At 74.0% G+C, this 115,343-nt stretch carries 94 protein-coding genes, 2 tRNA genes and 2 pseudogenes; 40 read left to right on the forward strand and 58 right to left on the reverse strand.

The window, feature by feature from the left end; all coding sequences use genetic code 11:
• Window positions 1-195: 195 nt before the first annotated feature.
• The 5 genes from rsrA to AB0K25_RS06265 form a co-directional block, all read right to left on the reverse strand.
• Complete coding sequence (gene rsrA / locus AB0K25_RS06245) at window positions 196-483, reverse strand: mycothiol system anti-sigma-R factor (RefSeq protein WP_067312082.1); 288 nt, start codon at window positions 481-483, stop codon at window positions 196-198.
• A 1-nt stretch (window position 484) separates the two neighbouring features.
• A complete protein-coding gene (locus tag AB0K25_RS06250) occupies window positions 485-1,309 on the reverse strand; it encodes a sigma-70 family RNA polymerase sigma factor (RefSeq protein WP_219464530.1) in 825 nt (274 codons plus the stop codon).
• 280 nt (window positions 1,310-1,589) lie between these two features.
• Window positions 1,590-2,201: an alpha/beta family hydrolase gene (locus AB0K25_RS06255; RefSeq protein ID WP_219464532.1), complete on the reverse strand. Its 612-nt coding sequence runs from the start codon at window positions 2,199-2,201 to the stop codon at window positions 1,590-1,592.
• A 27-nt stretch (window positions 2,202-2,228) separates the two neighbouring features.
• Window positions 2,229-2,621, reverse strand: coding sequence for a WhiB family transcriptional regulator (locus AB0K25_RS06260; RefSeq protein ID WP_208568120.1), 393 nt, complete (start codon window positions 2,619-2,621; stop codon window positions 2,229-2,231).
• Between the two features lie 200 nt (window positions 2,622-2,821).
• Window positions 2,822-3,520, reverse strand: a complete 699-nt coding sequence (locus tag AB0K25_RS06265; protein WP_219464533.1) for an SOS response-associated peptidase — start codon at window positions 3,518-3,520, stop codon at window positions 2,822-2,824.
• Between the two features lie 102 nt (window positions 3,521-3,622).
• Here AB0K25_RS06265 and aroA point away from each other — a divergent pair, with 102 nt between their 5' ends.
• Entirely contained in the window at window positions 3,623-4,924 is a 1,302-nt protein-coding gene (gene aroA, locus AB0K25_RS06270) for a 3-phosphoshikimate 1-carboxyvinyltransferase (RefSeq protein WP_363818868.1), read from the forward strand.
• 204 nt (window positions 4,925-5,128) lie between these two features.
• Window positions 5,129-6,022 carry a ribosome small subunit-dependent GTPase A gene (gene rsgA / locus AB0K25_RS06275; protein WP_255597727.1) on the forward strand — a complete coding sequence of 298 codons (894 nt, stop codon included), beginning with the start codon at window positions 5,129-5,131 and terminating at the stop codon, window positions 6,020-6,022.
• Window position 6,023: 1 nt separating this feature from the next.
• On the opposite strand, the gene AB0K25_RS06280 is transcribed toward rsgA, so the two are convergent.
• Window positions 6,024-6,680, reverse strand: a complete 657-nt coding sequence (locus AB0K25_RS06280; RefSeq protein ID WP_363818871.1) for a TetR/AcrR family transcriptional regulator — start codon at window positions 6,678-6,680, stop codon at window positions 6,024-6,026.
• A gap of 59 nt (window positions 6,681-6,739) precedes the next feature.
• Here AB0K25_RS06280 and AB0K25_RS06285 point away from each other — a divergent pair, with 59 nt between their 5' ends.
• The 4 genes from AB0K25_RS06285 to AB0K25_RS06300 all read left to right on the forward strand — a co-directional run bounded on the left by AB0K25_RS06285 (window position 6,740) and on the right by AB0K25_RS06300 (window position 10,335).
• Entirely contained in the window at window positions 6,740-7,570 is an 831-nt protein-coding gene (locus AB0K25_RS06285; RefSeq protein ID WP_219464536.1) for an SDR family NAD(P)-dependent oxidoreductase, read from the forward strand.
• A gap of 340 nt (window positions 7,571-7,910) precedes the next feature.
• Window positions 7,911-8,234 carry a nuclear transport factor 2 family protein gene (locus AB0K25_RS06290; RefSeq protein ID WP_219464537.1) on the forward strand — a complete coding sequence of 108 codons (324 nt, stop codon included), beginning with the start codon at window positions 7,911-7,913 and terminating at the stop codon, window positions 8,232-8,234.
• 368 nt (window positions 8,235-8,602) lie between these two features.
• Complete coding sequence (gene hisN / locus AB0K25_RS06295) at window positions 8,603-9,421, forward strand: histidinol-phosphatase (RefSeq protein WP_363818875.1); 819 nt, start codon at window positions 8,603-8,605, stop codon at window positions 9,419-9,421.
• Window positions 9,422-9,480: 59 nt separating this feature from the next.
• Window positions 9,481-10,335 carry a hypothetical protein gene (locus AB0K25_RS06300; protein ID WP_255598612.1) on the forward strand — a complete coding sequence of 285 codons (855 nt, stop codon included), beginning with the start codon at window positions 9,481-9,483 and terminating at the stop codon, window positions 10,333-10,335.
• Between the two features lie 112 nt (window positions 10,336-10,447).
• On the opposite strand, the gene AB0K25_RS06305 is transcribed toward AB0K25_RS06300, so the two are convergent.
• Window positions 10,448-11,767, reverse strand: a complete 1,320-nt coding sequence (locus AB0K25_RS06305; protein WP_363818878.1) for a glycosyltransferase — start codon at window positions 11,765-11,767, stop codon at window positions 10,448-10,450.
• A gap of 218 nt (window positions 11,768-11,985) precedes the next feature.
• Between AB0K25_RS06305 and AB0K25_RS06310 the strand changes: the two genes are divergently transcribed.
• The 3 genes from AB0K25_RS06310 to AB0K25_RS06320 all read left to right on the forward strand — a co-directional run bounded on the left by AB0K25_RS06310 (window position 11,986) and on the right by AB0K25_RS06320 (window position 13,575).
• Window positions 11,986-12,141 (forward strand): hypothetical protein, encoded by a 156-nt coding sequence (locus AB0K25_RS06310; RefSeq protein WP_219464542.1) that lies wholly within the window; start codon window positions 11,986-11,988, stop codon window positions 12,139-12,141.
• Between the two features lie 80 nt (window positions 12,142-12,221).
• Entirely contained in the window at window positions 12,222-12,929 is a 708-nt protein-coding gene (locus tag AB0K25_RS06315) for an ATP-binding protein (protein WP_308290906.1), read from the forward strand.
• Window positions 12,930-13,002: 73 nt separating this feature from the next.
• Window positions 13,003-13,575 (forward strand): DUF5709 domain-containing protein, encoded by a 573-nt coding sequence (locus AB0K25_RS06320; protein WP_208568109.1) that lies wholly within the window; start codon window positions 13,003-13,005, stop codon window positions 13,573-13,575.
• A 97-nt stretch (window positions 13,576-13,672) separates the two neighbouring features.
• Here AB0K25_RS06320 and AB0K25_RS06325 read toward each other — a convergent pair whose 3' ends face one another.
• Both AB0K25_RS06325 and AB0K25_RS06330 read right to left on the reverse strand, forming a co-directional pair.
• Window positions 13,673-14,344, reverse strand: coding sequence for a response regulator transcription factor (locus tag AB0K25_RS06325; protein ID WP_208568108.1), 672 nt, complete (start codon window positions 14,342-14,344; stop codon window positions 13,673-13,675).
• A complete protein-coding gene (locus AB0K25_RS06330; protein ID WP_219464544.1) occupies window positions 14,341-15,471 on the reverse strand; it encodes a DUF5931 domain-containing protein in 1,131 nt (376 codons plus the stop codon). The genes AB0K25_RS06325 and AB0K25_RS06330 overlap by 4 nt, the downstream gene beginning before the upstream one ends.
• Window positions 15,472-15,592: 121 nt before the next feature.
• Here AB0K25_RS06330 and AB0K25_RS06335 point away from each other — a divergent pair, with 121 nt between their 5' ends.
• Window positions 15,593-16,027, forward strand: coding sequence for an ATP-binding protein (locus tag AB0K25_RS06335; RefSeq protein ID WP_219464545.1), 435 nt, complete (start codon window positions 15,593-15,595; stop codon window positions 16,025-16,027).
• 78 nt (window positions 16,028-16,105) lie between these two features.
• Here AB0K25_RS06335 and AB0K25_RS06340 read toward each other — a convergent pair whose 3' ends face one another.
• On the reverse strand, window positions 16,106-17,044 hold the full coding sequence (locus AB0K25_RS06340; protein WP_208568105.1) for a ribose-phosphate pyrophosphokinase: 939 nt from the start codon (window positions 17,042-17,044) through the stop codon (window positions 16,106-16,108).
• A gap of 63 nt (window positions 17,045-17,107) precedes the next feature.
• Here AB0K25_RS06340 and glpK point away from each other — a divergent pair, with 63 nt between their 5' ends.
• The 8 genes from glpK to AB0K25_RS06380 all read left to right on the forward strand — a co-directional run bounded on the left by glpK (window position 17,108) and on the right by AB0K25_RS06380 (window position 29,126).
• Window positions 17,108-18,592, forward strand: coding sequence for a glycerol kinase GlpK (gene glpK, locus AB0K25_RS06345; protein WP_219464546.1), 1,485 nt, complete (start codon window positions 17,108-17,110; stop codon window positions 18,590-18,592).
• 70 nt (window positions 18,593-18,662) lie between these two features.
• Window positions 18,663-20,075, forward strand: a complete 1,413-nt coding sequence (locus AB0K25_RS06350; protein WP_357535097.1) for a hypothetical protein — start codon at window positions 18,663-18,665, stop codon at window positions 20,073-20,075.
• A 90-nt stretch (window positions 20,076-20,165) separates the two neighbouring features.
• A complete protein-coding gene (locus tag AB0K25_RS06355) occupies window positions 20,166-21,842 on the forward strand; it encodes a right-handed parallel beta-helix repeat-containing protein (RefSeq protein ID WP_219464548.1) in 1,677 nt (558 codons plus the stop codon).
• A gap of 5 nt (window positions 21,843-21,847) precedes the next feature.
• Window positions 21,848-23,413: a glycosyltransferase family 39 protein gene (locus tag AB0K25_RS06360; protein WP_363818887.1), complete on the forward strand. Its 1,566-nt coding sequence runs from the start codon at window positions 21,848-21,850 to the stop codon at window positions 23,411-23,413.
• Window positions 23,410-25,395, forward strand: a complete 1,986-nt coding sequence (locus AB0K25_RS06365; RefSeq protein WP_363818890.1) for a glycosyltransferase family 2 protein — start codon at window positions 23,410-23,412, stop codon at window positions 25,393-25,395. The genes AB0K25_RS06360 and AB0K25_RS06365 overlap by 4 nt, the downstream gene beginning before the upstream one ends.
• Complete coding sequence (locus AB0K25_RS06370; protein ID WP_363818893.1) at window positions 25,392-26,390, forward strand: glycosyl hydrolase; 999 nt, start codon at window positions 25,392-25,394, stop codon at window positions 26,388-26,390. Before AB0K25_RS06365 ends, AB0K25_RS06370 begins: the two co-directional genes overlap by 4 nt.
• A 256-nt stretch (window positions 26,391-26,646) precedes the next feature.
• Window positions 26,647-27,882: a type VII secretion protein EccE gene (locus AB0K25_RS06375; protein WP_357535105.1), complete on the forward strand. Its 1,236-nt coding sequence runs from the start codon at window positions 26,647-26,649 to the stop codon at window positions 27,880-27,882.
• Window positions 27,879-29,126, forward strand: a complete 1,248-nt coding sequence (locus tag AB0K25_RS06380; RefSeq protein WP_357535107.1) for a hypothetical protein — start codon at window positions 27,879-27,881, stop codon at window positions 29,124-29,126. The genes AB0K25_RS06375 and AB0K25_RS06380 overlap by 4 nt, the downstream gene beginning before the upstream one ends.
• Here AB0K25_RS06380 and AB0K25_RS06385 read toward each other — a convergent pair.
• Window positions 29,077-29,829 (reverse strand): hypothetical protein, encoded by a 753-nt coding sequence (locus tag AB0K25_RS06385; RefSeq protein WP_357535109.1) that lies wholly within the window; start codon window positions 29,827-29,829, stop codon window positions 29,077-29,079. The two genes, AB0K25_RS06380 and AB0K25_RS06385, sit on opposite strands and share 50 nt — an antisense overlap.
• 501 nt (window positions 29,830-30,330) lie before the next feature.
• Entirely contained in the window at window positions 30,331-34,278 is a 3,948-nt protein-coding gene (gene eccCa, locus AB0K25_RS06390) for a type VII secretion protein EccCa (RefSeq protein ID WP_357535279.1), read from the reverse strand.
• Window positions 34,279-34,498: 220 nt separating this feature from the next.
• Between eccCa and eccD the strand changes: the two genes are divergently transcribed.
• Together eccD and eccB are read left to right on the forward strand one after the other, a co-directional pair.
• A complete protein-coding gene (gene eccD, locus AB0K25_RS06395) occupies window positions 34,499-35,875 on the forward strand; it encodes a type VII secretion integral membrane protein EccD (protein ID WP_363818897.1) in 1,377 nt (458 codons plus the stop codon).
• A 7-nt stretch (window positions 35,876-35,882) separates the two neighbouring features.
• Entirely contained in the window at window positions 35,883-37,277 is a 1,395-nt protein-coding gene (eccB, locus tag AB0K25_RS06400) for a type VII secretion protein EccB (RefSeq protein ID WP_357535113.1), read from the forward strand.
• Window positions 37,278-37,365: 88 nt separating this feature from the next.
• Here the strand turns inward: eccB and AB0K25_RS06405 are convergent, their stop codons facing one another.
• The 3 genes from AB0K25_RS06405 to AB0K25_RS06415 are packed head-to-tail and all read right to left on the reverse strand — an operon-like array spanning window position 37,366 to window position 40,833.
• Window positions 37,366-38,802, reverse strand: coding sequence for a S8 family serine peptidase (locus AB0K25_RS06405; protein WP_357535115.1), 1,437 nt, complete (start codon window positions 38,800-38,802; stop codon window positions 37,366-37,368).
• Between the two features lie 19 nt (window positions 38,803-38,821).
• On the reverse strand, window positions 38,822-39,802 hold the full coding sequence (locus AB0K25_RS06410) for an SMI1/KNR4 family protein (RefSeq protein WP_357535117.1): 981 nt from the start codon (window positions 39,800-39,802) through the stop codon (window positions 38,822-38,824).
• The gene (locus AB0K25_RS06415) at window positions 39,799-40,833 is read right to left on the reverse strand and encodes an SseB family protein (RefSeq protein ID WP_363818902.1); all 1,035 of its coding nucleotides are present in this window, start codon (window positions 40,831-40,833) and stop codon (window positions 39,799-39,801) included. The genes AB0K25_RS06410 and AB0K25_RS06415 overlap by 4 nt, the downstream gene beginning before the upstream one ends.
• A 127-nt stretch (window positions 40,834-40,960) precedes the next feature.
• Between AB0K25_RS06415 and AB0K25_RS06420 the strand changes: the two genes are divergently transcribed.
• Complete coding sequence (locus AB0K25_RS06420) at window positions 40,961-41,431, forward strand: hypothetical protein (RefSeq protein WP_357535121.1); 471 nt, start codon at window positions 40,961-40,963, stop codon at window positions 41,429-41,431.
• 19 nt (window positions 41,432-41,450) lie between these two features.
• Here AB0K25_RS06420 and AB0K25_RS06425 read toward each other — a convergent pair whose 3' ends face one another.
• From AB0K25_RS06425 to AB0K25_RS06485, 13 genes are all read right to left on the reverse strand, one after another.
• A complete protein-coding gene (locus tag AB0K25_RS06425; protein WP_357535123.1) occupies window positions 41,451-41,999 on the reverse strand; it encodes a hypothetical protein in 549 nt (182 codons plus the stop codon).
• On the reverse strand, window positions 41,996-42,382 hold the full coding sequence (locus AB0K25_RS06430) for a hypothetical protein (protein WP_357535125.1): 387 nt from the start codon (window positions 42,380-42,382) through the stop codon (window positions 41,996-41,998). The genes AB0K25_RS06425 and AB0K25_RS06430 overlap by 4 nt, the downstream gene beginning before the upstream one ends.
• The gene (locus AB0K25_RS06435; RefSeq protein ID WP_357535127.1) at window positions 42,379-42,609 is read right to left on the reverse strand and encodes a hypothetical protein; all 231 of its coding nucleotides are present in this window, start codon (window positions 42,607-42,609) and stop codon (window positions 42,379-42,381) included. Before AB0K25_RS06435 ends, AB0K25_RS06430 begins: the two co-directional genes overlap by 4 nt.
• A gap of 100 nt (window positions 42,610-42,709) precedes the next feature.
• Window positions 42,710-43,372, reverse strand: a complete 663-nt coding sequence (locus AB0K25_RS06440; protein WP_219464566.1) for a hypothetical protein — start codon at window positions 43,370-43,372, stop codon at window positions 42,710-42,712.
• Window positions 43,373-43,495: 123 nt separating this feature from the next.
• A complete protein-coding gene (locus AB0K25_RS06445) occupies window positions 43,496-44,155 on the reverse strand; it encodes a hypothetical protein (protein ID WP_219464567.1) in 660 nt (219 codons plus the stop codon).
• A 64-nt stretch (window positions 44,156-44,219) separates the two neighbouring features.
• On the reverse strand, window positions 44,220-44,873 hold the full coding sequence (locus tag AB0K25_RS06450; RefSeq protein WP_363818907.1) for a hypothetical protein: 654 nt from the start codon (window positions 44,871-44,873) through the stop codon (window positions 44,220-44,222).
• Complete coding sequence (locus AB0K25_RS06455; RefSeq protein ID WP_357535132.1) at window positions 44,870-45,238, reverse strand: hypothetical protein; 369 nt, start codon at window positions 45,236-45,238, stop codon at window positions 44,870-44,872. Before AB0K25_RS06455 ends, AB0K25_RS06450 begins: the two co-directional genes overlap by 4 nt.
• Before the next feature lie 12 nt (window positions 45,239-45,250).
• Complete coding sequence (locus tag AB0K25_RS06460; protein WP_219464570.1) at window positions 45,251-45,610, reverse strand: hypothetical protein; 360 nt, start codon at window positions 45,608-45,610, stop codon at window positions 45,251-45,253.
• A gap of 60 nt (window positions 45,611-45,670) precedes the next feature.
• Entirely contained in the window at window positions 45,671-55,255 is a 9,585-nt protein-coding gene (locus AB0K25_RS06465) for a glycosyltransferase (protein WP_357535134.1), read from the reverse strand.
• Between the two features lie 48 nt (window positions 55,256-55,303).
• Complete coding sequence (locus AB0K25_RS06470) at window positions 55,304-55,675, reverse strand: hypothetical protein (protein ID WP_208568082.1); 372 nt, start codon at window positions 55,673-55,675, stop codon at window positions 55,304-55,306.
• The gene (locus tag AB0K25_RS06475) at window positions 55,668-56,069 is read right to left on the reverse strand and encodes a YbaB/EbfC family nucleoid-associated protein (protein ID WP_219464573.1); all 402 of its coding nucleotides are present in this window, start codon (window positions 56,067-56,069) and stop codon (window positions 55,668-55,670) included. The genes AB0K25_RS06470 and AB0K25_RS06475 overlap by 8 nt, the downstream gene beginning before the upstream one ends.
• Window positions 56,070-56,178: 109 nt before the next feature.
• A complete protein-coding gene (locus tag AB0K25_RS06480; RefSeq protein WP_088644222.1) occupies window positions 56,179-56,469 on the reverse strand; it encodes a WXG100 family type VII secretion target in 291 nt (96 codons plus the stop codon).
• 79 nt (window positions 56,470-56,548) lie between these two features.
• Window positions 56,549-56,908, reverse strand: coding sequence for a WXG100 family type VII secretion target (locus AB0K25_RS06485; protein WP_244252578.1), 360 nt, complete (start codon window positions 56,906-56,908; stop codon window positions 56,549-56,551).
• A 248-nt stretch (window positions 56,909-57,156) separates the two neighbouring features.
• Between AB0K25_RS06485 and AB0K25_RS06490 the strand changes: the two genes are divergently transcribed.
• A complete protein-coding gene (locus AB0K25_RS06490; protein ID WP_219464575.1) occupies window positions 57,157-58,215 on the forward strand; it encodes a hypothetical protein in 1,059 nt (352 codons plus the stop codon).
• Window positions 58,216-58,231: 16 nt separating this feature from the next.
• Window positions 58,232-60,265, forward strand: coding sequence for a hypothetical protein (locus AB0K25_RS06495; protein WP_357535137.1), 2,034 nt, complete (start codon window positions 58,232-58,234; stop codon window positions 60,263-60,265).
• 45 nt (window positions 60,266-60,310) lie between these two features.
• Here the strand turns inward: AB0K25_RS06495 and AB0K25_RS06500 are convergent, their stop codons facing one another.
• Window positions 60,311-61,144: a phosphoribosylaminoimidazolesuccinocarboxamide synthase gene (locus AB0K25_RS06500; protein WP_363818914.1), complete on the reverse strand. Its 834-nt coding sequence runs from the start codon at window positions 61,142-61,144 to the stop codon at window positions 60,311-60,313.
• A 156-nt stretch (window positions 61,145-61,300) separates the two neighbouring features.
• Between AB0K25_RS06500 and AB0K25_RS06505 the strand changes: the two genes are divergently transcribed.
• Window positions 61,301-62,623 carry an extracellular solute-binding protein gene (locus AB0K25_RS06505; protein WP_219470356.1) on the forward strand — a complete coding sequence of 441 codons (1,323 nt, stop codon included), beginning with the start codon at window positions 61,301-61,303 and terminating at the stop codon, window positions 62,621-62,623.
• Window positions 62,624-62,654: 31 nt separating this feature from the next.
• Here AB0K25_RS06505 and AB0K25_RS06510 read toward each other — a convergent pair whose 3' ends face one another.
• The 5 genes from AB0K25_RS06510 to AB0K25_RS06530 all read right to left on the reverse strand — a co-directional run bounded on the left by AB0K25_RS06510 (window position 62,655) and on the right by AB0K25_RS06530 (window position 68,061).
• Window positions 62,655-62,924, reverse strand: a complete 270-nt coding sequence (locus tag AB0K25_RS06510) for a hypothetical protein (RefSeq protein ID WP_208568077.1) — start codon at window positions 62,922-62,924, stop codon at window positions 62,655-62,657.
• Window positions 62,925-63,149: 225 nt separating this feature from the next.
• Window positions 63,150-63,223 (reverse strand) — tRNA-Met (locus tag AB0K25_RS06515).
• Between the two features lie 390 nt (window positions 63,224-63,613).
• A tRNA-Met gene (locus AB0K25_RS06520) sits at window positions 63,614-63,687 on the reverse strand.
• 246 nt (window positions 63,688-63,933) lie between these two features.
• Entirely contained in the window at window positions 63,934-66,930 is a 2,997-nt protein-coding gene (locus tag AB0K25_RS06525) for a UPF0182 family protein (RefSeq protein ID WP_219464581.1), read from the reverse strand.
• 117 nt (window positions 66,931-67,047) lie between these two features.
• On the reverse strand, window positions 67,048-68,061 hold the full coding sequence (locus tag AB0K25_RS06530; RefSeq protein WP_219464583.1) for a PDZ domain-containing protein: 1,014 nt from the start codon (window positions 68,059-68,061) through the stop codon (window positions 67,048-67,050).
• Between the two features lie 182 nt (window positions 68,062-68,243).
• Here AB0K25_RS06530 and AB0K25_RS06535 point away from each other — a divergent pair, with 182 nt between their 5' ends.
• On the forward strand, window positions 68,244-69,473 hold the full coding sequence (locus AB0K25_RS06535) for a zinc-dependent metalloprotease (protein WP_219470358.1): 1,230 nt from the start codon (window positions 68,244-68,246) through the stop codon (window positions 69,471-69,473).
• Window positions 69,474-69,564: 91 nt separating this feature from the next.
• On the opposite strand, the gene AB0K25_RS06540 is transcribed toward AB0K25_RS06535, so the two are convergent.
• Together AB0K25_RS06540 and AB0K25_RS06545 are read right to left on the reverse strand one after the other, a co-directional pair.
• On the reverse strand, window positions 69,565-70,167 hold the full coding sequence (locus tag AB0K25_RS06540) for a hypothetical protein (RefSeq protein WP_219464585.1): 603 nt from the start codon (window positions 70,165-70,167) through the stop codon (window positions 69,565-69,567).
• Window positions 70,168-70,324: 157 nt separating this feature from the next.
• Complete coding sequence (locus tag AB0K25_RS06545) at window positions 70,325-70,855, reverse strand: M48 family metallopeptidase (protein WP_208568143.1); 531 nt, start codon at window positions 70,853-70,855, stop codon at window positions 70,325-70,327.
• Between the two features lie 509 nt (window positions 70,856-71,364).
• Between AB0K25_RS06545 and AB0K25_RS06550 the strand changes: the two genes are divergently transcribed.
• From AB0K25_RS06550 to AB0K25_RS06560, 3 genes are all read left to right on the forward strand, one after another.
• Window positions 71,365-71,532 carry a DUF5679 domain-containing protein gene (locus tag AB0K25_RS06550; protein ID WP_007464795.1) on the forward strand — a complete coding sequence of 56 codons (168 nt, stop codon included), beginning with the start codon at window positions 71,365-71,367 and terminating at the stop codon, window positions 71,530-71,532.
• A gap of 347 nt (window positions 71,533-71,879) precedes the next feature.
• Window positions 71,880-72,959 carry a ThiF family adenylyltransferase gene (locus tag AB0K25_RS06555; protein WP_363818919.1) on the forward strand — a complete coding sequence of 360 codons (1,080 nt, stop codon included), beginning with the start codon at window positions 71,880-71,882 and terminating at the stop codon, window positions 72,957-72,959.
• Window positions 72,960-73,067: 108 nt separating this feature from the next.
• Window positions 73,068-74,399: an AarF/ABC1/UbiB kinase family protein gene (locus tag AB0K25_RS06560; protein WP_208568071.1), complete on the forward strand. Its 1,332-nt coding sequence runs from the start codon at window positions 73,068-73,070 to the stop codon at window positions 74,397-74,399.
• 340 nt (window positions 74,400-74,739) lie between these two features.
• Here AB0K25_RS06560 and AB0K25_RS06565 read toward each other — a convergent pair whose 3' ends face one another.
• The 3 genes from AB0K25_RS06565 to AB0K25_RS06575 form a co-directional block, all read right to left on the reverse strand.
• Window positions 74,740-75,105: a WhiB family transcriptional regulator gene (locus AB0K25_RS06565; RefSeq protein WP_208568070.1), complete on the reverse strand. Its 366-nt coding sequence runs from the start codon at window positions 75,103-75,105 to the stop codon at window positions 74,740-74,742.
• A gap of 131 nt (window positions 75,106-75,236) precedes the next feature.
• Entirely contained in the window at window positions 75,237-75,494 is a 258-nt protein-coding gene (locus AB0K25_RS06570; protein ID WP_219464588.1) for a hypothetical protein, read from the reverse strand.
• A 124-nt stretch (window positions 75,495-75,618) separates the two neighbouring features.
• Window positions 75,619-77,796, reverse strand: a complete 2,178-nt coding sequence (locus tag AB0K25_RS06575) for an ATP-dependent DNA helicase UvrD2 (protein WP_208568068.1) — start codon at window positions 77,794-77,796, stop codon at window positions 75,619-75,621.
• 90 nt (window positions 77,797-77,886) lie between these two features.
• Here AB0K25_RS06575 and AB0K25_RS06580 point away from each other — a divergent pair, with 90 nt between their 5' ends.
• Window positions 77,887-78,129, forward strand: a complete 243-nt coding sequence (locus AB0K25_RS06580; protein ID WP_219464589.1) for a mycoredoxin — start codon at window positions 77,887-77,889, stop codon at window positions 78,127-78,129.
• Window positions 78,130-78,194: 65 nt separating this feature from the next.
• Here the strand turns inward: AB0K25_RS06580 and AB0K25_RS06585 are convergent, their stop codons facing one another.
• Entirely contained in the window at window positions 78,195-79,535 is a 1,341-nt protein-coding gene (locus tag AB0K25_RS06585; protein WP_208568066.1) for an MFS transporter, read from the reverse strand.
• Window positions 79,536-79,769: 234 nt separating this feature from the next.
• On the opposite strand from AB0K25_RS06585, the gene AB0K25_RS06590 reads away from it, so the two are divergent.
• From AB0K25_RS06590 to AB0K25_RS06600, 3 genes are all read left to right on the forward strand, one after another.
• The gene (locus AB0K25_RS06590; protein ID WP_219464591.1) at window positions 79,770-80,744 is read left to right on the forward strand and encodes a helix-turn-helix transcriptional regulator; all 975 of its coding nucleotides are present in this window, start codon (window positions 79,770-79,772) and stop codon (window positions 80,742-80,744) included.
• Window positions 80,745-80,819: 75 nt separating this feature from the next.
• Window positions 80,820-81,038, forward strand: a complete 219-nt coding sequence (locus tag AB0K25_RS06595; protein WP_208568064.1) for a DUF397 domain-containing protein — start codon at window positions 80,820-80,822, stop codon at window positions 81,036-81,038.
• Window positions 81,039-81,278: 240 nt separating this feature from the next.
• A complete protein-coding gene (locus tag AB0K25_RS06600; protein ID WP_208568062.1) occupies window positions 81,279-81,548 on the forward strand; it encodes a hypothetical protein in 270 nt (89 codons plus the stop codon).
• 49 nt (window positions 81,549-81,597) lie between these two features.
• Here the strand turns inward: AB0K25_RS06600 and nudC are convergent, their stop codons facing one another.
• Genes nudC through AB0K25_RS06620 form a run of 4 tightly spaced genes read right to left on the reverse strand, consistent with a single transcriptional unit; the run spans window position 81,598 to window position 86,314 of the window.
• Complete coding sequence (gene nudC / locus AB0K25_RS06605; protein ID WP_219464592.1) at window positions 81,598-82,545, reverse strand: NAD(+) diphosphatase; 948 nt, start codon at window positions 82,543-82,545, stop codon at window positions 81,598-81,600.
• Window positions 82,542-83,867 carry a pitrilysin family protein gene (locus AB0K25_RS06610; protein ID WP_219464593.1) on the reverse strand — a complete coding sequence of 442 codons (1,326 nt, stop codon included), beginning with the start codon at window positions 83,865-83,867 and terminating at the stop codon, window positions 82,542-82,544. The genes nudC and AB0K25_RS06610 overlap by 4 nt, the downstream gene beginning before the upstream one ends.
• Window positions 83,864-85,174, reverse strand: coding sequence for a pitrilysin family protein (locus tag AB0K25_RS06615; RefSeq protein WP_219464594.1), 1,311 nt, complete (start codon window positions 85,172-85,174; stop codon window positions 83,864-83,866). Before AB0K25_RS06615 ends, AB0K25_RS06610 begins: the two co-directional genes overlap by 4 nt.
• 54 nt (window positions 85,175-85,228) lie before the next feature.
• Window positions 85,229-86,314, reverse strand: a complete 1,086-nt coding sequence (locus tag AB0K25_RS06620; RefSeq protein ID WP_219464596.1) for an LLM class flavin-dependent oxidoreductase — start codon at window positions 86,312-86,314, stop codon at window positions 85,229-85,231.
• A 187-nt stretch (window positions 86,315-86,501) separates the two neighbouring features.
• Here AB0K25_RS06620 and AB0K25_RS06625 point away from each other — a divergent pair, with 187 nt between their 5' ends.
• The 4 genes and pseudogenes from AB0K25_RS06625 to AB0K25_RS06640 all read left to right on the forward strand — a co-directional run.
• On the forward strand, window positions 86,502-87,563 hold the full coding sequence (locus AB0K25_RS06625) for an ABC transporter substrate-binding protein (protein ID WP_357535281.1): 1,062 nt from the start codon (window positions 86,502-86,504) through the stop codon (window positions 87,561-87,563).
• Window positions 87,560-88,339: an ABC transporter ATP-binding protein gene (locus AB0K25_RS06630; RefSeq protein ID WP_208568056.1), complete on the forward strand. Its 780-nt coding sequence runs from the start codon at window positions 87,560-87,562 to the stop codon at window positions 88,337-88,339. Before AB0K25_RS06625 ends, AB0K25_RS06630 begins: the two co-directional genes overlap by 4 nt.
• Window positions 88,329-89,213 (forward strand): ABC transporter permease, encoded by an 885-nt coding sequence (locus tag AB0K25_RS06635; protein WP_219464598.1) that lies wholly within the window; start codon window positions 88,329-88,331, stop codon window positions 89,211-89,213. The genes AB0K25_RS06630 and AB0K25_RS06635 overlap by 11 nt, the downstream gene beginning before the upstream one ends.
• A gap of 238 nt (window positions 89,214-89,451) precedes the next feature.
• A pseudogene (locus tag AB0K25_RS06640) lies at window positions 89,452-89,829 on the forward strand (Rrf2 family transcriptional regulator); the annotation flags it as partial.
• A 308-nt stretch (window positions 89,830-90,137) separates the two neighbouring features.
• On the opposite strand, the gene AB0K25_RS06645 reads toward AB0K25_RS06640, so the two are convergent.
• From AB0K25_RS06645 to AB0K25_RS06675, 7 genes and pseudogenes are all read right to left on the reverse strand, one after another.
• The gene (locus AB0K25_RS06645; protein ID WP_208568054.1) at window positions 90,138-90,338 is read right to left on the reverse strand and encodes a hypothetical protein; all 201 of its coding nucleotides are present in this window, start codon (window positions 90,336-90,338) and stop codon (window positions 90,138-90,140) included.
• 364 nt (window positions 90,339-90,702) lie between these two features.
• A complete protein-coding gene (locus AB0K25_RS06650) occupies window positions 90,703-92,025 on the reverse strand; it encodes a DEAD/DEAH box helicase (protein WP_219464599.1) in 1,323 nt (440 codons plus the stop codon).
• A gap of 220 nt (window positions 92,026-92,245) precedes the next feature.
• Window positions 92,246-92,449, reverse strand: a complete 204-nt coding sequence (locus AB0K25_RS06655; protein ID WP_007464836.1) for a cold-shock protein — start codon at window positions 92,447-92,449, stop codon at window positions 92,246-92,248.
• Window positions 92,450-92,649: 200 nt separating this feature from the next.
• Window positions 92,650-96,144, reverse strand: a complete 3,495-nt coding sequence (locus tag AB0K25_RS06660; RefSeq protein WP_357535149.1) for a UvrD-helicase domain-containing protein — start codon at window positions 96,142-96,144, stop codon at window positions 92,650-92,652.
• Window positions 96,141-99,644 (reverse strand): ATP-dependent DNA helicase, encoded by a 3,504-nt coding sequence (locus AB0K25_RS06665; RefSeq protein WP_357535283.1) that lies wholly within the window; start codon window positions 99,642-99,644, stop codon window positions 96,141-96,143. The genes AB0K25_RS06660 and AB0K25_RS06665 overlap by 4 nt, the downstream gene beginning before the upstream one ends.
• 422 nt (window positions 99,645-100,066) lie before the next feature.
• Complete coding sequence (locus AB0K25_RS06670; protein ID WP_219464602.1) at window positions 100,067-100,612, reverse strand: TIGR00730 family Rossman fold protein; 546 nt, start codon at window positions 100,610-100,612, stop codon at window positions 100,067-100,069.
• 310 nt (window positions 100,613-100,922) lie between these two features.
• Window positions 100,923-101,744 (reverse strand): annotated as a pseudogene (locus AB0K25_RS06675) (TIGR00730 family Rossman fold protein); the annotation flags it as partial.
• Between the two features lie 155 nt (window positions 101,745-101,899).
• Between AB0K25_RS06675 and AB0K25_RS06680 the strand changes: the two are divergent.
• Window positions 101,900-102,067, forward strand: a complete 168-nt coding sequence (locus tag AB0K25_RS06680; protein WP_208568156.1) for a hypothetical protein — start codon at window positions 101,900-101,902, stop codon at window positions 102,065-102,067.
• A 360-nt stretch (window positions 102,068-102,427) separates the two neighbouring features.
• On the opposite strand, the gene dapE is transcribed toward AB0K25_RS06680, so the two are convergent.
• Entirely contained in the window at window positions 102,428-103,501 is a 1,074-nt protein-coding gene (gene dapE, locus AB0K25_RS06685) for a succinyl-diaminopimelate desuccinylase (protein ID WP_208568050.1), read from the reverse strand.
• Window positions 103,502-103,582: 81 nt separating this feature from the next.
• On the opposite strand from dapE, the gene dapD reads away from it, so the two are divergent.
• The gene (dapD, locus tag AB0K25_RS06690; protein ID WP_219464603.1) at window positions 103,583-104,539 is read left to right on the forward strand and encodes a 2,3,4,5-tetrahydropyridine-2,6-dicarboxylate N-succinyltransferase; all 957 of its coding nucleotides are present in this window, start codon (window positions 103,583-103,585) and stop codon (window positions 104,537-104,539) included.
• 132 nt (window positions 104,540-104,671) lie between these two features.
• Here dapD and AB0K25_RS06695 read toward each other — a convergent pair whose 3' ends face one another.
• On the reverse strand, window positions 104,672-107,971 hold the full coding sequence (locus AB0K25_RS06695; protein WP_219470363.1) for a S8 family serine peptidase: 3,300 nt from the start codon (window positions 107,969-107,971) through the stop codon (window positions 104,672-104,674).
• Window positions 107,972-108,172: 201 nt separating this feature from the next.
• Here AB0K25_RS06695 and AB0K25_RS06700 point away from each other — a divergent pair, with 201 nt between their 5' ends.
• Both AB0K25_RS06700 and AB0K25_RS06705 read left to right on the forward strand, forming a co-directional pair.
• Window positions 108,173-108,730 (forward strand): sugar O-acetyltransferase, encoded by a 558-nt coding sequence (locus tag AB0K25_RS06700; protein WP_308290910.1) that lies wholly within the window; start codon window positions 108,173-108,175, stop codon window positions 108,728-108,730.
• A 91-nt stretch (window positions 108,731-108,821) separates the two neighbouring features.
• A complete protein-coding gene (locus AB0K25_RS06705) occupies window positions 108,822-111,395 on the forward strand; it encodes a hypothetical protein (protein WP_219464605.1) in 2,574 nt (857 codons plus the stop codon).
• Here AB0K25_RS06705 and AB0K25_RS06710 read toward each other — a convergent pair.
• From AB0K25_RS06710 to fdxA, 5 genes are all read right to left on the reverse strand, one after another.
• The gene (locus AB0K25_RS06710; protein ID WP_219464607.1) at window positions 111,378-112,019 is read right to left on the reverse strand and encodes a nucleoside/nucleotide kinase family protein; all 642 of its coding nucleotides are present in this window, start codon (window positions 112,017-112,019) and stop codon (window positions 111,378-111,380) included. The two genes, AB0K25_RS06705 and AB0K25_RS06710, sit on opposite strands and share 18 nt — an antisense overlap.
• Window positions 112,019-112,657 carry an SIMPL domain-containing protein gene (locus tag AB0K25_RS06715; RefSeq protein ID WP_208568046.1) on the reverse strand — a complete coding sequence of 213 codons (639 nt, stop codon included), beginning with the start codon at window positions 112,655-112,657 and terminating at the stop codon, window positions 112,019-112,021. Before AB0K25_RS06715 ends, AB0K25_RS06710 begins: the two co-directional genes overlap by 1 nt.
• Before the next feature lie 47 nt (window positions 112,658-112,704).
• A complete protein-coding gene (locus tag AB0K25_RS06720) occupies window positions 112,705-113,718 on the reverse strand; it encodes a prephenate dehydrogenase/arogenate dehydrogenase family protein (protein WP_219464610.1) in 1,014 nt (337 codons plus the stop codon).
• 11 nt (window positions 113,719-113,729) lie between these two features.
• The gene (gene dapC / locus AB0K25_RS06725) at window positions 113,730-114,896 is read right to left on the reverse strand and encodes a succinyldiaminopimelate transaminase (protein ID WP_357535287.1); all 1,167 of its coding nucleotides are present in this window, start codon (window positions 114,894-114,896) and stop codon (window positions 113,730-113,732) included.
• A gap of 89 nt (window positions 114,897-114,985) precedes the next feature.
• Complete coding sequence (gene fdxA, locus AB0K25_RS06730; RefSeq protein WP_007072862.1) at window positions 114,986-115,312, reverse strand: ferredoxin; 327 nt, start codon at window positions 115,310-115,312, stop codon at window positions 114,986-114,988.
• Window positions 115,313-115,343 lie beyond the last annotated feature (31 nt).

A 115,343-nucleotide genomic window follows, 5' to 3' on the forward strand; every position in this document is an offset into this window, starting at 1 on the left:
GCCGCCCCGCCGGACCCCCCCCGCCCCCCCCGGGCCGGCGGGCCCCGTACCCCCGGTGGCCCGGGTCGACGTCGACCCGGGCCACCGGTGTGCGTGCCGTCAGCCGGCCGGTGCGGGCCGGATTTCATTCGACGCCGGGTGGGGTGCGGGCACCGGCGCGTCGGGCGGCTGCGGGGTCACCCGGCCGCCGCAGGGTCACTCGGCGAGTTCGCGGGACTCGCTGGCCTCGAAGACCACCAGCTCGGTGAGGCGTACCCGCAGCCGCTCGCGCAGCTGGTCGGGGGCGGTCTCGTTGCCGCAGCAGCGGGCCACCAGCGCCCGTACCTCCTGCTCGATGCCGTACTCACGCAGGCAGGGCCCGCACTCGTCCAGGTGGTAGCGGATCAGCGAACGGCGTTCCTCGGCACACTCCAGGTCCAGGTAGAGGTAGACCTCGGCGAGCACTTCCCGGCAGTCCGTCTCGTGCGGCTTTCCGCAGCTCATGTCACACCTCCCGACTGGCAGTGGCGGTGGTGGTCGAGCCCTTCGCGGGCTGCGCGGCGCTGAAGCCACGCTCCGCGGCGTACCGCTCGAGCAGCTTGCGCAGATTGCGACGCCCGCGGTGCAACCGGGACATCACGGTGCCGATCGGCGTGCCCATGATGTCGGCGACCTCCTTGTACGAGAAGCCCTCGACATCGGTCAGATAGACCGCCAACCGGAACTCCTCCGGCAACTGCTGCAGGGCCTCCTTGACGTCGCTGTCGGGCAGCCGGTCCAACGCCTCGGTCTCGGCCGACCGCAACCCGCTGGAGGTGTGCGACTCGGCCTCGGCGAGCTGCCAGTCGGTGATCTCCTCGGTGGGCGCCTGGATGGGCTGGCGCTGCCGCTTGCGGTAGGAGTTGATGTAGGTGTTGGTCAGGATCCGGTAGAGCCAGGCCTTCAGGTTGGTGCCCTGCTCGAACTGGTGGAAGGCGGCGTACGCCTTCAGGTACGTCTCCTGGACCAGATCCTCGGCATCGGCCGGGTTGCGTGTCATCCGCAGCCCGGCGGCGTAGAGCTGATCGACGAAGGGCATCGCGTCCCGCTCGAAGCGGGCCTTACGCTCGTCCGTCTTCTCGGTGGTCAACCGCACATCCCCTCGCGTCGGATGCTGTCCCGCCGAGGATACGCGGCCGAACCGGCCCACAGCTTCGGTTCCGCCGGGTGTGCTGGTGCTCACCACCTCGTGACCGGTCCCCACCGCCGGCCAGTCCGGGCCGTCCAGCAGCTGTCTGAGCTGCCGTGCGCCCTGCTCGTCCCGCTCCCGGTTCCGTGTCTCGGTCGGCACCGGTCACCCCCCTCGCCAGATTCTTCGTCCGGGAGGCGTAACACCCGACCGCAGGCCGGGCATTCCGCCGGCCCCCGCTCCTGGTCCCGACCCACCGGTCGGCTACCGGCGGGCTGGGACCAGGAAGGGCCTGGGAGGGACGGTCCCGACCACCCGAACCGGAAGGTCGACACCATCGGATGCAACGACGGCTCCGGCGGGGCGGAAACGGGTGGTCACCGCGTCGGTCCGCGCCGGGGCGACCGGTCGACGCGGCGCGGGACGACCCGGTCCGGGCGGATCAGCGGGCCCAGCCGTGTGCGCGCAGCCAGGTGAGCACCACCCCGGCCGTGCCGGTCGGATCCCGGCGCAGGTCGTGACGTTCGCCACCGCGTACCACCACCTCGACCGGGCCGGCGGCGGTGGGCGTCCCGAACGGGTCCCGGTCGCCGTTGACCACCAGCGTCGGCAGCCCGGTGACCAGTTCGTCGGCCCGGGAGCGCTCCGGCCGCCCCGGCGGGTGCAGCGGAAAGGCCAACGCGACCACCCCGGCCGCACCCACCGCGCGGGCCGTCCGACAGGCCACCCGGGCACCGCTGGACCGCCCACCGACCAGCAGGGGCAGCTCGGGATGCCGGTGGCGCAGCGCGGCCAGCACCGCCGTCCACGCCTCGTCCAGGTGCCCGGCCGGGGCCGGGGCCCGGCGACCGGCCACCCGGTAGGGCTGGGTCACCCGGGCCACCACCACCCCGGCGTCGCGGGCGGCGTCGCGCAGGGCGAGCAGGTCCGGCGCGTCCACCGCACCACCGGCGCCGTGGCCGAGCACGAGCAGCGACGTCGGCGCGGCGGCCGGCAGGTCGGTGTCGACCCGGGCCGGGCCCCGGGGGGTGTCGAGTTGCGTGGGGTGCGGCACCCGGCCATTCTGCGCCGCCCCGACGGGTCAGCTCAGCGGAACCAGGGTGAGCAGCCGGTCCCGCACCGGTGGGCCGGCGTCGTCGGCCGCGGCGGGATCGGATCCGACCTCGCCACGCCAGGCGACCAGCATGGCCCGGCGCTCACGTGGGGTGGTGCCACCCCACACCCCGTGGGTGTCGCCCACCTCCAACGCCCAGGCCAGGCAGGATCCCTGGACGTCACAGCTGCGGCAGAGCGCCACCGCCGAGTCGGCTGGTTCGTTGGGTGCCGGAAAGAACGTCTCCGGATCCACACTCTGACAGGTTCCTCTGGTCCGCCAGGCATCGTCGGAACGGCGGTCCCGCAACGCGCGCAGCAGTCGCGGATCCCGTCGTGCGGCGGCCACCTCGTGCGGTCGGGGCATACGCGCCCGGGTCATCACACCCACCTCCCCCGTGGGACCGGCAAGATCGACGGGCGTCGTTCACACTGCGCGAAGACGCTCCCAGTGCCAGCGCTGTGTTCTATCGCACTGTTGGCTACGGGGACAAGGGGTCTGCCGGAAAGATGGCTAAAGGTCCGAGCGACGTTTCGCCCGGAACTCTGGCAATTCGTACGCGACAATGTCGCCAATCGCGTTCAGAACAGCGCAGTCTCCCCGTGGGAGCGTTCCCGGTCCACCGGCACCCGGGCGGTCAACTCCGGGCCGTTGTTGCGCACGTTGCCCACCGCCGTCCCGACCGGACGGATCTCCAACCCGGCGAGCCACCCCGCCGGCGGCGGGACCAGCAGCGCCGCCGGATCGTCGGCCGGGGCGAGCCAGTCCGTCCACCGGTCCGACGGCAACAACAGCGGCATCCGGTCGTGCACCTCGGCCAACTCGCCCACCGCCGCCGTGGTCAGCACGCTGAACGTGAGCGACTCCTCCCAGCGGGACCAGATGCCGGCCAACGCCAGCACCGAGCCGTCCCGCGGGGTCATGAAGTAGGGCTGCTTCGCGCCACCGGACCCGCGTACCCACTCGTACCAGCCGTCGGCCGGGACCAGGCAGCGCCGACGGGCGAACGGCACGGCGTACGCCCGGCTGGTGGCGACCGTCTCGGCCCGGGCGTTGATCATGCGGGCCGCGCCGGAGGCCGACTTCGCCCAGTGCGGCACCAGGCCCCAGCGGCCGACCGACAACACCCGCCCCTGCTCGGTGTCGACCCGGACCACCGGCACCGAATCGGTCGGCGCGACGTTGTGGTCCGGCCCGAGCCGACCCTCGGTGTCGTCGTACGACTCGAAGACGGCGCTCAGGTCCCCGGCACTGCGGGTCGTCGCATACCTGCCGCACATGCCGCATACGCTAACGCCCCGCCCCGTCGTGGGTTGTCCCGCCAACCGGGAGTCAGCCGGACGGTCGGCTCGAAATCGTCGCCGGGTTGGCAGAATGTGACCGTGGGAAACCTGACCGCCACCCGTCCGCAACAACCCTGGGCCGCGCCGACCGCCAGTGACCCGGTCACCGCGACGCTGCGCCTACCCGGCTCCAAGTCGATGACCGCCCGCGCCCTGGTGCTCAGCGCGCTGGCCGGCGGCCCGTCAACGCTGCACGGGCCGCTACGGGCCCGCGACACCGAACTCATGGCGGGCGGGCTGCGCGCGATGGGCGCGCACGTCTCCGTCTCCGACGACGACCGCTGGCTGGTCCGGCCGCACCGGCTCGTCGGCCCGGCCCACGTCGACGTCGGCCTCGCCGGCACGGTGATGCGGTTCGTCCCACCGGTCGCCGGCCTCACCGAAGGGCAAGTCACCTTCGACGGCGACCCGCAGGCCCGGGTCCGGCCGCTCGGCCCGCTGATCGGCGCGCTGCGCTCCCTCGGCGTCCGGATCGACGCGCCCGAGACCGGCAGCCTCCCCCTGGTGGTGCAGGGCACCGGTGGGGTCGCCGGTGGCGAGGTGGTGATCGACGCCTCCGCCTCCAGCCAGCTCGTCTCCGGCCTGCTGCTCGCCGGGGCCCGCTTCGACCGGGGCGTGGTGGTCCGGCACCAGGGCCCACCGGTGCCGTCCGCGCCGCACCTGCGGATGACGGTGCAGATGCTGCGGGCCGCCGGAGCAGCCGTCGACGACAGCGTCCCCGACGTCTGGGTGGTCGAGCCGGGGCCGCTCGCCGGCCGGAGCTGGGAGATCGAGCCCGACCTCTCCGGCGCGGTCCCCTTCTTCGCCGCCGCCCTGGTCACCGGCGGTGAGGTCACGTTGCAGGGGTGGCCGCACAACAGCGTCCAGCCGGTCGAGCAGCTCCGCTCGCTGCTGCACCGGATGGGCGGCGAGGTCACCCTGACCACCGCCGGGCTGACCGTCCGCGGCACCGGCACCGTGCACGGGCTGACCGCCGACCTGTCCGACGTCAGCGAGCTGACCCCGGCCCTGACCGCACTGGCCATGCTGGCCGACTCGCCGTCGACCTTCACCGGCATCGGGCACATCCGGGGGCACGAGACCGACCGGCTCGCCGCCCTGGCCCGGGAGTTCACCGGGCTCGGCGCCGACCTGACCGAAACCGCCGACGGGCTGGAGATCCGACCCCGGCCGCTGCACGGGGGAGCCTTCCGCACCTACGCCGACCACCGGATGGCGCACGCCGCCGCGGTGGCCGGGCTCGCCGTCGCAGGCATCGAGGTCGACGACGTGGCATGCACCTCCAAGACCATGCCGGAATTCCCGGCACTATGGTCGGCGATGGTGACCGGCAAGGGCTGACGACGGAGGGGGCAGGTCCTGACGACCAAACGACGGGAGTACGACGAGGACGACGTACGGGTCCGGCCCGGCCGGTCCTCACGTCCCCGTACCCGCACCCGCCCCCGACACGACGACGCGGTCGACGGGTTCGTCATCGCCGTCGACCGGGGCCGGTACACCTGCGTACTCCCCGACGCCCCCGACGGTGCCGCGATAACCGCCATGCGGGCCCGCGAACTGGGCCGCAAGTCGGTGGTGGTCGGTGACCGGGTGAGCCTGGTCGGCGACGTCTCCGGCACCGACGGGGCGCTGGCCCGGATCGTCCGGATCACCGAACGGCGCTCGGTGCTGCGGCGCACCGCCGACGACGACGAGAACACCGCCGAGGGGCGGCTGGAACGGGTGGTGGTCGCCAACGCCGACCAGCTGGTGATCGTCAGCGCGCTGGCCGACCCGCCACCCCGGACCGGCTTCATCGACCGGTGCCTCGTCGCCGCATACGACGCCGGCATCGAGCCGCTGCTCTGCCTGACCAAAGCCGACCTGGCCGGCCCCGAACAGGTGGTCGGCTACTACACCGAGCTGGAACTGCCGTACGTGCTGGTCCGGCCCGACTCCGACCTCGACGCACTGCGCGCCCTGCTCGCCGGCCGGGTGTCGGTGCTGGTGGGGCACTCCGGGGTGGGCAAGTCGACGCTGGTCAACCGGCTGGTGCCGGAGGCGCTGCGGGCGGTCGGCGTGGTCAGCGCGATCGGCCGGGGCCGGCACACCTCCACCAGCGCGGTGGCGCTGCGGCTGCCCCGGACCCCCGGCGGCGACGGGGACCCGGGCTGGATCGTGGACACCCCCGGCATCCGCAGCTTCGGGCTGGCCCACGTCTCGGCCGAGAGCCTGCTGCACGGCTTCCCCGACCTGGTCGAGGGAACGGTGGACTGCCCGCCCAACTGCCCGCACACCCCGGACGAGGCGGACTGCGCCCTGGACGCCTGGGTCACCGCCGGCAAGGCCGACCAGCGCCGACTGGCCTCGTACCGTCGCCTGCTGGCCTCCCGGGCCGGCGAGGGCGACCCCCGCGAGGTGGAGCGCAACCCCGGCGATCCCCTGGCCGGCTCCTGACCTAGCGGGCCAAGCGGTCCAGCAGCTCGCCGAGCAGCGCCCGTTCGCCAGGGGTGAGGTCGCCCGGGTCGTCGCCGACCAGTGCGCGCAACGTCAGTGCGGCGCTCGCCCGGGTGGCGGGGGCATCGGCGGAGGGGGTGTGCAGGACCCCGGCCAGCGCGGCCTCGCGGACGCGTTCGGACAGCCCGAAGTCCGGCTCCGGCTGGCTGATCAAGGTGAGCGTGACGCCGACGTTGGCGGCGAGCACCTGTTCGGCGGCGTCGGCCGCCGGCACCTTGAGCATGCCCTGGGCGGCGGCGCCGGTGAGCCGCTCGCGCAGCGCGGCGTGCGCGGGAGCGGTGACGGCGCAGGGCCTTCCCGGTTCGGCCCGGCCGTAGAGCAGCCCGTAGAACGACGGGTGCTCCAGCCCGAACCGTACGTGGCGGTCCCAGCCCTCCCGCAGGTCGCCCAGCGGGTCGCCGGAACTCTCGACCGCCGTGTACTGGGTGAAGCCGTGGTTGACCACGGCGTCGATCAGGCCCTGCTTGCTGCCGAAGTGGTGGTAGAGCGTCGGGGCCTGCACCCCGGCGCGTTCGCACACCGCCCTCGTGGACACCGTGCCGCTGCTCTCCAGCAACTCCGCCGCGGCGAGCAGGAGTCGATCCCGCGCGTTCTGCATGGTTGCTACAGTAGCGCATGTAGCGCTACATTGGCCCCTGTAGCGAAAGGAGAAGTCCCATGAGAACGTGGTTCATCACCGGTGGAACGCCAGGAGGGTTCGGCCTGTTCTATGCCGAGGCCGCACTGAAGCAGGGCGACCAGGTGGCGGTGACCTCCCGTCGCCCCTCCGAACTGCGAGAATGGGCCGAACCGTACGGTGCCCGGGTGCTCGTACTCCCGCTCGACGTCACCGATGCCGAGCAGGTGCGGGCGGCGGTCCGCACGGCGGAGGAGCGGTTCGGCGGGATCGACGTGCTGGTCAACAACGCGGGCCGCGGCTGGTTCGGCTCGGTCGAGGGCGCCCCCGACAAGACGATCCGCCGCACGTTCGACCTCAACCTGTTCGCCGTGGTCGAGGTGATCCGCGCGGTCCTGCCCGGCATGCGGGCACGCGGCGACGGCTGGATCGTGAACATGTCGTCGGTGGCGGGCCTCGTCAGCGCACCAGGATTCGGCTACTACTCCGCGGCGAAGTTCGCCCTCGAAGGACTGTCGGAGACGCTGCGCCACGAAGTCGAACAGTTCGGGGTACGCGTGCTCCTCGTAGAACCTGGAGCATTCCGCACCAACGCCTTCGCCGGCTTCCAGGACGAACCCGTCAACGAGACCGTCGACGCCTACGTGCCGCTGGTCGAGGGCGTCAAGGCGGCATTCGTGGACCACAACGGCAGGCAGGAGGGCGACCCCGAGCGCGGCGTCCAGGCCGTGATCGGCGCGCTGGCCGCGCCCGTCCCGCCGCACCGGATCGTGCTCGGCAACTCCGGCTACGACGCCGTCGTCGCGATGCACGAGAACGCCCTCACGGAACTACGCTCGAACGAGAAGCTCTCGCGCTCGGCGGACTTCTGAGCCTGCCGACTGAGACCGCGTCGGAGCCTGCCGACAGGAACCGCGTCGGAGGAGCCTGCCGGCAGGAGCCGCGCGGCGCCTGCCGACAGGGCCGCGTCGGCAACCGTCGGAAGTCGGCCGTGCCGCGAACGCGCGGAGCCGCGCCGGGGCGGACCGGGTCACCACACACCACCGAACCGACGGGGCCCTCGCCGACCGTCATCCCGCACCTGAACTGATCACCATGCCGCACGGCCCGTGGCGGGACGGCACCCGCAGCATCACCGTGCCGCCGAGCCGCCACAGGAACACGCCCGGACGCACCCGCGCCCCGGCAACCCGAGAAGACCGGAGAGCAGAGATGGACACCGTCACCCTTCCCCAGGCCGTCGAGAACTTCGTCGCCGCCACCAACGCCCACGACCCGAACGCGCTGGCCGCGGTCTTCGCCGACGGGGCCACCGTGCACGACGACGGGACGGCCTACACCGGCGAGTCCGCGATCCGCGAGTGGATCCAGGTGCACCTGATCAACCCGAAGATCGTGATCACGCCGACCTCGTTCGTCGACGACCGGCTGGTGGCCTCCGGGGACGGGGAGTTCCCCGGCGGGCCCCTGTCCTTCGCGTTCGTGTTCGGCATCAAGGACGACCAGGTCACCGACCTCGCGATCACCCCCGTCTGACCCCTCCCCGACCACAGCCACCCCACCCCTCCCAGCCCTCTCACCGCCCCCTCCCCCGCCCCCGGCCTCGCCGCCGGCCTCGCCGCCGGCCTCGCCGCCGGCCTCGCCGCCTCACCGCCCACCCACCCCGCCCCGGCCCCGCCGCCCGGCACTCCTCTCCCGCCCCGCCTCACCGTCTCGCCTCGGCCCAGCCCCCTCTCCCGCCCCGGTGATCAAGAGGTTTGCGTCAGGTGATCAAGAGGTTTACGTCATCCCGGAGCCCTCCCATGACGCAAACCTCTTGATCACGCGCGCGGGAAGTGGGTGGGAGCGGGAGGGGAGGTGGGAGGGGCGGGGGCGGGGGCGGGGGCGGGGGTTAGGGTTTTGGGGTGACGGGGCATGTGGGGGATGTTGATCTTGCTCATCGGCTTGCGGATGCTGCCGATGCCATCTCGATGAGCCGGTTCCGGGCGCTGGATCTGCGGGTGACGGCGAAGCCGGACCTGACTCCCGTCTCCGACGCGGACACCTCGGTCGAGCGGGAGATCCGGGCGCTGCTGGCCGACCAGCGGCCGGACGACGGACTGCTCGGCGAGGAGTACGGCGCACAGCCGGCCACCGGCCCGCACGACCGACGGTGGGTGATCGACCCGATCGACGGCACCAAGAACTTCGTCCGGGGTGTGCCGGTGTGGGCCACCCTGATCGCCCTGCTGGAGGGGGACCGGCCGGTGGTCGGGCTGGTCTCCGCCCCGGCGCTGGGCCGACGCTGGTGGGGCGCCCCCGGCCTGGGCGCGTACGCCGGACCGGACGCCGCCTCCGGCGAGCCGATCCGGGTCTCCGGGGTCCGCGACCTCGCCGACGCCAGCGTCTGCTACTCGTCGCTGACGGGGTGGGAGGCCGCCGACCGGCTGGACGCGGTGCTCCAGTTGATGCGCGACACCTGGCGCAGCCGCGCCTACGGCGACTTCTACGGCTACATGTTGCTGGCCGAGGGGGCACTGGACGTGATGGTGGAGCCGGAATTGTCGCTCTGGGACATTGCCGCGCTGGTGCCGATCGTGACCGCCGCCGGGGGCACCATCACCACCCTGGACGGCACTCCCGCCCCTGGTGGGAGCGTGTCCGGTGAGATCAGCGCGATCGCCACCAACGGTCCGCTGCACGCCGACGTCCTCTCCCGGCTGGGTCGGCCGACCGAGCGCTGAGGCCACCAGCCCTCTATTCTCGCCTGGTGGTGTCCTCCGGCTGGTGCTTCCTCGCGGCGATGATCGTCGCGTACGGCTTCGCCAACATGCTCCAGTCGGTGGCCGCCGCCCGGACGACCGTGCACCACACCTTCGACCCGGGGCTGCTGCTGCGGCTGGCCGGGCACCGGACGTACCTGATCGGGTTGCTCTGCCAGGTGACCGGCTTCGTGCTGGCCTTCCTGGCCCGCCGGGACCTGCCGTTGTTCCTGGTCCAGGCGAGCGTGGCGGCGGGGCTGGGGGTGACCGCCCTGCTGGGGGTGGTGGTGCTCAAGTGGCGGCTGCCCGCCGCCGAGGTGGCGCTGCTGGTGCTGCTCTTCGCCGGGATCACCGCGCTGGTGCTCTCCGCCCAGCCGGCCCCCTCCAAAGGGCTCGGCACCGCCGGCCTGGTCGCCCTGGCGGTGGCGCTCGGCGGGATCGGGCTGCTCGGCTTCTTCGCGGTACGCCTGCACGGGGCGCCCGGTTCGGTGGCGCTCGGTTCCCTGGCCGGGCTGGCGTTCTCCGCCGCCGCGGTGGCCGCCCGCCCGTTGGCCTCCGCCCCGTCGGCCGAGGCGTTCGTCCGTGACCCGCTGCTCTACCTGTTGATCGCCCACTCGCTGGTGGGTCAACTGCTGCTCGGGCTGGCGATGCAGCGGGGCTCCACGACGGCCGCCGTAGCCGCGATGGACGCCGCCGGTGCGGTGCCCGCCGCGATCGTCGGTCTGCTGCTGCTCAACGACAAGATCTGGCCGGGCCGGGAGTGGCTGGCCGCCGTCGGCTTCCTGATCACCCTCGCCTCGGTGATCGGGCTCACCCGGTACGCCGCACCGCAGCACCACCACACGGTGACCCGCCCCCGGGAACGCGCCATGGTCGGCGCGGTCCCCCGCGTCTGAGCGGACGGCCCGGAAACCACGACCGCCCGAAAGCCACAACCGCCTGGAAACCACGACCGCCCGGAAACCAGGACCGCCCCGAAGTCACGACCGTCCGGATCTCCCGGCCCGGTCAGACGCCGACCGGGCCGGCGGTCGCGCCCTTGACCGGGGCGTCCGTGTCGGCCTCGGCCACCGTCGCGGCACCCTCTTCGACCAACGGGTCGACGCCGCCCCCGACCGGCACCACGTCGGGCACCTCGACCGGCGTACGCCGGCCCACCACCCGCTCGTAGAGCCGCTCCAGCGCGCCGGCCGTCCGTTCCCAGGTGTAGCTGCACCGCACCCGGTCCACCGCGGCGTGCCCGTACGCGAACCGGCCCGGGTTGTCGGCGAGCAGGCGGCGCAGCGTCATGCCCAGCGTGCGGACGTCGCCGGGGGGCACCAGCCGGCCGGTGACCTCGTCGACCACCGCGTCGGCGATCCCGCCCACGGCGTAGCCGACCACCGGCACCCCGCAGGCCATCGCCTCCAGCGACACCCGCCCCGCACAGGAGTAGTGCGGGGTGCAGGCCACCACGTCGGCGGAGCGGTACCAGGTCGCCAACTGGTCGTGCGGCACCGCGCCGACCAGCGTGACCTGGTCGGCGACCCCGGTGCGCTCGGCCAGTTCCCGCAGCCGACGGGCCTCCGCGTGGGTGGCCAACTGGTCGGCCGGCGGCCCTCCGGCGATCACCAGCTCCGCGTCGCCGACCAGCCGCATCGCCCGGATCAGGTCGTCCTGCCCGTGCCCGGGGGAGAGTCCGCCGACGGAGAGGATCCGGGCCCGCTGCTCGCGGGGGGCGGCCTCGCCGTCGGGGTGGAACCGCTCGACGTCCACGCCGGTCGGCACCATCGCCACCGAGGTCCGTTGCAGCCCCATCCGGGTCAGCTCGTCGACCTCGGCGTTGCACTGGGCCACGGCGACGTCCACCGCCCGGGTGAGGGCCCGCTCCAGGGGGATCCGCTCATCCGGGCCGTCGTACTGGTGGCCGAGGTGACGGCGTTGTTCGACGCCGAGCGAATGGAAGGTCTGCACCACCGGGATGTCCGTTTCGCGGACGGCGTGCGCGGCGGCCAGGCCACCGATCCAGTAGTGCCCGTGCACCACCTCGGGCGCCCACTCCCCGGCCCAGTGCTCGGCCAGCCAGCGGCCCAACTCGGGGACGTACGGGACCAGGTCGGCGGTGGCGGTGGGCTGCGCCGGGCCGACGGGCACCCGTTGCACCCGGTAGCCGTCGACCTCGACGCTCGCCGGCAGGGCGGGATCGTCGCGGCGCTCGTACACCCGGACGTCGTGGCCGCGTGCGGCCAGTTCGCCGGCGACCCGGGCGACGTGCTCGTGGGTACCGACGGGTGGTTCTGCCGCGGACCGGGACGGCCCGGCGTGCGCGCAGACGAGGCCGACGCGCATGGTGCACCTCCATGCGATCTGCGAGGGTGGTCTCCGGTCAGAGCGTCCCATTAACCGGGGTCCCACGAGCCGAAACCTCGCAGATCGGAAGCGGTCAGCGGCTGGTGGCGGCGGCGGTGGGCGGCGCCGCCACCCGTCGGGCCGCCCGCCGGGTGGCGCCGCACGATCAGTCGGCGTCCCCCGGCATGACCCGGCCGCCCCGGGGGTACCGACCAGAGATGCCGCTGACCCGCATCCCCGTCGAGGCCACCACGCTGGTCCCCGACGCTCCGGGCGGGATCGACGCCAGCCCGGCGTACCCCGTCCCCCGACACGGCGTCGCCGTGGGCACGCCGGGCGTCGCCGCCCGGCCCGACCGGGCGGGACGACGATGAGCCGCTCCGACCTGCCGCCGACCCGTCGCCCGGGGGCCGGTCCCCCCGGGACGGCCCCTCCACCAGCGGTGGGGTGCCGGGTGGCCGTCGACGACTCGTCGGCGGTGGTGTGGCTCAGCGGGGTGCTCGAACCGGCCGACCACGACCGGGTCCGCGACGCCCTGCTCGCCCGGCTCGGTGACCGGCCCGGCCCGATCGTGGTCGACGTGTCGGGGCTGCGGTCCGCCGGGCCCACCGTCGACCGCCTGCTGGCTGAGGTACGACGGACGGTGCGCGACTGGCCGGCGGCCGACCTGCTGGTGGTCGACCCCGCCGGGACGGTCAGCGGGGAGCTGGCGGTCCACGCCACCCGCGACGGGGCGACGGCCGCGTTGGCCCGTACGCCGATGGCGGCGGTGCTGACCGAGGAACTGGCCCCGGCGGTCGGTGCGGCCCGGCGGGCCCGGGAACTGGTGACCGACGGCTGCGCCCGGTGGGGCGTGCCGGAGCTGGCCGAACCGGCCTGCATCGCGGTCACCGAGCTGGTCAACAACGTGGTGGCGCACGCGGCGACCCCGATGACGCTGCGGTTGGCCCCGGAGGGCGGCACCCTGCACGTGGCCGTCCGGGACCACTCCCGGCAGCAGCCGAGGTATGCGGGGTTGGCCCCGCTCACCTCGGCCGGCGGCCGGGGCCTGCTGCTCATCGACACGGTGGCCCGCCGCTGGGGCAGCACCCTGCTCCCGGATGGCAAGGTGATCTGGTGCGTGTTGCACACCGAGGACGAGTCATCCTGGCATCACGACTGATTTCTGCATTTTCGTCCCGATCCGGGGAGCGGGACCCGGTTACCCGGCCCCCGCCAGTGGGTAGTGCTCAGCCATGCGCGACGACGAGTTCCCGACCCCCGTGTCCGACCCCGAGGCGCTCGGCCTGCCCGACACCGCCGACGACGACTCGACCGCCAACGACGACGTGCTGACCGGCCGGGAGGCCGACGGCCCGGACCCGGCCCAGCTGCCCGGCGACCGGACCCCGGTCGCGGTCGACCACTTCGGCACCACCGCCGACGAGCAGCTCGACGGCGAGTCGTTGGACTACAAGCTCGCCCGCGAGCAGTACGAACGGCGGGCCGACGATCCGCTCGCCGGCCCGGTCGACCCGGACATCGCCGCCGAGGCGGAGAACGAGGAGGCCGCCGCGCAGGCCCAACTCGACGCCGACGTGCTGAACCCGGGCCCCACCTCGGACCCGAACTCCCCGGTCTCGCTCTATGACCACGGTCAGCTCGGCACGGTCGCCGACGCCCAGGTGGGCCGCCTGGTCGAACCGGACGAGGGTGCCCGCACCGACCAGGAGACCGACAGCATCGCGTACGACGCGGGTGCGGCCGGCGGCGGCGCGAGCGCCGAAGAGCTGGCCATCCACGAGACCCGGCCGCCCGAGGCGCACTGACCCCGGCCGTCCCGGCCCCGCACTGCCCAGTCGCCCAGCCCAGCACTGCCCCGGCCGTTCAGGCCCCGCACTGCCCAGTCGCCCAGGACCGCACTGCTCAGTCGTCCAGGCCCCGCTCGATCGCGTAGCGGGTCAGCTCCACCCGGTTGTGCAGTTGGAGCTTGCCCAGCGTGTTCTGCACGTGGTTCTGCACGGTGCGGTGCGACAACCCGAGCCGCCCGGCGATCTGCTTGTAGGACAGCCCCTTCGCCACCAGCCGCAGCACCTCGGTCTCCCGTTCGGTGAGCCGGGGTGCCGCGTCGTGTCCGCCGTCGGCCGAACCGCCGGCCGACGGCGGGTCGGCGGCGAGCCGCCGGTACTCACCCAGCACCAGGCCGGCCAGGCCGGGGGTGAAGACCGGCTCACCGGCTGCCGTGCGGCGCACCGCGTCCAGGAACTCCGCCGGGCCCGCCGACTTCAGCAGGTAACCGGTGGCCCCGGCCTTCACCGCGTCCAGGACGCCCTGCTGCTCGCCGCTGGCCGACAGCATCAGCACCCGCACCCGGGGCAGCGCGGCGCGCAGCCCCTGGATCACCTCCACCCCGGAGATGTCCGGCAACTGGAGGTCGAGCACCACCAGGTCGGGTCGGGCGGCGGCGGCCACCCGGACCGCCTGGCGGCCCTCGCCGCTGGTCGCCACCACCAGGTGGCCGGCCTCGGTGAGGTCCCGGGCCACCCCCTCCCGCCACATCGGGTGGTCGTCGACCACCATCACCCGGGTCCCGGTCATCGGTTCCTCCTCGGCACCATCAGTTCGAGTTCGGTGCCCTCCCCCGGCGTCGAGACGATCCGCGTCTCGCCCCCGAGATCGGCTATCCGACCACGGATGGCCTGGGCCACCCCCAGCCGCCCCTGCCTGGCCGCCTCGGCCAGCCGCCCCTGCGGGATGCCCGGACCGGCGTCGCGGACCGACACGGTCACCGTCTCCCCCTCGTCCTCGACCAGCACCCAGGCCCGCCCGTCGGCGTGCCGCCGCACGTTGTCCAGCGCCGCCGCCGTCGCGGCGGCCACCTCCAGGGCCACCGGGGCGGGCAGCGGCACCGGGGTGGCCGGGGCGGAGACCTGCACCGCCGCCGAGGCGTACCCGGCCAGCAGGGAGCGCAGGTCCACCTCGCCCACCGGGTCGGCGGGGGAGGTCGGCGGCGCACCGGAGATCAACGCGCGCAGCGCCACCTCCTGCTGACCGGCGAGCCGGGCCAGCTCACCGGCCTCCCCGTCGAGGTGTGCCCCGCGCCGCTGGACCAACGCCAGCACCTGGAGCACCGAGTCGTGGATGTCGCGGGCCAGCCGCTCCCGTTCCCGGGTCGCCGCCTCCAGCTCCACCGCCCGCTGCAACCGCTGCTCGGCGGTCACCGCCAACCGGGCCACGTGCCCCACCACCACCCCGGCGAGCAGCAGCAGGATCACCCCGGTCAGCGAGGACGGGCCGACCCGGCCCCGGGTGGCCAGGTCCGTGCCGCCGACCAGCAGGGCGGCCACCGTGCCGCGCCGCCGTCCGCCGGACACCGCCCAGGCCAGCACCGGCCCGGCCAGCCAGGCCACGGCCAGGGCCGGCACCCCCGCCGCCAGCGCCGGACGGCCCACCACCCACGGCGTGACGGCCAGGATCGACAGGACCACACCGAGGTCGGCCAGGAGCAGCGGCCAGCCCCGGTTGGCCGGCCGGGCGTAGCCGACCGCGGTCACCCCGGACCAGGCCAGCATCACCAGGAGTACGCCACCGGCGGCGACCGGGTGGGCGTACCGGTCGGCGTCGCGCAGGACCAGCAGCCCGACGTACGCCAGCGAGGCGAAGCGGAAGACCGCGACGGAGCGCCAGAGCGGGACCTCGAAACCACCCGGCGGGGACGACGGCATGGGCGTCACCATGCCACAGCCACCCCGGTGACCCGCCGGGCCGGCCGGTGCGGCACGGACAACCCTGACGTACGGTAGAAACAGCGCGAAAGACTCCGAGATCGCTGCCGGGACAGGGCCCATGACGAACGCAGAACTTCCCACACCGCGTACGGTGGTGCCCATCGAATCTTCCCTTCTCATCGCCGAGGCGTTCGACCAGGCGCAGGTGACCGAGCTGAGACACTCGGTCAGCTCCTGCGCGCACGCCGCCGGGCTGTCCGGCCAACGCCTCGACGACTTCGTGCTGGCGGTCAACGAGCTGATCACCAATGCCGTCCGCCACGGCGGCGGTCAGGGCTGGCTGCGGCTCTGGCGACGCCCCGGCGAGCTGGTCTGCGAGGTCGCCGACCACGGCAACGGCATGAGCGAGCAGCAGCTCGACGACCGCAGCCGGCCGGCCCCGGACACCGCCGGCGGCTGGGGGCTGTGGCTGGCCCGGGAGCTCAGCGACGCGATGGAGGTCGAGAGCGGCGCGGCCGGCACCACGGTCCGGATCAGCGCCGCCGCCAACTGACACCACCGGGCGGCCCTCCGCCGGGGGCCGAGCTGGGCCGGCGCGCAGAGCCGCACCCGGGGCCGGCCGCCGGGCCGGTCAGCCGAACAGGGCGCTGACCGACTCGCCGTTGTGGATCCGCCGCATCGCCTCGGCCAGCGCCGGGGCCACCGAGAGCACCGTCAACTCCGGCACCCGCTTCTCCGGCGGGATCGGCACCGTGTTGGTGCAGACGATCTCGCGCACCCCCTCGGTGGCGCTGAGCCGCTCCAACGCGCCGCTGGAGAACAGGCCGTGGGTGCAGGCCAGCCGGATCGACCGGACGTTGCGCTCCCGCAGGTGGGCGATCAGCTCGATCACCGTGCTGCCCTTGGCGATCTCGTCGTCCAGCACGATCACGTCCCGGTCGGTCACCTCACCGATCACCGTGCTGATGGTGACCCGGTCGTCGCTGAACCGCTGCTTGGCCCCCGCCGCGACGGGGGTGCCGAGCATCCGGGCGAACGCCGCAGCCTCCTTCGCGTTACCCAGGTCCGGCGAGACCACCACCGTGTTGCCCAGGTCGTCCCCCCGGAAGTGGGCGGCCAGCTCCCGCAGGGCGTGCAGGTGGTCGACCGGGACGCTGAAGAAGCCGTGCACCTGCGGCGAGTGCAGGGTCATCGCCAGCACCCGCTGGGCGCCGGCCGAGGTGAGCAGGTCGGCCACCAGCCGGGCCCCGATCGAGATGCGCGGGGCGTCCTTCTTGTCCGACCGGGCGTACGCGTAGTGCGGCAGCACCACGGTGATCCGCCCGGCCGACGCCCCCCGGGCCGCGTCGATCATGAGCAGCAGCTCGACCAGGTTCTCCTGGACGGGCGGCACCAGGGGCTGGATCAGGAAGACGTCCCGCTCCCGGCAGTTCGCCTGCAACTGCACCTCAAGGCAGTCGTTGGCGAACCGGGACACCCGCACCGGGTGCAGCGGCACCCCCAGGTGGGCACAGATCTCGGCGGCGAGGTCGGGATGGGCGGTTCCACTGAACACGGCGATGTCGCGCACGTCTGGAGATCGTACGGAGCCACCGTGGTTCTCCGGAGCGCACCCGGCCGGTACGGTGCCGAAATGACCGGAGAGTACGTCGCCGCCATCGACCAGGGCACCACCTCGTCGCGCTGCATCGTCTTCGACCGGGCCGGTGGGATCGTCGCCGTCGCCCAACGCGAGCACCGGCAGATCTTCCCCCGGCCCGGCTGGGTGGAGCACGACGCCGAGGAGATCTGGGCCAACGTCGAACAGGTGGTCCGTGACGCGCTGGCCGCCGCCGGTACCGGCCCGGACGGGTTGGCCGCCGTCGGCATCACCAACCAACGGGAGACCACCGTCGTCTGGGACCGGGCGACCGGCCGGCCGGTCGCCAACGCCATCGTCTGGCAGGACACCCGCACCGGCCCGCTGCTGCGCGACCTGGCCGGGTCGTACGGCGAGGAGAAGCTGCGGGCCCGGACCGGCCTCACCCTGGCCACCTACTTCGCCGGCCCGAAGCTGCGCTGGCTGCTGGACAACGTCGACGGGCTGCGCGGGCGTGCCGAGCGGGGCGAGGTGCTCTTCGGCACCATGGACAGCTGGTTGATCTGGAAGCTGACCGGCCGGCACGTCACCGACGTGACCAACGCCAGCCGGACCATGCTGATGGACCTGGAGACCCTCGACTGGGACCCGGAGCTGCTCGACGCGCTGGGCGTACCGGCCGGGATGCTGCCGCAGATCCGCAGCTCGGCGGAGGTCTACGGGACGGCCCACGGGGTGCTCGCCGGGGTGTCGGTGGCCAGTGCGCTCGGCGACCAGCAGGCCGCCCTGTTCGGGCAGACCTGTTTCCAGCCCGGCGAGGCGAAGTGCACCTACGGCACCGGCAGTTTCCTGCTGCTCAACACCGGGGCCAGCCCGGTGCCGTCCACCCACGGCCTGCTGACCACGGTGGCCTACCGGATCGACGGCCAGCCGGCCGCGTACGCCCTGGAGGGGGCGATCGCGGTGACCGGTTCGCTGGTGCAGTGGTTGCGGGACAACCTCGGGTTGATCTCGTCGGCGGCCGAGATCGAGGAGTTGGCCGCCAGCGTGGACGACAACGGCGGCTGTTACGTGGTCCCCGCCTTCTCCGGGTTGTTCGCGCCGCACTGGCGTCCCGACGCCCGGGGGGTGATCGCCGGGCTGACCGGTTACATCACCAAGGGGCACCTGGCCCGGGCGGCGCTGGAGGCGTCGGCCTGGCAGACCCGCGAGGTGGTCGACGCGATGAACGCCGACTCCGACGTGGCGTTGCGCCGGTTGCGGGTGGACGGTGGGATGACCGCCAACGGGCTGCTGATGCAGTTCCTCGCCGACGTGCTGGCGGTGCCGGTGGTCCGCTCCCGGATCACCGAGACCACCTGCCTCGGCGCGGCGTACGCGGCCGGCCTGGCGGTCGGCTACTGGCCGGATCTGGCCACCCTGCGCGCCCAGTGGCGTTCCGACGCGCAGTGGGAGTCCCGGATGGACCCGGCGGACCGGCAGCGCGAACTGGGCCGGTGGCGCAAGGCGGTCGCCCGCACGCTCGACTGGGTCGACTGACCCCACGGCGACCCGCCGGTCGATCGGTTCCCGACGCCCCGACCGATACGATCGGTCGGGGGGATGCCACATGCAGACAGTCGGTCCGTACGCGCTGCACCGCAAGCTCAGTTCGTGCGAGCTGGGCGAGGTGTGGGCCGCGCGGGACACCGCCGAGCGGCCGTTCACCGTGGCCGTGCTCGCGCCGGCCGCCGCCGAGGGCGGCTGGCGGGAGGCGTTCGCCGCCGCGGCCAACACGCTCGCCCGGTCCGACGGCCTGCCGATCACCGGGGCCAACCACACCGGACCGGTCCCCTGGGTGGCCTGCGCCGCCGAGCAGGGCGCGGGGGCCGCGCACGTCTTCCTCGCCCTCGGCCAGCGCCTCGTCCCGGCCGGGGAGCCCCCGACCGGGGTCGGGCCGCAGCGGCTCGGCCCGCCCGGTGCGACCGCCCCGGTGAGCCCGGCGGCCGGCGCGGCACCGGTGACCGGCCCGCCGGCCGGGCGTGCCGACGGTGGCGCGACCGGTTCCCCGGTGGACGGGTCACGCCCGGCGACGGCTGTGGCCACCTCCGCCGGGCCGGTCACCGACGGCACCGCGACCCCGGCCGGCGTACCCCGGTCGTCGGGGCCGACCTCGCCCGCCGCCCGGCCGGCCCCGCAACCGCCGGCCCCGCCCCGGACGACGCCGCAGCAGGGGGTGCCGGCCGGGCAGCGGGCAGCCCCGGTGCCCTACCCGCAGCCACCGGTCGCGCCCCGACCCGCGCCGGCCGGGTACCCGGGGGCCTACCCGTCGGGCGCGGCCCGTGGCCGGGGGCGTACCGGCTGGTGGTTGGCGCTGGTGGCGCTGGTCGCGGTGGGCGCGACGGCGATCGGCGCGGCCGGCGGGTTCGGCGTCGCGAGGTGGTCCGCCGACGACCCGACGACCGTCGCCGCCACGGCGGCACCGACCCCGAGCGTCGACCTGGGGCTACCGGGCACACCGCCGCGTCAGCCGGGCGTGGAACCCCCGGTCGGCGGCGGTTGGCCGACCGGGGCGCCGACCTTCGCCGCCACCGACCCGACCCGGGAGATCACCGGCCTGGCCGGGGTCGACTTCAGCTTCCGGGTGCCCACCGGGTGGAGCTGCACCGAGGCCGGCCGCACCAGCGGTTCGGCGCACTACCGGTGCGGCGTCCCGGCCGCCGACGGGTCGATCATCGGTGGCGACCTGGTCGTCCGGCAGTGCCCCCGGCTCTGCACCGACGAGCGCCGCACCGCGCTGCGCCGGCAGGAGGAGGCATGGGGGTTGCAGTGGGTACGCAGTGGCGAGTTCACCACCTGGGCCGAGACCGCCCGGGTGGACGGCGCGTCCCGCTACGGCCTGGTCTACCTCTCCTACTGGCGCAGCGTGCCGGAGGACGCGATCGACAGGCAGCTGGTGCTGCGGATGACCGCCCCCCTGGACCGTGCGGACGAGGTACGCAAGGTGGCCGCCTCGGTGCGCGAGGCCACCTTCACCATCTGACGCGGGGGCGAGACCACCCCCACTCGACCGGTACCCTTCGACCGGACGTCGACGACGAACCGGTCCGTCCTTCCACGACCGAGCGGGACCATGGTGCGCATGCTGACTGTCTCCCCTGACCGACCCGGTGCCTGTCCGACCATCACGGACGCGCTGGAGATCGCGCCGGACGACGCGGTCGTCTCGATCGAGCCCGGCGTCTACCCCGAGGCGCTCCGGTTGACCGGCCGACGGGTCCGCCTGGTGGCCGCCGGTGAGGCCGGTTCGGTCACCGTGGACGGTCGGGCCACCGGTCGACCGACGGTGGCCTGCGACGGTGGTGAGGTGCTGTTGCAGGGGCTGATCATCCAGGCCGCCGACCACCCGGCCGTGGACGCCGTCGGCGGTCGGCTCCGGATGGAGAAGTGCCAGGCCAGCGCGGGCTACGCCGCAGCCGTGTCGGTCCGCGACGGGGCCCGGATCGAGGCCGTGGAGGTGACCGTCACCGGTGGACAGCACGGGCTGGTCGTCTCCGACGCGGGCGGCACGGTCGAGCAGTGCGAGATCCGGGACGTCACCGACGACGGGATCATCGTGCGGCTCGGTGCCGACCCGACCATCCGCAACTGCACCGTCGGCAACGCCGGCTTCCGGGGTGTGTACGTCTACCAGGCGGCCCGACCCACCATCGAGCGTTGTGACGTCTCCGGCACCGGCGACGCCGGGATCGTGGTGGCGTTGCAGAGCAGCCCCACCATCGTGGACTGCTGGGTGCACGACACCCGGGGTGTCGGCATCGACGTCGGCCGGGGCTGCGGTGGGACGATCGAGGGCAGCCACACCGAGCGGACCGCCGCTCCGGGCGTCCGGCTCGCCGAGGGGTCGACCACCGTGTTCCGGGCGGCCGAGGCGAGCGGGCGACCGTTGGCCGGGGTGAGCGCGGGCGGCGGCCCGGTCGGGCAGGACGAGCACAAGGTCGAGGAGCTGCTCGCCGAGCTGGACTCGATGATCGGCCTGGCCGGGGTGAAGGCCGAGGTGCGCTCGCTGATCGACGAGATCCAGGTCAACGAGTGGCGGCGCAACGCCGGCCTGCCGGTGGGCGCGGTGAGCCACCACCTGATCTTCACGGGCGCCCCGGGCACCGGCAAGACGACAGTGGCCCGGGTCTACGGGCGGCTGCTCAAGGCGCTCGGGGTGCTGCCCAACGGCCAGTTCCGCGAGGTGTCCCGGCGGGACCTGGTCGGCCAGTACATCGGGCACACCGCCGAGAAGACCTCGTCGGTGTTCACCGAGGCGCTGGGCGGGGTGCTGTTCATCGACGAGGCGTACACCCTGTCCCGGGCCGGTGGTGCCGGCGGCGACTTCGGCCAGGAGGCCATCGACACCCTGGTCAAGCTGATGGAGGACCACCGCGAGCAGGTGGCGGTGATCGTCGCCGGTTACACCACCGAGATGGCCGCCTTCCTGGACGCCAACTCCGGGCTGGCCTCCCGGTTCGCCAAGACGTTGGAGTTCGAGAACTACAGCCCGGTCCAGTTGGTCGACATCGTCGGGCGGATCGCCCGCAACGACGAGTACCTGCTCGCCGACGGGCTGGCCGACGGCCTGCTGGAGTGGTTCGGCCAGATCGAACGGGACCAGAACTTCGGCAACGCCCGGGAGGCCCGCAAGCTGCTGGAGGGGATGCGCAAGGCGCAGTCCGGGCGGCTGCGTGCGCTGGGCCGGATGCCGAGCCGGGACGACCTGCGCACCCTCGTCCTGGACGACCTGCTCGCCGCCACCCGGTGACCGGGATGTCGCCCACCGGGGGCACCGGTGCCCGCAGCGACGCGCCGACCGCCCTGATCGTCCGGGTCCGCGACGCGCCACCCGAGCCGGCCGCCCCGTGGCGGCCCACCGAGGCCGACCAGCCGGCCCCGCCGGAGCCGCTGGACGCGCCCTGGCTGCGTCACCTGGCCCGGCTGTTGCCGATGGCCGTCGTCGCCGTCCTCGGCGGGATCGGGTTGAACCGGCCCGGCCTGTGGGAGGACGAGCTGGCCACCTGGGGCATGGTGACCGTCGGGTTCGACGACTTCGTCGCGGTGCTGCGTAACGTCGACGCCTCCATCGGCCCGTACTACCTGCTGCTGCGCGGGTGGGTGGCGCTGGCCGGCAGCTCCGACGTCGCGCTGCGGGTGCCGTCGCTGCTGGCCATGACGGCGGCGGCCGGCCTGGTCGCCGCGATCGGCCTGCGGATCGGCGGGCTACGGGTCGGGCTGGTCGCCGGCCTGCTGTTCGCGGTGCTGCCGACCACCTCCCGGTACGCCCAGGAGGCCCGACCGTACGCGTTCGCGGTGTGCGCCGCCGCGCTGGCCACCCTGCTGCTGATCCGGCTGCTGGAACGCCCCCGGTTCCTGCGCTACCTGGGCTACGCCACCGTGGTGGCGTTGCTCGGGCTGATGCACCTGGTCGGGTTGCTGCTGCTCGCCGCGCACGCGGTGGTGGCCTGGCGGGGCGCGCAGCGACGGCGTTCCTTCGTCGGCTGGCTCGGCGCGGCGGTGGCCGGCGTGCTGCCGGTCCTGCCGGTGCTCTGGTTCGGCCGCCTACAGACCGGTACGCAGATCAACTGGATTCCGCCGGTCACCCTGGACCGCCTGGTCGACACCCCGGAGGCGCTGTTCGGCGGGCCGCTGCTCGCCGGTGCGGTGCTCGCCCTGGCCTTCCTCGGCATGTCGATGCGGGAGCGGGCGGCGGTGGCCACCACCTGGCTGGTGCTGCCCGCCCTGGGCCTGCTGGTCGCCGCCCAGCTCACCCCGCTCTGGCTGCCCCGCTACCTGCTGTTCACGGTGCCGGCCTGGGCGCTGGTCGCTTCGTTGGCCCTGCGCCGCAGCTCGCTGCTGCGCGGCACGGCCGCGATGCTGGCGGTCGGGTTACTCGGCATCCCGGCGCAGGTGGAGATCCGTGGGGTCACCGGCCACAGCCAGGGCACCAAGGAGATCGCCGCGGTGCTGCGGGCGCACGCACGCCCCGGCGACATCCTGGTGTACGGCCCGTTCGACGCCGGTGACCAGCGCACCAGCCGGGACGCGGTGAACCGGTACGTCGACGAGAGCTGGCGACCCCGGGACGTGCTGATGACCGTTCCGGCCCGCCGGCAGGGCACGCTGGGCGCGCGGGAGTGCGCCGACCGGGACGTCCCGGTGTGCCTGGGTCGCCCGGAGCGGGTGTGGATCGTGCGTAAGGGGGCGTTCGACAACCCGGTGCAGCGAATCGGGGCGGCGAAGGAGACCGTGCTCAAGCCGTACGCCGTCGAGCGCACCTGGCGGGTCCGGGGCTTCAGCATCGGGCTGCTGGTGCGCAAGCCCGAGGTGACGAAGTGAGCACCCGGGCCGGCGGGGGCCGCACCGACGAGACGACGGAGTTCCACCGCCCGGTGCCACCGCCCCGCCCCGGCCCGCCGGCACCACAGCGCGGCCCGGCACCACAGCGCCGCCCCACGACCCGGCGCGGCCCGGCAGTGCAGCCCGACGCCACACCGGTCGGCCCGACAGCCGCCCGACAGGGGTCGGCGGTGCCCCCGCAGCGGCCGGCGGTTCCGCAGCGGGGGCCGGTGCCCCCGGCGTGGCCGGGACGGGCGGGCGAGCCGGGTCGGCCGGCGGCGGTGCCGATGCCCCGCGAACCGACGGCGGTGCCGGGTGGCCGGATGCCGGCGGCCCGGACACCGGCGGTGGTGCCGGCCGGCCGCGAACCGGCGGCGGTGCCGACGCCACGGGCGCCGACGGCGCGGCAGGTGGTGGCACCGGCGGCGCTGGGCCGCCCGACGACCGTCGACCCGGCGTTGCCGTTGCCGCCGGACGACGACGAGAAGGCCGCCTACCGGCACCGCCGGCTACCGGTGCTGATGATCGCCTCGTTCGTCAGCTTCACCGGGCTGCTCACCAGCCAGTTGCTCTTCGTCCGGATGGCACCCTGGCTGCTGGCGCTGCTGCCGCTGTTCGGCTTCACCGTCCTCTACTACCTGATCTCGGCGACGGTGAACATCGGCACGCCCGGGTTCGACCTGGACCGGCACCGACGGCTGGTCCGCGACTTCCGGCCGGCCGTCCACCCGTCGGTCGACGTGTTCCTGCCGGTGTGCGGCGAGGCGACCGAGGTGCTGCGCAACACCTGGGAGCACGTCAGCCGGATGGTCGACCACTACCCGGGCCGGGTGCACGTCTACGTACTCGACGACTCGGCCACCGACGAGCGGGAGGCGATGGCGCTCGCCTTCGGCTTCGTCTACCAGCGCCGCCCCAACCGGGGCTGGTACAAGAAGGCCGGCAACATGCGGTACGCGTACCAGCGCACGCTGGGCGAGCACATCCTGGTGCTCGACGCCGACTTCACCCCCCGACACGACATGCTCGACGAGATGGTGCCCTACCTGGCCGCCGAGCCGGATCTCGGGATCGTGCAGTCGCCGCAGTACTTCCGGGTGCACGCCGGGCAGGGCTGGTTGGAACGCGGGGCCGGGGCGGTGCAGGAGCTGTTCTACCGGATGGTGCAGGTGTCCCGGCAGCACCACGAGGCGGCGATCTGCGTCGGCAGCTGCGCGCTCTACCGTCGGGAGGCGCTCGACGCGATCGGCGGTTCCACGCTGATCGAGCACTCCGAGGACGTCCACACCGGGTTCGACATGCGGCGGCGTGGCTGGCGGCTGCGCTACCTGCCGGTGCCGCTGGCCACCGGGTTGTGCCCGGCCGACGTCAGCTCGTTCTTCACCCAGCAGTACCGCTGGTGTGCCGGGTCGATGAGCCTGCTCGGGTCGACGAAGTTCTGGAACACCCGGATGCGGCTGCGCACCCGGCTGTCGTACCTCTCCGGGTTCTGCTACTACCTGCACACGGCGCTGTTCACCTTCGTCGGGCCGCTGGTGCCGATCGTGCTGCTGGCCTGGTTCCCGCAGTCGGTGGCCCCGGCCAACTACCTGTGGATCGTGCCCAGCCTGATCTACAACCTGGTGGTGTTCCCGCTCTGGCACCGGTGCGCCTACCGGGTGGAGGCGTGGACCGTCAAGATGGTCTACGGCTGGTCGCACGCCTTCGCGATCTGGGACCTGCTGCGCGGGCAGAGCATGGGCTGGCAGCCCACCGGCGGCACGGGACGGAAGAACAGGACGGGTCGACTGTGGTGGGGAATGGCCGTCTGCACGGCGGGCAGTGGCGCACTGTGGACCGGCCTGGCAGCCCACCGGATGATCACCGACCAGCTGTGGACCTTCGCGCCGGCCTTCCTCGGGGGAGCGTTCTACCTGGCCGTCGCGTTGCAGGCGCTGCTGGTGAAGCCGGCGCGGGACATCCGGCCGGGGCGTTCCCGGTGACCTCCCGCCAACTGTTCACCATCGTGACGATGTTCGTGATCGGGGTCTTCGGCTACGCCGCGCTCGCGCCCGCCCCGGCCGGCCGCCCGGCCCGGTTCGCCACCGGACCCAGCGCGTCGCCCTCCCCCACCGGCCCGCCCCCGGCGTACGACGTCCGCCCGCTGGTGCAACCGCAGGGCCGCTACCTGGGGGTGGCGCTGAGCGGGGCGCCGCAGGACATGAGCCGGGTCGACCGGTTCGCCGACCTGGTCGGCAGCAAGCCCAACATCATCACCATCTACGAGAGCTTCGACGACGAGTTCGCCGCCGCCGAGGTCCGCCGCGTCCACCAGTACGGCGCACTACCGATCGTCCGCTGGGAACCGTTCAAGGCGAAACTCAAGGACATCGCCGCCGGGCGGCACGACCCGTACCTGGTGGAGTTCGCCGTCGCGGTACGCCGGCTCAACCTGCCGGTGGCGCTCACCATCGCACACGAGATGAACGGCCACTGGTACTCCTGGGGCGCGCACGACAACACGGCCAAGGACTTCGTCGCCGCCTGGCGGCACATCCACGCCGTCTTCGCCCGCGCCGACGCCACGAACGTCATCTGGACCTGGACCCCGAACGTGATCAACCCGGTCCCCTCGGTGAAACTCGCCCCGCTCTACCCCGGCGACGCGTACGTGGACTGGGTCGGCATCGACGGCTACTTCACCCGACGCGGCGAGCAGACCTTCGACGACCTCTTCGCACCCACCATCAGGCAGGTCCGCAAGTTCACCGCCCGACCACTGCTGATCGTGGAGACCGGGGCCGAACCGGGCACGATGCGCCGCCGCGCGGTCGACGAACTCTTCACCGCGATGCGGAAACGACCCGACCTGCTCGGGTTCGTCTACTTCAACCAGAAGGGCTCCGGCGACTGGGTCATCGACTCGGACCGACCGGCGGTGGCCGCGTACCGGGCCGGGGTGGCCGCCGACCCCCGGATCGGTTTCCGGGTGAACTGACAGGCCGCCCAGTTCCCGGCCCTGGAAGACTTCGCCCTCGACCCCGCAGTCGACTGTGGACCGGCCCGACCCGGGCCCGCCACGAGCCGGCCTGCGGACGATTCGACCTGCAACGGACCGGCCGCCTCGGCAGCCCGGCGGCGGGTGCCCGGCCGCCGACCCCACGGGCCCCGGGTGGCGGCGGCGGGTTCCTATGATGAGGGCGACCCACCGTGGGTGGGTCACACGGGTCGAGGCGTCTGGGGGGCAGCCGGAGATGACCGGAGCACCACGACCGGGACACACCACCCTCCGGCCGGAACACTCCGACGCCCGCCTGCACCTGGCCCCCCGTCGCCGTCCCGGCCGGATCGGTGAGCTGCACGTCCTGCAACTGCTCCTGGTGGAGGCGGTGCTGATCGGCGTCCTCGCCAGTGGACTGTTCGGCATGCCGGTGCTGGTCGTCGCCGCGCTCTGCGGCGTACTCCTGCTGACCGTGGTGTTCCTGCGCTCGCGGGGCCGCTGGTGGCTGGAGAAGCGGTCGCTGGCCCGGCAGCACCGGCGGCGGGCCGCCGCAGCGGTGCCGGTGGCCGCCGACGCGGGGTTGGACGCCCTGCAACGACTCGCCCCCGGCCTGTCGGTGGGCACCGTGGCGCTGACCGACGGGACCCGGATCGGGGTGGCCCGCGACGACGCCGGCTGGTTCGCGGTGGCCGCCGTCGGCGGGTCCGGGCCGACCGGTGACGCGCCGGGCGGCCTGCCGCTGGACGTGCTGGCCACCGCACTGGCGGAATCCGGGCAGCCGGGCGCCGTGCTCCAGGTGGTGACCAGCACCGTCCCGGCCGGCGGGCCGGGTGACGACCCGACCGCCCCGGCCCGGGAGTCCTACCGGCAGTTGCTGGCCGGCCTCGACGGCGGTCCGGTCCCGAGGGCGCGGGCGACCTGGGTGGCGGTCCGGCTGGACGCCCGCGCGCTGGCCGAGGCGATCGGTGACTACGCGGTCGACCTGGGGATCGCCCCGTCGGTGGTGGCCGCGCTGGCCCGCCAGGTCGGCAGGTCACTGCGCCGGTGCGGGGTCGAGCACCGCTTGCTGGACGCCCACGGCCTGCTCGCCGCCGTCGGCCGGTCCTGTGGGTTCACCCCGGGCGTCCCGCTCGGCGCGACCCCGGTCCGCGAGGAGTGGTCGGCGTGGCACTGCGGCCCGCTCGCGCACCGCTCGTTCTGGATCCGCCGCTGGCCCCCCGTCGACCGGGCGGCGGCCATGCTCGGCTGGCTGGAGACCCTGCCCGCCTCGCTGGTGACGGTGTCGTTGACGGCCGCCTCCAACGGGCCGGGGGAGGATCTCGACCTGCGGGGGCTGGTCCGCGTCACCGGGCCGACGGAGCTGCTGCCGCAGCTGTGCGGGCCGGCCGTCGACGGGGTACGGCAGGCGGGCGGGGAACTCTTTCCCCTCGACGGCGAACACGGCCCGGCGGTGTACGCGTCGGCACCGACGGGGGGTGGCGCGGGATGACCGGACCGGATGACGAACGACGCACGACGGTGCCGGCCACCTTCGGCGCGTCCCCGGCCCGGCCGGCCGGGCCGTACCGGGAGCCGGCCGGTGAGCCGTACCCGGCGGAGCCGGCCGGTGAGCCGTACCCGCAGGGCCCGACCGAGGGGTCGTATCCGCGGGATTCGACCGGTGGACCTCGCTCCCCGGGTCAGGCCGGTGGGGCGTATCGCCCGGGGCCGGCGGCTGCCGGGGCGTACCCGGGCGGACCGGTCGCCGCTGCCGCCGCACCAACGCCGGTCACCGCACCGCCGGTCGCTGCGGACGCACCGGTGCTGGGTGCCTCAGGCGCCCGGAGCGGTGGCGACGCCGACGCGGCCGGCACCGCCACCGCCACCGCGCTGGCCACCGCCGACCCGCTGACCCGGGCCCTCGCCAGTCCGCTGGCCGCCCCGGAAAGCCATCCACCCGCTCCACCGGGGCCACCGCCGGCCCACGGCCTCGGGGCCGAGGACGTCCCCGGCCGTGGTGGGCCGTCCGGGCGGCTGCCCCGGCTGCGGATCGGCACCCACGCGGTCTCCCCGGCGGCCCTCGCCCGGCTCAGCCCCACCCCGCTGCCGGCCGGTCTGGTGCTCGGGGCGGACCGCCGCCGGGCAGCGGTCACGATCCGGCTGTTCCGCCCGGAACCGACCCGGGTGACCCTGGTCGGCGGGGTGTGGGCGGGGCAGCTCGTCGCCTTCCGGGCGCTGGCCCTGGGGGCCCGGGTCGTCGTGCTCACCGCCGACCCGGCCGGCTGGGCCGGATTCGGCACGGCGGCGCTCGGCCGGGCCGCCGACCGGGTCGAGATACACGCCGACGGCCGCCCGCTGCCCACCGCCGGCACCGCCCAGCAGCCCGTCCTGATCGTCCGCGACCTACCGCCCGGCGCGACCGCCCCGACCACACCCGGGTCGACGTCCCCCGACCCGACCGCGTCCGGGACGGCGTCCCCCGGGGTGTGGCAGGCCGAGCTGACCGTGTTGCGGCGGCTCGATGCCGGCACCGCGCCCGCCCTGCACGACAGCGATCTCTGCGTGCTGCAACGGCTCTCCGCCGACGAGTCGGCGACGGCGCAGCAGGCGCTGCGGCTGCCCCCGGACGGCGGCCGGTTCCTCCAGGTGATGGCCGACGACATGCTCACCCTGGTCGGTGGCGGCACGGACCGGCACCTGTGGATCAGCCAGACGTCGGTCGAGCAGCACCTGCTGGGCGCACCCCGCCGCTGACGAGCAGCCCGGCCAGGCGCTTCTTCCGGCTGTTCTCCCGGACGATCCAGGCCACGTCGCCGTCGTCGACGCCGGCCAGCGCCCGGAACAGCGGCAGGCCGGCAGCCGGATCGGCAGCCACCGCGACACTCCAGCAGTAGCCCAACGCCTGACGCAGGGCCCGGACGTCGTCGTCGCGGCGACGGCCGGACGGCAGCGCGGCCAGCCCCGCCGTCGCCCGGTCGCACAGGACGACGGCGCGGGCGGCGGCCTCCGGGTGGGTCAGCAGTCGCGGTTCGCAGACGGCCGCGACAGCCGCCCGCCAGACCAGCGGGTGCGGGTCCCCGGCCCACGCCGTGCCGAGGTCGAGCAGGCTCGGCAGGTCGGCGTCGCCGAGCCGCTGCAACGCCAGGGCCACCGCCTCGCGTACCCGCCAGCGGGGGTCGGTGGCGTGGTCGTGCAGGCGTGCCTCGATGCGTCTGGGGGCCCGCCCGCCGGCCGCCAGCAGACGACCCAGACCGAGCACCCCGCAGAACACCAGATACTCGTCGTCGGTGCCGATCAGATGGTCGAACGAGGCGGGCCCGCCCTCGTCGGCGACGGCCTGGGCGAGCTCAAGGTTGGCCCGTGGCCCGGGCAGCCCCGAATGCTCCCGCAGGAACGCCGGCCACCGCGCGGGACCCCGCTCCCGCAGCTCGGTCCGGTACTGGTCACGCCGGCTCACCAGCGCAGCGTAACCCGCCCGATCCCCATGCAGAGTCGGCCCGACACGCGCACCCTCGGATGGGTAACTCCCGGCCGTCACCCAAACGGGTCGTACTCTCACGTTGCGCTGCTCTGCTACGTCGACGAGTCGTGCACCGCCCGGGGTCTACCGGGTCGGAGCGTTGCTGGTGCCCGACACCGTGGCGATCCCGCTCAGCGAGGCTCTCGATCGCGTCATGGTCGACGCCGCGAAGACGTACGGGGTTCCCGCCGACGCGGAGCTGCACGGCTACGAGATCTTCCACTCAACGAGCAACTCTGGTCGCTCGTCGAGCCACGCCGCCACCACTCGTGGTGCTGGGATCCGCTGCGAAGGCAAACCCGAGACGGATGCACGAGAGGCCCGCATCAGCGGGCCTCAAGGCGGGCGCGGGAGCCCGGCGGGCGTCCTGCATCATCCAGGCTAGCAGGCAGTTCTGCTCTTCGGGAGCAGAACCGACCGTCGGACCGACGGCCCCGCTCACGCCGGGGGCACCAGGGGGAGTTGGACGAGTTGGGCGCCGTGGCGCCGGGTGAACAGCCAACCCCGGCCGGCGGGCAGCCGCTGCGGCCTGACGGTGCCGAACAGCGCGCCCTCCTCCCGCGGCCCGGACATCATGATGCCCGGGGAGGCCAGTTCCCTGATCCGCCCGATCATCGGGTCGAACATGGCCCGTCCGGCACCGCCGATCCGTCGGGTCAGCACCAGGTGCAGGCCGATGTCGCGGGCCTGCGGCAGGTACTCCAGCAGCGGCGCGAGCGGGTTGACCGCCGCCCCGGCCACCAGGTCGTAGTCGTCGACCAGCAGGTAGAGCTCCGGCCCCTTCCACCAGCTGCGGTCGCGCAGTTGCTCGGCGGTGACGTCCCGCCCCGGCAACCGCTCCCCCATCACCGTGGACACCTGCTTGACCAGGTCGGCGGTGACCTGCGGGGAGGTGCCGTAACCGATCAGGTGCTCGGAGTCCACCGCGCCGAGCAGGCTACGCCGGAAGTCGACCAGGATGATCCGGGCCTGCGCCGGGTCGTTGCCCTCGACGATGCTGCGGGCCAGCCCACGCAGGAAGGTGCTCTTGCCGCACTCGACGTCCCCGAAGAGCAGCAGGTGCGGCTCGGCGGTGAAGTCGAGGCGTACCGGCTGGAGGTCGGTCTCGGCGATGCCGATCGGGATCAGGCCGCCCTGCGCGGCGGGCAGCGCCTCGAAGGGTAGCTCGGCGGGGAGCAGCCGCACCGCCGGGGCACCTGCCGACGTCCAGTGCTGCTGCACCTGCCTGACCAGGTCGGCCAGCGCGTCCGGCAGGTAATCGACCACGGGCCGGCCGTCGAGGCGGGGCAGGCCGGCGAGGAAGTGCAGGCCGTCGGGGGTGAGCCCGTGGCCGTGCTGCTCCGGCACGTTCACTGCGGCCCGCCGGTTGATCACCGAGTCGGCCGGCTCGCCGAGGCGCAGCTCCACCTTCGCACCGAACATGTCCCGCACCGCGGGCCGGACGTCCATCCACCTGTTGGTCGCGGCCAGGATGTGGATGCCGTAGCCGAGCCCCCGATTCGCCAGCTCGGTGACCAGGGGTTCCAGGTCCTCGAACTCGGCCCGCAGCGCCGCCCAGCCGTCCACCACCAGGAACACGTCACCGAACGGGTCCTCCTGGAAACGGCCCTCCCGGCGGGCCCGCCGGTAGGCCGCCGCGCCCTCCACCGCGTGCGTGGTGAACAACGCGTCCCGGGCCTGCATCAACCCGTGCAGCTCGGCGATGGTCCGCCGGACCTTGTCCACCTCACGTCGGCTGGCCACCCCGCCGACGTGCGGCAGGCCGGCCAGCGCGGCCAGGGTGCCGCCGCCGAAGTCGAGGCAGTAGAACTGCGCCTCGCGCGGGGTGTTGCCCAGGGCCAGGCTGGTGATCAGGGTACGCAGCAGGTTGCTCTTGCCGGTCTGCGGTGCGCCCACCACCATCACGTTGCCGGCCGCCCCGGCCAGGTCCAACCAGAGCGGGTCGCGGCGCTGCTCCAGCGGTTTGTCGACGATGCCGGCGACACCGTGCAGTGCGCCGTGCCGGTCCTCGGCGGCGATCGTCAGGCCCCGCACCGGGGACACCTGCACCGGTGGCAGCAGCGCGTCGAGGGTGGGCGGCTCCTCCAGCGGCGGCAACCAGACCTGGTGGGCGGCCGGCCCGTGCCCCCGCATCCGCGCCACCAGCACGTCGAGCAGGCTCTCCCCGACATGCTCGTCGACCGGGGCCCGGGTGGGCTCGTCCGGCTCGTCGTCGGTGGCGAGCGGGACGTAGTCGGTGGTGTAGTCGCGTACCGGGTCGATCAGCCGGCCACCGACGGTGGGCACCCCGCCGTGCTGCCGGACCGCCCCCGAGACGTACGCGGCCTTGAACCGGATCAGCCCCTCGGTGCCGGCCTTGAGGTAGCCGTGCCCCGGCGAGCGGGGCAGCTCGTACGCGTCGGCCACCCCGAGCACCGCGCGGGACTCCATCGAGGAGAACGTCCGCAACCCCAGCCGGTACGACAGGTGCGTCTCCAGGCCCCGCAGCCGCCCCTCCTCCAGCCGCTGCGAGGCCAGCAGCAGGTGCATGCCCAGCGACCGGCCCACCCGGCCGATCTGCACGAACATGTCGATGAAGTCCGGTCGGGCGCTGAGCAGCTCGCTGAACTCGTCCACCACGATCAGCAGGCTGGGCAGCGGGGCGAGCGGCACCCCGGCCGCGCGGGCCCGCTCGTAGTCGCGCTGCGAGGCGTAGTTGCCGGCCCGGCGCAGCAGCTCCTGCCGGCGGGTGATCTCGCCCTGGATCGCCCCGAGCATCCGGTCGACCAGGAACAACTCGTCGGCCAGGTTGGTGATCACGGCACTGGTGTGCGGCAGCCGGTCCAGCGCGGCGAAGGTGGCACCGCCCTTGAAGTCGACAAGCACCAGGTTGAGGATCTCCGGGCTGTGCGTGACGGTCAGCGCCAGCACCAGCGTCCGCAGCAGCTCGCTCTTGCCGGAGCCGGTCGCGCCGACCAGCAGCCCGTGCGGGCCCATCCCCTCCTGGGCGGACTCCTTGAGGTCCAGCTCGATCGGCCGGCCGTTCTCGTTGACCCCGATCGGCACCCGCAACCGACTGCGGTTGGGCCGGCTGCCCCAGGCGGTGGCCAGGTCCAGCTCGTAGGGGTCACCGAGGCCGAGCAGGTCGGCCAACCCCAGGTCGGCGGCCACGGTCGGCTGGTCGACGTACGACGCGGCGGACAGCCGCAGCGGGGACAACTCCCGGGCCAGCACCTCGGCCCGGGCCGGATCGAGGGTGTCGGCCCGGCCGACCCGGGTGCTGCCGTCCATCGTGGTGCCCGAGATGGTGCCGTCCTCGGCGACGTCGAGCACCACGGAGGTCTCGTCGAGCAGGCGCGGGGGGTGACCGGTGAGGTCCAGCAGGGTCACCCCGGCGACCCCGCCCTCGGTCATCAGGTGGTCGGAGCCGGCGACCTGCCCGCCGTCGATCACCACCAGCACGTACGGCGCGACGGTCGCCGTCGCCGACGGGTCGAAGCGCGGCCGGTTGGCGAGCACGTCGACGAGCATCGCCTCCAGCGCCACCACGGTCGGGGCGAAGAGCCGGATCGGCCCGACCGCGTCGAGTTTCGTCGGGTGCTGGGCGTGCGGCAGCCACTTCGCCCACTCCCACCCGGCCCGGCGGTCGGGGTCGACGCAGAGCGCGACCAGCAGGTCGTCGGGGGCGTGGAAAGTGGTCAACTGGGCCACCACCGCGCGCACCAACCCGCGTACGGCGTCGTCGGCCCCGCGCAGGTGGACGTGGGAGAAGTCGCGCAGGGCGATCGCCACCGGCAGGTCGGGCACCACCGAGTAGGTGGCGACGAACCGGCGCAGCGCCACCGCGCACAGCGGCTCCAACTCGTCCACCGGGCGGGTCTGCGGCGGGATCAGCGGGGTGGCGACCTCCTGCGGGCCGAGCCCGATGCGGACCACGCTGAAGTCGGCATCGCCCCGCCGACGCTCCCACAGCCGGCCACTGGTCACCGTGGACCAGAGCGAGTCCGGGTCGGGGTGCCGGTAGTGGATGGCCTCCCGCTGCTGGCGGACCGTGTTGCGGACCTGGGCCCGCAGCTGGGTGAGGCGGCGCAGGTACTGCCGGCGTGCCTCGATCATCTCGCGTTTGCCCGGCCCGGACTGGTTGACCACCATCACCGCGATCATGCCGAGGATGGAGACCCCGTACATGCCACCGACCACATAGGTCATCACTCCACCGCGCTGCATGCCCATCATCAGGCCCATCGCCGCGGCACCGGCCGCCATCGGCAGGATCATCAGCATCCGGGTCCAGCCCCGGCCGCCGGCCGCCGGCACCTCCGGCGGCGGGTCGAGCAGCACCTCCCCGGTCGGCAGCGGGGGTGCCGGCCGGCGGGGTGGACGCTTGACGACCACCAACGACGACATCTCCCCCGTACCTCCCACCACATAGGTCACCGGCGGCCCACTCTATCGACCGGTCGCCCCTGGCAGGGACCGCCGTCCGCCCGTCGGCCGGACCCCCCGACGGGCGGCCCCGCCGTGCTACCTTGACCGCCGCGGAGGGCCCAGGAGGCGACCGCGCGGACGCGTGGCACACGGGGAGGTGACCAGCGTGACGGCCCCGGGCGGTCTCAGTCTGGCCAGGGTGACGATCGCCGCTCCCCAGCGGCGGATGGACGTGGCGTTGCCCAACGGCATGCTCGTCGGGGAGTTGTTGCCGCACCTGCTCCGGCATGCCGGGGAGGGGCTCGGCGACGTCGGTGAGCAGCAGGGCGGCTGGGTGCTCCGACGGGCCACCGGCACCCTGTTGGAGGCCACCCGCAACCTCGCCGTGCAGGGCGTCCGCGACGGCGAGCTGCTGCACCTCACGCCGGGCCGCGACGAATGGCCCGAGCTGGCGTACGACGACGTGGTCGAGGTGATCGCCAGCGGCGCGCGCCGGACCGGTCGGTCGTGGAGCAACGACGCCACCCGGCGGGCCGGGTTGACGGTGACCGCCGCGCTGCTCGGATTCGGGCTGTTCGCCCTGCTCGCGGTCGGCTCGCCGTGGCGGGCCCCGGGCCTGCTGGCGCTGGGGGTCGCGGCGCTGCTGGCGGTCGCCGGGCCGGTGCTGTCGCGGGCCGTGCCCGACGCGACCGCCGGTGCCGTGGTCGCCGCCGCCGGCCTGCCCTACGCCCTGCTCGGCGGGGCGTTGCTCGCCGCCCCGGACGGGGTGCGGATCGTCGACCTGGGCGCACCGAGCCTGCTGCTCGGCTCCGCCGCACTGCTGGTCTTCGGCATCGCCGGGTACGCGGCGGTGGGCGGTGTGCAGCGGCTGTTCATGGCCGGGGCTGCCGCCGGCCTGACCGGCGTGCTGGCCGCGCTGCTCTGCTACGGCGGGGTCTCCCCCGCCGGGGCGGCGGCGGCGACGTTGACCACCGTGATCGGTCTGCTGCCCGGTTACCCGTTGATCGCCGGTTGGTTGGGCAGGCTGCCGGTGCCGGAGCTGCCCGACCGGCCGGAGGAGATCCTCAAGGACCGGCCGGTGCCCGAGCGGGCGAGGGTCTTCGTGACGGTGGCGCGGGCCACCGAGCTGCTCACCGGGATGCTGCTGTCCGCGTCGGTCTGCGGCGCGCTCGCCATCGCGTTCCTGCTGACCGAGGACCGCACCCCGGCCGGCGTGTTGCTGGCGCTCTGCGGTGCCGGTGCGCTGCTGCTGCGCGGGCGGCTGTTCCCGACCGCCGCGCAGCGGGTGCCGCTGCTGGTCAGTGGCCTGTTGGGGCTGTCGGCGCTGACCGTGGCCGCGCTGCTGGCCACCACGTCGGGCGGTGACCGGATGCTGATCGGGCTCGGTGTGGTCGCCGTGGCGGCGGTGACCCTGGTCGCCGGCCTGCTCTACAGCCGTCGCCGACCGTCACCCTATCTGGGCCGGGCCGCCGACATCGCCGACGTGATCGCCATCATGGCGTTGATTCCGCTGGCCTGCGCGGTCATCGGCCTGTTCGGGGCGATCCGGGGGATGTTCGCCTCGATCGGCGGGTGAGGCGACGATGACGACCCGCCGCGACCAGCTCCAGTCCTACCAGTTCATGACCCAGCGGGTGATGTCCGCGTTCGTGATGCGCGAGACCGACCCGCAGCAGTCGCCGCTGCGTCGGGGCATCGGCGCGTTGTTCGGCGGCCTGATGGTGGCCGTCCTGGTCGCCGCCGGGGTGGGCATCTACGGACTGCTCACCAAGGTCGGCGGGGACAGTTGGCGCAAGCCCGGCTCGGTGGTGGTCGAGAAGGAGACCGGCGCCACCTACGTCTATCTGGACGGCCGGCTGCACCCCACGCTCAACTACGCCTCCGCGTTGCTGGCCGCCGGTCGCCCCGGCACCCCCGTGGTACGCGTCTCCAGCAGCACCCTCAGCGCGGTCCCCCGGGGCGTGACGATGGGCATCCCGAACGCCCCGGCCTCGCTGCCGGCAGCGGACCGGCAGGCGGGTCTGCCGTGGACGGTCTGCTCCGCCCCGGCGACCGACGACACCGGCCGTACCACCGACACGGTGACCCTGGCGCTGGCCGCCCGCCCGGTCGACGGGCGGGGCGTCGGCGACGACGGGCTGCTCGTCAAGGACGCCACGCTGGGCATGAACTACCTGGTCTGGCACGGTCGCCGGCACCTGGTGCAGGGTTCCCGGGTGGTCGTGCCCGCCCTGTTCGGGGCGGTCACCCCGACCCCCGTCGGCACCGCCTGGCTGAACGCGCTGCCCGCCGGGGTCGACCTCGCCGCCCTGCCCGTCGCCGACCGGGACGACCCGTCCCGGGAGGTGCCCGGCCGCCGCAACGGTGACGTGCTGGTCACCCAGACCGCTTCCGGCCCGCAGCACTACCTGGTGCTCACCGACGGGGTCGCCCCGATCACCCCCGTGCAGCAGGCCATCCAGACCGGCCAGTCGGGGCGGCAACCGGTGCCGGTCGCCGTCTCCGCGGTCACCGCGCTGCCGAAGAGCGGGCAGCTACCCCGCCCGGCGGACCGGGGCCAGCCGCCCGCCACCCCACCGAAGCTGCTCGGCCCGGAGCCGGGCCAGCAGCTCTGTGCCGCCACCTCCGACGCCGGCACCCCGCCGGAGCTGACCGTGGGCGGCACGATGCCCGGCGCGGACCGGGCCGCGCCGACCGGTTCCGTCTCCCCGGACGGCGTCCCGCTCGCCGACCGGATCGCCGCCCCCGCCGGCCGGGTCACCGTGCTGAAGCTGCTCGGCAGCCCCGGGGCCTACAGCATCGTCACCGACCTGGGCATCCGGTACGCGGTGCCGTCGGCCGAGGCGTTGCGCCTGCTCGGCTACCCGGCGGAGGGTGCGTTGGTGGTGCCACCGAGCCTGACCATGCTGGTCCCGACCGGCCCGACCCTGGACCCACGGGGCGCGGTCCGTCCCGCCCCGGTCACCGTCGGGGGCTGACCGACCCCACCGGGCGTACCGGCCCGCCCGACCGCTGTCCCCGGGCGACCCGCCCCGGCGGAGCACGGCCCTGAACTGCGGGCGGTGTTCATCGGCCGGGGCCGGGTTCCGGGTCGTCGAAGAGCTGCACCGGGGGGCCCGGTTCGGTGGGCTGCGCCGACCGGGCGGGTGCCGGCGCGACGGCGGCCCGCCACCGGCGTCGACGCACCCTGGGCAGGGTCAGTGCGACCGCACAGATCACCAGGACGGTGCCGAGGGCGAGCACGGCACCGGCCAGCGCGATCCGCCGGCTCTCCCGCAGCGCCGGGTCGGGCCGGTCGACGGCAGGCCGGAACCGGGGCAGCGGGGCAGGTCCGGCCTGCGGCAGCAGTTGGTCGTTGAGCGCCCCGTACGGGTTGACCGTGCCGTGGCCGTACTCGGCGCGGTCGGCGCCGGGAACCGCCGTCACCGTCAACAGCCGGACCAGTTCGCTGCGCGGCGCACCGCCCCGCTTGGCCAGGGTGAGGGCGACCGCAGCAGCCACGAACCCGCACGCCAACGCGGTGCCGTCGGCGGCCTCGACCAGCCCGCTGCCGCGCTGGGTGGTGGTGACGGCGACGCCCGGCGCGACCAGGTCCAGGTACGGCCCGTACTGCGACTTCGGCCACCGCCGCCCGTCCGGGCCGATCGCCCCGACGGCGAGGACCTCCGGGTAGCCGGCCGGGTAGGACACCGGGTTGCCGTCCCCGCCCCGGTCGCCGCTGGCACCCACCACCAGCACACCCCGGACGACGGCCCGCCGCACCGACGTCCGCAGGGCCGCACTGTCCCGGTCGGCGGCCACGGTCACCGCGACCACCCGGGCACCCCGGTCGACGGCCCAGTCGATGCCCCGGGCCACCACCCCCGGGTCGATCGGGGCGGCACCGAACGCCCGGTCGTCGACCACCCGTACCGGCAGCACCCGGGCGCTCGGCGCGAGCCCCGCGAACGGCGACGGGCCGGCCTGCCGGGCGACGATCAGCCCGGCCACCCGGGTGCCCTGGCCGGTGCAGTCGGTGTCGGCCCGACCGCTGCCCCGGACCGCGTCGTAGCCGGGCTCGACCCTCCCCCGCAACTGCGGGTGGCCACCGTCCACTCCGGAGCCGAGCACCGCGACGGTGACCCCGGCACCCTGGCTGAACGGCCACACCTGTTCCGGGGCGAGCACCTGCTGGGCCCAGGACGGCGCGGCGACCTGCCCACCGGCCTGCGCACAGTCGGGTGCCGCCGCAGCGGGCGGCACCGGCCCGGCCAGCAGTCCGGCGGCGAGCCCGACGACCACCCCACCCGCCACCCGACGCCGGCCCGACCGGGCCGGGCCGCCCGTCGCCGGCCTGCCGGCCGCCGGACCGCCCGACCGGGTCACGCCGCCGGCCGCCGGACCGCCCGACCGGGTCACGCCGCCGGCCGCCGGACCGCCCGACCGGTGCGGGTCGGCGATGACCGTCCGGCCCCGTGCCTGCGTGGCGTCCGGCTGTCGCCCGCACCGTCCGTACCCCGTCATGTGTTCCTCCGTCCCGGCCTCACGCCGCCGGCTGCCGGCGGGCCGGCGGCAACGCCGACCCGGCCCGCTCGTCCTCGACCCGGGTCACCCGCCCCCCGGCCACCGCCTCCACGGCCAGGTCACGCAGCGGACCCGGCACCGCCCGCAGGGCGTGCCAGAAGACGCCGAAGCTGTCGGCGCAGCGGTGCAGCAGCCGGTTGCCGACGTCGGCGGCGGTGTCGTCGTCGCGGGCCCGGGGGTCGTCGTCGTCCCAGTACCAGACCGACCCCTCGTCGCCGCCGGCCACCCGGACGGCGAGCAGCCCACCCTGCACGTGCCCGACCGCCAGCCAGTCGGCGGTGAACCGGTCGGTGAACCAGGCGTTGGCGTGGCACAGGTCCTGCATCCGGTCGGCGCGGGCCACCCCGAAAAGCGGCTGGTCGACCACGAAGCCGAACCGGGGGTGCACCGCCGGCCAGTCCGGCCAGCCACCGTTGGTGCGGGCCAGGAAGTCCCGGTAGCCGCCCGGCAGGGCGAACCCGAGCCGCTGCTCGACGCGGGCCACCGCCGGTGGGCTGAGCCGTTCGGCGAACCGCAGCGGCGGCGGCGTGGCGGCGTCCACCGGCAGCCCGCGCCGCCGGGGGTCGGCGTCGCCGGTGCCCACCCCGCCCAGGTGCCGCAGCGCCGCGTGCAACTCCGCCGGCACCAGCGCGACCCGCCGGCTGCGTGCCAGATGCGCCCAGACCCACCCCGCCGGGGTACGCCCGGACGCGTCCGGGTCGGCCGGGTCGGGTACGGCCAGGTTGGCGGTGAGCACGTCCAACACCCGGGCCGCGTCCACCCCGATGTCCGGTGGCAGTGGCGGCAGCTCGACCACCGCCCGCGCGTACGGCGTCCAGTCCGGAAAGCCGTACGGGTCGACCGGCACCCCCTGCCGGTAGCGGACCCGCAGCATCGGCGCGACCGGATGGACCACCCCGAAGGCGTACCGGGCACCGGGGATCAGCGTCGCCCCGCTCACCGGCCCCACCCGGCATCGGCCGGCCGCCCGGTGGCGGCCCCGGCGGAGTTCGGGTCGTCGGTGGCGGCCCCGGCGGAGTTCGGGTCGTCGGTGGCGGCCCCGGCGCGGGTGACCTCGTCGGGGCCCGTCTCGTCGGGGGTGGGCCAGAGCAGGAGGAACGGCACCTGGTCGGCGGGGACGGTGATGCCGGCCGGGGAGTCCGGGTCGACGGCCAGGGCGTACCCCGGCGGCCAGACGGTGAGCAGGGCGGCCATCGTGGCCCGCAGGCTCGGCGTGCCGTCCGGGTAGGCCCGCGCGAAACGTTCCGGGGCGGTGAACACCTCGATCACCGGCGTCTCCCCCGCGTCGACCGCACGCCACGGGAAGTCCGGGTCGACCAGCCGGGCCGGGTCGGGCACCGGGGCACCGGTGGGGAGCACCACCAGCGCGTCGAGCAGCGCATCCAGGTAACCGACGGAGTCGCCGCGCTCGGCCGCGTCCCGCAACAGCGCGGCGGTGTCCGGCTCGTCCGCCGGGCCCGGGGCGGGTGCCGGTGGGGCGGGCGCGGCAGCCGGATCGTCCGACCCGTCGGCGGTCGCGGCGGCGATCTCGTCGTCGGCCGCCGCCTCGGCCAGCTCGGTGAGCAGCTCCGCCCCGGCGGGCACGGCCAGCTCCCCGTCCGCCGCCGCCCGGACCGCCTCCACCGGCAGGTACGCGTCCAGCGGGGTGCCCGGGTTGACCGCCAGCCGCCACCCGGCCACCGGCCACCGCTCGCACAGCTCGTCGTACCCGGTCACGGTGTACGCGTCGGCGACCCCGGCGACCTGCGGCACCATCGCCTCCAGCGAGGTGAACACGGGCAGGAACGGCTGTCCGAAGAGGTCCATCGTGACGAACCGCTGACCGCCGTCGGCCGGGTCGTCGGCACGCAACTGCGGCAGGAACAGCTCGGCCCGGGTGAGGATGCGGAAGAACCCGGTGCGGTCGTCGTCGCGCGCCGCGCGCAGCAACGCCCGTTCGGTGTCGTTGGCCGGCTGCCACGACTCGTCCACGACGGGTCTCCTTCCCTGCCCGGTGCCGACCTGAGCCTAGCGATGTCCCGCCGGCGGGCGGGACCCACAGGGGCGCACGCTAGGCTACGGGCCGGTCGCCGTCCGCCGCCGTTGCGCAGGAGGTTCCATGCGACGTGTCGCCGCTGTGGCCGCTGTGGCCGCCACTGTGGCCGGTTGTTCCGCCGGCCCGTCGCCCGCTCCCGCACCGGCCCCGGTGGAGTACGTCGTCACGCTCACCGTCGAGGTGGTCGGCGGCGGGGGTGGGCTGTTCGGGATGGCGGTCACCTGGGGGCACAGCGCGCTGAAGACACAGTCCGCCACCAGCCTGACCTGGGCCTGGTCCCACGCGGTGACGCTGCGTCATCCCGACGTCGAACGGGTGTGGGTGTCGGCGACGCCGCAGGCCCGGCCGGGGGTCGACGAGCGGTTGGCGTACGCCGGCGGGATCCCGACGTTGCACTGCACGATCCTGTTCGACGACCGGATCGTGCAGGACCAGACCAGCATCTCCCCGACGTGCGTGGCGAACCTGTCGGCCAGCCCACCGGCCGGCAGGGCCGCCACCCCCGCGCAGCGGTCGGGCGGCACCGCCGACTGACCGCGTCCACCCCGACGGCTCAGCCCAGGCGGCGCAGCGCCCCCACGTACGCCGACCGCACCGCGACCAGCCGGCCGGCCCGGAACCGCCCCGGTTCCCGCTGGTAGAGCGTGCGGCCCAGCGCCGTCCAGACCGCCGTGAACGGCACCCGGGCCCCGCCGGGCGGCACGAACTTCACCACCTCGTCGAGCGCGGCGACGGCGGCGGTCAGTCGGGACCGGCACCGCCCACGGTCCGCCTCCGGCAGGGTCCGCGCCCCGGCCGGCACCGCCCGGGCGTGGTTCTCGGCCACCCACAGCCACTCCCCGGCGTCGATCAGCCGGGACGGCTCCGGGCCGCCGTACCGGAAGCCCTCCTCGACGCCGACGGGCGCGGCGGGCAGCCGGAACAGGAACTCGCGGGCCGCGCCGCACCCCTGGCACGCGCCGGTGTAGCGGCGGGCCAGGTCGCCGTCGGGCAGGGTGAGTACGGTGGAGGCGCGCGGGAAGCGCCCCTGCCCGCAGCCGCACGGTTGCAGGTCCATGTAGAGGTGGGCCTCGTGGGTGGACCGCGCGGGCAGCGGTGTCACGCCGGGCTCCACGGCATGTGGTCGAGGTGGAAGTCGCGGACCACCTCGATCCGGCGACGACGGAACCGCCCCGGTTCCCGCTGGTAGACCGTCCGCCCCCGGGTCGACCAGAAGGCCGCCTCCGGCACCGCGTCGCCGGTCTCGGGCAGGAACTTACGGACCTCCTCCAGGGCGGCCACGGCGGTCCACCGCAGGTCCGCCGCCTCGGCGTCGTCGCCCTGCCGCTCGGCCACCTCCGCCGCCTCCCCGCACCAGTCGGCGACGAGCAGCCACTCACCGGGGTCGAGCAGGGCGGACGGCTGCGGGCCGCCGAACCTGCTGCGGGGGTGCGGACCGGCCTCGGCGGGTGCCGTCCGGGTCCGGACGGCGGGCAGCAGGGTCACTCGGTGTCCCGGTAGTGGCCGGTGTCCGGGTCGAGGCCCATGATCTCCCGGGCCTGGCGCATGTACTCGCGCTGCGCCTGTGCCGACGGCGGCCGACGCTGCGCCGAGTCGGCGCCCTCGGGGGTGAAGTCGGCGTCGTCCACCTGGTGCGTGGCCTGCCACCGGGCGTGCAGGTCGGCCAGCGCGCGCAGCCGGCGTTGCCGCTCCGGGTCGTCGGTCATCGCCATCGGGTCACCTCCGGATGCCGTCCGCCACCGGGCGGACCGCCCCGGACCGACGGGCCGGGGCTGGTCTCTGCTGGCCGGCCGGTTCCGGCGGTCCGACCGGTCACGGCAGCGGACGCTCCACCCGCTCGGCGACCGTCTCCCGGACCCAGGTCGCCGCCCGGTCCGGTCCACCCGTCACCGTCCACCGGTACACGTCCACCGCGGAGCGGATCTCCAACAGGTAGTGGTTGTGCGAGAAGAACCGCAAGGTCCAGCCCCCGTCCGGGTCGGGCACGAACGTCGGGGGCGTCACCGCAGGCGCGTCCGGCACCGCGAGCACGTGGGTGAAATGGTCGGGGTCACGGATCAACCAGCCGGCGCGGGTGCCCTCGGTCACCGAGAAGGGGCGCACCACCGAGCCGTCGATCGTCCATGCCGAGCACAGCTCACCCAGCAGCTCCGCGTACGCCGACGGCTCCAGCCCGGCACCCACCCGGCGGCCCAGCTCGGCCATCACCCCGGGCCGGTTGAGGTGCAGCGTCCCGCCCGACGTGGTGCGCAGCAGGCCATGGGTGACGAACATGGGTTGCCGTGCCGCCACCACCCGGACCGCCTCGGCCAGCCAGTCCGCGTCGACGACGGCCCACTGTGCCGGCCGGGCCCGGTAACGGAACCGGTCGGTCTTCACGGTGACCGACTCCGGGCCTACCCACACCTGTCCGGTGGCCTCGTCGGGGGCCAGCACGTACCGCTGGAGCGCCCCGGTCGTCCACTCCGTGTCCACCAGCAACCTCCCCGTCCGGCCGTCGGCGCACGTCATTCTGCCACCCGACCCGCCAGGCGTCGGCCCGCGCGGCGCCCTGCCGGGTTCACCGCGTCCTGCCGGCGTCACCGCCGCCGTCGTCGTTCAGGCGAGCGGCAGCCGGGTGCCGACCGTCCGGCGTGACCAGGACGCCGGTCCGGCCGGGTCACCGGTCACCTCCCACTCGTGGACGTCGACCGCCGCCGCCAGCGCCTCCAACAGGTGGTAGTCGTGCGACCAGAAGCGCAGCGTCCAGCTTCCGTCGGCCCGACCGGCGAACGTCGGGGGCCCGACCGGGGGTGCCGACGGCACCAGAAAAGCGGTGCGGAAGTGGTCCGGGTCGCGGATCAGCCAGCCCGGCGGGAACCCGGGGGTCGCGGAGAACGCGTACCCGAACCGGCCGTCGGGCGTCGCGCCGGAGTGGAGGACGGCGAGCAGTTCGGCGTACGCCACCGGATCGAGGTCCACCCCTACCCGTCGGCCCAGCGCCGCCATCGTGGCCGGCGAGTTCAACACCACGCCCTCGCCGGCACGGGGGAACAGCAGGCCGAAGGTGGTGGTCACGGCACCGTTCGTGCCGACCACCTCGATCACCTCGTCGACCCAGCTCTCCCGCGCCACCGCCCAGTCCGCCGGCCGCGCCTCGTAGCCCATCTGGGCCGTCTCCAGCCCCAGCAGGGCCGGCCCGCCGAACGTACGCCTCACCCGTTCGTCGCCGGTGAAGACGGCACGTTCGAGCATGTCGATCACCCGTCGGGTGTCCATCCACTCCTCCGTACCTGGCTGGGGTCGATCGGCGGGCCGGTGCGCCCGGTGGCGGGCACGCCGGTCACGACGGCACCCAGGGCACCCGGTTGAGGTAGAGGTCCAGCAGGACCTGCAACCGGCGACGCCGGAACCGGCCGGGTTCCCGGTGATAGACCGTACGGCCCCGCACCGACCAGAACGCCGACTCGGGTACGGCCTCCCCGTCGGCCGGGAGGAACTTGCGCACCTCCTCGATCGCGGCCACCGCGGTCCACAGTGAGTCCGCCGCCCCCGTGTCGTCGCCCCGGGCATCCGACGACGACCATGCCTCGACACACCAGTCGGCGACGAGCATCCACTCGCCGGGGTCGAGCAGCAGGGAGGGTCCATCCCCACCGAACCGGGTCCTCGGACGTGGCCCCGGCGGGGCCGGTCCGTCGCCATCCTCGGAAACCTCGAACAGGAACTCCCGGTTCTCGTCGCAGTCGGCGCAGCGGCCGGCGTACCGGTGAGCCCGCCGCGACCGCACCGTCACGGGCCCGTCCCGCCAGGCGGTTTCCATCGAGCCGCAGCGCGGGCAGGGGCGCAGGTCGAGATAGATGTCGGCCTCGTCCCGGGTACGCAGCGCCGGCAGCAGCACCACGCCGCCCTCGTCGTGCGGGTTCCCGACCGAACAGGAACCCGTCGACGCGCCCTCCGGCTGCCGCCGGTCGGGTTCTCCACCGGCCGGGGTCATCGGTCGGTACGGCGACGCAGGTCGTCGGCCAGCTCGCGGGCCAGCACGCTGAGCGAGCCGTCGGAGCGGACCGGGCCACAGCTGAATCCGGGCCGGACCCGGGCCGCCAGTTCCCGCAGCATCGCCGCGACGACCAGGCCACGGGCGCTCGACATCGACACCAGCCCGGGGGCGGCCCGACCGAGCCGTTCCTCGGTCGGGCGTCCCGCGTCGACAGTCGCCCGCCACTGGGCGGCCTTCTCGTCGAGCCCGACCCTTCGCGCCGTCGTACGACCGCCGGCGTCCCGCTCGTAGTCGGGCCAGATCAGCAGCTCCCGGGTGGGGTCGGCCGGTGGGACCGGGACGGTCAGGTCGTCGTCGCTCATCGCCACGTCCCCTCAGTAACCGGTGCCCGACTCAAGGTGCCGGGCGAGCCGCGTCGCCAGCTCCGCCAGCGAATCGTCGGCCCGCACCGCCGGCGTGGACCTCCCGGGCTCGACCCTGGCCGCGAACTCCTCCAGCAGGGCCGCCACCACGTGCGCCCGCGCGGTCGAGAAGGCGATCACGTCGCCGCCCTCCTCCGGCGCGTCCACCGTCGACTCGGCCGCCCGGCCGGACTCCAGGGCCCGCCGCCACAGGTCGGCCGCCTCGGCCAGCCCGATGGGCCGCCGTACGCCGGGCCCGTCGCCGGCCGGCCCGTGGTCGTACTGGCAGAGCAGGTGCGCGGCGGCGTCCCGGTCCGGATCAGCGTCGGTCATCAGGCTGCGCCCTTCCCTCGTCGACACCTGCACGGTCGGCCGGTCGGCTCCGTCCCCACGCTAGCGGCCCGACGCCGGACGGTCGACGTCGGGAGACGGCACGTCGGGCGTCGGCGCGTCGGCGTCGCCGTCGTGCCCGGACCCGGTGCCGGCGGAGTCCGGGCGGGACCCGGCATCCGGACGGGACACCGGCCCCGGGTGGGACCCGGCTTCCGTCGGGCGTGACAACACCTCCAGCAGCTCCCGGGCCGCGTTGCCCGGCGGATACCTGACGTCGAGGTAGCGGCGCAGGTCGAGCGCCCGGTCACGCTGGGTCGACAGCTCGCCCAGGAGCCGCTGCACGTGCTCGGCCCACACCGGGACCCGCTCGTCGGCCACCCGGTCCAGCAGCGCCCGCTGGTCCGCCGGGTCGACCGTGCCGTCCGGGCGGGTGATCGCCGCGAGTCCGCTCCGCCACGCGGCGACGGTGACCCCGTCCCGTACCGTGGCCGCCTCGCCCAGGGCTGCCGGCACGTACCTCGGGTCGCCGAAGAACAGGCCCGCGCCGGTGCCCTCGCCGACCAGCACGGGCACCCCGGCCCGGGCGGCCTCACTGGCCACCAGGCCGAAGCCCTCGTGGATCGACGGCATCAGCACCAGGTCGGCGGTGTACAGGTCGGTCATCAGCTCCGGGCTGCCCGGTTTCACGAACGGCAGCACCCGGATCTCGGTCCCGGCGAGGTGGGCGAGCCGTTCGGTCTGCGCCGCGACGTCGGCGGGGGGCGCACCGCGCACGGTGAGCCGGACGTCGACCCCCTCGGCACGCAGGTGACGGATCAGCTTCGCGGCGAAGTCGATGCCCTTGATCGGGTCGGTGGCGCGACCCTGGACGACCAGGTCGAAGCCCACCTTGTCGGCCGGCCGGACGGCCGGCTCGCCCGGCAGGCGGGGCATGTCCGAGACGATCTCGTGGGTCCGGGGCGGGTGGGCCGTCCCCTCACCGGCCAGCCGGGCCGCCTCCTGACCGAGCAGCGGACCCAACCCGGTCACCAGGTCGGCACCGGCCATCAGGCGACGTTCCGTCTCGGCGTGTCCGAGACCCTCACCCGGGTTGCCCCGCAGACCGTCGAGCACCTCCGGCGCGGTGTGCAGCACGTGGACGTAGCGGGCCCCGGGGTAGAGCTGCTCCACCAGCAGCCGGGCCACGCCACCGCTGAACCGCGAGTGGCCGACCACGACGTCCACCTCGGGCGGCAGGTTCTCGAAGAGCATCAGCAGCGCCCGCGTGTCGGGCAGGCCCTTGGCGTCCAGCACCCCCCACACCGGCCGTACGCCCGTCACCTCCAGGTTGTCGGCGACGCGTTCCCGGACCAGTTCCGGCTGGTCAGGGTCGACCGCGGACACCCGCGCGTGCACCTGCGCCCCGGCCGCCGCGAACGCCTCGGTCAGCTCCCGGTTGGCCGTCGGCACCCCGCCGAGCTTCGAGTGCCACTCGGTGCAGGTGGTCATCACCCGCAGCCGCCCGGCGGTCTCCCCGCTCGGGGCCGGGTTCCGACGTACCACCTCGTACGGGGAGAGTTCGCCGAACCAGTCGCCGTCGGCGACCCGGCCGCCCCGCACCCCGGCCGCCGCCAGGCCGTCGTGCACGACCTGCGCGGTCACCTCCGGTCCGAACCGTCCGGTGAGGTGCCGCCGCAGCTCCAGCGCGCGCTCGCGGCCGGCGACGGCGTGGTCGGTCAGCCCCTGGACGCGGTCCGCCCAGGCGGTGGGGGCGGACCGGGGTTCGTCGACCACGGAGTCCCGACCCAGGCCGGCCGGGACCCGGTCGGGGTCGGTGAGCAGCCGGCCGGCACCGGTCGCGCCGTCGACCAGGACGGGGACGCCGTGCTCGGCGGCGAGGACAAATCCGGGGTCGTAGCCGCCCCGGGACGACGCCAGCACGACGTCCGCCGCGTGGAACGTCGCGGTGACCGCTTCCGCCTCCGTCGGCAGCGCACGGACCTCCACGAACGTGCCGGCGAGCGTGCTCAACTCCCGGCTCAGCACCTGCCGCACGCCGGGGTCGGACTCCACACTGGTCACCACCAGCCGGGTACCGTCCAGACCCCGGGACCGCAACTCGGCCACCACCCGGGCGGCCTGGCGGTGGGCGGCCGAGTCGCCGTCGTACACCAGGAGCCTCGGGCCTGCGCCGGGGCCGTCACCGGCGGGCGGCACCGGACGGGGCACGAACCCCGGCGTCACCTCGCGGATCTCCGGCATCCGCCCGCCCAGCCCGGTCAGCCCCTGCCGCAGCCCGTCCGCCACGTCCGGGCCGACGGCCACCACCAGGTCCGCCCGGGACAGCACCCGCAGGTGTTCCGGGTCGGTCGGCACCCGGTCGAGGAGCTGCACGACCGTGGCGTCCGGATAGGCGTCCCGCCGGACGTCCGCGATGCCCGCCGTCTGCCCGTGGCCGACCAGCACGTCCACGTCGCCGGGCAGCCCGTCCGGGCGCAGCAGCGGGCTCAGCGGCCCGGTGACGCCCGGGACGGGATCGGCGCCGAACACCCGCACCCCGGGGGCCGGCGTGGACGGCTGCGCCCCCGGCACCCGGATCCTCAGCTCGTCGCCGCGCCCACCGAGGGCCTCGGCCACCCGGTGCACCGTCCCGCCGGGGGCGACCCCCTCGGCGAAGCCGAGCATCCGCAGCGTCGGAGTCCGGGCCGGCGGGTCGGCGCCGACGAGCGCCTCCCGGCCGGCGTCGCTCAGCCGCCCGTCGAGCAACCGCAGCCGGGTCGCCAGGCCCGGATCGTCCGGGTGCAGCCCGAGATGGTCGCGCAGGGCCCGCAGTTCGGTGCGGGCGTACGCCGCCTGCGCCGGGTCGTGCAGCAGGTCGGCCAGCACCTCCGCCTCGGCCAGCCGGCCCAGGTCGTGCGGGCTCAGGCCGACGCCGTCGGCCAGCGCCCCGGGGGTCAACGCGTCCGGGGCGAACGGGTCCAGCCCACCGGCCGCCCGCTCGCTGATCGCGGTCAGCTCGGCGGCCTCGTGGGCGACGGCCCGCGCCACGGTGACGTCCGCCGCCCGGTCGGACAGTTCGATCCGCCACCCTCCCCCGTCCGGCGGGACGGTGCCGTGCGGCAGGTCCCGGCCGGCCGCGTCGACCGGCACCGACCGGGCCACCGCGCCGTCGGGCAGCGCGTCCGCCGGCACGGCGGTCAACTCCAGCCGTACGTCCCGCAGCGGGCTGTCGGCCGGCAACCGGCCCATGGTCTGCCGCAGGGCGTCGTCGCCGAGCTGCCGTACCAGCTCCGGCTCGGGGGTGTCCCGGCCGTACCCGTGGAACTGCGCGTCGGGGACGCGGGCCGCGGTGACCGGCGGATGGCCGCCGCTGAGCAGGCCGTGGATCGCCGACGGGTCGGGCACCCGGGGCAACCCGACGGTGTACGCCGAGCGGGGGTGCAGCGGGCCGGTGTCGCTGACCGGCTTGACGCCCTTCCAGTCCGCGCCGAGCAGGGCCCGCTTGCCGATCCACGAGGCGTCCCGCCCCTGGTGGTGTTCCCCCCAGCCGGCCTGGCTGATCTCGAACGGGGTCGGATACCGGCTGCTGCCGAAGGGGTGCCGGGCCGCCCGGTCCAGGATCTCCCGCCCCGCCTCCCGCTGCCGGTACGCCTCGGCGAGCACCCGCTGCGGATCGGTGGTGCCGTAACGCGCCCGGAGCCGGTCGGGGTCGACGGGGCCGTCGGTGGGGCGGCCGGCCAGCGCGATGTCGGCGTCCACCTCGCGCAGTTCGGCCCGGAGCCGGTCCAGCACGGCGTTCGCCCGGTGCCCGGTGTCCGGCGCCCAGTCGTACCCGTCGCGCGCCCACGCGTACCCGCCGACGGTGGAGGCGGCGTGCACCTCGATCCGCTGCACGCCCGACTCCCGGTACCAGTCCTCCAGGTAGGCGTTCCACTCCCGGGCGAAGCCCCGACCCTGCACACTCTCCGCGAGCCGCAGCGAGGTGTGCTCCACGAAGAGACTGCCGTCGTGGTCGCGCTGGAACACCCGCACGACCCGCCCGACGCTGCCACGTTCCGGATCGACGATGTCGGCCCGGACGATCACCTGGTCCCGGTGCACACCGACGCTGTACTCGTCGGCCAGGTCGACGCGAATCCGCAGGCCGGCGAACTCACGCCCGTCCAACTGGGCGGCGACCTCCGCGCGGACGACGTCCGACCAGGCCGCCACCTCCTCGTCGGAGGAGGGGAGCAGTTCGTCCAGCGACGGTCGGCGGTCCTCCTGCCGCCACCGACGGTCGGTCCAGAGCTCGTCGTGACGGGAGTGGTCGCGTCCGTCGACGTGCGGAGAGTCCTGCGGCTGGGGAGCCTCGGGGACCGGTTCCAACTGGTGGACGGGATACCCGCGCCGGGCGAGGTCGGCGTCGAACCGGTCCAGCTCCGCACGGAGCCGTGCCTGGTCGATCGGGTCCGTCGCGGCACGCAGCTCCTCCAGCGCGTACCGTCGTTCCTCGGCGCGTAGCAGGGTGGCGGCATCCACCGCCGGGCCGGGCGGGCGCAGCCCACCCCGGGCGGGTCCGGCCTCCCCCGTCGCCTCCCGGTGCGACCGGGAACCGTCGGAGGCCCACGGTCGCGGCTCACCGGGAGGCTGCCGGTCGACCGGTTCCGACCACCCGGCCGGAGCCCTCTGCGGATCGTCGCCCCGGGGCCGGCCCTGCCCCTCCGGGGCCGGCGGAGGTTCCTCCGTCGACCGGAACACACCGGCGACCCGGTCGACGATGCGCCGCAGCCCACCCCGGGGCCGTTCGGGGGCCGGATCGGACGGGTGGAACCCGGGACGGTCCGCCCGGCCCCCGGGACCCCACTCCGCGAGCGGCGGGGGTGCGGCGGGGTCCTGGTGAACGGTCGGGGCAGAGCCACCCCGGTCACGCAGGGGCGGTTCCACCCGCGCCGCCTGTTCCCTGCCCAGGGCGTCCAGGTCGAGGCCGAACCGTTCGGCGACATCACGGCTCATCGGGCCGTGGAGGGTTCCCTGTCGCCGCTGCTCCGCCAGGGGGTGGGTGGCCTCCTCGATCGCCTGCCGCGCTCGTTCCACGAAGCTCTCCGGCGGCAGCTCGGCGAGCCGCCGGAGCATGTCCGGGGAGAGTGCCGACCGGCTGGTGGGCGCGACGTAGCGGCTGGTTACGTACTCCTGGAGCTGCCGGGGGGTGAGGTCGGCCAGCGACCGGTAGCCGTCGGAGCGCGGCAGGCGCGGGTCTGCGGAATGGTCGGCCGAACGGAATCCGGCGAGCCCCCGCAGGAACTGCTGCTGCACGGTGAACGCCTGGAACTCACCCTCGAAGCGGAGGCTGACCAGGACTTCGTCCCGCGCGGTACGCGGAAGCCGGCCCTCGGCCACCGCTTCGAGCAGGTGCGACCCGATGTGGTCCGGGTTCGGTTGGAGGCGGTGCATGCCCTCGTGCAGCACGGTCGCGGCGAGGGCACTGATCGGTCGCGGCTGCCCGCCGTCCTCCGCAGCGACGAAGGTCAGCCCGTGCCGGGAGTCGAAACCACCACGCGCACCCTGCGCGATCCACTGTTCGAGGGCGGGCGTGTACGCCTCGGCCGGCACCAGGGCACGGGCGGAGTCGGGGTCCTTCGGGATGACGCGTTCGAAGGTGTCGGCCGCGTGCCGCTCGAACGCCGGCCCGAGCACGTCACCGATCTTCGCCACCGCGATCGCCTGGTCGATGACGTGGAACCGGTGGGTGACCGGGTCCACGCTGACCACCCGGTGCGCCATCTCGACGGAGTTGAGCGGGTCCACCCCGTCCAGGTCCCGCCAGCCCGGGTCGGCGTGTTCCCCGCCCCGGGAGAAGTCCCGCCAGTCGCGGTAGCGGTCGGCGTACCCGTCGACCGCCCGGCTCAGCGCGCGTACCTCCCGCACGACGTCACCGAGCGGGCCGCCGTCGCGGGCCCGGTCGGCGGCCGCCTGCAACCGGTCGGCCTGCCCGGCCACCGCGTCGAGGTCGGCGAGCCGGCCGGCGACCGCCGCCTGCGGGTACCGGGCGAGCAGGTGCTCCTTGGCTCTGCCCACCAGCTCGTGCACCTGCTCGGGCAGTTCCGCGCCGGTCCGGGTGCGGTGGGCGGGGAAGTTGCCGCTCGGCGCGAGTTCCTGGCTGATCGGCAGCTCGTCGCCGGCCCGTGACGGCCCGTCCGACGGCACGTCGACGGTCCGGGGTGTGGCGGTATCCGGCACGGCGGCGGGTGGTGCGGCGTTCGGGTCGGCCGGGGTGCGCTGCGCGACCAGCGCGGTCGTCTCCGCGCGCAGCCGGGCCACCACGGCGTCGATCTCCGCCTGGCTGCGCGGCAGGTAGGAGCCGTCCTGCTGGCGTACCGCGAGGTGTTCCCGGGCCCAGTCCCGCAGTTGCCCGGGGGTCGCCGGGTCGCCGGCGAGCAGGCCGCGCACGGTGTCCGGGGTCAGCGGCGTCGGCGGTGCCGGCGCGGGGGCGGTGGCGTCCCGGAAACCGACCGCGTCGGCGTCCAGCACCGGCGGGTCGGGCCGCACCGGTGCCTCCAGCGCCGCAAGCGACGGCTCCGGCGGCGTCCGCGCCGGTCCGGGTCGCGTCGGCCCGTCCGGCGGCGTCGCCCCGTCCCGTCCCCCTTCCGGTACGCCCTCCGCCGGCACGCCCTCCGCCGGCACGCCCTCCGCCGGCACGCCCTCCGCCGGCACGCCCTCCGCCGGCACGCCCTCCGCCGGCATCCCGGACCGGCCGGGCTCGACGGGACGGTCGAGCACCTGGTGGATCTCGTGGTGGAGGGTGCGCCAGGCGTCGCCGAGTTGCCTGTCGACGAAGGCGGCCCGCGCGGCCGGGTCGGCCGGCAGGTGCTCCGGCAGGACGACCCCGGCCGGGTCCCGCTGCACCCACTGCCCGTGCTCGACCGTCATTCCCGGCCGCAGCACCACCGGTTGCCCAGGTGGTAGCGCCGAGTTGACCTGGAGCACCACCCCGACGCGGAGCCCGTCCGGGTACTCGACGGTGAGCAGCCGGGACGACTCGTCCCAGCTCGCCCGGTGCGGCTGGTCCACCGGCCCGGCGGCCCGGCCGGCCAGCAGCTGACCGACGTGCCCGTCGAACGTCGACCGCACCACCTCGGGCAGCGGCACCGAGGGCCCGATCGGGTGCGACCCGGCCGGCACCAGCTCGACCGGGACGTGTCCCTGCGCTACGCCGCGTAGCTGCCCCCCGGCGGCCAGCTCGCCGTTTCGGCCTGCATCCGCAGGATCCTGCCGTACGCCTTCCGGTACCGCATGTCCGCCGGCCCGTCCAGGACCGGCCCCTTCCGGGACCCCTTCTGGATGACCAGCCGACGGTTCTTCTCCGGGTAGCCGAACCTGTACTCGATCTCCCGACTGTCCTCCCGGACCAGTTCGAACTCCACCAGAATCGCCATCACCGGTTCTCCTCGGCCACGAGTTGTCCAGGTCCTCTCCGGTCCGGCCGGGCGCGACCCGCTCCCAGTCGGCCCGGTCGACCCGGCCCCCGCCGCTGGCCGGCCCACCGCCCCCTGTGGTCGGCGACGACTCGGTGCGGACGGACGGTGGGGGCGGGCCGTCAACCTGGTCACGGCGGACCAGGTCAGGGTCGTGACGGGCCGGGTCAGGATCGTGACGGGCCGGCTCAAGGACGGGACGGACCAGATCAGGATCGTGACGGGGCGGGTCAGGGTCGCGGCGGGGCGGGTCGGCGGCGGGGCGGGTGGGGCTGCCGTCGGGTGGACTTCCGCTGCGCTGCGGCGGGGTGTCGGCAGTCGCCGACCGGGTGGTCTGCTCACCGGCAGCCCACTCACCGGCCGGCCGGAGCGGCCCGGCAGGTCGCACTCCCCCCTCCGGGCTGCGTACCGGTGTCGGGTGGGTGGGCTGGCGCGGGCCGCCGCCGTCCCCGCCTCCGGTGCCGCCCACCAGGTCGGTGCGTTGCGGCAGGTCGGCCGGGGGCAGCTCGGGCCGCGGCGGGTGCGGGCCACCCGGGCCGCCGGGGGTGGGCCCGTCGCCGTCGACCACCGTCGGGTCGGGCGACCGGACGCCGTCGCGGGCGAGCACGGTGCCGTCGGCGGCGATGGCCCCGCCGTCGAACCGTTGGCCGTCGCCGTCGACGTGGGCCCAGATCGCGCCCCGTTCGCTGTAGGTGACCCGCAGGCCGGCGGCCCGGTCGACGGCGGCCATCCCCTCGGGGAGCACCATCACGTCGCGCCCGATCCGCAGGTTCGTACCGCCGACCCGGACGGTGTCCAGTTTGTTCTGCGCACCGAAGATGACGCCGGCCTTGGCCCCCTCCGCGCCGCCGTGCAGCGCGTTCTGCAGGTCGAACTTCCCCTGCGCGGCGTCGGTCGCGCCGGTCACCAGGGCGCCGGTGACCCCACCGCCGATGACATGGCCGGGGATGCCGCCGAACATGGACGCCCCGAACAGCCCACCCTGGACGGTGGAGACGCCGAGCTGACCGAGGTCGAGGCTGGCCCGTTCGCCCCCGGCGATCTGGTACATCTGGCCCAGCAGGTTGCCGCCGCCCATGAATCCCGCCCCGAACGCCACCCGCTGACCCAGGTACCTCGTCAGCTCCCGGCCGAAGGTGGTGGTGGCGATCTCACGGGTCGCGTACTGGCTCAGGGTGGCCCGGCTGAGCTGCTCGAAAGCCTCGGTGCCGGCCAGGCGTACGCCGCCACGGGTGGCGAGGTCGGTGCCGACCCGGGCACCGAACTTGCGCAGCAACTGTTCCTCGATCTCCCGGGCGAGCTGGTTGCGGGCGGCGAGCAGGCTGCGCCCGGCCAGCCGTCGGGATTCCAGCCCGGCCTCCCGGCCGAGTTGACGCAGCAGTTCCCGGTTGGTGACGCCGCGCAGCCACTGACCGGCCATCCGGTCGGCGACCGACCGGGCGATGACGTTGCGCGGCAGGGTGTTGCGGGCCAGGGTGCCGGCACCCTGCCGGATCACCGTCGGCAGGGTCTGCCGGACGAAGGCGGGGACCTGGGTCCGCGCGAAGCGCGGCAGCTGGGTGGTGACCAGCCGGGGGACCTGGGTGCGGACCAGGTTCGGCAGTTGGGTCCGCACCAGGGTCGGCAGGGTACGGGTCAGCAGCGCGGTCACCTCGGCGAGGGCGGCGCGGACGGAGATGCTGCCGATGGCCCGTACGGCGTTGGTGGCGGCGGCTCCGATCGCGGCCCGGCAGGCGGCGAACGCCCCCGGGATGCCGGCGGTGGACAGGCCGAGCGACGGGATGGCGGCGGCGACCAGCATGAACAGCGAGACGGCGAGCATGATCAGGCCGAGCAGGGCCATGAACTTCATCAGCTCGACCTGGAGGCCGAAGCTCTGTACCGCCTCCTCCATGGACGCGAGGGTGTCGACCGTGCCGGCGAGCGACTCCAGGTAGGACAACCATTCCCGGGTGAACACCTCGGCGGCCCCGTCGCCGCTCCAGTTGGTCAGGATGCCGTCGGCGGCGTGCACCGCCTCCTCGTAGAAGGCCGCGAGTTCCTGCGTCGCGGCACCCCAGGCGTCGGAAAGCTCATAGACGGCGTCGATGTCCGACTCGGGGATCTTGCCGATGAGGATCTCACCGACGGTGGAGCGGACGCCCGGGATGGCGGCTTCGAGGTCGGAGAACCACTCCAGGATCTCGGCGAGGGCGTGGTCACTCTCGCTCACGCGGGGTCCTCCCCGGCACCGTCGGGTCCCCCGGCCGGCCGCCTCGGGTCAGCGCCGGCCACCGGCCCGGTCGATGTCGGTGGCGTTGTCGTCGTCGGTGCCGGTGTAGCTCCACATGGCGTCGGCCACGTACGCGCCGAGCTTGTCCATCGCCTCGCCGAGCTTGGGCACGGTGGCCTTGATCGCCTCGTTCATCTGCTGCCCACCACCGCCGGAGACCTCGACCGACTTGTGGTACGTCTTGAGGAACTCCTCGGTGAACTCGTCGCGCGGCAGCGTCCCGGGCGCGGCCTCCAGCGTGGTGATCGCGCCGAGCTTGCCGTCCATCGCGGTGGACATCGACTGCCCGTTGATCCGGAGCCGGTTGGCGATGCCGAGGATGTCGGCGACGCTCGTCCTGATCTCGACGAAGCTACTCATCGTCGTCCCCCTTCAGGCGCACGTCGGCGTCGTGGCTGTGCAGCAGCTTCTCCAACTGGGCCCCACCGGGGGACATCCGGCGCAGGTCGGGGGCGATGCTGCCGTCGAGGATCTCCTTGGACTGCTCGGCGGCGTCCTCCACGGCGAGCCGCACGGTCGCCACGATGGTGGCGGCCAGCGCCTTGGAGTTGGGGTTGCGGAACACCCGCGGGTCGATGTCCAGCTCCAGCAGGTGCCCCCGGGGGCCGACGACCGCCTTGACGGTGCGGTCGTCCGACCAGGCGGTGCCGGTCACCCGGAGCATCCGACGCTGCACGTCGTCCATTCCGGACCAGGCCTTCTTGAGGTCACCGATCATGGCGGTCAACGCGCCGAAGTTCGGTCGTTCCTCCATCGTCCCTCCCCCGAGGTCCCTTCCGCCGGGCAGCCTAACCGGGCCGACCCGGCCCCGGCCGCCCCGCCGGTCCGACGCCCTCCGGCCGGGAGGGCGTCGGACCGGACGGTCACATACCGGCGGCGATCTGCTGGTCGACCTGCTGCATCCGCTCGGCCGACGCGCCGAGCTTCACGCCGACCCGGGTCAGCGCCTCCTTGATCTCGGTGGCGCCCTGGTTCCACTTCTGCCGGGCCTCGTCGCACGCCTGCCCCGCCGGCCCCTGCCAGTCCTGCGCGAAGAGCTGGGTGAACTGGGTGTAGAGGTCCTGGAGGCTGCCGTCCATCTGGCCCTGGTAGGTGCCGATGGCGGTGGCCACGTCGGAGATCTGGGCGAAGTTGTAGGTGATGGGACTGCTCACTGGGGGGTCACCTTTCGCTGGTCACAGCGGCACGGGTCGCCCGGGAGGGTCGACGCGGCCGCGGCGGATACCGGCGGCGTCAGCCGCGCAGGATGCTCATCACGCTGGCGTCGCCGGTCTCGGCGGCGGCCTGGCGGATCTCGGTCGCGGCGTCCTCGTCGTTCATGCCGTACTGGGTGGCGGCGCTGGTCATCTTGCCGGACAGCTCGTCGAGCGCCGAGATGATCTTCTTCAGGCCGTCGTTGAGCTGCACGGAGACGTCCTGAAGCGCGTTGTTCGCCGAGCCGCGCATGCCGCTGCCGCCCAGGGCCTGCACCCGCTCGATGAGCCGTGCCATGCCCAGCGCGAGGCCCTCTCCGGTGTCGTTGCAGCGCGTCGCCATCTGGTTCAGCTGATCCTGGGTGGCGTGAACCTGACCCAGTCCAGGAGTGTCGGTCAAGGTGGACTCACCCGCTCCTCTGCTTGCGCCCCCCGGTCAGGGAAGCGTCCCCTCGATGGTGGTGGCCGTCGTGGCCGACCCTGACGGTAGCGCCCCGTAACGAATCGGGCTACCTCACTACGTCCAGAGTGGCTGGTCGGGGTGGCGACAGCGGCGATACCGGGTCCCGGCGGTGGTCGGCAGCGGTTACGCTCGGGGCGTTTTCCGGTGACACTCGGGCGGGGGCCCGCCGCACCAGGGGAGGTTCGGTGGCCGAGGACGACGGCAGCACGGGCGGCAGCAACCCGTACCAGCACGAGACCGAACAGAACACCCGGACCGACTGGCTGGGCGATCAGAAACCCGTCGACGTCGATCCGGACGGGCTGGTCGACTACGGCAAGAACATGGTCGTCATCCAGGAGAACCTGCAGAGCCACGGTGGCCGGTTGAGCCAGCTCGGCCAGTTGCCGCATCGCGCCTGGGAGGGCGCCGCGCTACCCGAGGGCGTCTACGTCCGCACCCAGCTCACCCTGAACTACGCCGAGTTCCAGCAGTACCTGACCTACCTGGGTGCGGCGCTGACCAACATCGGCATGGCCGCGCAGACGGTGGCGGACGCCTACGCCAACACCGACGGCTGGTCGGCGGCCTCGCTGGACGCGGTCCGGTTCGCCTTCGGCGAGGCCGACGCGCCACGTCCGGCCGGGCTGCCGCCGTTCGTCTCCGGCAAGACCTGGTGGGACCAGTACCTCGAAACGGTGTCGAGCGGTCAGGCCAACGCCGCGCCGACCCCCGAGCAGTTCGTCGACCAGGGTCAGCCCCGGGTCGCCCCGGACGGCAGCATCACCTTCACCGCGCTCGGCCCCGGCGGCGTGGTGCGCACCATCGTGCAGCGGTCGTTGCCCGGTGGCGTGGGCACCGAGACGGTCACCACCACGGCCGACGCCACCGGCAAGGTGCTCGACAGCAGCACCAGCCGGACGACCACGGTCGTCACCGGCAACTCGACGGTGGTCACCACCACCAACACCGACGCCGAGGGCCGGCGCACCGGCGGCAGCCGGGAGACCACGTCGTACGGCGTCGACGGCGGTCACACGGTGACCAGCGAGCAGCTCGACGCCGGGAACAAGCCGACCGCCACCCGGGTCGACGCGCAGCACGCCGACGGGACGCACACGATCACCACGACCGACGGCAAGGGCACCGTCACGCAGGAACTGCACATCGGTCAGGACACCGAGGGCGTGGACCCGGCCGAGCTGACCGACTCCCCCGCCAAGCGGGCGCTGGACGAGATCAAGCAGCACGACTACGGCATCTGAGCCCGGGGAGGACACCATGGCCGACTACTGGGGTGCCCAGGCCACGTACGCGCACGGTGGCCCGCGCGGCGAGGGCACCCGGTACGTCATGCCGCCGGAGAACCGGGACCTGAAGTTCACCCCGGCACCGGGCGGCGAGGGCGGGGCCACCATCGAGGCGGTCCGTCAGCAGGTGCTGGGGCAGCACCCGGAGGACATCTCGGCGCTGGCCGACCAGTGGCAGAACGCCTACAACCTGTTGCAGAGCATCCACCAGCAGTTGTTGTCCGCCAGCCAGACCCTGCACGACGAGCACTGGAAGTCCCCGCAGGCCCGCGACGCGTTCCTCAAGGCGGGGCCGGGCAAGACGCTGGCGTACCTCGACGAGTGGATGGACGCGGCCCAGCACAACGTGACCGCGCTGCGGGCGATGGTCGGCATCGCCCGCGACTCCCGGGCGGAGATGGAGCGGCTCTGGACGGAATACCGGGAGGCCATCGACGACGCTAAGAACTCCGACGGCTGGACGCAGTTCTCCGAGGGTTTCAAGCAGGGCTTCACCCTGGGTCTGTACGACGGCGAGAAGGGCATCCAGGCGGCCGAGGCCGAGGCGGTCCAGGAGAAACAGCAGGAGTTCAACCGCCGGGCGCAGGAGTTGGCCCGACGTACCGCCGACGACTACGTCGAGACGTTGAGCAAGGTCAGCGGCGGGCACGGTCCGCCGTTCTTCCCGATGGACGCGGTGCTCAACCCGGTCGGTCACCCGCCGTGGCGCGGGCCGGTCGGCGTGCCGCCACCGGTGGGGCCGCCCGGTGTGCGTCCGCCCGGCGGGACTAACCAGCCCTCGACTCCGGTGCGGGCGGTGCCCCGACCCACCCCGACCGATCCGGATCAGTTGGCCCGGCAGGTGCTGGACACCCTCAGGCCGCCGCCGGAGACCGGGGCGCCGGTTCCTACGCCCGGCACCGACGAGCGGGCGGGTCCCGCCGTGACGCCGCCGCCGGTGGTCGCGCCGCCGCTGGTCGCGCCGCCACCCGGCCTGCCCACCGGTTCACCCGGGTTGAGCGGCGTGAACGCCAATGCCAACGCCGCCGGGGTGGGCCGGGCCGGGCTGGTCCGGCCGCCGGGCCTGGACGGGCTCACCGGTGAGCGGGGTGGGTTGCGCAGCGGGGTGCTGCGCGGTGGTGCCGGAGCGCCGGGAGTCACCGAGCCGCCCCAGGCGTCGTTGCGTTCCCCCGGTGCGAACGCCACCCCGCCACCGACGGGCGGCCGGGCCGCGCCGCCGGGCGGGCTTCGCCGGCCCGGTGCCCCGTCGGCGGCGACCCCACCGCCGGGGGTACGGGATGCCGGCGGCCCTTCGACGACGGGGGCGCCGCACTCGCCGGGCACCCGCCGGCCGGGCACCGGGCAGGGGGAGGACGAGGCGCGACGCGGGTCCGTCCGCCCGGGTGCCGGCGACGCCGACCTGTTCGGCCGGCCGGCCGGTGAGACCACCGCACCGGTGTTGCACAGCCGTCGTCCGGAGGTTCGACGGGCGGCCGGCGGTGGCCGCGCCACGGGGGAGCGGGCCGGCGACGCCGCTGCGGCGACCCGGCCGGGCACCACCCCGTCCGTGCTGGGCAACCCGGCCAGGAGTGTCGCGGTGCCGGGGACGCCCCGGTCGAAGCGACGTGACCGGGGCGACGCGGCACGCCCGGCGGCCTCGGGCGGCGAGTGGCTGGCCGACGGCCGGTCGGAGGCGACCGCACCGGTGCTGGACGCGCCGGCCGCGCCACCGTCCGGCGGGCGGGTGTCCCGGCTGGAGGAGGTGCCGGGCGCGTTGCGGGGTCGCCCGTCGGCCGGGCCGGCACCCCGACCGGCACGGGGCGGGCAGCCGGTGCCGCCGGAGCTGGCTCCCCGGCGGGCCACCGCCGCGCGGCACGACGACCGGGACGAGGGCCGCGACGGCCCGGGGATCGTCACCGACGAGCAGGCGTTCAGCGTGGAGACCCCGGGTGGCGGTGTGCTCGGCAAGCAGGCCGAGGACCGCTCCTACCGGGCCGAGCCGAAGACCGTCCTGGGCGGCAACTGACCCTGTTCCCGGCCCGCCCGTGCAGCGCCGGCCGGGAACGGTGGGTCAGGACCAGCGTTCGCCGGTGAGCCGCTCGTAGACGTCGACGTAGCGGGCCCGGGTCGCCTCGACCACGTCGGCCGGGACCTCGGGCGCGGGGGGCTGCTTGTTCCAGCCGCTGCTGGTCGCCCAGTCCCGGACGTACTGCTTGTCGTAGGAGAACTGGGTGCGACCCGGCTGGTACGACTCGGCCGGCCAGTAGCGGGACGAGTCGGAGGTGAGCACCTCGTCGCCGAGGACCAGGGTGCCGTCCGCCGCCCAGCCCAGTTCGATCTTGGTGTCGGCGACCAGGATGCCCCGGTCGGCGGCGAGTTCCGCGCCCCGCCGGTAGACGTCGAGGGTGATCTGGCGCAGCCGTTCGGCGGTCTCGGCACCCACCTTGTCCACCACCTCGGCGAAGGTGATCGGCTCGTCGTGCTCCCCGGCCGGCGCCTTGGTCGACGGGGTGAAGATCGGCTCCGGCAGGATCGACGCCTCGACCAGGCCACGTGGCAGCGGCACGCCGGAGACCGCGCCGGTGCGCTCGTACTCCGTGCGGCCACCGCCGGTCAGGTAACCCCGGGCGACGCACTCGACGGGCACCATGTCCAGCCGGCGGCAGCGGATCGCCCGACCGGCGAACTCGGCGGGCACCTCGGTGGCGGAGATGACGTGGTTCGGCACCAGGTCGGCGAGTTGCTCGAACCACCAGAGCGACAGGGCGGTGAGCAGCCGACCCTTGTCCGGGATCGGGGTGGGTAGCATCACGTCGTAGACGGAGATCCGGTCGGAGGCGACCAGGATCAGGTCGTCGCCGTCGGTGTAGACGTCCCGGACCTTGCCCGAGTGCAAAAGTTCCACGCGCCCTAGTACACCACGGGTGCCCGGCCCGCCGGTGCGCCCACCCGGAGCCGGGGCGGCCGGCAGGCCGACCGGCCCGTTGACACCCACCTGCGCCACCTGCGTGAATGATCCGGCTACCGGCCCACCCCTTCCCAGGAGCACCCGTTGCCCGCTGTGCGTCCCCCGCTGCCCCGACCCGGCATCGACCCGGCCCGCCGGCGGCTGCTCGGTGCACTGCTCGGGCTGCCGGTGCTGGCCACCGGCGGCCTCAGCGGGTGCGGCGTCGAGGAGGAGTCACCGGTACAGGACGGCCCGGTGGAGCTGTCCGTCTTCTGGTACGGCGGCACCAAGCGGGCGGAGGCCACCGAACGGGCCCTGCGGCTCTATTCGGCCCGGAACCCGCTGGTCACCTTCCGGGTGACCTGGCAGGGGCAGGGCGGCTACTACGACCGGCTCGCCACCCAGGCCGGCGGCGGTAACGTGCCCGACCTGTTCCAGATCGACGACTCGATGCTCGGCGAGTACGCCCAGCGCGGCATCCTCCTGGACCTCGGCGGCTACGTCGACGACGGCCGGATCAACCTGAACACCCTGCCGCCCGGCCTGGTGGACTACGGGAAGATCGACGACCGGGTCTACGGCGTGCCGGCCGCGCAGACCCACGCCGCCGTGGTGTTCAACCGCGCTCTGCTCCGCCGGCTCGGGGAGCCCGAGCCGACCACCGCGATGACCTGGGCCGACTACCTGAGCTGGGCGGCCCGGGTGACCCGGGCCGGCGGCGGCCGGGTCGCCGGCTCGATGGACCCGTCGGGCGACCACCGCGCACTGTGGCTCTGGCTGCGTGGCCTGGGCACCAAGTTCTACCAGGGACGCCAGTTGGGTTTCGGCTCGGCGGCGCTGCTGGACTGGTTCGAGTTCTGGGAACGGGCCCGCAGCCAGCAGGCCACTCCGGCGGCAGCGCTGGTCGACCGGGCCGACGGCGGCGAGCCGGCCCGACAACTGGTCGTCACCGGGCACACCGCCGCGTCGTTCGCCTGGTCCCACCAGTTGCCCGAACTTCAGCGCTACTGCGACGACGAGTTGACCCTGGTCGGCTTCCCCGGCCCCCGGGCCGCCCAGTGGGACCGGGCGTCGATGTACTGGGCCGGGTTCCGGGGCACCCGTCATCCGCAGGTGGTGGCGGACGTGGTCGACTTCCTGACCAGCAGTGTGGAGGTGGGCCGGCTGCTCGGCGTGGAACGGGGGCTGCCGGCCAGCCTGACGGTGCGGCAGGCGGTGGTCCAGACCATCGACGATCCGCTGGCCGAGCAGGTCGCCGCCCTCGGTGAGGCGCTGCGCCAGCAGGTGGGCCCGGCACCCGAACCGCCGCCGAAGGGGCACGGCGAGGTGCGTGACCTGCTCACCGAGGCGGCCCGGAGCATCCGCGCGGGGCGCTCCGGGGCGCGGGCGGCGACTACCCAGTTCATGGCCCGGGCCCAGGCGGCCCTGGCCCGGTGACGGGTCAGGGCCGCCTGGGCCCGGTGACGGATCAGCGCGGCGGACGGCTGCGGCGGTTGCGCATCAGCAGGACCACCAGCAGGACGATGCCCCCGACCACCACCAGGCAGCAGAGCAGCCCGATGACGCCGAATCCACCGCCCCTCGACCGGCGACGGGCGGCCTCCACCACCAGTTCGCCGGTGCCTGTGGACGCCCACGCGGCCACCGGCACGAAGACCGAGAGGACGACCGCGCCGAACACCGCGCTCAGCCGGCCCCACCACGTCACGGCAGTTGACTTGTTGATCCCAGTAGACATGCCCTCATCCTGACCGAGGAGAGCAAGTCCGGCACCCCGAAGCACCCGCCCACCCGGCCCCAGCTCCGCCCGGGCTGAGCTCCGCCCGCCGCCGCCCGCTCCGCCCGGGGCTGAGCTGGGCCCGGGGGCTGGGCCGGGGTGCCGGAGGCGACAGGCGGGTCGCCGGAGACGGGCCACAGACGGCGACAGGCCCCGGAGGGTAAACTCCGGGGCCTGTCGTAACAGTAGCGGGGACAGGATTTGAACCTGCGACCTCTGGGTTATGAGCCCAGCGAGCTACCGAGCTGCTCCACCCCGCGTCGGCTAGATAAGCTTAACCCACCCGCCAGACGGAGATCAGCCGGCCCCCCAATCCGCCATCCGCCCAGCTCACGCCCGCCCACCACGCCGCACCACGGCTCCACGGCTCCACGGCTCCACGGCTCCACGGTGTCGGGGCACGGTCACCGGGCAGCGGGACCAGATTGCCGGTGGAGAGGCGACATGCCGGTGAGGATGCGCGTAAACGCAATCTGATCCTGGGCTGCCCACCCCCGACGGGCAACTTCGTGAACCCGGAAACGAACGTGGGAACCCGGAAAGGGCCCAGCAGAACCGGTGGAAGAACCACAAACCGGTGGGTCGACGAGGGAACCCGGAGAGAGAAAACGACAGGCCCCGGAGAAGAAACTCCGGGGCCTGTCGAACAGTAGCGGGGACAGGATTTGAACCTGCGACCTCTGGGTTATGAGCCCAGCGAGCTACCGAGCTGCTCCACCCCGCGTCGCCTGGTTAACCGTAGCGCACCGACCCCCGGGCCCGCAAAACGGCCCCGGACGGGTCACCGTGGGCCCTGCGGATCAGGCCCGGCGCAGCTCGACCGACACCGGCCCGTCGCCCTCCGCGTCGCGTACCACCTGCGCCGGGGACGGGCAGCGGCGTCGCCGGTGGCGGGGCGACCGGCCGCAACGGCGACGGGCCCCCGATCCCGACTCGGATCGTGGGGCCCGTCGACGCGGGAGCGGGTGGGTCAGCCGCCGGAGGACGGTGCCGGCGTGGCGGGTGGGTTGCCGCCGGACGGAGCCGCCGGGTTGCCCTGCTGAGCCTGCTGGAAAGCGGTGATCGCCTCGTCCAGCGCCTTCAACGCCCGGCCGTACCGCTCGAAGTCGCCGGACGCCTGCGCGGCCTTGACCTCGGCGATCGCCGTCTGGACCCGCTGGGCGGCGGCAGCCAGGTCACCGCTGGGCGGTGGGCTGCCCGCCCCGGCCGAGGGTGAGGCCGACGGCGACGCCGAGGGGGAGGTCGGCGGGGGTGGCGTCTCGCCGCTCGGCGGTGGGGTGCTCCCCTGCCCGGCCCGTTTGCCCTGCTCGACGAGCTGCTTGATGCCGTCGCTGACGTTGTTGGCCAGGACCACGTACGAGCCGCCGTCGCCGTAGGACAGGAGCACCTTCTGCAACAGCGGGTACGCGTCCTGCTGGTTGCTCTTGACGTAGACCGGCTCGACGTAGAGCATCCCGTCGGCGAACGGCAACGACAGCAGGTTGCCGTACTGCACCTGCGCCTGGTTGGAGGAGAGCAGGTTCAGCTCGGTCCGGATGGTCGCGTTGTTGGTCATCTGCTGGTGCACCTGCACCGGGCCGGAGATCCGGGTCTGGTCGGGTAGCTCCAGCACCTCCAGCTTCGGCTGCCCGTCGACGTACGACCCGGAGATCAGCGCGGCGAGGTTCTGCCGTCCGTTCGGGGTGACCGCCGAGGTGAGCTGGAACCGTGGGGCGTCCTGGTTGGGGAACTGGGTGAACAGGTAGTACGGCGGCTGCTTCTGCCCGCTGTCCGGCGCGTCCGGCACGTTGGGCACCTGCCAGAAGTCCTGGCCGGAGTAGAAGTCGCCGGGGTTGGTGACGTGGAACTTGGTGAGCAGGTTGCGCTGCACCTTGAACATGTCGGCCGGGTAGCGGAAGTGCGCGGCCAGGTCGGCCGGGATGGCGCTCTTGGGCAGCACCAGGTCCCCGCCGAACGCCTTGTTCCACGCCTTGAGCACCGGGTCGCCGTCGTCGAACTCGTAGAGGCGGACCGTGCCGTCGTACGCGTCGACGGTGGCCTTCACCGAGTTGCGCATGTAGTTGACGTTCTCCCGGGCCAGCTGGAAGGTGCCCCGGTTGGTCAGCTCGTCGGTGGTCTCCTGCTGGAGGTTGATCCGCTCGGCGTACGGGTAGGTCGCCGCCGTGGTGTAGCCGTCGATGATCCACTGGACCTTGCCGCCCACCACCGCCGGGTACGGGTCGCCGTCCAGGGTGAGGAACGGGGCGACCTTCTCCACCCGGTCCCGGGGGTTACGCACGTACAGCAGCTTGGAGTTGTCGTTGACCGCCTCGGAGAGCAGGAAGTTCGTCTCCTGCTCCTTGATCGAGTAGAGCAGCCGCCTGGTGAACGAGCCGATCTCGACGCCGCCCTCACCGGTGTAGGTGTAGTACTGCTCGCCGCCGGTGGTCGGGGTGGGCCGGTCGAACTCGGCGTTCTTGCCCTTCTCGGTCTGCCCGACGATGGCGTAGTCGTCGGCCTGCATCCGCTCGCCGTAGTAGATCCGCGGCTGGCTGGCCGGGATCTGCTCGGCCTGCGAGGAGCACGCCTCCTGCGCCTTCTCGCCGAGGAAGCCGGAGACGAAGTACGGCTGCCCGCCGCAGACCACCTGGTTGGCCGGGGCCGCGACCAGGCCGTAGCCGTGGGTGTAGACGGTGTGCCGGTTGATCCAGTTGTTCTGCTGGTCGGTCAGCTCGCCGTAGTTGATCTCCCGGACCCCGACCACGTAGTCGGAGGTCTTGTTCTCCACCGAGTAGCGGTCGATGTCCAGCTTGGGACCGAAGTCGTAGAACCCCCGGACCTGCTGGAGCTGGGTGTACGTCTCGGAGACCAGCTGCGGGTCGAGCAGCCGGACGTTCGGCACCACCGAGGTGTCGGTGGCCAGGCTGGGCGGGGGGACCAGGTTGCTGGCCGCGTACCCCTTGGTCTGCACCTCGGATATGTCGAACGCGGCGCGGGTGGCGTCGATGCTGCGCTGGATGTACGGGGCCTCCTTGTCCCGGGCGCTCGGCTTGACCTCGAAGGTCTGCACCGCCCACGGGTAGATGCCGCCGATCGCGACGGCGGAGACCCCGAGCAGGGCCAGCGAGATGCCCGGCCAGACCAGGTTCCGCATCACCGCGTTGGAGAAGACGATGATGGCGATCGCCACCACCACCGAGATGTACGCCAGGATCTCCTTGGCCGGCAGCAGCGCGTTGACGTCGGCGTAGCCCGCGCCGTACAGCTTGGCGCCCTCGTTGTACTCCAGCAGCATGGCCCGCCGGTCCAGCACGTACGCGATGGCCTTGAGTAGGACGAAGACCGCGACCAGCGTGCTCAGGTGGGCCCGCGCGGCGCCTGTCATCCGGTCGCCGACGCCCTGCAGGCGTACCCCGCCGAAGATGTAGTGCACCGCCAGCGCGCCGATCAGGGCCAGCACCACGGCGGTGAAGCCGACCCCGAGCAGGTAACGCCAGAACGGCAACTGGAAGACGTAGAAGCCGACGTCGATGCCGAACTCCGGGTCCTTGACGCCGAAGTCGCCACCGTTACGGAACAGCAGCCACTGGGTCCAGCGGCCCTGCGCGGAGAGCCCGGCGAACAGGCCGAGCACCACGGCGGTCAGGCTGATCCAGGTGCCGATCCGGGGGGCGAGCAGCATCCGGTACCGCTCGAGGGTGGCCTGCTCCAGCGAGTGTGGGCGCAACGTCGGCCGCAGCCGGTACGCCAACCACAGGTTGCCGCCGACGAACGCGGCCAGGCCCAGCCCGACGGTCAGGAAGAGCAGCGTCCGGGTCAGCAGCACGCCGGTGAAGACCTGGGTGTAGCGGACCTCGTCGAACCAGAGCCAGTCGGTCCACGCCTGCACCCCCCAGCCCAGAAGGGTGAACAGGAGGAACACCCCGACCAGGACGCCGATGGTGACGCGTCCGCGCCGACTCATCCTCGGCAGGGGGCTGCTACGCATGGCCACTGTTTGGCTCCGCACGCTCGATGTGATCGGCTCCGGACAGGCACCCAGAGTACGGGGTGTTCCTGAACGTCACGGGTCAGGTCGTGCCCGGCCTGTCCGGCGTGCCCGCCCTCAGCAGCGGGTCGGCTCCGCACCGGCGCGCAGGGCGTCCAACGCGGTCAATGCCTCGTCCAGCGAACCGACCTTGAGCATGGGCAGGCCGGGCTGCGGGTTGCGGACCGCCTCGGCACAGTTGTCGGCGGGCACCAGGAACGCCTTGGCCCCGGCCTTCTTCGCCCCGACCAGCTTCTGGGCGATGCCGCCGATCGGGCCGACCCGACCCTCGTCGTCGATGGTGCCGGTGCCGGCGATGACCTTCCCGCCGGTCAGGTCCTCGGGCTTGAGCTTGTCGATGATGCCGAGGGCGAACATCAGCCCGGCGCTCGGACCACCGATGTCCTTCAGGTCGATCTTCAGGGTGAACGGGTGCGGCTGCCGCTGGTCGGGGACCACCCCGATCCGGGGTCGGCCGTCGGACTCCCGGCTGGTCACGGTGGCGGTGCCGGGGGCGCCGTCGCGGACGTACCCGATGGTCAGCGCGGTGCCGGCGGGCTTGCCCCGGACCAGCTCGACCAGCCGGGACGCCGAGGTGACCTTCGCGCCGTCGACGGTGGTGACCACGTCGCCGGCCTTGAGCGAACCGGCCGCCGGCCCGTCCGCGGCGACCTCCTTCGCCACCACCTCGACCGGGTAGCCGAGCTTGACCAGCGCGGCGGTCTCGGCGCTGCTCTGCGAGTTCTGGAAGTCCTCGGCGTTGCGCTTCTCGACCTCCTCCTGCGACTCGCCCGGCGGGTAGACCAGTTCCCGGGGGACCACCGCCTCGTCCTTCGACAGCCAACCGACGATCGCGGCACGCAGCTTCACCGTCGGCTGCACGCCGACCGTGGTCATCCGGAGCTGACCGGCGGAGGTGGACGTCTCCCGGCCGGTGACCTGGATGACCTCCCGGCCGTCGGAGGTGCCGAGGGTGTTCACCGTCGGCCCGGGGCCGAGCACCACGTACGGGATGGGCGCGCCGAGCACGCCGATGCTCAGCAGGGTGGTGAGCAGAGCACCGAGGAGGACGGTCACGCCACGACGTCTCATGCGGCAGAGCGTACCGACCGGGGGCGGCGGGTCCGGCAGGCTACGGCGGACTTCGCCCTCAGCGCAACGCCGACGGCGGCTACCAGGGGCGCGGCGCGCGTACCGTAGACGTCGTGCCTGATATTCCGTTCGGTTTCGCGCTCCCGGGTGGGCAACCACCAGACCCCAACGATCCCGCGCAGATGCAGCAGTTCATGTCGCAGTTGCAGCACCTGCTCTCCGCGCCGGGCAGCGGGCCGGTCAACTGGGACCTGGCCCGCCAGGTGGCCGCCAGCCAGCTCGCGGCCACGGGTGACCCGATGGCCTCACCGTACGAGCGGCACGCGGTGGAGGAGGCGCTGCGGCTGGCCGACCTCTGGCTGGAGCCGGCGTCGGCCTGGCCGACCGGCATCCGCCTCTCCGTGGCGTGGAACCGCAACGAGTGGATCTACAAGACGCTTGACGTCTGGCGCAAGCTCTGCGACCCGGTCGCCAGCCGGATGGTCGGCGCGATGGGTGACCTGGTCCCGCCGGAGGCCCGCGCCCAACTCGGCCCGATGCAGTCGATGGTCGCCACCCTGGGTGGCGCGCTCTTCGGCGGCCAGCTCGGCCAGGCCCTCGGGCAGCTCGCCGCCGAGGTGCTCTCCGCCGGTGACATCGGCCTGCCGCTCGGCCCGGCCGGCACCGCCGCGCTGATCCCGGCCAACATCCGGGTGTACGGCGAGGGCCTGGAGCTGCCCGAGGACGAGGTACGCCTCTACGTGGCCCTGCGCGAGGCGGCCCACCAGCGGCTCTTCGAGCACGTCCCGTGGCTGCGCGGGCACGTGCTGACCGCGGTGGAGAACTACGCGTCGGGCATCCGGGTCAACCGGGAGGCGATCGAGGAGGCGATGGGCCGGGTCGACCCGACCGACCCGGAGTCGATGCAGGCGATCGCCCTGGAGGGGATCTTCACCCCGGAGGACACCCCGGCGCAGAAGGCGTCCCTGGCCCGGTTGGAGACGGCGCTCGCGCTGGTCGAGGGCTGGGTCTGCCACGTGGTGGACAGCGCGGCGGCCGACCGGCTGCCCAACGTGGTCCGCCTCGGCGAGGCGTTCCGTCGCCGCCGGGCGGCCGGTGGGCCGGCCGAGCAGACCTTCGCCGCGCTGGTCGGCCTGGAGCTGCGACCGCGCCGGCTGCGGGAGGCGTCGGCGCTCTGGGCGGCGCTGACCGAGCACCGGGGCATCGCCGGCCGGGACGCGGTCTGGGGCCACCCCGACCTGCTCCCGTCGGACGCGGACTTCGCCGACCCGGTGGCCTTCGCGACCACCTCGACGGATCTCGACGACGAGCTGGCCACCTTCGACTTCACCGCTCCCGGCGGCCCCGAGGAGCAGGCGCCGGGCAGCCGTCCCCGCACCGACGACACCGACGGCGACACCGACCGGCCCTGACCGCTGCGGACCAGCCGCGACACCGGCCGGACCCGCCCGATCACCGGGCAGGCCCGGCCGGTCGCCGTTGGTGGTCAGGTGCGGTGGCCGGTCAGGTGCGGTGGCCGGAGAGCAGGGCGCGGGTCGCCTCCCAGCCCTCGACGGCCGGGTCGAGGGCGGCCAGGTCGGCCGGGCCGCGCAGCCGGTGCCAGCCGGGGGTGACCGCCACGTCGGTCGGGGCGGGCGCCGCGCGCCGCAGGTCCGCCGGCCCGGCGGCGTCCAGGTCCAGCGCCGGCAGCCAGCCGGGTACGGGTAACCGGCACGCCACGCCGAGCAGCCCGGGGCCACCGCCCTCGACCGGAGCGACGGCGACGGGTCGACTGGTCAGCGGTCGGAGCAGCTTGCCGAGGGTGAGCCCCGGCAGGTCGGGGGCGTCGGCGACGACCACGGCAGCCTGGTCGTACCCGTCGAGGGCGGCCAGCACGGCGTCGACGGTCGGCTCGGGCACCTCGTACACGGGGGTGTCGGGCCAGCGCACCGCGTCGGCCAGCCAGCGGTCGGCCGGGGTGACCGCGAGCGCGGTCTCCACCTCGGCGAGGGTGGCGAACAGGTCCACCACGTCCTCGGCCAGCGCGGTACGCCAGCGCGTCAGCTCGACGCCGGGCGGCGACCAGGCGACCGGAGCGAGCAACGCCACCACCACCCGTCGGAGCATTCCCCGACTGTAGTGGGCACCCTGTGGGTGATCGACTCCTGTGGGCCGAAGTGGTGGCGTCGACGCCCGGCGGACCCCGCTACCTGCGCCCGGACGAGTCGATCTGCACCTGGACGAGTCGATCGACCCACGGCCGGACGGTCGACGGGGGTTGCGGTCAGCCGGCCACCGGGACGGCCGAGGCGGCGGCCACGCCCTCCAGATAGCCCCGGGCCCGTTCGGTCTTGGCGTACCGGCCGACCAGGGCCCAGAAGCGGGCGTTGTGGCTCGGCACGATGAGGTGCGCCAACTCGTGCAGCAGCACGTAGTCGAGCACCCACTCGGGCATGTCCTGGAGCCGGTGCGAGATCCGGATGGTCCGGTCGGCGGGGGTGCAGGACCCCCATCGGCCGTTCTGGTTGGTGACCCACCGGACGCTGGCCGGCAGGGTCTCTCCGCCCTGGTCGGACAGGTACAGGTTGATCAGGCGGAGGGCCCGGTCGAGCAGCTCGTTGTCGTTGCGGGCCAACCGGCCCTCCCGGGCGGCGAGCCGGGCGAGCATCCGGTCGACCCACTCGCTCTCCTCGGCTCGGGAGAACTGGTCCGGGATGAGCACCACGACCCGTTCGCCGTCCCGGTAGGCGGACACCGTCCGTCGCCGGCGCTGACTGCGCCGTACCTCGACGACTGGCTTCCGCGCCGCCATCAGTGGGCCGCGCAGCCGTGGTTTCCTGCCACGAGGGAAAGCTAATGCGTACTGACCAGGGGTCCGCAAGGGTCAACACCCCGACACGCGCCCAGAAAATGGGGGTTAGTAGTAAGGAGTCCGAAAAAAACTGGTGGTGACCATGAGGCTGGACCCTCGTCACCCTTCGTGGCGAGACCGACCGCCCCCCACCGGGCGCGATCTCCACCGTAGTTGATCAGCTCCGGTAGCGTCGCCGCACCCCCGTCCGGGGGACCTCCCCTGGCACTCCACACGGCGTGTCCCCGGCAAACTCACTTATCCCGCCTATTTCGGGATGCACACTCTCGACGTCGACTTGCTCACAGTGTCGATGCACAGCTGACATGGAACCGCCCAGAGCTGGGTAGGGTCCGCCAACCGGCGGTCACGTGGGTGGCCGCGGAGAAGGACCCGGCGCCGCGCCCCGCGTGGCCCGCCGCCGGGAGAACCGCCGGACCGACGTGCCCGGCGGACGAGACGAGGAGGCTACCGTGGCCGACCAGGCCCAGACCTACAACGGTTACTGCGTGAAGTGCAAGGAGAAGCGGGACTTCGAGGGGCACGTCGAGGTCTCGAAGACCGGGATGAACATGGCCAAGGGCAAGTGTCCGGTGTGCGGCACAACAGTGAACCGCATCCTGGGCAAGGCCAAGGTCTGACCCGTCCGGGTACGACGCTGGAGGGGCGGCCGGTCGGCCGCCCCTCCGGCACGTCCAGCCAGCCCACGGGGACGACCCGGCCGACCGATCCGCGACGACGCCCTCCGATCGGTGGGCAGCGCCCGCCGAGCGGAGGGCAGCGCGCACCGATCGCAGGGCAGCGCGCACCGGACGGCCCGCCCACAGCAGCCGCCCACTCCCCCGCCGGGCGATCTGTCAGCTGCCCGACATGACGCGCGGTGAGCTGTGGATAACCCGCCAACTCCTGTGGACAACGCTGGATCTGGCGCTGCGCACCTGTGGACAACGATCGACTCACCGCAGGGATTCGGTCACGATTCGTCATCGTGGCCCCCTCTCCTCCCGCACCCAGCGACGCTGCACTGCTCCGCCCCGTACTGGTGCCGGGTCTGACCCGGCTCTGGCGCGACCGGCACACCCTGCAACTGGGGTTGAACCCGGGTCGGGCCGTGCTGCTGGAAGTGACCGATTCGCGGGTCACCCGGCTACTCGACCTGCTCGACGGCACCCGGAGCGTCCGCGGCGTCCTGGCGGACGCGGTGCACGCCCAGGTCGACCCCGGCCAGGCGCGCGGGTTGATCGACACGCTGCACGCGGCCGGGCTGGTCGTACCGGCGCACACCCTGCTCCCCCGCGAGCTGACCGGCCCGGACCGGCTCCGGCTCGCCGCGGAGGCCGCAGCACTCGCCCTGGCCGCGCCCGCCCTGCCCGGCACCCCTGCCCAGGTGCTCCGCCGACGACGCGCCGCCCGGGTGGTGGTGGCCGGGGCCGGCCGGCTCGGCGCACCGGTCGCCGTGGCCCTGGCCCAGGCCGGTGTCGGGCACGTGGCAGCCGAGCTGACCGGCCCGGTGGACCCGGTCGACCTGGTCGGGTCCGGGTTGGCCGCGACCGACGTGGGGCGACCGCTCACCGAGGCGGTCCGGGACGCCGTCGCCCGCACCGCTCCGGGCACCCGGACGCACCCGGCCGGCCGACGCCCGGCCGCCCTGGTGGTGCACCTCGGCACGGACCGCCCGACGGACCTGCTCGCCACCGGGTACGCCCGCCGTCGCCAACCGCACCTGCTGCTCACCCTCCGGGAGGGGGTGCCGGTGGTCGGTCCCCTGGTCCGGCCACCGGTGGGCCCCTGCCTGCACTGTCTGGATCTGCACCGCACCGATCGCGACCCGGGCTGGCCGGGGTTGGCCGCGCAGCTCGCCACCGGCCCGGCCGACCGGTCCTGCGGCACGGCCACCCTGCTCAGCGCCGTCGGCTATGCGGTCGCCGAGGCCCTGGCCCAGGTCGACGGGGGCACCCCGGAGACGGTGGGCTGCGCGGTGGAGATCGGGTCGGCCGGCCGGTTCCGACGTCGGGCCTGGGCCCCGCACCCCGGCTGTTCCTGCTCCGGCCCCGGTCGCCCGCAGTGACGGGTGGGAGCGCGGTGGGCGTCCCACCGGGCCCGCGGAATGGGGTATGCGCCGACCCAGCCCAGCTTGGAGCAGCAGCGGGGCCGAGAAGTCGGTAACAATGGCCAGGTGACCGACATCCCGCGCCGCGCCGTGTCCCGGACCGCCAAGCTCGCCGCTCTGCCGCTCGGCTTCGCCGGTCGGACCGTCCTCGGGATGGGTAAGCGCGTCACCGGCATCGCCTCCGACGTCATCTCCGCCGAGATCCAGCAACGCACCGCCGAGCAGCTGTTCAGCGTCCTCGGGCAGCTCAAAGGCGGGGCGATGAAGTTCGGCCAGGCGTTGTCGGTGTTCGAGGCGGCGTTGCCTGACGAGATCGCCGCGCCCTACCGGCAGGCGTTGACCAAGCTCCAGGAGGCCGCCCCACCGCTGCCGGTGGCGAGCGTGCACAAGGTGCTCGCGGAGCAGCTCGGGCCGGACTGGCGGGACCGGTTCGTGGAGTTCGACGACACCCCGGCCGCGGCGGCCAGCATCGGCCAGGTGCACCGGGCGGTGTGGCGGGACCCGGAGACCGGGGTGTCCCGGTCCGCCGCCGTCAAGATCCAGTACCCGGGTGCGGGGGACGCGCTGCTCGCCGACCTCAAGCAGCTCTCCCGGCTGGGCGGGATGTTCCGGGCCATCCAACCCGGCCTGGACGTCAAGCCGCTCCTGGCCGAACTGCGGGAGCGGATCACCGAGGAGTTGGACTACGAGCTGGAGGCCGAGTCACAACGCGCCTTCGCCGCCGCGTACGCCGACGACCCGGAGATCTTCATCCCGGCGGTGCTCTCCGCCTCGCCCCGGGTCCTGGTCACCGAGTGGATCGAGGGGACACCGCTCGCGGACATCATCCGGGAGGGCACCGACGAGCAGCGCAACTCCGCCGGTCGGCTGATGGCGACCCTGCACCTGTCCGCCCCGCCCCGGGCCGGGCTGCTGCACGCCGACCCGCACCCGGGCAACTTCCGGTTGCTGCCCGACGGCCGGCTCGGTGTGATCGACTTCGGCGCGGTGGCCCGGATGCCCGAGGGTACCCCGGAGCCGATCGGCCGGTTGCTCGGGTTGTCGCTGCGTGGCGACGCCGACGCGGTCGTCGCCGGGTTACGCGAGGAAGGCTTCGTCAAGGCGACCGAGCCGATCGACGCGCAGGCGCTGCTGGACTACATCCGGCCCATGCTGGACCCGGTGGCGCAGGAGGAGTTCCGGTTCACCCGGGCCTGGCTCCGCGCCGAGGCGACCCGGCTGGCCAGCCCGAAGTCGCCCGCCTTCCAGCTCAGCCGGCAGCTCAACCTACCGCCGTCGTACCTGCTCATCCACCGGGTGACGCTGGGCTCGATCGGGGTGCTCTGCCAGTTGGAGGCGAAGGCGCCCTACCGGGGCATCCTGGAGCGCTGGCTGCCCGGTTTCGCCCCGGTGGCCTGACCGACGCGCGGCAGCGGGACCGGCGGCGGGCCGGCCCGGCCGACGGACGACGCGGGGGCGGTGACCGGAACCCGGTCACCGCCCCCGCGTATCGCAGGTGGTCCTAGAGAACGCCCAGGTCGCGAGCCGACTGGCTCCGGCTGCTCATCGCGACGGTACGGGCAGAACGGTGCGCCTCAGTGCTCGTGGTGGTACGACCGGCCTGAGGCTGGCGCATTCGAGCCCGGGACAACGCTTCGTGGAGTAGTTGCATCTCGGTTCCGTTCGGCAGGTGCAGCATCGTGGTCAACTTTCTCGCGGCCGATGGTCATCGGCGGGTGGGTGGAACGGATCGGGTAGGTCAGGCTGCCAGCCGGACCGCACTGCGCGAGGTGGCCACACCACTGGCCGCCATCCGCGCCTCGGCCTCGACCTGAAGGGCCGCGTCACGGGCGAGGTCCTCCTTGCGCGGACGGCCCCGGGGCCGCTTGCGCGGGACGACCGCGCCACGCTCGAAGATCTCGCCGCCCCAGACGCCCCAGGGCTCGGCCCGCTCGACCGCACCGGCCAGGCACTCGACGCGCAGCGGGCAGTCCCCGCAGAGCGACTTGGCCAGCTCCAGGTCGGTGGGCGAGTCGGAGAACCACAGGTCGGGGTCGAACTTCCGGCAGGGCAGGTTCGCCTCCAGCTCGACGCTCACGTCGAGGGGGGCCAACGCCAGACTCATCTCCCGGTCACCTCTCTCTCACTTCGATCTCGTGGATCGCAATTCCGACGTACTTCGACGGGCAAAAAACTGAGGCCGCGGATCCCGGTGAGCGGGTTCCGCGGCCTCGAGGTGAGCCGGTGGTCTGAGTGTCAGACCGGTCTACCTCGAGGTGGAACGCCGCGGACATCCATGCGCTGCTTAGCGACATCAATGCCCAGACCCGTGAAGCCACTGGTCCCCTCGGCTCCCGCAGTGGGTGCAACAGTCAGGTTCAGCTCGGCCTGAACCGAGACCTGGTGCACCTGCGGGTTCGACGGTCGCGGAGCGGCAAGGGCCACCCGGACAGCCGACAGCGGAGCGAAGGCAGCTGGCATCGCCGCCGGACGCTCATAAGTGATGATCTCCACGGTTGCCACCTCCCTCACGTTCCTCGTGCCGATTCGGACTCAGCCCCCGTGAGCAGCCGTTATGGCGCTGCTCCCGAGGTGCGTCCTGAGGCTATTCCTCGCCACGGGGCGAGGGCAAACGAATTTACGACGAGATTTCGAGAGTTTTCTCCGGGCCGATCTCGTCGACCGTCGCGCCCGCCACCAACGCCAGCACCGCCTCGCCGTACAGGCCGAGTTTGCGGGGGCCGATGCCGGCGATGGCGATCAGCTCCTCGACCCGGCCCGGTCGCCGTTCGGCCAGCGCGACCAGGGTGGCGTCGGTGAAGACCACGTACGCCGGGACCCGCTGCGCCCCGGCCACCCGGGCCCGCCAGTCACCCAACCGCTCGTAAAGATTCTCGTCAATGTCCGACGGGCAGGTCGGGCAGCGGCCCAGTTTGCGGTCCGCCCCGGCGAGCAGGGTCGCGCCGCAGATCCGGCAGGACACCACCTGGGTCCGCCGACGTTCCACCGCCCGTTTCGCCCCGGCCACCCCGCCCGACCGGCCCGCACCGGCCCGCTCGCCCCCACCGGTCCGGTCCAGCTGGGGCAGGAACCGCGACGGCCGGCGGGCCCGACCACCGGGCGAGCGGGCCGAGGCGTACGACAGCCAGAGCCACTGCCGGGCCCGGGTGATCCCGACGTAGAGCAGCCGCCGCTCCTCCTCGACCTGCTCCGGGGTACGCGCGTACGAGGTGGGCAGGGTGCCTTCGGAGAGGCCGACCAGGAACACCGCGTCCCACTCCAGCCCCTTGGCCGAGTGCAGGGAGGCCAGGGTCACCCCGTCCACCGTCGGCACGTGCTGCTGGGCGGCCCGACGGGCCAACTCGTCGTTGAAGTCCGCCAGGGTCGCCTGACGTTCCACCGTCGCCGCCTCGCCGATCGGCAGCACCTCGGGGCTGGCCGCGTACTCCTCGGCGAGCTGGACCAGGGCGGCGAGGGCCTCCCAGCGCTCCCGGGCGGCACCACCGGGCGGGGCGGCGTCGGGGGCCCAGCCGACCGCGGTCAACGCCTCCCGGACGGCGATCGGCAGCGGGGTGTCGCCCGGGATCGACCGGGTGGCGGCCCGCAGCGCCACCATCGCCTGGCGTACCTCGGCACGCTCGAAGAACCGCTCCGCCCCCTGCACCACGTACGGGACGCCGACCTCGGTCAACGCCTTCTCGTACGCCTCCGACTGGGCGTTGGTGCGAAACAGCACGGCGATCTCCTTGGCCGGGGTGCCCCCGTCGACCAGGGTCCGGCAGCGGGCCGCCACCGCGGTCGCCTCGGCCGGCTCGTCGGTGAAGATCCGCAGCTCCGGTTCGGGGCCGGGCGGGCGCTGGCCGTGCAGCTCCAGCCGCAGCCGCGCCTCGGTGCCCCGGGCCTGCCCGATCACCGCGTTGGCCAACCCGACGACCTGCGGGGTGGACCGGTAGTCACGCACCAGCCGGACCACCGTGGCCGCCCGGTGCCGACGCGGGAAGTCGATCAGGTACGCCGAGGTGGCCCCGGTGAACGAGTAGATCGTCTGGCTGGCGTCCCCGACCACTGTCACGTCGTCCCGGCCGCCCAGCCAGGCGTCGAGCAGCCGCTGCTGGAGCGGGTTGACGTCCTGGTACTCGTCGACGACGAAGTGCCGGTACTGGCCGCGTACCTGCTCGGCGACGTCCGGGTGCTCCTCGATGCCCCACACCGCGGCGCGCAGCATGTCCTCGAAGTCGATCACCCCGGAGGACCGCTTCAACCGTTCGTACGCGGTGAAGACCTCGGCCACCGTCGCCGGCTCGTACGGCGTCTCGCGCAGCGCCCGGGCCGCGGCGACCACGTAGTCCCCCGGCTCGACCAGCGACGACTTGGCCCACTCGATCTCACCGGACAGGTCCCGGGCGGCGGCCCGGTCGGCCCGCAGGCCGACCTTGGCGGCGGCCAGGGTGACCACCCGGACCTTGCTGTCCAGCAGTTCCGGCATGGCCCGGCCGGACAGTAGCCGGGGCGCGAAGTAGCGCACCTGACGCAGCGCCGCCGCGTGGAACGTCCGCGCCTGCACCCCGGGCACCCCGAGCCCGGTGAGTCGGGCCCGCATCTCGGCGGCGGCCCGTGCGGTGAAGGTGACCGCCAGCACGTGTCGTCCGACGATCTCCCCGGTCAGCACCCGGTGGGCGATCCGGGAGGTGACCGCGCGGGTCTTGCCGGTGCCGGCGCCGGCCAGGATGCAGACCGGGCCGGCCGGGGCGGTCACCGCCGACCGCTGCTCCGGATCCAGCCCGGCGAGGACCGACTCCGCTGAGTGAACCACCACAGCGAGGAATCATCTCAGCTCCGGCCGGTGTTGTACCGGTCAGCCTGGCCTGACCGGGCCGGGGCGCGGCGAACCGTGGAGGATCCGACGATGTTGACCATGTATTCCACCCCGTGGTGCGGCTACTGCCACCGGCTGAAGTCGCAGCTGGACCGGGAAGGCATCGGGTACGAGGTGGTCGACATCGAGCAGGACCCGAAGGCCGCCGACTTCGTGATGAAGGTCAACGGTGGCAACCAGACCGTCCCGACGCTGCGCTTCGCCGACGGCAGTGCCCTGACCAACCCCTCCATCACCCAGGTCAAGCAGCACCTGGCCACGATCACGGGCTGACCCCGTCGACCCGCCGCGGGGAGCGGCCGGCCCCACCGGGCCGGCCGCTCCCCGCGGTTGCGGGGTCACCGACCGGGGAGCCGGTGGATGGTGGGATCGGGCAGCGGCCGGCGGGGTGCCGGGATGTGGGCGGCCGGTGTGGGCGGGACCGGCGTCGGGGGTGTGGGCGGGACCGGTGTGGACGGGACCGGGGCGGGCGGGACCGGCGTCGGCGGGGCGGGCAGCCGCGGCGGGGTGAGCCGGCGACCCTGCCAGAGCCAGAGGCCGGCGACCGTGGTGACCACCCCCACCAGGACGAAGAGCAGCCGGTAGTCGAACACGCCGACCAGCAGCGCCCCCGTCCCGATGGAGACCGCCTGCGGCCCACTGACCAGCGCCTCGGAGGCCGCGGTGACCCGACCGAGCAGTCCCGGCGGGGTACGCCGCTGGACCAGCGTGGTCAGCCCGACCATGGTCAGTGGCAGGGACAGCCCGGCGAGCAGCAGGGCCAGCACCCCGAGGCGCAGGTCCGGCCAGGCCAGGGCCAGTGCGGCCGGACCGAACAGGGTCACCCCGGCGGCGAGCGCCCCCAGTTCGCCGACCCGACGCACGACCGTCGGCGAGAGCAGGCCGCCCACCAGGCCCCCGATCCCCTGCACGGTGATCAGCACCCCGACGAAGGCGGCGTCCCGGCGTAGTCCCTGATCGACGTACGCGAAGATCAGCGATTCGGTGAAGCCCATCACGAGTGAGCCCAACCCGTACCCGAGCAGGGCCCGGCGCAGGGCCGCCTCGTGGGTGAGGTGGCGCAGCCCGGCGCCCAACTCGGCCGGCCAACGCAGGGTGGCGGTGGCGGGCGCGTGCTCGGTCACCCGCAGCAGCCCCACCACGGCGGCGGCGACCACGAAGCCGGTCATCGCCAGGCTGGTCAGCAGCCAGCCGCCGACCGCCGCGTACAGGGCCGCCCCGGCGAGCGGGCCACCCAGGCGCAGGCCCTGCCGGACGGTCTGCAACGCCCCGTTCGCGTCGGCCAGCAGTTCGCTCGGCACGATCTGGCGGAGCAGCCCGCTCAGGGTCGCGTGCAACGTCAGGTAGGACAACCCGTAACAGGCTGCCACCACGTAGATGATCCAGACGTCGGCCCGGTCACGGACCAGGAAGAGCGGGCTGAGCACCAGCGCCGTGCCCAGGTTGGCGACCACGAAGAACGGTCGGCGACGGTAGCGGTCGACGACCCAGCCGATCAGCGGGGCCAGGATCATCGGCGCGATGATCGCGAAGATGGTCGCGCCGGCCAGCCCGTCGGAGCCGGTCAGGTCCTTGACCCAGATGGCGAGGGCGAGCAGCAGCAGCGACTCGGCCGCCATGCTGGCCAGCAGGGCGACGAAGAGCAGTCGGAAGTCGGGGCGGCGCAGGACGGTGCGCATGGGGTTCCCTCCGGCGGGGGGTGGCGTCCGGTGGACGCGTACGGGGGAACTGCCGCCAGCTGGGACGACGTCGTCCCCGGGCTCGGCCGGCACGTTCCACAGTCCTCTTTTTGACGCAAGACACGCCCTCGTCGGGACCTCCGACGCCGGTCGCGACGTCCATACTGACCGTGGGGGGCGAATTTCATACAGTTACCGCCGCGCCTCGCGACGGTCGACGGAATCGAGGACACCGTGCCTCCAGCCGTACCGAGTCCGATCCTGCGCCGACGCAGGCTCGGCAATGACCTGCGCCGCCTGCGCGAGGCGGCGGGACTCACCGGTGACCAGGTGATCGACCGGATCGGCTGGGCGTCGGCGTCGAAACTCTCCCGGCTGGAGAACGGCCGCAGCCGGCCCGACCCGGAGGACGTCAGCGTCCTGCTCGACCTCTACGGCGCCACCGCCGACCTGCGCCACGAACTGCTCGCCATCACCGACGAGGCCGGCGACATGCGCGCCTGGCGCAAGTCGTACCCGGTGATGACGCAGCAGCAGTTGGGCTGGGCGGAGCTGGAGGCGGGGTGCGCCCAGATCCGTGAGTACAACCCGGTCCTGGTGCCGGGGCTCCTGCAGACCGAGGGGTACGCCCGACTGCGGATCCTCTCGGCCGACGCCGCCGCCGCCGAGTCGGCGGAGCCGCCCGGGGACGACCCGGAGACCGAGGTCAAGGCCCGGCTGGGACGGCAGTCCCTGCTGGACCGGGCGGACGGCCCCCGGTACACGGCGGTGTTGGAGGAGGCGGCGCTGGGCCGGCGGGCCTGCCCGCCGGAGGTGCTGCGGGAGCAGCTCGCCCACCTCTGCGAGCTGGCCATGCTGCCGAACGTGACCCTGCACCTGCTGCTGCGGGACACCCGGATCGGGGAGTTCTACCTGCCACCGACGGCCTTCTCGCTCTACCGGTTCGCCGATTCGCAGGATCCGGAGACGTTGGCGATCGAAGGAGGCTTCATCGACGTCATGTCGACCGAGGTATCCACGGTAAATCGCTATAAAGTGGCATTTGAGTGGCTCTGCTCGGCGGCGCTCTCCGCATCGGACACCCTTACCTGGCTCTTCGCGGCAACGGGACGGCTGACCGACACGGCGGCCTCGTCCGTGGTGGCTCCGGGACCGACAGCAGCGCCGGCCCAACGCCGCCGGCAACCGGGGCGCCTGACGGAACGGTGACCCACACCGATCCGCCGGGGCCGGGCGACCGCCACTCGTTCCGTCGAGGCAGTTCCAGAAAGCAGGAGCAGAACCATGAACGAGATCCAGACCGTGCCCGCCGACGCGCGCTGGCACAAGAGCACCCGCAGCCAGACCTCCAACTGTGTGGAGGTCGCCCACCTGCGTACCGCGACGGTCGAGGTGGCGCTGCGGGACAGCAAGGACCCGAACGGCCCGGTGCTGCTGTTCCCGAGGGCCGGCTGGCTCGGCTTCCTCGCTGGCACCAAGAACGGACAGTTCGCACTGGACTGATCCCGGTCGCTCAGGGTGGGGCCGTCGGCAGGATTGCCGGCGGCCCCACCGTCGTCCGGCGGCCCCGAACCCGTCATCCCCGGACGGCAACCGGTCTGACCAGGCATCGGATGATCGGACAGGGACCCGGTCGATCGCCGCGTTTCACTTGCTGGGACCCCGCGCGGGCGTAACATGACGATTCAGTGACGTGGAAGTTCCACCACGTACCGGCCACCCGCGGTCCGTCCGGAGACAGCCATGCGTTTCCTGATCGTTCGTACCGACATCCGCACCGCCGCCGACATCGACCTCGCCGCCGCCTGGGCCGGCGGGGGCTGCCTACGCAACGAAACCACCACCCCGGAGTTCCGCCGGCAGACCGTCCACGCCGAGGACCGGGACGCGGCCCTGCTGCTGGCCCGCGCCCTGTCCACGGTGGGCGCGGTCCGCGCCGGCCGGCAGCGGGTCAAGGTGCTTCCGCTCGACGAGCCGGGCCGACGCTCCCGCAGACAGCACCCGCCCGGCTGACCGACGTCAGTCGGCAGACCCGCACGGCGTCGGTACGCCACCCGACCGGTCAGCAGTGCCCGTCGAGCCAGCGGTGGATCAGGAAGAGGGCGATCGACGACGGCGGCGGCAGGAGCACCCGGTCGCCGTCCCCGGCGTCCACCGCCCGACCGGCCAGTACCGCGCCGATGTCCCGCCGGGTGAACCACCGGGCGTACGCGATCTCCGTCGGGTCGACCCGCACCGGCTCCCGGGGGTCCGCCTCGGCCAGGTAGCCCAGCATCAGCGAGCCGGGAAACGGCCAGGCCTGGCTGCCCGCGTACGTGATCCGCTCGACCCCGACGCCGACCTCCTCGCGGACCTCGCGCAGCACCGCCGCCTCCGCCGACTCCCCCGGCTCCACGTAGCCGGCGAGACAGGAGAACCGCCGCTGCCCCGGGGTACGCGGCCAGGTGGCGTTGTTGCCGAGCAGGCAGCGACCCTCCGGTCCGCCCATCCCGTCGTGCACCAGGACGATCATCGCCGGGTCGGTCCGCGGCCACATCCGCTGGCCGTCCGTGCCCACCCGTGTCCAGCCGCCCTCGGCGACCTCGGTCCGGTGCCCCGACCGGGGTGACCAGCCGTGCCCCAGGTGCCAGTTGACCAGGGCGAGCGCCGTGGTGAAGATCCCCGCGTCCCGGTCGTCGAGCAGGTGGCCGATCTCCCGCAGGTTGGCCGCCCGGGTGCCCGGCAGGTCGGGGAGCGGGGCGTCCACCGCGAAGACCGGCACCCCGTCGGGCTCCACCCCCAGGAAGAGCGGGTACGCCTCCCCCGGCGGGCCGACCTCGGCGGCTTCCCGCAGCACCAGCACCGGCGGGTTCGCCTCGGTGTGCACCAGCGCCCGCCCGTCCCGGGTCGAGTCCAACACCAGCACCCGGGCCCGCTGCCACGCCTGCGCCAACCACTGCGGGTCGGTACGCCGGTGCGCCGCCCGGTCCAACGTGGACCGGGCCAGCGGGGGCGCGGCCTCCCCGCTCACGCCGACTCCGTCCGCACCGGGGTGAGGGCGGACAGTGGTCCGGCGACCCGCTCGGCGTCACCGAGCACCACCACGACCGCCCGCGCCGGGGCAAGATACCGGGCACCCGCCTCGGCGACGTCGTCGACGGTGGCCTTCGCCAGCCGGGCGGCGTGCTCGGCGAGGAAGTCCAGGCGCAGCCCGCTGCCCGCGTACGCGCTGGTCAACGCGGCCAGCCCGGCCTGGGTGGAGATGCCGAGCTGGAGGGTGCCCAGGGCGTACTGGCGGGCCTGCTCCAACTCGTCCGCCCCGGGCGGCACCGAGGCCAGCCGGCCCAGCTCGTACGTCGTCTCCAGCAGGGCCGGGCCGGTCACCTCGGTGGCCACCTCGGCCCCGGCGACCAGCACCGACCCGGCCACCGAGTGCTCGACCGACGAGTGCGGGCCGTAGGTGTACCCCTTGTCCTCCCGGATGTTCTCCGTCCAGCGGGACGAGAAGTAACCGCCGAAGATCAGATTGGCCAGTTGCAGCGCGGCGTGGTCCGGGTGGGTGCGGGGCACCGCCGGCAGCGCGATCCGCAGCGACGACTGCACCGAACCGGGCCGGTCCACCAGCAGCAGCGGACCGGGTTCCAGCGGGGGTGCCGGCGGCAGGGCGGCACCCCGGCTGTCCCCGGTCCAGCCGGCCAGGGCCTTCTCCGCCGCGTCCAACGCGCGTTCCGGCTGCACGTCGCCGACCAGCACCAGCACCGCCTCGGCCGGGTGCACCCGCTCGGCGTGCAGCCGGCGCAGCGCCGCCGGACGGACCGCGCGGACCTGGTCCGGTTCCGGGGTCTGCACCGCGTACGGGTGCCGGCCGTAGATCCGCCGCAGCAGCGCGGTACGGGCCAGGTGGGCCGGCTGGCTCTGCGCCACCTGGATCCGGTCCACCAGCCGGTCCCGCTCGGTCTGCACCCAGTCGGCCGGGTAGCTGGCGTCGGTCAGCACGTCCGCCAGGATCTCCAGCATCCGGTCCAACCCGGTGACCAGACCCGCACCGGAGAGCATCAGCCGGTCCGGGTCGGCCCCGGCCGAGAGCCCGCCGCCGACCTTCTGCAACTCGGCGGCGATCTGGGTGGCGGTGAGGGTGCCGGTTCCGGCCAGCACGGTCTCGGCGAGCATCGCCCCCCGGGCCAGGTGGGTCCGGCCGAACGGCATCCACAGCCGCAACTCCACCAGGGGGACGGCGGGCCGGCGTACCGCGAGCACGGTGAGCCCGTTGGGAAGCCTGCGCTCGGCCTGCTTGGGCAGCTTGAGCCGCCGGGTCGGACCGAGCGCCGGCAGCGCCCGGGTGACGCTGGTCATTTGGCACCTCCTGGGATGACCTCGATGGAGGCGCGGCGCTCCGGGCGCAGGGTGGCGGCGGCGGCGCGGACCTGGTCCTCGGTGACCTCGCCGACCAGCCGGGGCAGGTCGTTGAGCAGGCCCGGCTCGCCGCGCTGCTGTTCCAGCACCGCCATCCGCAGCGCCCGGCCGAGCACCGCGTCGGTGTCCCGCAGCAGGTGGGTGGCCATCCGTGCCTGGGTACGGGCCAACTCGCCGTCGGTCAGCCCGTCGGTGGCCAGCCGGTCCAGTTCCTCGTCGATCGTGCGCAACGCCTTGTCCACGTCGCCGCCGGGCGGCAGGTGCGCCTGGAGCAGCAGTGCGGTGGGGTCGCGGACGTCGAACGGGTCACCCATGAAGCCGAGGTAGCCGCCGAGGCCGGTGACGCTGCGGTCGCGCTGGACCATCCGCTCCACCAACCGGGACGCGTCCCCGTCGGTGAGCACCTCGGCGAGCACCACGTAGGGCAGGTAGCCGGCGAAGTCGACGACCGGGTCGGGCACCCGCCACGCCGAGGCCACCGCCGGCAACGGGGCCAACTGATCGGTGTACGAGGTGCGCCGCTCGACGGTCAGGTCCGGCTCGGTGAAGTCCGGACGCTCCGGGGCGGGTCGGGCCGGCACGTCACCGAAGTGCCGTTCGACCAGGGTGGTCGCCTCCGCGACGTCGATGTCCCCGCTGACCGCCAGGACGGCGTTGCCGCTGGCGTAGTAGCGGCGGAAGAAGTCGGCGGCGTCGGCGACGGTGGCGGACTCCAGGTCGTCGAACGAGCCGTAACCGTCGTGCGCGTTGGGGAAGGTGTCGAACATGACCGGCGGCAGGGTCAGCCAGGGAAACCCGCCGTACGGCCGGTTGAGCACGTTGACCCGGATCTCCTCCTTGACCACGTCGACCTGGTTGCGCAGGTTCTCCTCGGTCAGCCGGGGGCCGCGCATCCGGTCGGCCTCCAGGAACAGCGCCCGTTCCAGGGCGTTGCCGGGAAGCGTCTCGTAGTAGTCGGTGTAGTCCAGGTGGGTGGAGCCGTTGAAGGTGCCGCCGGCGCCCTGCACGTGCCGGAAGTGGGCAAGCTTCTCCAGGTTCTCCGAGCCCTGGAACATCAGGTGCTCGAAGAGGTGGGCGAAGCCGGTACGCCCCTGCGGCTCGGAGCGGATGCCGACGTCGTAGACGACCGCGACGCCGATCACCGGGGCGCTGCGGTCCGGGGTGAGGACCACCCGTAGGCCGTTGTCGAGGGTGAACCGCTCGACCGGGTATTTCGTCGCTGGAATTCTCGCTCTCCGGGTCGGCACGTGATCGACCCTAGCGTGTCGCCAGCGGTGACACGGCCGTCCGCGACCCGCGTCTCAGTGCGACACCGCGACGGGCAGCGCGGTGACCCGGGGCAGCACCTCCGCGCCGACGCGTTCCGCCTCCTCCCGGTGCGGCCAGCCGGAGAGGATGAACTCGTCGACGCCGCTGTGGGCGTACTCGTCGAGCCGGGCGGCGACCTCGGCGTAGCTGCCGACCAGCGCGGTGCCCGCCCCCTCGCGGACCAGGCCGATGCCGGCCCACAGGTTCGTCGCGACGGCGAGGCGTCCGCTGCCGCCGCCGTGCAGCGCGGTCATCCGGGCCTGGCCGACGGAGTCCATCCGGCCGAACCGGGCCTGGGCGGCGGCGATCCGCTCCGGGCTCATCCCGGCCCGCAGCCGGTCGGCCTCGGCCCACGCCTCGGCGGCGGTGTGCCGGGCGATGACGTGCAGCCGCAGCCCGGTGCGCAGGGTGCGGCCCTGCTCGGCGGCGCGGGCGCGGACCCGGGCCACCCGGGTGGCGATCGCCGCCGGTGGCTCGCCCCACATCAGGTACGCGTCGGCCTGCCGGGCGGCGACCGCCTCGGCGGCCGGGGACGCGCCGCCGAGGTAGACCGGGGGCGGGTCGACCAACGGGCTGGCGAGCCCACCGCCGTCGATCCGGTAGTGCTCACCGGCGAAGTCGAACGGGCCGCCGCGCCAGGAGCGGCGGAGCACCTCGATGAATTCCCCGGTACGGGCGTAGCGGGCGTCGTGGTCGAGGAAGTCGCCGTACGCCCGCTGCTCGGTGGGGTCGCCGCCGGTGACGATGTTCAGCGCGAGCCGGCCGCCGGAGACCGCCTGGAACGCCTCGGCCTGCTGGGCGACCAGGGTGGGCAGGGCGAAGCCGGCGCGGACGGCGACCAGCAGGCCGATCCGTTCGGTGTGCTGGGTGACGGCGGCGCAGACGATCCACGGGTCGGGGCAGCCGGAGCCGACCGGGGTGAGCAGTGCGCGGAACCCGCCCGCCTCGGCGGCCCGGGCCACCTCGGTCAGATATCCGATCGTGGCGGCCCGTGCGTGCCGGGCCGCGCCTGCGGCGACGGTGGCCGCGCCGACCTGGTCGCCGTCGCCGGAGGTGGGGAGGAACCAGTGGAAGGTCATGTCGGCAGCCCTCTCGCCGTGTCCCGCCCGGTCTGCCTCGCCGGGGCAGCTAAACCTATCAAGAAGGTAGGAAAACCAGGAATATCTGAGACCCGACATCCCATGATGTGGACGGCGCTTGACGTCAATGGACCCCTGGCCCACTCTTCCTACCAACTAAATAGGAATACTGCGGATTGGACAGATGATGAGACGGCTCCCCTTCCGTCGGCTGATCTCCCTCGCCACCCTCGCCGTCGTCGGCGCGGCCACGATGGGCACCACCGCCGCGTGCGGCGACGACGACAGCGCCGGCGGCGACTCCGGCCCGGTCACCCTGCGGCTGGGCTACTTCCCCAACATCACGCACGCCCCGGCCGTGGTGGGGGTGGAGAAGAAGATCTTCGAGGACAAGCTCGGCAGCGACGTCAAGCTGGAGACCAAGACGTTCAACGCCGGCCCGGCCGCCATCGAGGCGATCTTCTCCGGCGCGCTCGACGCCACGTACATCGGCCCGAACCCGACGGTGAACGCGTTCTCCAAGTCCAAGGGCGAGGCCGTCCGGGTCATCTCCGGCGCCGCCTCCGGCGGGGTCGCCCTGGTGGTCAAGCCCGGGATCACCTCGGTCGAGCAGCTGCGCGGCAAGAAGATCGCCACCCCGCAGCTCGGCAACACCCAGGACGTCGCCATCCGCTACTGGCTCAAGGAGAAGGGCCTCAAGACCACCAAGGAGGGCGGCGGCGACGTCAAGATCGTCCCGCAGGAGAACGCCCAGACGGTGGAGACCTTCTCCAGCGGCTCGATCGACGGCGCGTGGGTGCCCGAGCCGTTCGTCTCCCGGCTGGTCAACGCGGGCGGCAAGGTCCTCGTCGACGAGCGGGACCTCTGGCCGGACAAGAAGTTCGTCATCACCAACCTGATCGTCTCCACCAACTTCCTCAAGGCCCACCCCGACGCGGTGAAGAAGCTGGTCGAGGGGCAGGTCGCGGCGAACGACTTCGTCAACACCAAGCCGGACGAGGCCCAGCAGGCCATCTCCGACCACATCGGCAAGATCACCGGCAAGCCGCTGGACCTCAAGCTGATCAAGCAGGCCTGGCCGACCCTGCTGTTCACCAACGACCCGATCGCGTCCTCGCTCAAGACCGGGCTGGACCACGCCGTCGCCGTCGAGCTGACCCAGCCGGTCGACCTGAACGGCCTCTACGACCTGAAGTACCTCAACGAGGTGCTCAAGACGCAGGGCCAGGCCGAGGTCACCCAGCCGTGACGTCGACCACGACACCGCCGCAGAGCGCGACCGCCGCGGTCGCGCTCTCCGGCGTGACCAAGGTGTACGGGCGCGGGACGAACGCCGTCCTCGCCCTGGACGGGGTCAGCCTCGACGTCCGGCCCGGCGAGTTCGTCTGCCTCGTCGGCGCGTCCGGCTGCGGCAAGAGCACCCTGCTCAACCTCGTCGCCGGGCTGGACCGCGCGCAGGGCGGCACCATCACGGTGGCCGACGACGCCCACCCCGGCCTGATGTTCCAGGAGCCGGCGCTCTTCCCGTGGCTGACCGTCGAGGCCAACGTCGAGGTGCCGTTGAAGCTGCGCGGGCTGCCCCGGGCCGAGCGTCGGGAGCGGGTGGCCGAGCTGCTGAGCACCGTCCACCTGTCCGACTTCGGCCGCAAACGGCCGCACGAGCTGTCCGGCGGCATGCGGCAGCGGGTCGCCCTGGCCCGCACCCTCGCCCTGGACACCCCGGTCCTGCTGATGGACGAGCCGTTCGGCGCGCTCGACGCGATGACCCGGGACATCCTGCACGACGAGCTGGAACGGATCTGGGCCGAGCGGCAGCTCACCGTGCTGTTCGTGACGCACAACGTCCGTGAGGCGGCCCGGCTCGCCGACCGGATCATCCTGCTCAGCAGCAGGCCCGGCCGGATCATCTGGTCCACCGAGGTGAACGTGTCCCGCCCCCGGCGTATCGACTCCCCCGAGGTGGCCGCGATCGCCTCCGAGGTCACCGACCGACTCCGTACCGAGGTGGGCCGCCATGGCAAGTGACACCCTGACCGGCTCGGCCCGCACCGACGCGGAGATCTCCGGGCTGGACGCGCTGGAGATCGCCGGTCGCGACAAGGAGGTCTCCCGGGGGGCCCGGCTCTGGGCGTCCACCTGGCCCAAGCTCGCCGCGCTCGCCATCGCCATCGGGTTGTGGCAGGTGGTGGTCTGGAGCGGCTGGAAGCCGCCGTACTCGCTGCCCGGCCCGGTCACCGTCGCCGAGGAACTGGCCCGGCAGGCCAGCGGGCGGCAACTCTGGGACGGGCTCGCCACCACCCTGCAACGGGCCGCCCTGGGCTACCTCTTCTCCGTCGCGGTCGGCCTGCTGGTCGGCCTGGCGGTGGCCCGGTCCAAGGTGCTCCGGGCGGCGATCGGCTCGATGATCACCGCGTTGCAGACGATGCCGTCGATCGCCTGGTTCCCGCTGGCCATCCTGCTGTTCGAGCTGAGCGAGAAGGCGATCTTCTTCGTGGTGGTGCTCGGTGCCGCGCCGTCCATCGCCAACGGGGTGATCAGCGGCGTCGACTACGTGCCGCCGCTGCTGGTCCGGGCCGGCCGCAACCTCGGCGCCCGGGGGCTGAACCTCTACCGGTACGTCATCGCGCCGGCCGCGCTGCCCGCCATCGTCGCCGGGCTCAAGCAGGGCTGGGCCTTCTCCTGGCGCAGCCTGATGGCCGGTGAGCTGCTGGTGGTCGGCATCTCACAGACGTCCCTGGGTGCCCAGCTCACCTACTCACGGGAGTTGTCCGACGCGCCCTGGCTGCTCGCCACGATGATCGTCATCCTGGTCGTCGGGCTGGTGGTCGACGCCGCGTTCGGGGCGGCCGACCGGGCGATCCGCCGCCGCTGGGGCGTACTGGACCAGGCTGGTCAGTGACGTGTACATCTCCGCGCGCAGTGACTATGCGCTCCGGGCCATGCTCGCCGTCGCCGCGTCCGGCGACGGCGAGACCACCCACTCCACGGATGGGCCCGGCCGCCCCGAGGGCGGCAGCAGGCCCGAGGGCGGCAGCGGTCGGCCTGACAGCGGCGACCGGTTCGAGGACGGCCGGTCCGGGGGTGGTGGCGACCGTGGGAGCCCTGGTGGCGGCGGTGGGGGCCGTGGCGGTGGCGGTGGCGGTGAACTCGTCAAGGCGGCGTGCCTGGCGCAGGCGCAGGGTATTCCGTTGAGCTTCCTTCAGGGCATCCTGCTCGACCTGCGCCGCGCGGGTCTGCTGCACAGTCACCGGGGCACCGAGGGCGGCTACGCGCTGACCCGACCCGCCTCGCAGATCAGCGTCGGGGACGTGCTGCGTGCCGTCGGTGGATCACTGACCACCGTCCGTGGGCTGCCCGCCGAGGACGCCGGCTACCACGGGGTGGCGACCGGCCTGCGCGACGTCTGGCTCGCCGTGGACGGCGCGATCGCCGTGGTGGTCGACCAGACCACCCTGACCGACCTGCTGGTCCGCCAGGACCATGCCCCGGCCCCACTGCCGACGCCCAGCCGCTGACCCGGTTCGACCGGTGACGCCGGCCGGCCCGCCTGCGGGCAGGGTCCGGACGCGGTGCCGTTCGGCCGCTGACGACACCCGACCGGCCGCACCGTTCGGCTGCGACGACACCTGACAAGCCGCGCCGTTCGGCTGCGAAGACACCCGACCGGCCGCGCCGTTCGATCGCTCACGGCAGCCGACCCGCTGACCGCCTGCGAACCGCTGGTCCGGGGTGTCCGTCCGACCGTCGACCCCCCAGGATCCGACGGTCGGACGGGCACCCGGGCCCTCGGCCCCGCGGGCCCCACGGCCCCCGCGGGGTCGACTCAGCCGGCGGTCAGCTCGACCGTCGGCGGGCGCCCCTCGTCAGGGCTGTGCAACTCGACCAGCCCGGCCGGGGCGGTCCGCCCCGGCCTCGGGTGCCAGGGCGCGAACGCCGCGACCATGGCGAGCAGGAGCCCGGCACCGGCCACGGCTAACACCACCATCAGCTCGCGTCCCGCTCCCGACTCGACGTCGCCCCCCATGGTCACCCCTCCCGTGCCCGACCGTGCCGGCCGGTTCTTCCCCCGCGAGCAAGCTTCGACCAGCCGGGCACGGTGGAACAGTCACCGATCGGACGCAATAGAGCCGGCAAACCGACCCACCCGCCACCATGATCACCGAGGGTCTCCGCCCGACCCCGCACCGTCCATCGGCCGGCGGCACCCGACCCTCACCCGGCCCGAAAGCACGATCGACTCAGCCGGGCCGATGTGCGGCATCGTCGACACGATGACACCGCAACAACGGCCCGGCTGAGTCGAACGTGACAAGGCCCGACGGGCGGCCCGGCTGAGTCGAACGTGACCAAGCCCGGCGGACGGCCCGGGTCGGGCGGGGACCGGTCGGTCAGGCGGTACGGGGGCGACGCGGTCGACGGGACCGGCCCGACGCCCGGTGCGACCGACCACCCTCGCCACCGCCACCCGTGCCGCCACCGACAGCGGCACGCGGCCGGGCGGCCGGGGTGGGCGTCGGGACGACGATCGTCACCGGCACACCGGACGGCTCACGGGCCCCGGTCACCCGGGCCAGCGCTCCGTCGCCGAGGCGTACCTGGGTGGACTGCGGCTTGATGCCGGCCACGCTCATCAGCCGGGAGACGTCCCGGCGCTGCTCCGGCAGGACCAGGGTGACCACCTGACCGGCCTCACCGGCGCGGGCGGTACGGCCACCCCGGTGCAGGTAGTCCTTCGCCTCGGTCGGCGGGTCCACGTTGACCACCATGTCCAGACCGTCGACGTGGATGCCCCGGGCCGCCACGTCGGTGGCGACCAGCGCGGTCACCTGGCCGGTGCGGAACTGCTCCAGGATCCGGGTGCGCTGCGGCTGGGACTTCCCCCCGTGCAGCGCCGCGGCGCGGACGCCCTTGGCGAGCAGCTGGCGGGCCATCCGGTCGGCCCGGTGCTTCGTCGCCATGAACAGGATGGTGCGGCCCTCGCGGGCGGCGATCTGGGTGAGCGCGGTGGGCTTGTCGACCGCGTCGACGTGCAGCACGTGGTGGGTCATCGCGGTCACCGTGGCGGTGCCCGGGTCCACCGAGTGCGACACCGGGTTGCTGAGGAACCGGCGGACGAGGCGGTCCACCCCGCCGTCCAGGGTGGCCGAGAAGAGCATCCGCTGGCCGTTCGGGGCGACCTGCTCCAGCAGCTTGGTCACCTGCGGCAGGAAGCCCATGTCGGCCATCTGGTCGGCCTCGTCCAGCACGGTGATGGCGACCTGGTCGAGGCGGGCGTCGCCCCGGTTGATCAGGTCGTGCAACCGGCCGGGGGTGGCCACCAGCACCTCGGTGCCGGCGCGCAGCGCGTCCGCCTGCCGCTGGAGGGAGAGCCCCCCGACCACGGTGGCGCAGCGCAACCCCAGCGCCCGGGCGTACGGGGTGAGTGCCGTGGTGACCTGGGCGGCCAGCTCACGGGTGGGGACCAGCACCAGGGCGAGCGGGCGACCCGGGCGGGCCCGGTGACCGGCGGTGCGGTGCAGCAGCGGGAGCCCGAAGGCGAGGGTCTTGCCCGAGCCGGTGCGGCCCCGGCCGAGCACGTCCCGGCCGGCCAGCGAGTCCGGCAGGGTGGCCGTCTGGATCGGGAACGGCTCGGTGATGCCCTGCTTGGTCAGCTCGGCGAGCAGCGCCGGCGCGAGGCCGGTCGCGGCGAAGGTGGGAATGGTCATGGTCATGCGGAATGCCTTCCTCGACGCGGCACGTGTCGAGGGAGGGCGCCGAGACTCGGCGCGGTCTCCGACGGAGCAGTCCGTCGAAGACTCACAAGCACGAACCGATGGGGTACGGGCCGGTCCGCCGCAGCACGCCGCGTCCCGCCGGAGCGGGGGGCGGCGCGGCGGACCGGTCCGTCACCGGGTCCGGAGGACCCGGTGGGTGTTACGGACGATCCGAAGATCAGAGCGGGCGGATGTTCTCCGCCTGCGGGCCCTTCTGGCCCTGGGTCACCTCGAACTCGACCCGCTGGTTCTCGTCCAGGCTCCGGTAGCCGGAGGACTGGATCGCCGAGAAGTGGGCGAAGACGTCGGCGCCGCCGCCGTCCGGGGTGATGAAGCCGAAGCCCTTGTCAGCGTTGAACCACTTGACGGTGCCAATTGCCATCTGTTTCGTCTCCTTGACGGAACGTCGAACCCGCACCTGTTGCGGGCCCGAAGAGGAGCGCCCCGCGCGGGATGCGCGAATCGCCTGTTGTTTTTGGTCGCCCCGCCCGGAGAGCTCCGGACACAACAAAGAGCGCCTGGGGCCACAATCCGCCAGGCGCACACAGAGTCTCTGGAAACCAAAACTGCAACAAGAACAACCTACCACGGATCTTCGGGAGCGCCACCCCCCGCTGGAATTTCCGGCAACCCGGCGATGATCGTGGTCAGCCCGTCGGCGTCCAGCAGGTCCGCCGGCCGCACCGTCACCCCCTCCCGGACGTAGTGGAAGGCCGCCCCCACCCGGTCCACCGGCACTCCGGCCAGCTCCGCCCAGGCCAGCCGGTACACGGCCAGCTGCACCGCGACCACCTCGGCCTCAACCCCGGTCGGCTGCCGGCCGGTCTTCCAGTCGACCACGTCGTACCGGCCGCCGGGGCGGGTGAACACGGCGTCCATCCGGCCCCGCACCACCACGCCGGCCAGCACCGTGGCGAACGGCACCTCGACCTCCACCGGCACCCGGTCGGCCCACTCGCTGGCCAGGAAGCGCTCCTGGAGCTCGGCCAGCGCCGCGTCGGGGGCGGCGTCCGCGTCGGCCGCACCCGGCAACTCGTCCACGTCGAGCAGCCGGTCGGCCCCGAAGCGGGCCTCCAGCCACGCGTGGAAGGCGGTACCCCGCCGGGCGTACGGGCTGGGCGGGGCCGGCATCGGCCGGCGCAGCGTACGGGCCAGCTGCGCCGGGTCCCGGCGCAGCGCCACCAACTGGGTGACCGACAGGTGCCCGGGTAGCACCACCTCCACCGCCTCGGCCTGCCGCAGCAGCTCCGCCCGCTCGGCCAGGAGCAGATCCGCCTCCCGCCGCCACCGCGCCACCTCCGGATCGGGCTCCGGACCCGCCGCCTCCGGACCAGCCGCCCCCCTGCCCGCCGCCGGCGTGCCCGTGGGAGGCGGGGCCACCGCCTGGGGGGCCACCACCTGTGGGTCGCCGGGCACCACGGCGGGCGCGGGATCGCGGCGGGCCGCGTCGGGGTCGGCGAGGAAGCGGCGGACCAGGGCCGCCGCCTCGGTCAACGCCGGCCGGCGGGGGCCCAGCGGGTCGGCCGGCCACTCCGCCCGCAGCACCACCTCGGTGGTCGGATTGACCGCGTCACCGGCCGGCTCGGGCGTCCACTCGTCGACCAGCAGGCCGTCCCCACCGGCCAGGCAGGCGTCGTACACCTCGCGGAGCAGCACCGACGGGCCCCGGAACCGTTTGGTCCCCTCCCCCCACCAGTAGCCGGAGCAGAGCAGCAGCCGCCGGGGCCGGGTCACCGCCACGTACGCCAGCCGGCGTTCCTCACGCTCGTCGTGGGCCCGCCAGGCGTCGGTGAAGTCGGACACCACCCGGGCCACCCCGCGCTGGTCTATCACCTCGGTCAGGTCGAGCGTGGGCAACCCGTCGGCGTCGCCGCGCAACGGGAACGGCAGCACCCCGAGCCCACCCAGCCAGTGGTCGGAGCTACGGACCTGACCGGGCCAGCTGCCCCGGGTCAACCCGGCGACCGCCACGACGTCCCACTCCAGGCCCTTGGCGGCGTGTGCGGTGAGCACCTGCACCGCGCCCTCCACCACCTCCACCTCGCCCGGGGACAGCCCACGTTCCTCGTCCTCGGCGGCGGCCAGGTAGGCCAGGAAACCGGCGAGCGTCGCCGCCGGGGTCTCGCCGCTGAACCGGGCCGCCACGTCACCGAGCGCGTCCAGGTGCCCCCGGGCCAGTCCGGCGTCGCCGGTGCCGTCCCGGCCGGCCCGGACCGCCACCTCGACGTCCAGCCCGATGGTGCGTTCCACGTCCGCGATCAGCTCCGGCAGCGTCTGGTCCAGCCGGTAGCGCAGCAGGGCCAGCTCCATCCCGTACGACCGCAGCCGCGCGTAGCCCTCCGCCGAGTACGTCTGCGCCGGCCCCAGATCGGCCAGCGCCTCCACCAGGGTCGCCTCGTCGAGGGTGTCCACGACGATCTCCGACCCGTCGTCGCCGGTCAGCTCCCGGCGGGCCCGGGCGATGACCCGCGCCCGCCGGTGCAGGGCGACCAGGTCACGCGGCCCGATCCGCCAGCGCGCCCCGGTGAGCAGCCGCAGCAGCGCCGCACCGTCGGTCGGGTCGGCGAGCACCCGCAGCGTGCAGACCACGTCCCGTACCTCAGGGGTGTCCAGCAGCCCGCCCAGGCCGACCACCTCGACCGGCAGCCCCCGGGCCCGCAGGGCGGCCTCGATCGCCGGGATCTGGCTGCGCAGCCGGACCAGCACGGCGGTGGCGGGGCGCTGCGGCACCGGGATGTGCTCGGGCAGCGCGCCGGGCATCCGGGCCGCCCCCCGCCAGGCGGCGAGCACACTGTCGGCGATCCAGTCCGCCTCGTCGACGTACGTGGGCAGCAGCGCGCAGTGCACGGTGCCGGCGGCCCGTCCGCGCGGGCTGCGGTGCGGGATCGGGTCGCGGACGCTCAGCGCGGCGTGCAGCTCCGGCACCCGGGCGCCGGCGGCCCGCAGCGGCACCGACAGCGCGTTGGCCACGCCGAGGATCTCCGGCCGGTTACGCCAGCTGGTGGTGAGGCTCATCGCCTCGGCGGGGGCACCGTCGGCGCGGGCGAAGTCGGTGGGGAACCGGTCCAGCGTGCCGGCGCTGGCCCCCCGCCACCCGTAGATCGACTGGCAGGGGTCGCCGACGGCGGTGACCGGGTGACCGCCGCCGAAGAGGTGGTTGAGCAGCACCACCTGGGCGTGGCTGGTGTCCTGGTACTCGTCGAGCAGCACCACCCGGAAGCGGTCCCGCTCGACCGCGCCGACCGCCGGGTGGTCCCGGGCCACCCGGGCGGCACGGGCGAGCTGGTCGGCGAAGTCCATCGCCTCGAAGTCGTCCTTGCGCCGGGCGTACGCCCGCACCAGCGGCAGCAGCTTCAGCCGGGTGCGTTGCAGCTGGAGGGCCTTGCGGACGTCGGCGTAGACCCGGCCCGGGTGGGACTGCACCTCGGCGAAGAACCGGCCCGTCCAGGCGGCCAGGGTGTCCGGGTCGACCAGGTGCTCGTCCAACTCGCCGGCCAGCGCGAGCACGGCGTCGGTGATGGTGCTCGGCATCCGGTCGACCTCGGACATGTCGCCGTCGTAGTTGCGCACCAGCAGATCGACGAGCTGCCACCGGGACGCCTCGGTGAGCAGCCGGGTGGTCGGCTCGTAGCCGGCCCGTAGCCCGTGCTCGGTGACGATCCGCCCGGCGTACGAGTGGTAGGTGGAGACGGTGGGCTCGCCGGCCAGCGGGTCGTCCAGCGGGTTGCGGGCCCGCCGCCCGAGCCGCCGCACCAGCTGGTCGAGCCGGGTCCGCACCCGGTGCGCCAACTCACCGGCCGCCTTGCGGGTGAAGGTCAGCCCGAGGATCTGCTCCGGGCGGACGTAGGAGTTGGCGACCAGCCAGACCACCCGGGCGGCCATCGTCTCGGTCTTGCCCGAACCGGCACCCGCCACCACCAGCAGCGGCGCGACCGGTGCCGCGATGATCGCGGCCTGTTCGGCGGTGGGGGCGGGTAGCCGGAGCAGCCGGGCCAGCTCCACCGGCGTGTAGCGCGGCCCGGCGTCGGCGGCGCGGGGCGCGGGGGTGGCCGCGCTGAACAGCGTCGGTTGGGTCACCCCTCCCCCTCGTGGCCGGTCGCCGGTGGCTCCACGACCTGGCGGCCCTGCCCGGAGACGGGGCAGCTGGTCCGCACCGGGCAGACCCGGCACTTCGCGTTGGCGACGGCGGCGAAGGTCGAGGCGGCCATCGTATCGGCGGTGCGCCGGACCAGGGCGGTGGCCCAGCCGGCCTCGGGGCCCTGCCCGGCGGCGGCCTGGGTCTGCTCGCGGGCGTCCTTCGCACCGGTACCGAGCTGCACCAGCGCCGCGCCCCCGGCCTCGTCGCCGAACTCGGCGAACCCGCCCGCCTCCACCGCCGCCTGGTACGCCCCGAGCTGCGGATGCTCGGCCACCTCCCGCTCGGTGACCATCGTCGACTTGCCGGTCTTGAGGTCGATCACCACGAGCCGGCCGTCGGCGTCGACCTCCAGCCGGTCGACCCGGCCGGTCAGCTCGATCGGACGGGTCGGGTCGTCGAGGCGGACCGCGAACTCGTGTTCGATGGCGAGCAGCCGGCGCGGGTTGCCGGCCAGCCAGCGCAGCAGCTTGTCCACCATGGCCTCGGCGCGGTCCCGTTCCGGGCCGACCATCCACCGGGCGGCCAGCTCGATCGCGTCGAACCGGGCGGCCACGTACTCCAGCAGGGCCGTGCGGTCGGCGCTGGCGTCCTCGGCCAGCATCGCGGCGGCGTGCACCAGGTTGCCGACGCCCTGGGCGGCGCTGGCCGGCCCGCTGCCGCCGTGCCGTTCGAGCAGCCAGCGCAGGCTGCACCGCAGCGCGCTCTCCATCCCCGACGGGGTGACCCGGACCGGTTCGCCCTCGTCGGCCAACGGCCGGTCGTCGGAGAGGCTGCGCAACCCCCACCAGTCGTCCGGGTGCGCGCCGGGAATGCCGGCGGCGGCCAGCCGGGCCAGTTCGGCCGCCGCCGCACGCCGCCGGGCCACCGACGCCGCCGGATCGACGACTGCGGTACGCAGCTCAGCCACCAGCGCGGAGAGGGTGAGCGCCCGGGGTGGCCGCCCCACGGGCAACTCGCCGGGCAGGGCGTCACCGGCCTCCCCGGGCCCCGCCGCCGACCCCTGGTCAGCCGCCTCGGCGCCGTGGCGGCGGGCGGTCGGCGGATCGTGGCGGGAGGGTGCCCCTGCGGGGGCCGGCTCCGGCCGCGGGTCCTGGTTGTCCACGCCGGCAGTGGGCAGGGCCGGCGTGGTGCTGTCACCCTGCGCCCGGTCGGCACCGACGCCGCCGACGGACGGGGTCCGAGCGGGGCCCCCGGGCGAGGTCGGGGGCCGGGTCGGGGTCGGGATCGGATCGTCGGGCGGGATCGGATCGTCAGGCGGGATCGGATCGTCAGGCGGGGTGGGGTCGTCGCCGGAGGTGCCGGTGACGCCGAGTTCGTGCAGGAAGCGGCTGGGCTGCTCCTCGTGGTCGTCGCCACCGACGGCCGCCGAGGCGACGGCGGTGACCAGCAGCCGACGCCGGGCCCGGGTCACCGCCACGTGGAACAGCCGGCGTTCCTCGTCGAGCAGGGCGGAGGTCTGCCCGACCAGGCCGGCCCGGGTGCCGGTGCCGTCCGCCCGGCCGACCAGCACGTCGACCAGCCGTTCGGAGCCGAGCAGGCTGCCGCGCAGCCGCAGGTCGGGCCAGACGCCCTCCTGCACGCCGGCCACCGCGACGAGGTCCCACTCCAGTCCCTTGGCGGCGTGCGCGGTGAGCAGGCGGACCGCCTCGCCCCGGTCGGCGCTGGCCGCCAGGGTGTCCGCCGGCAGATCCTGGCCGAGGACGTGGTCGAGGAATACCTCGGTACGCGCGCCGGGCAGCCGGTCGACGAACCGGGCCGCCGCGTCGAAGAGCACCAGCACCGCGTCGAGGTCCCGGTCGGCGGCCTCGGCCCGCCAACGCTGGGCGGTCTCGTGCTCCCCGGTGGCCTCCCGGCCCCGGTTGATCGCCCCCGCCCAGCGTTCGGCGAGCCCGCTGGCGTCCCACACCGCCCAGAGCACGTCCTCGGCGGTGGCCCCGGGCACCGCCGCCGCCGTCCGCGCGGTGGCGAGCAGCTCCGCCACCGTCCGGGCCGGCTCGACCCAGCGGCGTTCGATGCCGGCCAGCTCCGCCGGGTCGGCCAGCGCCTCGACGATCAGCTCGCCGGAGGGCCGCCGGTCGCCCCGGGCCAGCGCGAGCGCCCGCAGCCCCTGCCGCAGCCGCCGCTCGGCCAGCGGGTCGGCCCCGCCCAGCGGCGAGTGCAGCAGGGCGACCGCGGACTCCTCGTCCAGCCGGGCCGGTTCGAGCGCGCAGCGCAGCAGGAGCAGCAGCGGGGCGACCGCGGGTTGCAGGTGCAGCGGCAGGTCCTCGCCGTGCACGACGGTGGGCACCCCGGCGGCGTGCAACGCCCGCCGCAGCGCCGGCAGGTGCAGGTGGGTCGAGCGGACCAGCACCGCCATCGCCGACCAGGGCACCCCGTCGAGTAGGTGGGCGGAGCGCAGCGCGTGGGCCAACCAGGCGGCCTCGCTGGTGGCCGAACGGAAGGTACGCACCTGCACGCTGCCGGGTGGCGCGTCGGGCAGCGGTCGTAGCCGCCGGTGCCCGGCCGGCCCGCGCAACCGCCGGGCCAGGCGACCGGTGGCCCCGAGCAGCACCGCACCCGCGCGGTAGGACGTGGTGAGGGTGACCTGCGCCGCCGGGGCCCCGGAGGCCGTCCGGAACCGGTGCGGGAAGGCGGTCACCACGGCCGGGTCGGCACCCCGGAAGGCGTACGTGGAGGAGTCCGGGTCGGCGAAGGCCACCAGGGAACGGCCACCACCGGCCAGGACGGCCAGCAGGTCCTGCTGGGCCGGGTCGGTGTCGGCCAGTTCGTCGACGTAGACGTGGGCCAGCCGGCGACGCTCGGCCTCCAGCAGCTCCGGATCGTCGAGGAGCATGCCGGTGGCCGCCCGCACCAGCTCGGCCGGGTCGTACGCCACGGAGCCCCGGTTGCTGACGTCGCGCAGCGCGAGGACGGCGACGTACTCCCGGAGGAACCGGGCGGCGGCCGGCCAGTCGGTGCGGCCCAGCTTCTCCCCCAGCCGGGCCAGCTCGACCGGCCCGACGCCGCGTTCGGCGGCCCGCATCAGCAGGTCACGCAGCTGGCCGGCGAACGCCCGGGTACGCAGGGCGGGGAGCAGGTCGTCCGGCCAACCGACCGGGTCGTCGGGTTCGGTGCCGACGACGTCCAGCAGCTCCCGGATGATCAGATCCTGCTCGGGCCCGGTGAGCAGCCGGGGGGACGGCTCGCCGCGTTCGGCGGCGGCCCGGCGCAGCAGGCCGAAGGCGTACGCCGGGAAGGTGCGCACCAGCGGCTCGCGCAGCACCCGGTGGCCGTCGGCGGCGATCCGGGCCTCGATCCGGTGCCGCAGCCCGGTGGCCTGCCGACGGCTGAAGGTGAGCACCAGCAGGCGCTCCGGGTCGACCCCCTCGGCGACCCGGGCGGCGACCGCCTCGACCAGGGTGCCGGTCTTGCCGGTGCCCGGCCCGCCGAGGACCAGCATCGGCCCGGCGGTGTGCGCCACGACCTCCGCCTGGAGCGGATCGGGCCGACGCGCCGGCGGGTGGGTGGCCCCACTCGCCGTTGCCCGGAGCCGCAACTCCCCCCGGGGGTACGCGGCATCGCCCGCCGACCCCCCGGGCCGCGGCTCCCCCTCGACGCCTGACCCGGCCCGATCCGGGCCCACGGTCGCCCCGCCGTGCCGACCGTCCCCCCGGACGCTCGCGGCGGACCGGCCGCCTTCCGGGCCCGATCCGGCAGGTCGGCGCACCAGCCGGTACCCCTGCACCCCCACATCCCACCACGCGGGTACGACACCACCCACCGCACCACCCCGCCCGGGCCCGGCCGGTGGCCGGCGGTCGGAAGTCGGTGCCGGCCACCCGGCCCGAACCCGCACCGCCCGGCCCCGGCGACGGGTGGGGATCAGGGCAGTTGGGACTCCAGGGCGTCCAGCGCGGTCGAGACGGTGGGGGCGACAGTGAGCAGGCCCAGGCCGGCCGGCTTGAGGAAGGTCTGTTCGGTGATGGTGCCCAGCCAGTCGAGCAATGGACGGTAGAAGCCGTCGGTGTCGACCAGCACCATCGGCTTGGTGTGCATGGCCAGGGTGGCCGTGGTCCAGACCTCGAACAGCTCGTCCAGGGTGCCCAGTCCGCCGGGCAGGGTGAGGAACGCGTCCGACTTCTCGATCATGATGGTCTTGCGGCTGGCCATGCCGTCGGTGACGAGCAGTTCGTCCGAGGCCAGGTCGGCGACCTCCAGGTCCACCAGCGCCTGCGGGATCACCCCGACGGTGCGCCCACCGGCCGCCCGCGCCCCGTCGACGAGGGCGCCCATCATGCCGACGCAGCCACCGCCGCTGACCAGCGTGTGCCCGCGCCGGGCCAGCTCCGCGCCGGTCTCGGCCGCCAGATCCAACCAGCGCTGGTCGAGGGTACGGGAGGACGCGCAGAAGACACAGATCGCCGCCACCGGCTCAGCCCTCCCGACCGTCGACGACACCCCGGCCCGCCCCGGACCCCGGCTCACCGGACCCTGACTCACCGGACCCCGGCTCACCAGGCCCGGCCGGACCGGACGCGGGGCTGCCTGGCGGCGGGCTACCGGAATCGGCGCTGCTCGACGTCGGACTGCCGGACGCGTGGCTGCCCGATGGGTGACTGCCCGATGGGTGGCTGCCCGACGCGGGACTGCCGGGCGAGAGACTGCCCGACGCGGGACTGCCCGACGCGGGGGTGCCGGGCTTCGTGTCGGTGGCGTCTGCGACGGCGGCGGCCCGGCGGGCGGCCTGTTGGTCGGCGGCGGTCCGGGCGACCGCCTCCTCACGTACCGCCTCCTGGTCGACGGCGAGGGCCGCCTCGGCCTCGACGATGTGCCGTACCGCCGCGTCGACGTCGTCGGTGAGGCAGATCAGCTCCAGGTCCACCGGGCCGATCTTGCCCTCGGCAGCCATGCTGTCCCGCAGCCAGTCGAGCAGCCCCCGCCAGTAGTCGGTGCCCATCAGCACCACCGGGAAGCGGGTCACCTTGCCGGTCTGCACCAGGGTGAGCGCCTCGAACAGCTCGTCCATGGTGCCGAAGCCGCCGGGCAGCACGACGAACGCCTGGGCGTACTTGACGAACATGGTCTTGCGGGCGAAAAAGTAGCGGAAGTCGATGGCCAGGTCGACCCAGTCGTTGAGCCCCTGCTCGAAGGGAAGTTCGATGCCCAGCCCGACGGAGAGGCCGCCGGCTTCACTGGCACCCCGGTTGGCCGCCTCCATCACTCCGGGGCCACCGCCGGTGATCACCGCGTAACCGGCCCGGGCGAGGCCGGCCCCCAACTCCTCGGCCAGCCGGCACTCCGGACTGTCGGGTTTACTACGCGCGGAGCCGAAGACACTCACCGCGGGCGGCAGGTCGGCCAGCGTGTCGAAGCCCTCGACGAACTCGGCGAGGATCCGCAGCGCGCGCCAGGCGTCCTTGGTTTTCCAGTCGCTGCGCCCCCGGGAGTCCAACAACCGCTGGTCAGCGGTGCTGGTGGGGATCGCGCCACGGCGCAGCGTGACCGCTCCCCGGTGCCGCTCCGGATCGCGGCCCGGCCGCCGCCCGTTGGTCTGACTCATGACAGCCACCGTAGTGGAGGCGCACGTCAGGGCGGTGCCGGCCGACAGGTCGGAGAAAAAGTTCGCGATCATGGGCAACTAATTCTGTCGCCCGTACGTCTTACTATTCACATACCGGGTATGGCCCGGCGCGCGCCTTCGGGGGAGGAGCAAGCGTGATCAGCAACAACGAGCGGATGCGTATCCGCCGGCAGATGCAGCGACGGATCAACGAGGTGGTGGCCGAGCGCCGCCGCGCCCGACAGCTGGAGGTGCCGGTGGAACCCGCCGCCCAGCCCGTCGAGCCCACCGAACCCGACAATCCCCGCCTCACCACCGTCTGACACCCACCACCCGCCCAACCAGCCCCACCCCGCTCCCCACCCAATCAGCCTCACCCCACCAGCCTCACCCAACCAGCCTCACCCTGAGTTTCACCCCACCAGCCCCACCACGGCCCCGGCGGTCCCCGACCCCGGGGCCTCACCATGCATCCCCCACCCCTTCCAGCGCCCACACCCCACCCGCGCCCCTCCCCGCACTGGCGATCAAGAAGTTTGCGGCTGGTGATCAAGAAGTTTGCGGGCCGGGAGAGCGCTCCCCGTGACGCAAACCTCTTGATCACCGGGCCGAGCCGGGGCGCGGGCGGAGCGCGGGGTGGGGTGGGTTGGGGTGGGTTGGGGTGGGTTGGGGTGGGGGGTGGGTTAGGCGGGGGTCAGCCAGCGGTGGAGGGTGGCGGCGCCGTCGCGGATCTTGGTCAGTTCGACGTGCTCGTCCTTGTGGTGGGCCAGGTTGGGGTCGCCCGGGCCGAAGTTCAGCGCCGGGATGCCCATCGCCGCGAACCGGGCGACGTCCGTCCAGCCCAGCTTGCCCCTCGGGGCCGAGCCCACCGCCGCCAGGAACTCCTGGGCCACCGGGGCCTTGAGGCCGGGGAGTGCGCCGGCCGCCGCGTCGGTGACCGTCAACTCGTAGCCGGCGAGCACTTCGCGCAGGTGCGCCTCGGCTGCCGCCGGGTCGCGGTCCGGGGCGAACCGGTAGTTGATCTCGATCTCGCAGCGGTCGGGGACGACGTTGCCGGCCACCCCGCCGCCGATCCGCACCGCGTTCAGGCCCTCACGGAAGTCGCAGCCGTCGATGGTGACCCGCCGCGCCTCGTACGTCGAGAGCCGGCGCAGCACCTCGCCCGCCCCGTGGATGGCGTTCACCCCACGCCAGGACCGGGCCGCGTGGGCCCGCTCGCCGTGCAGGGTGACGACCGCCCGCATGGTGCCCTGACAGCCGACCTCGACGATGCCGTACGTCGGCTCCAGCAGCACCGCGAAGTCGGCCTGGAGCCACTCCGGGTGCGCCCCACCGACCAGGGTGAGGCCGTTGTACCGGGACTCGATCTCCTCGGCCTCGTAGAACAGGTACGTCACGTCGTAGCGGGGGTCGGGCAGGGTCACCGCCAGGTGCAGCGCGAAGGCCACCCCGGACTTCATGTCGGAGGTGCCGCAGCCGTACATCAGGTCGCCGCGCATGGTCGACGGGAAGTTGTCGTTGAGGGGCACCGTGTCCAGGTGCCCGGCGAGCACCACCCGGGAGTCCCGGCCGAGGTCCGTGCGCGCCATCACCGTGTTGCCGTGCCGGAAGGTGCTCAGGTGCGGCACCCGGCGCAGCACCTCCTCGACGCAGTCGGCGATCGCCTTCTCGTCGAGGGAGACGGACTCGATGTCGACCAGGGCACGGGTCAGCGCCACCGGATCGGCCAGGACCTCGGGGGTAAGCGGGTTCTCCATGGTTCGCACGGTACCGTCCTGAACGGTGGGCGCGAGGGGTGAGCCCACCGGCCCCGCAGCCGCGAACGAGAGGGTAGAACAGTGACGTCCCAATCCGCCTGGGGAATCGGCGTGGCCACCGTGACCGCCGCCGAGCAGGTGCTCGACACCTGGTACCCGACCGGCAAGCTGGGCCTGGGTGAGCTGCCGCTGGTCCCCGGCGAGGACCAGGCCGACGTGCTCGACCTGCCACCCGGCGCGATCGGCGAGCGGGCCCTGCCGGGTCTGCGTACGGTGCAGGTGGTCACCGTGATCGGCGCGCTGGACGAGCCGATCAAGGACGCCGCCGACGCGTACCTGCGGCTGCACCTGCTCTCCCACCGCCTGGTGCGGCCCAACGAGCTGAACCTCGACGGCATCTTCGGCAAACTGGCGAACGTGGCCTGGACCTCGGCCGGGCCGTGCCCGCCGGAGCGGGTCGACGAGCTGCGGGTGATCGAGCGGGCCGCCGGCCGCCACCTGGCCGTGTACGGGGTGGACAAGTTCCCCCGGATGACCGACTACGTGGTGCCCGCCGGGGTGCGGATCGCCGACGCGGACCGGGTCCGGCTCGGCGCCCACCTCGCCACGGGAACCACCGTGATGCAGGAGGGTTTCGTCAACTTCAACGCCGGCACGCTGGGCACCTCGATGGTCGAGGGCCGGATCGTGCAGGGTGTGGTGGTCGGTGACGGCTCCGACATCGGCGGCGGCGCGTCGATCATGGGGACCCTCTCCGGTGGCGGCACCGACCGGGTCCGCATCGGTGAGCGGAGCCTGGTCGGCGCGAACGCCGGGGTCGGCATCTCGCTCGGCGACGACTGTGTGGTCGAGGCCGGCTGCTACGTCACCGCCGCCTCCAAGATCACTCTGCCGGACGGCCGGGTGGTCAAGGCCCGTGAGCTGTCCGGCGTCGACGGGCTGCTGTTCTGGCGTAACTCGGTGACCGGCGCGTTGGAGGCGAAGCCGCGCACGGGTCGGGGCATCGAGCTGAACGCCGCCCTGCACGCCAACGACTGAACCGCCCGAAACGCCGACGACCGGGCCGCCCGGCACGCCGACGCCCGGGCCGCCCGGCGGCGTGCGGGCCGCCGTCGGGTGCGCGCACGGGTCCGGGCCCGCGACGTCACCGTCGCGGGCCCGGGCGTCGGGTCACTTCAGGCGGTACGCCTGGATGATCCGGGTGCTCGCGGTGTTGCCGTCGGTGTCCCGGGCGGTCGCCCGCAGGGACGCGTACCCGGCACCGGCCGGGTGCTTGACCAGCGCCACCGTGCCCTGGCCCGGCACCTTCACCACGGTCGCCCGCCGCCAGGTCTTCCCGCCGTCGTACGACACGTCGACGCTGAGCTTCGCCAGCTTGGCGGTGCCGGCGCCCGCCTGCCGCCGCACCTGCACCGGTACGGCGAAGACCTGCCCGGCCGGGGCGGTGTTGTCGGCGTTCAGCCGCGGGGTGAACCGGATCTCCGACAGCTGCAGCCGCTTCGGCGTGTCACCCGCCACGTGCCCCGAGCGGAAGGTCCAGCTCGCCTCCACCTCGGTGCTGAGGTCGGTGAGGTTCCGCTTGGCCCCGACGGTCAGCTTGTAGTCGGCGTCCCCCTTCGGCACGGTGAACTCGCCGTACCCCGAGGTGTCGAGCTCCTCCACCAGCTTGCCGTTGCGCCACAGGACGGTACGGGCGGTGTCGTTGAGCGACACCCCGATGTGCCCGGCCGCGTCACTGTGCAGTGCCACGCTCACCAGGATGGTGTCCCCGATCCGGGTGACGCTCTCCTCCGGCCAGCGTGGGGTGGGCAGGGACGGCCCGAGCGGCGCGGCCCCCCAGGTCTCGGTGACCCGGCGGCCTGCCTGGTAGGCGGCGGACCGGCTCAGGAGGATCGCCTGGAGGTCCAGCCAGCCATCCTCGGTCCGGGTGCCGAAGTCCAGTTCGGAGTCCCAGCGCACACCCTTGGTGCTGTAGTGCTCGACCCGCTGGCCGGGCACGTCGGTGGCGAGCCCGACGGCCCAGCCGCCGGTGTTGTAGCCGTTGTCCGGGAAGACCAGCCGCTCGGCTTCCATCTTCGGGTACGGGTCACGGAACCTGTGCACCACCGTGGCCAGGTCACGCTTGCGGTAGTCGCGGACGAAACCACTGGGCAGCCTGCCCGGGATGGTCTCGGCCAGCGCGTACAGGTAGGGGCTGTGCTCGGCTTCGAGGTCGGCCCACTGGCTGTTGACGGTGGCGACGAACTCGTCGGCCGACACCGCCCTGCCGAGCTGCCCGGTGGACAGTCCGTCGAAGGTGTCGAAGGAGACGATGCCGGAGCCGAAGCTGCCGCCGTCGGGGGTGAGGAAGTTGGCGCTGACGTCGACCAGGGCGACCTTCGCGTCGGCCTGCGGGACGGTCATCCGCACCGGCTTGGCCTTGCGCAGATCGATGGTGACCGCCGTGTCGCCGTCGACCACCAGCTCCGGCTGGGCGAGCAGGGCCAGCCCGCCCGACTGCTCGTCCGGCCCCGGCTCGAAGAAGACGCTGCTCAGCCCGTACCTGCCCTTGGGGACCCGGACCTCGGCGACGCCGTCGAAGTCGGTGACGTCCACCAGGTCGTACCCGGTGAGGTCGGCCAGGGTGGTCGAGTAGTCGCCGCCGGGCTTTCCGCTGCGGTCGAGGTGGGTGAGCGTGACGGTGTAGCTCTCCACCTCCCGGTGCACGGCCAGCGGGGTCACCGCGACGGTGGACCCCGACCGGGCCACCACCCGACCGGTCCAGTAGCCGTCGACACCGAGTCGGGTGTCGGCGGTGACGGTGGTCTCGGCCCGACCGCCGGCCGGGACGGTGATCCGGTTGACGCCGAGGGTGAACATGCCGGCCGGCGCGGCCTTCCCGCCCGGTCCCTGCACCTCAAGGGTCAGGTCGAGGGTGACCGGGGCCGTCCCGGCGTTGTGCCAGGCGACGGTCCGGGTGATCGGGGCGTCGTCGCCGTGCGGCCAGAGGGCCCGACCGAACGAGACGCTGACCGGGTCGGTGGTGACCTGCTCGGTGATCGCCCGGGTCAGGTCCACCCGACCGGCGCCCTGCTCGTATGCGGTCTGCGTGGGGTGCGGCTTGGCGGCGGCCATCAGGGTCGCCTTGAGCTGCCCGGCCTTCCAGCCGGGGTGCTGCTGGGCCAGCAACGCCACCGAGCCGGCGACGTGCGGGGTGGCCATCGAGGTGCCGGAGAGTGCGACGTACTGCGTCCCCACCGGGTCACCGATCTGGCCGTCGACGGAGCGGGCGGCCACGATGTCGACGCCGGGTGCGGTGATGTCGGGCTTGAGCGCGTCGTCACCGACCCGGGGACCCCGGCTGGAGAAGTCGGCCAGTTCGTCGTCCCGGTCGACCGCGCCGACGGTGAGCGCGGCGTCGGCGCTGCCAGGTGAGCCGACCGAGCCGTCCCGGCCGTCGTTGCCGGCGGCGATGACGAAGAGGCTGCCGGTCTGGGCGGTCAGCGTCTGGACGGCCTCCTCCAGCGGGTCGACCTCCGGGGTGTCCGTGCCACCGAGGCTGAGGTTGACCACGGCGGCCTTCTTGTCGACAGTGGCCCACTGCATGCCGGCCAGGATCGACGACTCGGCGCAGCCGAACTCCTCGCAGACCTTGCCGTCGAGGAGCTTCGCGTCCGGCGCGACGCCCTTGTACTTCCCACCGGAGGCGGCACCGCTGCCGGCGATGGTGGACGCGACGTGGGTGCCGTGCCCGACGGTGTCCTTCTGGTCCGGCGTGTCGCTGAAGTTGCGTGCCTCGCTCACCTTGCCGGCCAGGTCCGGGTGGGTGGCGTCGACGCCGGTGTCCAGCACCGCGACGGTCACCCCCTTGCCGGTGTAACCGGCCGCCCATGCGGTCGGCGCACCGATCTGGGGCACGCTGTGGTCGAGGGAGAGTGCGCGACGACCGTCCAACCAGATCCGCTCGACGCCCCCTGCCGCGCCGAGTCGGGCACTGCCGGCACCGGTGAGCGTGGACCAGACCGCGCCGGCTGAGGACTTGCCGGCGGTCAGGGCCGCGCCCTGGATCGCCGGGAGCTCGCGGGTCACCCGGGTGCCGGGCAGCGCGGTCGCGCCACGCCGGGACTGCTCCGAGCGGTACGACACCAGCAGTGGCAGATTGTCCCGGTGGGCGTCGTCGTAGCGGGCGGCGATCAGCGCGGTGACGTCGAACAGCCGCCGGTCGACCTGGCCCGAGCGCAGCAGCGGCAGCGCGTCGCGGGGCACCACGTTGAGGTGGCCGTGTTCGCGGCGGACCAGGAACTGCTGGTGCTTGCGGCCGACGCCGGGGCGCACGGCGGCGCCACCGGTGCGGGTGACGGTGACCTGGTCCCCGGTGATCAGGGTGACCGTGGTGGAGCCGGCGGCCGGCGTGGTGGGCCGGGACGCGGGCGGGGCGGCCGGGGCGGCGTTCGCGCCCGTCGCCGGCAGACCGAGAGCCAGGGCGAGCACCAACCCGCCGGCCGCGGTTCTTCTGCTTCCGTGCAACGGATCCTCCTTCTGGGGCGTTTCATGACCGGAGTCACATCGACGCCTAGAATTACATACCCGGTATGCAAATAGAAGGCCGAATGATGACCGTCCGGACACATTGCTGCGACAGGACCGACCCACTTCCCACCCCGGGGACGACCGACCGGTGACCATGGCCTGGTGACGTCCATGAGGGAACGCATGCTCGCCGGCGAGCCGTACATCGCGAACGAGCCCGAGATCATCGCCGACCTGGACCGCGCGGCGCGGCTCACCGAACGCTTCAACCGCAGCGCCGCCGACGACCCGCAGGGCCGGCTCGCCACCCTGCGCGACCTGCTCGGCAGCCTCGGCGAGGGCGCCTGGGTACGCCCGCCGCTGCACTGCGACTACGGCTGGCAGACCCACCTCGGGGCCCGCAGCTTCGTCAACTTCAACGCGGTCCTGCTCGACGTGGCCCGGATCACCATCGGCGCGGACGTCCAGATCGGACCCAACGTGCAACTGCTCACCGCCACCCACCCGGTCGAGGCGGAGCCCCGCCGGGCCAAGTGGGAGTCCGCCCAGCCGATCACCATCGGCGACAACGTCTGGCTCGGCGGCGGGGTGATCGTCCTCGCCGGAGTGACCATCGGGGCGAACACGGTGGTCGGGGCCGGCGCGGTGGTCACCCGCGACCTACCGGCCAACGTGGTCGCCGTGGGTAACCCAGCACGGGTGATCCGTACCCTGAAATAGCGGCTGAGCTGCGAGAACACCGGACAGATCGGTGGGCGAATCAGGAAATCCGATGCACTCTGGGTAGTGAAGACGTCACCAGGGAGCACCGATGGCCGAGCGTGTACTCGAACTCCGGGTGCACGGCGTGTCGAACACCCCGCCCGACCAGATCCTCGGCCTGCCCACCGACCCGACCGGTGTCGGCCAGCCGCCCCGACTCGTCTCCGGCGGTGACGTCACGGGCTTCTACCGCGCCAGCGACTCCGCCCCGGACGACCCGGTCGTCGTCGAGGCGTACAGCTGGGGGCAGTTGACGTCGGGGGCGCGGACCGCACGTGACGTCGAACGGGCCCTGTGGACGCTGCTGCTGCCGTTCACCCTGGCCAACGTCGCGCTGTACGCCCGCCCCGGCATCCCGCCCGACCCGGACACCGAACGCTGGGGCAGCCGCTCCGGCATCACCGCCTGGCTGATCCGGCTGTTCTGTCTGAGCCTCACCGGCACCCTGGTGCTCGCCGCCGCCGGCGTCGGGGTCGACCTGATCGCCTGGCAGTGCATCGATCAGGAGTGCCTGCGGCAACTGCCCGGCTCGTGGGAGTTCCTCGGCCGGGGCTGGTGGCGCACGGACGCCCACGCGCTCGCCGCCGGCCTGCTGGTGCCGTTGTCCATGCTGCTGGTGCTCGGCGTCGTCGCCTGGCGCACCTACCAGTACGAGGCCGAGATGCCCGCCGACCCCCGCCCCCCGCTGGCCGACGACGGGGAACAACCCGCCGCTGCCGGGCCCGGCCTGGCCAACCCGTTGCAGGACCCCACCTTCTGGAGCGGGGAGGGCCAACTGCGCCGCGCCGCCGTCCTGCACCTGTGCGTCGGCGCGGCGCTCGCCGCCGCGGTACCCGTCGGCGCAGTGCTGGTGATGGACCCGGCCCGGGGCGTACGGGCCGTGATCGCCGCCCCGACCGTCACCGCCCTGGTCGTGGTGGTGGCGATCGCGGTGGTGGCGGTGGGCCGGCCCTGGCTGACCCGGCGCAGCGGGGCCACCCCGCTCGGCCGGTGGAGCCTCGCCGTCGGCGTGCTCACCGGCCTGGCCCTGGTCGGCACCTTCACCCTCCTGCTGCTGCCGGACGGCCCCGCCGGCACCCCGCTGGCGCAGTGGCGTCCGCCCGCCGGGTGCGCCCGTGACCCGGGCCTCGCCGGCTGCCTCACCGACCACTCCCTGCCCGGCTACGACGGTCTCGTCGCCTGGCTCGCCACCTACCAGGTGCTGCTGCTGATCGCCATCGGCACGGTCGCCCGGTCGGGACGACGCGCCCTGCTCCTCCCCGGCACGGTCGGCGTGCTGCTGCCCCTCGGGATGGCCTGGCGCGACGGCTGGCTGCCCGGCCTCCCCACCGCCCCCGACGGGCTGCTGATCTGGATGCTCGCCGCACCGGCCATCGCGGTCGCCGCGATCGGGTTGCTGCTGCCGCGCACCGGCAGCGACGACGACCAGCAACCGCTCGGCACGTACACCGACGTGGCCTGGGGCGGCCGGGGGGCGGCGGTGATCGCCGGCTTCGGCTGGATGATGGCCATCGCCTACTGTGCCGGCCTGCTCTACTGGATCGCCGACCGGCTCGACGGTCCCGCCTCACCCAGCGGATTCTCCCCGATCGCGCCGCCGCTGCCGGTAATCTGGGCCGGCCTGGCCTTCACCGTCGCCACCGCCGCCCTGATCGGCACGCTGATCCGCGCCGCAATGATCTTCGGCGGGCTGCGTCGCGCCGAGTACACCCGGCTCACCGCCGGCCGGCGGGACCTCTCCGCGCACGACCTGCGCCGCTGCCGGGACGTCAGCACCTTCCGCGCGCTGCACCGCCTGGTCGGCGAACACGCGGTACGGCTGATCGGCCACTACGCCGCCATCGCGGCGGTGCTGGTGGCCTTCTCCTGCGTGGCCGCGCTCACCCGTACCCGCCCCGCACCGGCCGGCGCGTCGGGCTGGGTGGGTCTGGTACGCGCCGCCGCCGACCTCGGCGACACCATGCTGGGCTGGCTCCCCCTGGTGGTCGCCGGCCTGGGCCTGCTCGTCTACCGCAACGACACCGTCCGGCGCAGCGTCGGGGTGCTCTGGGACATCGGCACCTTCTGGCCGCGCGCCGCGCACCCGCTCGCCCCGCCCAGCTATGCGGAACGGGCCGTACCCGAGTTGCAGACCCGGGTCGCCGGAATCCTGGCGCTGAGCGAACAGGACCCGCGCCGGATGGACGGGGTGATCCTCTCCGGGCACAGCCAGGGCACGGTGATCTGCGCGGCGACGCTGCTCCAGCTCCCGGCCCGGTGGCGGCGGCGGATCTGGTTCCTGTCGTACGGCTGCCAGCTCACCCGGCTCTACGGACGGGTCTTCCCCGCCTACTTCGGCCCGGACCGGCTCCGGGTGCTCGCCGACAACCTGACCTGGCCCTCCGGCCACGTCGCGTGGACCAACTTCTGGCGCGACACCGACCCCCTCGGCTGGCGGGTCAGCGCCGGGGAACGGGACGTGCCGGTGACCGACCCGGAGGCGCTGCACCCCAGCGGGGGTGAGGTCGCCGACCCGCCGATCCGCAACCACAGCGGCTATCCGGAGGCGTTGGAGTTCCACCGGGAACGGACCCTGGTGGCCCGGCTGCTGCGGCGTACCGTCCCGTCACCCCGGGTCGGTTGACCGGATCACCAGGTCGGCCCGGTCGGCGGTGCCCGCCACCAGCGCGGCGTTCGCCTCGTCGCTGCCGTACGCCCAGGTGTGCGCCGCCTCCGGCGACCGCCCGTACGCCACGTGCCGCGCCACCAACCGACGCAACCGCAGCTCGGCGTCCAGGTCGAGGAACCACGCCTCGTGCAGCAACGACCGCACCTCGTCCCAGGGGGGATCGTCGAGCAGCAGATAGTTGCCCTCGGTCACCACCAGCCGGACCGAGGGCGGCACCTCCACCGCCCCGGCCACCGGCTCCTCCAGATCACGGCGGAACAGCGGCGCGTACACGGCGGTCGGCTCCAACCGGCGCAACCGGCGCAGCAACGACACGTACCCGTTGGCGTCGAAGGTGTCGACCGCGCCCTTGCGGTCGGCCCGGCCCAGCCGGACCAGCTCCGCCTGGGCGAGGTGGAAACCGTCCATCGGCACCAGCCGGGCGGTCGGGCCGACCGCCGCGACGATCCGCTCGGCCAGCGTGGACTTGCCCGCACCGGGCGCACCGGTGATGCCCAGCAGCTGCCGGGGGCCGGCGTCGGCCAGCGACCGGGCCCGGGCCACCAGGTCGTCGAGGGAGCACGGACGCGCCTCGGGCATCAGGTCAGGACCGGCTCGCTGATGGTGAACCGGGCCCGCACCACCGCGTGCACCGACTGCGGGCGGGGGTCGAGTTCCAGCTCCGGTGAGCCGGCCATCCGGTCCTGGCGGGCGTACATCGCCCCGCCCCCGGCGAACCCCTCGTCGGTGTCGGCCAGCTCCAGCAGGGCGGTCACCCGGGCACCGAGCGCCTCGGCGTACTCCCGGGCCCGGCGCAACGCGTCGGCGATCGCCTCGTGCCGGGCCTCCCGGTGGGCCGGGCTGTCCGGCCGCAGCGACCACCAGGGGCCGGCCACCTCGACGTGGTCCAGCTCGGCCAGCCGCAACATCAGCTCGGCCAGGGAGCCGAAGTCGGTGACGGTGACCGTGGTGGAGACGCTGCCCAGGTAGCCGACGACCCGCTCACCGGACCGGTTCGTCTCGGGTCGCACCCGCAGCTCCCCGGCCTCCCGGCGGTCCACCGCCGGCTCGTGCTCGTCGAGCAGCACCCGGACGGCGGCGGCCCGCTCGGCGAGCCGGGTCAGGGCGACCTGACGGTCCCGTTCCCGGGCCGTCGCGGTCACCTCGAACCGGGCCAGCTCGGGTGCCACCTCCCGGTACGCCTCACCGCGTACCGCCACCACCGGTCCGTCCGCCACGCACCCACCCTAACGGCGCAACCGGACCGCCGCCGGTTTCCGCACGGTCAGGCCGGGGCCTCGGCGGGCCGCAGACCGGTGTACGTCACCGTCTCCCCCGCCACCGTGCAACCGGTGAGGTGCCCACCGGACTCACCCACCGACCGGACGAACGCCAACTCCTGCGCCGGGTCCCCGGCGAGGGCGAACCGCCGGTGGACGGGTCGCACGTCGCCCGGCGGCAGCCGTACCGTCCGGGCCCGCTCGTAGTGCGCCACCAGCGCGGGCAGGTCGTCGTCGCGGACCGCCTCGGTCAGCCCGTCGAGCGCCGCCCGCACCTCGGCCAACTGCCGCAGCACCTGCTCCCGGTTGGCCAGCAGCATGTCGGCGGTACGCCGGGCCGGGGTCGTCGCGACCCGGGTGCCGTCACGGAAGCTGCCCGCCGCGAGCCGGACCACCGCGTCCCGCACCGCCGAGTCGGCGGCGGCCCCGGCCAGGCTGCCGGCCAGCAGGTGCGGTACGTGGGAGGAGAGCGCCACCACGGAGTCGTGCACCCCCGGCGACATCGGTACGACGTGCGCGGCGAAGACGTCGACGATGAGCCCGACCAGCGTCCGGAACGGCACCAACCCGTCGACGCTCGGGCAGAGCACCCAGGCCGCGTCGACGAACAGCCCGGCCAGCGCGGCCGTCAGCCCGGCCCGTTCGGTGCCGGCCATCGGGTGACCGGGGACGAACCGGCCGGTCAGCCCGTGCGCCCCGGCGAACCCGGCGACGGCCGCCTTGGTGCTGCCCACGTCGGTGACGACACACCGGTCGTCGGTCAGCCCGGACACGGTGAGCAGGGTCTGCGGCAGACTCGGCAGGGGACCACCGAGGAACACCACGTCCCGGTCCCGGACCGCGTCGGCCAGCTCGTCGGGGAAGGTGAGGCCCCGGCGACGGCCCTCGGCCCGGGTCGCCGGGTCCGGGTCCCAGCCGGCCACCGGCGTACCCGCCTCGTGCAGCCGCAGCAGGATCGAACCGCCGATCAGGCCGGTGCCGACCACGGCGACCCGGGGCCGGCCCACCTCGTCACCCACCGCAGCCGCCCCTACGGCTGGGCGAGCCGCTGGGCGACCGCCGCGACGTGCGCGTCCGACCCGGTCAACGCCACCCGGACGTGCCGCTGCCCGGCCGGGCCGTAGAAGGCCCCGGCGGCGACCAGGATGCCCCGTCGGGCCAGCCGGTCGACGGTGTCCCAGCAGTCCTCGTCGCGGGTGACCCAGAGGTAGAGGCCCGCCTCGGAGTGGTCCACCCGGAAGCCCGCCCGGGTGAACGCGGCGAGCAGTGTCTCCCGCCGGGCCCGGTAGCGTTCCCGCTGCTCGTCGGCGTGCGCCTGGTCGGCCAGCGCGGCCACCATCGCGGCCTGCACCGGAGCCGGGACGATCATGCCGGCGTGCTTGCGGATCTTCAGCAGCTCGGCGACGAGCGCCGGATCACCGGCGACGAACCCGGCCCGGTAGCCGGCCAGGTTGGACCGCTTGGACAGCGAGTGCACCGCCAGCACCGAGTCGTACGACCCGCCGCAGACCTCCGGCGCGAGCACCGACACCGGCGCGGCGTCGGCCGTCCAGCCCAGCGGCAGGTAGCACTCGTCGCTGGCCACCACGGCACCGCGCTCCCGGGCCCAGTCGACCACCTTGCGCAGGTGGGCGGCGGGCAGCACCCGACCGGTCGGGTTGCCGGGCGAGTTGACCCAGACCAGGCGTACCCGGGAGGTGGGGCCGACCGCGGTCAGCGAGTCGGCGCGGACGGTGGTGGCGCCGGCCAGCCGGGCCCCGTCCTCATATGTCGGATAGGCGACCGACGGCACCACGACCACGTCGCCGGGGCCGATCCCGAGCAGGGTGGGCAGCCAGGCGACCAGTTCCTTGGAACCGATCGTCGGCAGCACCCCGAGCCCGTCGGCACCCGCACCGCAGGCGCGGGCCACCCAGCCGGCGATGGCGTCGCGTAGCGCCGGGGTGCCCGCCGTCAGCGGGTAGCCCGGCGCGTCGGCGGCGTCCGCCAGCGCCTGCCGGATCACCGGGGGCACCGGGTCGACCGGCGTGCCCATGGAGAGGTTGATCAGGCCGTCCGGGTGCGCCGCGGCCAGGGCGGCCGCGGCGTCCAGCGTGTCCCAGGTGAACTCGGGCAACCGCGCCGACACCGGACCGGGCCGGGCCGGGCCCGACGCGGACCCGGCCGACGACCCCGACGCACCACCGGCCGGCACCACCGACCCGGGGCCGACCGGCACCACAGCCGGCCCGGCCGGCGAGCCCGGCACCGCAGCCGGCGAGCCCGGTGTCCCGGCTGCCGGCCGGTTCAGTGGCCCTCGCCGCGCGGCGGCTGGCCGGCGACGAACGTCGCGTCCTTCTCCACCTTGCCGATCTTCGACGCGCCGCCCGGCGAGCCCAGGTCCTCGAAGAACTCGTAGTTGGCCCCGGTGTAGTCCTTCCACTGCTCCGGGACGTCGTCCTCGTAGAAGATGGCCTCCACCGGGCAGACCGGCTCACAGGCACCACAGTCGACGCATTCGTCGGGGTGGATGTAGAGCATCCGGTTGCCCTCGTAAATGCAGTCGACCGGGCATTCCTCGATGCATGCCTTGTCGAGCACATCCACGCACGGCTCGGCGATGATGTAGGTCACCGGTCTTCTCCTCCGCCAGACTCGTCGCGAT

This window comes from Micromonospora sp. NPDC049257 (assembly GCF_040678915.1).
Classification (GTDB): Bacteria; Actinomycetota; Actinomycetes; order Mycobacteriales; family Micromonosporaceae; genus Micromonospora; species Micromonospora antibiotica.

Coding starts and splice junctions, on each gene's coding strand:
- AB0K25_RS06460 (WP_219464570.1), bottom strand. CDS start 45,610: ATGACCGACGCTGATCCGGACCGGGACGCCGCCGCGCACCTGCTCTGC.
- AB0K25_RS06475 (WP_219464573.1), bottom strand. CDS start 56,069: ATGGAGGAACGACCGAACTTCGGCGCGTTGACCGCCATGATCGGTGAC.
- AB0K25_RS06600 (WP_208568062.1), top strand. CDS start 81,279: ATGCGTTTCCTGATCGTTCGTACCGACATCCGCACCGCCGCCGACATC.
- AB0K25_RS06420 (WP_357535121.1), top strand. CDS start 40,961: ATGCGACGTGTCGCCGCTGTGGCCGCTGTGGCCGCCACTGTGGCCGGT.
- eccB (WP_357535113.1), top strand. CDS start 35,883: ATGACGACCCGCCGCGACCAGCTCCAGTCCTACCAGTTCATGACCCAG.
- AB0K25_RS06510 (WP_208568077.1), bottom strand. CDS start 62,924: ATGTCTACTGGGATCAACAAGTCAACTGCCGTGACGTGGTGGGGCCGG.
- AB0K25_RS06650 (WP_219464599.1), bottom strand. CDS start 92,025: ATGACCATGACCATTCCCACCTTCGCCGCGACCGGCCTCGCGCCGGCG.
- AB0K25_RS06290 (WP_219464537.1), top strand. CDS start 7,911: ATGGACACCGTCACCCTTCCCCAGGCCGTCGAGAACTTCGTCGCCGCC.
- AB0K25_RS06655 (WP_007464836.1), bottom strand. CDS start 92,449: ATGGCAATTGGCACCGTCAAGTGGTTCAACGCTGACAAGGGCTTCGGC.
- AB0K25_RS06380 (WP_357535107.1), top strand. CDS start 27,879: ATGACCGGACCGGATGACGAACGACGCACGACGGTGCCGGCCACCTTC.
- AB0K25_RS06305 (WP_363818878.1), bottom strand. CDS start 11,767: ATGCGCGTCGGCCTCGTCTGCGCGCACGCCGGGCCGTCCCGGTCCGCG.
- glpK (WP_219464546.1), top strand. CDS start 17,108: ATGACCGGAGAGTACGTCGCCGCCATCGACCAGGGCACCACCTCGTCG.
- AB0K25_RS06445 (WP_219464567.1), bottom strand. CDS start 44,155: ATGGACACCCGACGGGTGATCGACATGCTCGAACGTGCCGTCTTCACC.
- AB0K25_RS06280 (WP_363818871.1), bottom strand. CDS start 6,680: ATGCAGAACGCGCGGGATCGACTCCTGCTCGCCGCGGCGGAGTTGCTG.
- AB0K25_RS06360 (WP_363818887.1), top strand. CDS start 21,848: ATGTCGCCCACCGGGGGCACCGGTGCCCGCAGCGACGCGCCGACCGCC.
- AB0K25_RS06350 (WP_357535097.1), top strand. CDS start 18,663: ATGCAGACAGTCGGTCCGTACGCGCTGCACCGCAAGCTCAGTTCGTGC.
- AB0K25_RS06595 (WP_208568064.1), top strand. CDS start 80,820: ATGAACGAGATCCAGACCGTGCCCGCCGACGCGCGCTGGCACAAGAGC.
- AB0K25_RS06435 (WP_357535127.1), bottom strand. CDS start 42,609: ATGGCGATGACCGACGACCCGGAGCGGCAACGCCGGCTGCGCGCGCTG.
- AB0K25_RS06450 (WP_363818907.1), bottom strand. CDS start 44,873: ATGACCCCGGCCGGTGGAGAACCCGACCGGCGGCAGCCGGAGGGCGCG.
- AB0K25_RS06525 (WP_219464581.1), bottom strand. CDS start 66,930: ATGCGTAGCAGCCCCCTGCCGAGGATGAGTCGGCGCGGACGCGTCACC.
- rsrA (WP_067312082.1), bottom strand. CDS start 483: ATGAGCTGCGGAAAGCCGCACGAGACGGACTGCCGGGAAGTGCTCGCC.
- AB0K25_RS06625 (WP_357535281.1), top strand. CDS start 86,502: ATGAGACGGCTCCCCTTCCGTCGGCTGATCTCCCTCGCCACCCTCGCC.
- AB0K25_RS06535 (WP_219470358.1), top strand. CDS start 68,244: ATGCAGCAGTTCATGTCGCAGTTGCAGCACCTGCTCTCCGCGCCGGGC.
- AB0K25_RS06470 (WP_208568082.1), bottom strand. CDS start 55,675: ATGAGTAGCTTCGTCGAGATCAGGACGAGCGTCGCCGACATCCTCGGC.
- AB0K25_RS06335 (WP_219464545.1), top strand. CDS start 15,593: ATGACGAACGCAGAACTTCCCACACCGCGTACGGTGGTGCCCATCGAA.
- AB0K25_RS06495 (WP_357535137.1), top strand. CDS start 58,232: ATGGCCGACTACTGGGGTGCCCAGGCCACGTACGCGCACGGTGGCCCG.
- rsgA (WP_255597727.1), top strand. CDS start 5,129: ATGCGGGCCCGCGAACTGGGCCGCAAGTCGGTGGTGGTCGGTGACCGG.
- AB0K25_RS06265 (WP_219464533.1), bottom strand. CDS start 3,520: ATGTGCGGCAGGTATGCGACGACCCGCAGTGCCGGGGACCTGAGCGCC.
- AB0K25_RS06705 (WP_219464605.1), top strand. CDS start 108,822: ATGGCCGAGCGTGTACTCGAACTCCGGGTGCACGGCGTGTCGAACACC.
- AB0K25_RS06710 (WP_219464607.1), bottom strand. CDS start 112,019: ATGCCCGAGGCGCGTCCGTGCTCCCTCGACGACCTGGTGGCCCGGGCC.
- AB0K25_RS06375 (WP_357535105.1), top strand. CDS start 26,647: ATGACCGGAGCACCACGACCGGGACACACCACCCTCCGGCCGGAACAC.
- AB0K25_RS06610 (WP_219464593.1), bottom strand. CDS start 83,867: ATGACCAGCGTCACCCGGGCGCTGCCGGCGCTCGGTCCGACCCGGCGG.
- AB0K25_RS06635 (WP_219464598.1), top strand. CDS start 88,329: ATGGCAAGTGACACCCTGACCGGCTCGGCCCGCACCGACGCGGAGATC.
- AB0K25_RS06405 (WP_357535115.1), bottom strand. CDS start 38,802: ATGACGGGGTACGGACGGTGCGGGCGACAGCCGGACGCCACGCAGGCA.
- AB0K25_RS06665 (WP_357535283.1), bottom strand. CDS start 99,644: ATGCTGGTCCTCGGCGGGCCGGGCACCGGCAAGACCGGCACCCTGGTC.
- AB0K25_RS06645 (WP_208568054.1), bottom strand. CDS start 90,338: ATGGGGGGCGACGTCGAGTCGGGAGCGGGACGCGAGCTGATGGTGGTG.
- AB0K25_RS06320 (WP_208568109.1), top strand. CDS start 13,003: ATGCGCGACGACGAGTTCCCGACCCCCGTGTCCGACCCCGAGGCGCTC.
- eccCa (WP_357535279.1), bottom strand. CDS start 34,278: ATGTCGTCGTTGGTGGTCGTCAAGCGTCCACCCCGCCGGCCGGCACCC.
- AB0K25_RS06260 (WP_208568120.1), bottom strand. CDS start 2,621: ATGACCCGGGCGCGTATGCCCCGACCGCACGAGGTGGCCGCCGCACGA.
- AB0K25_RS06580 (WP_219464589.1), top strand. CDS start 77,887: ATGTTGACCATGTATTCCACCCCGTGGTGCGGCTACTGCCACCGGCTG.
- AB0K25_RS06540 (WP_219464585.1), bottom strand. CDS start 70,167: ATGCTCCGACGGGTGGTGGTGGCGTTGCTCGCTCCGGTCGCCTGGTCG.
- dapE (WP_208568050.1), bottom strand. CDS start 103,501: ATGGAGAACCCGCTTACCCCCGAGGTCCTGGCCGATCCGGTGGCGCTG.
- AB0K25_RS06620 (WP_219464596.1), bottom strand. CDS start 86,314: ATGACCTTCCACTGGTTCCTCCCCACCTCCGGCGACGGCGACCAGGTC.
- AB0K25_RS06310 (WP_219464542.1), top strand. CDS start 11,986: ATGCCGCTGACCCGCATCCCCGTCGAGGCCACCACGCTGGTCCCCGAC.
- AB0K25_RS06285 (WP_219464536.1), top strand. CDS start 6,740: ATGAGAACGTGGTTCATCACCGGTGGAACGCCAGGAGGGTTCGGCCTG.
- AB0K25_RS06330 (WP_219464544.1), bottom strand. CDS start 15,471: ATGCCGTCGTCCCCGCCGGGTGGTTTCGAGGTCCCGCTCTGGCGCTCC.
- AB0K25_RS06455 (WP_357535132.1), bottom strand. CDS start 45,238: ATGAGCGACGACGACCTGACCGTCCCGGTCCCACCGGCCGACCCCACC.
- AB0K25_RS06565 (WP_208568070.1), bottom strand. CDS start 75,105: ATGAGTCTGGCGTTGGCCCCCCTCGACGTGAGCGTCGAGCTGGAGGCG.
- AB0K25_RS06355 (WP_219464548.1), top strand. CDS start 20,166: ATGGTGCGCATGCTGACTGTCTCCCCTGACCGACCCGGTGCCTGTCCG.
- AB0K25_RS06325 (WP_208568108.1), bottom strand. CDS start 14,344: ATGACCGGGACCCGGGTGATGGTGGTCGACGACCACCCGATGTGGCGG.
- AB0K25_RS06300 (WP_255598612.1), top strand. CDS start 9,481: ATGATCGTCGCGTACGGCTTCGCCAACATGCTCCAGTCGGTGGCCGCC.
- AB0K25_RS06530 (WP_219464583.1), bottom strand. CDS start 68,061: ATGAGACGTCGTGGCGTGACCGTCCTCCTCGGTGCTCTGCTCACCACC.
- AB0K25_RS06585 (WP_208568066.1), bottom strand. CDS start 79,535: ATGCGCACCGTCCTGCGCCGCCCCGACTTCCGACTGCTCTTCGTCGCC.